Here is a 112,533-nt window from a genome sequence, read left to right as displayed (position 1 = left end):
CCGCCCGCTCGCTCCGCCGGTGGCCCCTCCTGTCGAGTCGGCTGGTCCGCAGCCTGGCCGGGCAGCTGTTCGTCGTCCAGGTGGTGATCGTCGCCGCGGTGGTCGCGGGCGGCGCGGTGCTCGCGTACCTCTTCACCGCCGGGCGCGCCGAGGACGCGGCCCGGCGCGAAGTCACCGCCGTCGCCCACGCCGTCGCGGACTCGCCGTCCGTCCGCGCCGCCGTCACCGGGCCGGACCCGACCGCCGTCCTCCAGCCGTACGTCGAGCAGGTGCGCACGGACACCGGGGTCTCCTTCATCACCGTCATGGACACCGACGGCGTGCGCTGGACCCACCCTCTGCCCGAGCAGATCGGCAAGCGCTACCTCGGGCACATCGACTGGGCGCTCGCCGGGCAGACCCGCACCGAGACGTACACCGGCACGCTCGGCCCGTCCGTCCGGGTGGTCACACCGGTGTGGGACGACCGGCACCGGGTCGTCGCGCTGGTCAGCGCGGGCCGCACGGTCGAGTCGATCTCCGCGCAGCTGAGCGGCCCGCTGCTGGCCCTGGTCGGGGTGGCGGTCGCCGCCCTCGCGCTCGGCGGCGCCGGCACCTACCTCGCCAACTCCCGGCTGCGGCGGCACACCCACGGCATGGGGCCGGACGAGCTCAGCCACCTCTACGAGTACCACCAGGCCACGCTGCACTCGGTGCGGGAGGGGCTGGTCCTGCTCGACCGCTCGCACCGGGTCGTGCTGTGCAACGACGCCGCCCGCGAACTGCTCGGCCTGGCAGGCGACGTGGACGGTCGGCCGGTGGCGGACCTGGGCCTGCCGGAGGCGCTGGTGGCGGCCGTGCTGGGCGAGGAGCCGGTCCGGGACGAGGTGCACCTGACCGCCGAACGGGTCGTGGTGCTCAACACCTCCACCATCGGCACCGGTCTCGGCCGGGTGGTCACCCTCCGGGACCACACCGAACTGCAGGCACTCAGCGGCGAGTTGGACTCCGTGCGCGGCTTCACCGAAGCGCTCGGCGCGCAGGCCCACGAGGCCGCCAACCGGCTGCACGCGGTCGTCTCACTGATCGAACTCGGCCGCCACGAACAGGCGGTGGAGTTCGCCACCGCCGAGCTCGAACTCGCCCAGCAGCTCACCGACCGGGTGGTCGCGGCGGTGAGCGAGCCGGTGCTGGCCGCGCTGCTGCTCGGCAAGGCGGCCCAAGCCGCCGAACGCGGCGTGGAGTTGACCCTCGCCGAGGACAGCCGGATCGACGACGGGGTGCTGCCGGCCGGGCTCTCCGCGCGGGACCTGATCACCGTGCTCGGCAACCTGATCGACAACGCCGTGGACGCCGCCATCGCCGGGTCCGCGCAGAGCCCCGTCCCACCGGAGGTCACCGTCACGGCGCGGATCGACGGGGACGGCACCCCCGGCGCGTGCCTGCTGCTGCGGGTCGCCGACACCGGCGCGGGCATCGACCCGGCCGCCGTCGAGGACGTGTTCCGACGCGGCTGGAGCACCAAGCAGGACGGCCGGGGGCACGGCCTCGGGCTGGCCCTGGTCGCCCAGACCGCCCGGCGCAACGGCGGCACCGTCGAGGTCGGCCGGGAACGCGGGGCGATGCTCACGGTCCGGCTGCCGCTGGCCGGCCGACCGGGGGAGCCGGGCGGGGGCGGGCGGGTCGAGGGCGGGCGGGCCGGAGGCGGGTGGGCAGAGCCCGAGCGCGAAGGGCGAGTGGCGGCTGGGCGCGAGCGGGCCGGGCGCGAGCGGGAAGGGGCGCCGTCATGACCGCGCGCGCCGAAGCCGGAGCGGCGGGCATCTCCGTCCTGATCGTCGAGGACGACCCGGTGGCCGCCGCCGCCCACACCCTGTACGTCGAGCGCGAACCCGGCTTCCACGCCGCCGGTACGGTCCACAGCTGCGCCGACGCGCTGCGCTTCCTGGACCGGGCCCGCGCCGCCGGGGCCCCCGTCGACCTCACCCTGCTCGACCTCTACCTGCCGGACGGCCACGGGCTGCAGCTGTGCCGCACCCTGCGCGCCGTCGGCCACAGCACCGACGTCATCGCGGTGACCTCCGCCCGCGACCTCGCCATGGTCCGGCAGGCCGTCTCGGCGGGCGTCGTGCAGTACCTGCTGAAACCGTTCAGCGCCGCCGCCCTGCACGACCGCCTGGAACGCTACGCCCGCTACCGCGACAGCCTCGGACGCACCGGCGAGGCAACTGGCCAGGACGAGGTCGACCAGGCGTTCGCCCTGCTCCGGACGCCCGAGCGCAGCACCCTGCCCAAGGGGCTGAGCGCGCCCACCCTGGACACCGTCGTCTCGGTGCTGCGGGACGCCGCGACCGGGCTGTCGGCGGCTGCCGCGGGCGCCGCCGCCGGGGTCTCGCGGATCACCGCGCGCCGCTACCTGGAGCACCTGGTGGACACCGGACGGGCGGTGCGGGAGCCCCAGTACGGGAGTGTCGGGCGGCCGGAGCTCTGCTACCGGTGGCGGGCGAAGCCCTGACGGCTCCGGCGGCCGGGGGCGTTGCCTGGCGTGACCTTCCAGAGCGTGGCTTTTCGGGGCGTGACCTTTCGGCGCGGCAGTCGTTGGAGGACGCGGGGGAACGTGGGGGACGTTCACTCGCTCGGGTGGTTGTGGGCGCCCCGCAGGCGTTCCGCCAGGCCAGGAGCGATAAAGTTAGGCTTACCTAACTTCTTGGGGGTTTGTCGTGTCGCTCGCTGCCGTACCTGCCCAGGCCGCCTCCGGCGCCCCGACCACGGCCGGCGCCCCGGCGCCGACCCCCGCCGGCGGTGAAGCCATCCTGCGCCGTCAGCGCGTCCGCGAATCCGCCGCCAGAACGTACGCCCGCTCCTTCCCGATCGTCCCGGTCCGCGCCAACGGCATGACCGTCGAAGGCGCCGACGGGCGGCGCTACCTCGACTGCCTGTCCGGCGCCGGCACGCTCGCCCTCGGCCACAACCACCCCGTCGTGCTGGAGGCCATCCGCCGTACCCTCGACAGCGGCGCCCCACTCCACCTCCTGGACCTCGCCACCGCCGAGAAGGACGACTTCACCAGCGCGCTCTTCGAGAGCCTGCCCGCCGAGTTCGCCGCCCGCGCCCGGGTGCACTTCTGCGGCCCGGCCGGCACGGACGCCGTCGAGGCCGCGCTCAAGCTGATGCAGACCGCCACCGGCCGCTCCGGCGCGCTCGCCTTCACCGGCGGCTACCACGGCATGACCGCCGGCGCCCTCGCGCTCAGCGGCAACGTCGCGGTCAAGGAACCGCTGCCCAGCGGCGGCGACGTCGTCCGGCTGCCCTACCCGTACGGCTACCGCTGCCCCTTCGGCGTCGGCGGCGAGGCGGGCACCGAACTCGGCGCGACGTACGTCGAGCGGCTGCTGGACGACCCGTCGGGCGGCGTGGTGCCGCCCGCGGCGATGGTGCTGGAAGCCGTCCAGGGCGAGGGCGGCGTCGTGCCCGCGCCCGACGGCTGGCTGCGCGCCATGCGCCGGATCACCGCCGAACGCGGCATCCCGCTGATCGTCGACGAGGTGCAGACGGGCGTCGGCCGCACCGGCGCGATGTGGGCCGTCGAGCACAGCGGCATCGTCCCGGACGCCATGGTCCTCTCCAAGGCCATCGGCGGCAGCCTGCCGCTCGCCGTCGTCGTCTACCGCGAGGACTACGACGGCTGGCGGCCCGGCGCCCACACCGGCACCTTCCGCGGCAACACCCTCGCCATGGCCGCCGGCGCCGCGACCCTGCGCCACGTCGCGGCGCACGGGCTCGCCGAGCGCGCGGCCGCCGTCGGCGAGCGGATGGCGGCCCGACTGCGCGAACTCGCGGGCGAACTGCCGGTGATCGGCGACGTGCGCGGCCGGGGGCTGATGCTCGGGATCGAACTGGTCGACCCGGCGGCCCGGGCCGACGCCTGCGGCGCCCACCCGGCGGACCCGGCGCTCGCCGTACGGGTGCGGGAGGCGTGCCTGGAGCGAGGCCTGATCGTCGAACTCGGCGGACGCCACGACGCGGTGCTGCGGCTGCTCCCGCCGCTCACCATCACGGACGAGCAGGTCACGGCGGTGCTGGACCGGCTGGCGGAGGCGATCGCGGCCGCCTCCGCTCCCGGGGCGGGCACGGCCTCCGCGGCTGGCGCGGCGGGGCTGTCCGCTGCGGCGAACGGGGCGGGGAGGGGGGAGCGGTGAGCGGGCTCGGGTCCGGTCCGGTCGGGCTGCCGGGGGGCGAGGTCCCGGCGGACGCCCTGGCGGGCGGTGCCGGCGGCCCCGGCGCGCTCGGACCCCTGCTGGCCACCGTCCTGGACGCCCTCGACGCGGGCATCGCCATGCGCTCCGGACCACTGCCGGCAGGCAGCCCGGCCGAGATCGCCGCGCTGGTCGGCGACGCCCTCGCCGCCGCCGACGGGCGCGGCGCGCTCGCCCGGCTCACCGAACTCCTCGCCTACGGCGCCGCCGACCCCGCCGACCCGGCCTGCGCAGCGCACCTGCACTGCCCGCCGCTCGCCGTCGCCGCCGCGGCGGACCTCGCCGTGAGCGCCCTCAACCCCTCCCAGGACTCCTGGGACCAGGCCCCCGCGGCCACCGCCCTGGAAACCTCGCTGCTCGCCGAACTCGCCGAACTGGTCGGCTACGACCCGCGGCGCGCCGCCGGAGTCCTCACCTCCGGCGGCACCGAGTCCAACCTGATGGGGCTCATGCTGGCGCGCGACCAGAAGCTCGACGGCATCGTCGAACTGGACGGCCTCCCGGCCGGCGTCCGCCCCTGCATCCTCGCCTCCGAGGCCGCGCACTTCTCCGTCCAGCGCGCCGCCGCGCTGCTCGGGCTCGGCGAACGGGCCGTCGTCCCCGTCCCGGTCGACCGGCAACTCCGCATGCGTGAAAGCGAGTTGGAACGGGCACTGGCTGAGGCCGGCTGGACCGGCCGGACCCCGATCGCCGTGGTCGCCACCGCCGGCACCACCGACACCGGAGCGATCGACCCCCTCACGGCAGCCGCCGACCTCGCCGCCCGGTACAGCGCCTGGCTGCACGTGGACGCCGCGTACGGCGGCGGGGCACTCCTCTCCGACCGGCTCGCCCCGCTGCTCGACGGCATCGCCCGCGCCGACTCGGTCTCCCTCGACTGGCACAAACTCGGCTGGCAGCCGGCCGCCGCCGGGGTCTTCCTCGTCCGCCGCGCCGAAACCTACGTCTCGCTCGCCCGCCGCGCCGAATACCTCAACCCGGTCGACGACGAGCAGGCCGGCTACCCCAGCCTGCTCGGCCGCTCCCTGCGCACCACCCGCCGTGCCGACGCCTTCAAACTCGCCGTCACCCTGCGCACCCTCGGCCGCGACGGCCTCGGCCGCCTCGTCGACGCCTGCCACGACCTGGCCCACGCGGCCGCCGACGCCGTCCGCGCCGACCCCTCGCTCGAACTCCACGCCGAGCCCGTCCTCACGGCCGTCCTCTTCCGCTACCGCCCACCCGGCGTGACGGACGAGGCGGCGCTGGACGAGATGAACGGCCGACTGCGGCGCCTGCTGCTGCGCACCGGCCGGGCCGTGGTCGGCCGTACGGAGCTGCCGGGGGCCGGGCCGGGCCGGGTCCGGCTGAAGCTCACGCTGCTCAACCCGCACACCACGGCGGGGGAGGTCGGCACGCTGCTGCGGGAGGTGGTCGGCGCGGGCCGCAAGGTGGCGGGGGAACGCGCGGGGTAGGAGCGGGGGCAGGCAGGGGCGCTGCTGAAGGGGCGCTACTGGGGGGTGCTGTTGAAAGGCGCTCGGCCCCGGCGCCGTCAGTCGCCGAGGAGCACTTTGCGGGTGAGTTCCCAGGTGTCGGGGTCGGCGGCGACCAGGAGACCGTCCTCGCAGCCGGGGGCCTCCGGACGGTACGGGGTGCCGTCCAGACGCGCCGACATGCCGCCCGCCTCGGTGACGAGCAGGGAGCCCGGGGCGTGATCCCAGGGAAGGGTGCGCCAGTAGAGCAGGAAGTCGAAACGGCCCTCGACGAGGTCGGGGTACTCGATCCCGGCGGCATGCCGGCCCGGGGTGATCTCGCCGAAGGCCGAGACGTTGGCCTGCAGCCGGGCGCGGTGGGCGGGGTCGAGGTAGCGGCTCTTCACCGAGCCGCGCAGCTTCGTGGCGTCCCGCGGTGCGGGCGGGCGGGTGAGGCGCTCGCCGTCGCGCCAGGCACCGGAGCCCAGCTCGGCGCGGTAGGCGGTGGCGGTGGCGGGCTGCCAGATCCAGGAGGCGACCGTCCGGCCGTCGCGGACGAGCGAGCACATCACGGCGTACTCGGGGCGGCCGGCGACGAAGTTCGCGGTGCCGTCGACCGGGTCGACCAGCCAGGCGGCGGGCTCGTCGTGGAGGGCCTGGGCGAGCGAGGGATCAGCGGAGACCGCCTCCTCGCCGACCACGGGGACCGGCAGCAGCTCGTACAGGCGGCGGGCGATGATGGCCTCGGCCTCCCGGTCGGCGACCGTCACGACCTCGCCGGGCGCCTTCTCCATCACCTCGCCGGCGGCCAGCGCCCGGAAGCGCGGCTCCACCACCTCGGCCGAAGCCTCGGCGAGTATCTCCGCCACCTTGTCCATCAGCACGTTTGCGCTCCCTTCGCTGCCTACCACTCTCCCATGAGTGCGGGAAGAGGGCGGGCGGGGGACGGGGGCTGCGGGGCGAGGGCTATGGGGTTGGGGCGTGGGCGAGGGCGAGCCGGCCGCGAACAGGAAACAGATGACAGATTTCAGCTGACAGATTTTGAAATCTGTCAGCTGAAATCTGTTCGTCGCAGGTTGTCGCCTCGCCCCGTCGCGTCTCGCCCCTTCGCGCGGCTCCGCCTCCCGTCAGCCGCCCAGGTAATGGAAGCCGGGCCGGGGGTGCATCAGGAACTCGTGGTGCGAGATGTTCCACCCGTACGCACCCGCCATGGCGAACAGCACGCGGTCCGCCGCCCGCAACCCGTCCGCGCCGTCGGCCGCGCGGGCGAGGACGTCCTTGGGCGTGCACAGCTGCCCGGCCAGGGTGGCGCGGCCGGTGGTGACGGCGGGGCGCGGCCACGGGTGCGGCCAGGCGGACACCGGCAGGACCTCGAAGGGCTGGGAGTGCCCTCGGGTCGCGGGGGTGCGCAGGTGGTGGGTGCCGCCGCGGACCACGGCGAAGTCCTCGCCGTGGCTCTGCTTCACGTCCAGCACCTCGGTCGCGTACCAGCCGCAGTAGGCGGTCAGCGCCCGGCCCGGCTCGATCCGCAGGGTGAGTCCGGGGTGGGCGTCGAGCAGCTTGGCCAGGCCTTCGCCGAAGGCCGTCCAGTCGAAGCGCGCGGCCGGGTCCTCGTAGTCCACGGCCATTCCGCCGCCGATGTTGACCTCCTCCAGTGGGAAGCCGTGCCGCTCGGCGAGCGCCGCCGACCAGGCGACGATCTGCGCGGCCACCGCCAGCTGCTCGGTCGCCGCGAGCCCGCTCGCCAGGTGGGCGTGCACGCCGCGCAGCCGCAGCTGCCGCCCCAGCGGGCCGTCGCCGGTGAGCAGCCGGACGCACTCCTCGGCCTGCTCGGGGTCGAGGCCGAACGGCGTCGGTCGTCCGCCCATCGCGAGCGGTACCGCGTCGAGCGCATCCGTGGTGACCGCCAGGTTGACCCGCAGCAGCACGTCCACGGTCGTGTCCGGCCGGTCCGCGAGGACGGCGGCGAGCCGGTGCAGCTCCTGCTCGCTCTCGATGTGCCAGCGGTGCACCCCGCCCCCGCCCCCGCCCCCGATCCCGCTCCCGCTCCCGCTCCCGCTCCCGATCCCGTTCCCGGTCACGGTCGCGACTGCGGCCTCGATCTCGGCCGGGGTCTTGCCCGGCCCGCCGAAGGCCAGCGGCGCGTCCGGCACGGCGGCCCGCACGTGCGCCAACTCTCCTCCGCTGGACACCTCGTAGCCGTCGACCGCGTCGCGCAGCGCGGTCAGCAGTGGCGCCTCCGGGTTGGCCTTGGCCGCGTAGTACAGCTCGACCTGCTCGGGCAGCGCGGCCCGGATGGCGGCGGCGTGCTCGCGCAGCGCGGCCAAGTCGTAGATGTAGGCGGGCAGTTCTTCGGGTGCGAGGGCGGCGGCGTGGTTGCGGACGGTCTCGGACATCAGGCGGTGCTCCCGGCGGGAAGGCGAACGGGCAGGTCGGCGGGGGTGCCGGCGGGCAGTCCGGCGGGCATGCGGGAGGGCATTCGGGAGGCCTCGGCGAGGACGGAGCCGGCCAGCGGGGACGGCAGCCGGACGTAGCCGGCCTCGCGGTCGGCCTTGCGCTCCCAGCGGGTCAGCAGGTTGGCCTTGGCGGGCAGCGGGACGCCGGCGAGCAGGGCGCTCAGCCGGGGCGGGCAGCCGTGGGCGGCGGCGTACTCCTCCAGGGTGTCCCGGACGGCCTGCCAGAGCGCGCACTCCAGCTCGGGGTGGCGGTCGGCGAGCGCGGCGAGCAGTTCGGAGACGTGGTTGACCAGCAGGCAGTAGACCACCCGGTCCCAGCCACGCTCGGCGTCGTACGTCATCGGGCCGGCGACCTCGGGCGGGAGCGCGGCGAGGATGTCGGCGTTGTGCTCGGGGACGAGCTTGGTGCCCTCCAGGTCGCGGAAGAGCACCTGGACGGGGTGCCCGGTGGCGTCGACGCCGATGAGCACGTTCTGCAGGTGCGGCTCCAGCACCACGCCGTGGTCGAAGTAGGCGGCCAGGACGGGCGGGAGGAGCAGTCGCAGGTAGGCGCGCCACCAGCGGAGTGCCGCCGGGCCGGCCGCGGTCCCGGGCACAGGTCCTTCCGTGGGCCCGTTCGCGGGTGCGTCCGCGGGTGCGTCTGCCGAGCGGTCCCAACTTCCGTCCAGAAGACGGGAGATGTGTGCGGAACTGGTCGGGTGTTCGTCGGCGACGGCGGCCGCGAGCAGCGGGGTGACGCCGGGGCGCAGGACGCCGCCGAAGCCTTCGCGGACGATCAGGCCGAAGCCCTCGTACAGTGCCAGGTCGGGGCGGCCGTCGGCCCCGGGCAGGGCGAGGGTGCGGAAGGCGGGTTCGCGCAGCATCGCGGCGTCGGGGAAGCGCCGGGCGAGGTCGGCGAGCGCGGGGGCGAGCAGCCGGGTGAGTGCGACGGCGCCGCTGAGTTCGTAAGCCGCGTTCTTGCGCAGGCAGTTGGTGATGCGCACGTTGAGGCTGAACTTGAGGAAGGCGTCGGCGCCGTGCAGGGTTCGCACCGAGGCGGTGGCGGTGAACCGCTCGCCGCGCGGGCCGAGGTCGAGGACGTCGCCCCGGGCCATGGCGTCGCGCAACAGCGGGTGGTCGCCGATGAGTTGGTACTGCCAGGGGTGGACGGGCAGCAGCCGGTAGCCGTCCGGCACCTCACCGAGCCCGTCCAGCAGGGCGCTGACGCCGTCGTCCAGCGACTCCTCGGCGAGCAGTCCGGCGCGGACGGCGAGGTGGCGCAGCGGGAAGGCCGCGCGGGACTCGGGCACGTACTGGCGCCAGTCACCGCGGGCGGCGGAGCGGGACTTGGGGGCGGGGTGGAAGCGGTGGCCGAACAGCAGTGCCTGCTCGGACTCCAGGTAGCGGTCGTCCTCGGCGGCCGGACGGCTGTCCAGGCCCTGGCGGACGCCGTGGTGGCTGGACGCCACCTGATCGAGGAACTCCTCGTTCACCGTGCCGGTGCGCAGTTCCAGTTCGCCCTGGACGTATTCGGCCAACTCGTGCCAGCCCAACTCGTGCCAGTCGCCGCCGTCCTGTTCGACCTCCACCGGCCCGGAGAAGCGGTGCGCGCCGAGCAGCGAGGTGCGGCGCAGGGCGACTCGCAGCAGGGCGCCGCGGCGGGGCAGGCGCAGCAGCAGGCGGCCGTCGTCGACGGCGGTCTGGTGCTCGGGCGCGGAGACCTCGCGCAGCAGGCAGTTCAGCAGGGTGTGGGCCACCGCATCGTCGGCGGTGGGGAGTTCGTGGTTCATCGGCTCACGGGTCATCGGCTCACAGGTGTGGGGATCGCGGGTGTGCGGCTCGCGGATCATCGGCGACTCCAGCGCTGGCGGACGGACGGGACGGTGAGTGCGGTGGCCGCGAGGGCGGCCAGCAGGGCGGCGGCGGTTCCGGCCACCACGGGGGCGGCGGCGCCGAAGCGCCCGTTGGCCAGCGCGGCGACGGCGCCGGCGGCGACGGCGCCACCCTTGGAGACGAGTTCGAGGGTGCCGAACATCCGGCCGGGCGGGCGGCCCTTGGCGGCCCCGGCGGCAAGGACGGCGAGGCAGACGAGGCCCAACGTGAGCCCGACCCCGAGCAGCAGCCGCACCGCGATGAACACGGGCAGCGAGTACGCGACGGCGTGCCCGGCCAGGCCGAGCGCGACGAAGCCGAAGCCGAGCGCGATGCCGGTGTGCGGGCGGGCGTGGAACACCGTGTGGGTGCGGGCGGCGAACACCAGGTACCACAGGTGCGGCAGCGCGAAGAGCACGCCGGTGGTGGTGCCGTCCACGCCGGGCAGGCGCTCCTGGGCGAGGGCGATGAGGTACGGGAAGGAGATGACCGTGGCGAAGACGAACGTGAACTCGAAGGCGTAGAGCGGCACGAGCGGCGTCGTGGCGGTCTTCTCGGCGGCCCGGCCCGCGGTGGCCGCCGGGGCCTCGGGGTGCTCCGGCTCGGGCAGCAGTGACAGGAACACCGCGGCCGCGAGCGGGAGGACGGCCATCACCAGGTACTGGCGGTGCGGGTCGACCCACGGCGAGAGCGCCCCGACCAGGATCGGCGCGGCCACCAGGGCCGCCCGTGCGCTGCCCTGCATCAGGGTGAGTGCGCGGGAGAGCCGGGGCCCGTCGAGCGCGGCCGCCAGGTAGCCGTTGGTGGCGGCGAAGGTGCCGCCGAGGAAGCCCTGGAGGACCAGCGCGAGGGTGAAGGCGGGCAGGCTGTCGGCGGCTCCGGCCAGCAGGAAGGAGACGGTGAGGCCGAGTTGGGCGCGCAGCAGCAGGCGCTTGCGGCCGAAGCGGTCGGCCAGCCGGCCCCACAGGGGTGCGCCGAGCGCGCTGAACACCGTCGGGACGATGTAGAGCACGCCCGCCCACCGGGCCTGCGGGTCGCCGAGCCGGGGCAGGATCGCGGTCAGGTACGGCGGGAGGCCGAGCGCGGCGAAGGAGGCGACGAAGTAGCAGGCCGCGACGGCGTGCACCTGGCGTCGGCCGAGCCCGCCGGAGGGTGCGGCGGAGGGTTGGGACTGCGGCGGCAGGGTCTCCACGGTCATCGGGCGGTCCCGTCCGTGCGGGGCTGGGTGTCCGTGTGGTTGCCCGGCTGGCCACTCGCCTGGCCACTCGCCCGGCCAGCCGGGCGGTCGCGCGTCTGGTCGCCCGGGTGGTCGCGCAGGTAGTTCGGGCCGCTGGTGTAGTGCTTGTTGATGTCGGCGGCACCCGAGCGCTGCTTGCTGAGCAGCGTGCCGGCGGTGACCATGGCCTTGACCGGCAGCCGTTCGGCGTCCAGCAGGGCCGCGCGCAGGGGCTCGCCCGTCGGTCCGATCCGTTCCACCGCCTCCGCCGTGCGCTTGCGCAACAGGGCGAGGAGGTTCGGGAGTTCGCCCCGGCCGTGGTCGGCGAGGCCGAAGGCGAGGGAGGCGGTGCACAGGTGGCCGGTGATGGTGACGAAGAGGTCGGTCAGTGCCCGGTCGTCCTCGCCGAAGATCCGGGGGTCGTCGAACTCCTCGGGGGCGGGCGCGAGTTCGCCGAGGGCGGCGGTCATCCGGGCGGTGTGCACACGCGGGCCGTCGTCGTCCTTGTAGAGCAGCCGCAGGCCGTGCCGGTCGAGCACCAGCGAGGTGTTCTGCTGGTGCGACTCGAGGGCGATGCCGTAGCCGAACAGGGTGGTCTGCCAGTCCAGCAGCAGTTCCAACAGGGCGTCGTAGCAGGCCAGTACATCGCCGCTGTAGTAGTGGTCGGCGAGGTGGTCGATGACCAGTCGACCGTCGGGCGCGGGTGCCTGCAGGGCGGCGAGCGGGACGGTCGACGCCCGTTCCAGCCCGGCCGGGTAGCGGCGCAGCAGGACGGCCAGCAGCTCGTGGCCGGCGTGGGCCCAGCTCTGCTCGTCGGCGTGCAGGATCCGGCCGGCGAAGCGCGGTTCGCGCTCCAGGACGGCCTCGATGAGCCGCTGGCCGGCGGCACCGTCGACCAGCGTGCCGGGCTTGATGGTGCGCCGGTTGCGGGCGCCGAGGGTGGCGGTGGCGAGCGGGAGTTTGAGGTGGCAGGTGGGGTCGTCGGCGACGGCGACGGTGCGCATGGACAGGGTCGGGACGACGGCCAGGTACGGCCGCTCGGCGAGCACCGCGCGGCCGGCCAGGCCGGTGGCTGTCAGCGCCTCGTCCAGCGGCGCGCCGACGGTGAGCGGGTGGACCGGAAGGGTGGCCCAGTTGTCGCCGGGGCACTGGTCCGCGAGGCCGAGCCAGGCCGGGGTGGGCCACCAGCTCGGCAGTGGCCGCTCGCCGTGGACGGTCAGCGCGTCGGCCGGGACAGCCAGCCAGCGCAGTTCGAAGACCGGATGGAACTCCGGCGCGTAGGCGCGGAGTTGCTGGCCGGTGAGGCCGGATCGGCCGCGCGCGGTCGGGTAGACCGGGTGGTCGACGTAGGCGGCCAGGGTGTCGTGGCCGAGGGCGGCGGTGGGTCCGGTCCAGTCGGCGGGATCGGCGCCGTACAGGTCGATCAGCCGCTCGTGCACCTCCGCTCGGGAGCGCTCGTGCAGCTCCATGGTGGCGAGGGTCTGGCGGCACTCCTCGGTGAAGGCCGTCCAGCCGGGCCGGTCCTCGGCCTCGGCCAGCTCGGCCAGGGCGGCCACGACGGCGCCCGGGCCGGCGTCCCGGTCCGCGTCCTGGCCGGCGTGTTGGCCGGTGATCAGGCGCCCGTCGAGCTCCAGCAGCGGCAGCCGGGCGGCGTACTCGCACTGGAAGCCCTCAGGCTCCACCGGCAGCGCGAGTCGCGCCTCGGGGACAGTCAGCCAGAGGCCGTCCGACCGCTCCTCGACCGTGCCGCGCGCACGCAGTCCGAGGACGTCCTCGCGCAGCAGGGCGGACAGCACGCGCAGGGTGAGCTGCTCGGCCGCGGTCACGGGGTGGGCCTCGCCGGATGCGGGGCGGTCTCCGACGGTCATGGGGTGATCTCCCAGCGGTTGGTGGCGACGAAGCGGGCGACGGCGGTGTCCACCGCGCGTTGGTCGGCACCGATGGCCCAGATGACGCCCAGGTAGTCGCGGTTGGTGCGGTAGTGCTCGTGGCGTTCGCCGATCGGGCGCAGCGGGCGGTAGGCGAGCCGGACGCCGTCGCGCTCCTCGTCGTACGGGCCGGGGGCGGCGGTGAGGACGCCGGCGCGGTCGGCGCAGACGACCTCGTTGCGGGCCCGGCGGGGGGTGGCGGCGCACCGCTCGGCCAGGTCGGCGGGCAGCTCACGGCCCAGGTGCGCGCCGAGGACGAGCTCGAACAGGGGCAGGTCGAGGATCTCGGCGAGCATCAGGTCGCACTGGTCGCCGATGGCGCGGTAGTTGACCTCGATGAGGCGGGCGCGGCCGTCCGACTGGACGACGAACTCGGTGTGGCAGGCGCCGAGTCCGACACCGAGCGCGTCGAGCTGGGCGAGTACCTGGTCGACCACCGGCTGCGGATGCGCCGGGACGAAGGTGAGCACCTCCTCGATGAAGTCCGGCGGCGGGGAGAGCCGGGTGCGGAAGCCGCCGAGGACGTGCCGGCGGCGGCCGTCGCCGAGGGTCTCCAGGGTGCACAGCTGTCCGTCCAGGAACTCCTCGACCACCAGGGTGGCGCCGTCCCTGCGGTGCTGGATCTCCTTGCAGCGCTGGGCGAGTTCGGCGGCGTCGGCGACCAGGGTGACGTCCTCGCTGGCCACTCCCTCGCGCGGCTTGACCACGCAGGGGAACGGCGGGTCCAGCTCGGCCGGATCCTGCCCGGGGGCCACCTCGGCGGACCAGACGGTGTCCCGGCCGCTCAGTGCGAGGTGGCGGCGCAGCTGGCCCTTGTCCTTGGCGCGCAGCGCGGCCTTCCAGTCCTTGGCCGGGAGGCCGAAGTACTCGGCGGCCAGGGCGGTCTGGGTCTGCAGGTGGTCGCTGTTGCTGAACACCGCGTCGGGGGCGTGGCCGGGGGAGGCCAGGCTGCGGCGCGAGATCAGGCTGACGACGGCGCGGAAGTCGCGGACGTCGCACTCCAGAACTTCGGGTGCGGGGGCAGGGAGTGCGGCGTAGGCCCGCCGGTGGGGTTCGGGGCAGTCGGTGAGGAGGGTGACGTCGAGGCCGAGGCGGGCCGCGGCGGGCAGGAAGCCGGCGGTGACGGAGTCGGTGGGGTTCAGGGCGAGTATGTAGAGCCGCATGGAGGGGTCCTCGGGGGTCCTCGAAAGGATCGTGTAGTAAACGCGGAGTGATAGTGGAGGAATCGTGGAAGTCAATGGGTGAACGGATGACAGCAGACAACTTTCAAAATCTGTTATCTGTTAGTTTTTATCTGTGATCCGTCGTCTGTTGTCTGTCAGTTGTCAGCCGACCCCGTCCGCCGCCGCCTGCGGGGACGGCTACTTGGGCGCGTCCACGCCCGCGGCCTTGGCGATGTCGACGAGCATCGCGTCGGCGGCCTGCACCCCGATGCCGGACATCCAGGTCTCGTCCGGGACGTTGAAGACCTTGCTGTTCTTGACGGCGTTCAGGCCCTGCCAGACCGGCGTCTGCTGGACCTCGCTCTCCTTGGTCTTGGTCGGGTCGTCGGCGGTGGTGACGAACACCAGGTCCGCGTCGGCCTGGTTGATCTGCTCGGCACTGACCTCGACGATGTTCTGGTCGACGTCCTGCGAGGCCGGGCGGCCCAGGCCGACGTCCTTGAGCACCACACCGCTGTACGAGGACTTGGCGTACAGGCGGGTCGGACCGGCCACGAAGCGGACCACCGACGCGGTCGGCATGGCCCCGTTGTACTTGGCCTTGATCTCCTCGCCGAGCTTCTTCGCCCGCGCCTCGTAGTCCGCGAGCGCCTTCTTCGCCTCGTCCTCCTTGCCGAGCGCCTGGGCGTACAGCGCCAGGTTCTCCTTCCACGGGAAGCCGGTGGTCTCGGCCAGCACGGTCGGGGCGATCGCGTTCAGCTGGGAGTACACCTTGGCGTGCCGGACCTTGGAGGAGAGGATCAGGTCGGGCTTGAGGGAGGCGATCAGCTCCAGGTTCGGCTCGTTCATCGGGCCGACGTCCTTGGTGTCCTTGATCTTGTCCTTGAGGTAGTTCGGGAACCCGCCCTCGGTCTTCATGTGCGGGGACACCGCGCCGATGGGCGTGATGCCGAGCAGGGTGACGTCGTCCAGCTCGCCGCTGTCCAGGACCACGACGCGCTTGGGCCGGCTCTTGATCTCGGCGGTGCCGGCGGCGTGCTTGACGCTGCGCGGGAACCCGGCGGCGGTGCCGGCGGAGGGGGAGGAGGACGCGGAGTCGCCGCCCGACTTGGCACTGTCCCCGTTGCTGCCGCAGGCGGCGAGCAGGGCGGACGAGAGGGCGACGGCCAGGACGGTGACGGGGAGTCGGCGGTTCATCGGGATTCCTTGGATCGGGTCGAACAACAGAAGGGGGAAGGGGGGAGCGGGGAAATGGGGGAAAAGGAGAAGCGGGCCGCTCAGGCGGTGGAGGGGGCGGACCCGGCGCCGGTGGCCCGTACCCGCTTAGCCCGGACCCGTGCCCGTGGCACGACCAGTGGCGTGCCGGTCTCCGGATCGGGCACGACCCGGCACGGCACCTGGAAGACGGCCTCCACCAGTTCGGCCGTCAGGACGTCCGCCGGCGGACCGGCGGCCGCGAGCCGCCCGTCCTTCAGCACCACCAGGTGGTCGGCGTACCGGGCGGCCTGCCCGAGGTCGTGCAGCACCATGACGACGGTGCGCCCGGCCTCGGCGTGCAGGTCCGCGACCAGGTCGAGCACGTCGAGCTGGTGGCGCAGGTCCAGGAAGGTGGTGGGCTCGTCGAGCAGCAGCAGGTCGGTCTCCTGGGCGAGCGCGAGCGCGATCCAGACCCGCTGGCGCTGCCCGCCGGAGAGCCGGTCGACCTGCCGGTCGCGCAGTTCGGCGGTGCCGGTGCGCTGCAGGGCCTCCTCGACGGCGGCCTGGTCGGCCTTGGACCACGGGCTGAGCATCCGCTGGTGCGGGTAGCGCCCGAGCCGTACCAGCGCCTCGACGGTGACCGCCTCGGGGGTGACGGGCTGCTGCGGCAGCAGGCCCATCCGTTTGGCGAGCGCCCGGGCCGGCATCCGGTGGATGTCCGAACCGTCCAGGGTGACGGTGCCGGTGGCCGGGTCGAGCAGTCGGACGAGCCCGCGCAGCAGGGTCGACTTGCCACAGGCGTTCGGGCCGACGATCGCGGTGACGGCGTCGCCGGGCAGTTCGAGGTCGAGCCCGTCGACGATGGTCCGGTCGCCGTAGCGCAGGCCGAGGCCGTGGGCGGCGAGCCGGTTCGCGGTCGCGGCAGCGGGCCCGGCGGGGGTGGCGTCGGAGGTGGCGTCGGAGGTCGCGGCGGGGGTGGCGCCGAAGGTTGCGGCGGGGTTCGCCGCAGGCGTCTCGACGGAGGTCATCAGCTGCTCCTCTGGGGAAGCCGGCCCTGGCGGATCATCAGCACCAGGAGCCAGGGCGCGCCGAGGGTGGCGGTGACGGCACCGACCGGCAGGCCGTGGACGGGGATCACGTGGAGGACCAGGAGGTCGGCGGAGAGCAGCAGCACGGCGCCGGTGAGCGCGGTGAGGCCGAGGGTGCCGAGGGTGGGCGGTCCGGCGAGGAGTCGGACGAGGTGGGGGACGGCGAGCGCGACGAAGGCGACCGGCCCGGTGAGGGCGGCGGCCAGCGAGGCGAGGGTGATGGTGAGCAGCAGCAGCCAGAGCCGGTCCCGGGCCGGGTTGAGGCCGAGGCCGCCGGCCGAGTCGTCGCCGAGGTCGAGCACGGCGACGCGTCGCTGGCAGAGCAGTGCGGCGACGGCGGTCAGGGCGATGGCGGTGCCGCCGATCCACACCTCGGTCCAGTTGCGGCCGTAGAGCGAGCCGGTGGTCCACTGCAGTGCCGAGGAGGCCAGCTCGGCCGGGAACCGTACGATCATCAGGTTCACGGCGGCGGCCAGGCCCTGCTGCACCGCCAGGCCGACCAGCACCAGCCGGGTGACGGCCATCTTCGAGCGCCAGGCGAACCCGCCCAGCAGCAGCGCCGCGAGCAGTCCGCCGCCGACCGCGGCCAGCGGGATCAGCTGCTGGGAGGCGCCGGTCGCGAGCATCAGCACCGCACCGAAGGAGGCGCCGCCGGTGATGCCGATGGTGTCGGGGGCGGCCAGCGGGTTGCGGAACAGCCGCTGCAGCATCGAGCCGGCCATCGCCAGCCCGGCGCCCGCGACCAGCGCCGACACGACGCGCGGCGCCCGGAACTGCTGGACCACCAGGACGTCGCCGGGGTCACCCTGCCCGACGAGGGCGCGCAGGGCGTCCCAGACCGGGATGCTGAGCTGCCCGGTGCCGAGCGCGATCCCGGTCAGCAGCACGAGCAGCGCGGCGGCGACCAGTGACCACAGGGCGGTACGGGTCCGGCGACGGGAGAGTGCCCGGACGGGCAGCACGAGCGCGGTCACCGGGCCACCTTCCGGGCCAGCACCGCGAGCAGCGGCGCGCCGAGGAAGGCCGTCACGATGCCGACCTCGATCTCGGACGGCCGGACCACCAGCCGACCGAGCACATCGGCGGAGAGCAGCAGCAGCGGACCGGCGATCAGGCAGCCCGGCAGCAGCCAGCGGTGGTCGTTGCCGAGCAGCGGCCGGACCAGGTGCGGGGCAGCCAGTCCGATGAACGCCACCGGTCCGGCGACTGCCACCGCGCCGCCCGCGAGCAGCACGACGGCCAGCCCGCCGACGATCCGGATCCGGGCCACCGGCACGCCCAGCGCCAGCGCGGTCTCGTCACCCAGCGCCAGCGCGTTGAGCGCGGGTGAGACGGCGAGGGCGCCGACCAGGCCGAGCACGAGGAAGGGCAGGACGGGGGTGAGGGTGTCCAGGTGCCGCCCGGCGATCGAGCCGGCCAGCCAGAACCGGGCCTCGTCCAGCGTGCGGTGACTGGCCAGCATCAGCGCCGAGGTCCAGGAGGTGAGCACCACGGTGAGGACGGTGCCGCCGAGCGCGAGCCGGACCGGGTCCAAGTCCCCGCCGCGCTGGGACATCGTGTAGGCCGAGACGGCGGCGACGGCCGCTCCGGCGAAGGCGAACCAGACGTACTCGACCGGGCGGGAGAGGCCCAGCGTGTAGATCGCGGCGACCACGGCGAGGCTCGCACCGGCGTTGATGCCGAGGGTGACGGGGGAGGCCAGCGGGTTGCGGGTGACGCCCTGGGCGACCGCCCCGGCGACGCCGAGCGCGGCCCCGACGGTCAGTCCGATGAGCGTGCGCGGCACCCGAAGGCCCGTCACCACGTCGGCGTCGCCACCGTGGGCGGCGCCGGTGAGGGCGTCGACGACGGTGGACAGCGGGATGGATCGGGAGCCCAGCGCGAGGCTCAGGGCGGCGCACAGCACGAGTGCGCACCCGCCGGCGGCCAGCAGCAGGGGCCGCCGGACCGCCGAGGAACGAGGTGTCGCCGGGGCTGTGGAAGCCGGCGGATCGGTTCTCAACACGAGACGACATATTAGGTTAGGTTTACCTAAGTTCGTCAAGCTTGAGCCGGTCGGTCCAGCGTGCGGATCGTGTGCGCACCGAGGCCTGGGCCGGGCCTGGGCCGGGATGTGGGGGCGGCTTGCGATCGAAGTGCCGCGGGTGGTCGCGGGGCGACATGAGGCGTTGTAAGGTGAGCCTCACCTTATCGATCATACGGAATCGATCTCGGGAGTGTCGATGGTTCCCGGAACACCCCTGCCCGTCGAGCCTTGTGGCGCCCCGCCTGGCGCCGTCCCCGTCGCGGCGTCCCCCGCACTGACCGCCGACTACCAGCGGCTGCTGGAACTGTGCCCGGTGCTGGAACTGCGCCTGCTCGACGGCGGTGAGGCCGCACCCTCCGCCGCCGACGGCTGGTACTCCGGAGCCGAACTCGCCACCGACGAACGGGCGCTGGCGGCCGTCCTGGCCGGCGAGGAAGCCCGCATCGGCGCCGAGCACGGCCGCTCCCCGCGACCGCACGTCACCGCCTCCCGGCTGCTCCACCACTACGTCTGGTCGGCCTGCCTGATCGTCGCGGGCCCCTGGCACCTCGCCCGGCGCGTTCCCGTGGTCGACCCCGGTGACCTCTGGCTGCACGCCCCCACCGGCGCGCTCGCGCTGCGACCGCGCGGACACGTCGCCCTCCCCGGCGACGACGAACTCCGCGCCGAACTGCGGGCCGCCGTGGTCGCCCACGTCGGCCCGGTGCTCGCCGCGTTCGCCCGCCCCACCCGGCGCCACGACCGTGCGCTCTGGGGCATGGTGACGGACGACCTCACCTCCGCCCTCTGGTACCTCGGCCGGATGCTCGGCGAGGAGGACGCCGCCGTCGCCGCCGCCGGGGCCGTGCTGCCCGGCGGCACCCAACCCCTCCCCGGCGCCGCCGACTTCCGCCGCCTGCACACCCCCGACGGGCGCGGCCACCACACCCGCACCCGGCTCGGCTGCTGCCTCTACTACGCGGTCAAGCCCGCGGCCGCCGCCTGCCTGACCTGCCCGCGGACCTCCGACGAGGAGCGGCTGCGCCGGCTCTGACGGCCCGTCCCCGGCCCAGTCGGGCGGCACGGTCGGTTGTCAGTGGCATCGGCTATGGTCACCGACATGATCGATGCCACCATGCGAATCCGGATCGCCCGCCCCTCACGCGACCTCGCGGCGGCCGAACGCTTCTACGTCGGCGGCCTCGGCCTCGACGTGCTGTGGCGCACCACCGAGCGGGTCAGCGGCGAGCACGACCTGCTGATGGTCGGGCCGCCCGGCGGCCCCTGGCACTTCGAGCTGACCCACGACCCGGAGCGGCCGCTGGAGCCCACCCCGACGGTGGACGACCTGTTCGTCGTCTACCTCGGCGCGCCGGCGGACGACGCCCTGATAACCCGGCTGGAATCGGCCGGCGGCACCCGGGTCAAGGCGCACAACCCGTACTGGGACGAGTTCGGCGTGACGGTCGCCGACCCGGACGGCTACCGGCTGGTGCTCTGCTCCCGCACCTGGGGGGAGTGACCGGCTCCCCGCGTCCCGGAGTGGCTGCGCGCCCGCCCCCGGAGCTGGTCCGGCGTGCCCGGTCAGCTCCCGTCGTGCGGTGCCCGGTTCGGCGTGCCCGGGCCGCCTCCGCCGCGCAGGACTGCCACGCCGAGATCCAGGTCCACGCCGAAGTGCGGCGGAGATCCGGCCTGGGCGTCGTCCCGCAGCGCCAGCTGCTCCTTCTTCTGCTCGACCTGTATTCGCTTGCCAGGGCTGAACAGAGCGTGCATCTCGTCCAGGCCACCGGCGCCCATCCCCACTCCCGGCCCCCGCTGCCGCGGACGCGGGGAGGCCTCGTCCCGGATCTGCCACGCGGCCAGCACGACCAGCCCCAGCACCGCCGCCACCCCTGCCATCATGCCCACGATCAATCCCATGCTCCTCCAACGCCCCACCACGAAGCGGGCGTTCCCGCGCTCGACCACCGGGATGCGCGGCCGTTCGTCCGGTATGGTCGATGAGTCGGCGCCTCCGAGTCCAGGTGTCGGCGCGTCGGCGGGGCGCCCGCGCGTCCGGGTCGGTCTGAGCCCGATCTGTTGGTCGCCGGTTCATCCACCCGACGGGCGGAGTTCGGGCGTCGGAGCGGCGCGGAGGACAGCGTCGGGTCTCTGACGGGATGAGGAGTCGGGCGGCGTCACACGTGGCATCGGGGGGCCGAGGCCACGCCGCGGAACCAGGGGGCTGGACATGCACACCATGCGGGGCAAGCTGAGGACCCAGGCCGGGCCGGGCCTGCGAGGCGTCCACGAGACCATCGCAGCGGCCTTCGCCGACCGCGCGTCAGGCGGGGTACGGCCGGGCGAACTCGACCGTGGCGGGCGGGCGTTGCGGTGGGTGGAGGCCGGGCAGGGCGGTGTGGCGCCGGTGGTCCTGATCGCGAGCTGCGGCACGTCGTCGCTCACCTGGGCGCCCGTCCTGCCCGAACTCTCCCGGCACGGACGGGTCGTGGCGTACGACCGGGCCGGACTCGGTGCCAGCGAGCCCCAGCGGGCCGCGGGCGGCGACGCCGGCCAGTTGAGCGGCCCCGACCTGGACGGGCAGATCGAGGACCTGGCCGCCCTCGTGCGCCACCTGGACGCGGGCCCGGCCATCCTGGTCGGGCACAGCTGGGGCGGCCAGCTGGCCCAACTCCTCGCCTGGCAGCGGCCGGAGCTGGTGGCCGGACTGGTGCTGGTCGACCCGGCGCATGAGGAGTTCCAGCCGTCGGCCATCCGAGTCGCCGAAGCCGCGCTCAACCGGCTGTGGCTGCTCCGGGCGGCCCTGACCACCGCCTCGTCCGAACCGGCCGACGCGCCCGCCCGGGCCGAGGCGGCCGTGGCCTCGTACCCGCACCAGCGGCGGACGGTCCTCGCCGAGAACCGGCTGACGAACGTCGCCACCCCGGAGATCCGGCGGCGCCGCTCTGCCGCGCGGCTTCCCGAGGTGCCGGTGGCCGTACTGAGCGCGACCGAGGGCCTGCCCGGGGCGATGCGTTCCCGCTGGACCGCCCTGCAGTCGCAGATCGCGTCCGCCGCGACCAGGGGTACGCACATCGTGGTGCGCGGCGCCGGCCACGCCGTCCACACCGACCGGCCGCAGGCCGTCATCGCGGCCGTCCTGGAGGTGTCCGACCACGCCCGATACTTCCGGAACGTCTGAAGACCCCGACGGCCCCGCTCAATTCCTCTTGGCGTCCGGCCTGCTGAGGACACGACACCCTCTGGCACACTGTGTGCCGACGACCCGTCGGGGCGGGGCATGACACACGGGGGGACTGGGGCATGAGCGGGGCGGGCACCGTGCTCGGCGGACGGTACAGGCTGGTCGAGAAGATCGGCGGCGGCGCGATGGGATCGGTCTGGCGGGCCGAGGACACCGTGCTGGCACGGCAGGTCGCGGTCAAGATCCTGCGCTCGGAGCTGTTCGAGGACGACACCGCCACCCAGCGCTTCCGCCGGGAGGCCCAACTGGTCGCCGCGGTCGACCACCCCGGCGTCGTCGACGTCCACGACTACGGCGAGAGCGGCGCGGACGGTGACGACCGCTGCGCCTACATCGTCATGGAGCTGATCGACGGCAGCCCGCTGGACCAGGTGCTCGCGGACACGGGCCCGATGACCGTCGAGCGCACCCTCGACCTGGTGGCCGCCGCCCTGGACGCACTGCACGCCGCACACCGGCGGGACATCGTGCACCGGGACATCAAGCCGTCCAACCTGATGGTGCGCACCGACGGCCGGGTGGCCATCACCGACTTCGGAATCGCCCGGGCGATCGCCAGCACCAAGCTCACCGCGCCGTTCTCGATCATCGGCACCGCGCTCTACATGTCCCCGGAGCAGGCCGAGGGCACGAGCCTCGGGCCGGCCACCGACCTCTACTCGATCGGCGTGGTCTGCTACGAACTGCTGGTCGGGGAGCCGCCGTACTCCGGCGAGGGGCCGCTGCAGATCGCGCTGAAGCACGTCAACCAGCCGGTGCCGGTGTTGCCGGAGACGTTCCCGGCGGCCGTCCGGGCGCTGGTGTCCAGGGCGCTGGCCAAGAAGCCCGAGGAACGGTTCGCGGACGCGGCCGAGATGGCGGCGGCGGCCCGTGCGGCGATCGGGGTCGCCGGGCACGACCAGCCCGCAGGGAGTGCCGAGAGGGGCGCCGAGGATTCCGGAGGTTCCGAGGGCGAGCGCGGCGCGGAGGCCGGAGCGGGAGGGGAGAAGTCCGTCGCGGCCGACAGCCGGACGATCGCCCTCCGTCCCGGTGTGGCCCCGGGCGGGAAAGCCAAGGGCGAGGCGGGCGAAGGCGAGGCGGGCGAAGGCGGCGCGGCCGGAGGTGCCAAGGCCGGGGTGGTGGTCGTTCCCGCCGAGGGCGACACCCCGCCGTCGGTCGAGGTCGTGAAGGTGCAGCCGCAGGCGCAGACCGAGCCCGGCAAGCCGCGGTCGCGTCGCACCCTGCTGGTGCCCGTGATCATCCCCGTCATCATCTCGATGGGCACGGCCACCGTCCTGCTGGTCGACCGTGGTCCGGGCGGTTCCGACGCGACCGCGCCGCCCGCCGCCCAGCCGACCGTCGTGGTCACCGTCCCGGTGAACCCCGACACCGGCTCCCCGGTGGCCGTGGCCACCACCACGGCGGCCACCCCGCCGCCGACCGACACCCCCGCGGCGACCCCGGCTGCCAACCAGCCGCCGCCGGGCACGCCGAACCAGCAGCAGGCCCCCGTCCCGGCCGCGGGCCAGGGGGCAAGCGGCGGCGGCAGTGCCGGCGCCACGGGCGGCAACCGGAGCGGCGGCACGGGTGCGGGCTCCGGCGGTGGGGCCTCCGGCGGCGGGTCCGGCGGTGGGTCCGCGGGCGGCCAGGCGAACCAGCCCGGCGGCGCCGGCGGCAACCCGGCCAACCCGGGGAACCCGCCCAACCCGCCCGTCAACCAGAATCCGCAGCCCCCCGCCCAGACCAACGGCGGCGGCACCACCCCGGCCCCGCAGACCCCGGGCCGGCCCTCGTCCTGCGGCGGCAGCAGCTGGAGCACCATCGTCAGCGCGAAGGAGAATCGCGCGATCGGGATGCGCAACGACAACCTGAACGGCGACAACCCGATCGTGCTCGGCGGCGCCTCGCAGTACGGCTGGGTGCGCTCGACCAACCCCGGTTCGTGGATCCTCTTCAACGCCTGCAACAACGGCGGCCCGCAGCTCGTCCAGACCACGGACGGGAAGGTCGTGCTGAGCAACGGGTTCAGCTTCCTCACCAACTGGACCGTCCGCAACGGCAGTACGGCGGGCTCGGTCACCCTGGCCGACTACATGAACCAGTTGTGCATGACCAACAACGGTCCGGGCAATCCGGTCACCATGGTCAACTGCACTCCGGGCAACACGGACCAGGAATGGCGGTTCCAGTAGCGGCGCGGGGCAAGGCAGTTGAGCTACTGAGGCATCAAGCCGCCGAGCCGCCCGAGCCGCTGAGGCATTGAGCCGCCGAGCCGAGTCGGTTTCCGGAACGGCGCCGGGCGCAGCGGCGCTAGCAGTCGCAGTGCCGGTGGGCAAGGGGGCCCGGTGGCGGAACCTCGCCACCGGGGTGTCAAGGGACCGTGTGGAAACTTCTACACAGATGTAAAAGTCGATCGGCGGCCGGTCGGCCCGGTGCGTCGACCCCGCCTTCGGCATGCGAACGGCCGCAGGTGCGGGCGGTCGGTGGTGGTTCGGGTGAGAACTGTCCTTGCAATGGAGTGAATTGCCCCGATTCGGCGGCGATTTGAACACCCTTTACCCGCTGGCGGGACCTGGCCAATCACTGATGCAGACCTGTCATTTCACCTGCTGGATTGTCATGCTTCTGTTCAACCCCTCGCGGCAGCCCCCACCCCCACCCCTTGGTGGCGAGCCGCTCGACTGCACGGGGTCTCAGCACGTCAGCGCCCGTTCCGCCCCATAGGTGCCGACCCGGCCCCCGGGACGTGGTGCGACCGCGCCCACACGCGGTTTTCCGGAAGGACTCGAACGTGAAGCGAAAGCTCGCGGCTGTCGCCGTACTCTCGGCCACCGCCCTGCTGACCGGTGTGATCCAGGTGAGCACCGCCGCCCAAGCCGCCCCTGCCTCCCCGCCGCAGGCCCAGGCCGCCCAGCAGCACGCGACCGTGCTCGCGCTGGCCGCCGGCCAGGCCGGCCCGCTCGCCAAGGCCCTCGGCCTCGGCGACAAGGAGCAACTGGTCGCCAAGGACGCCGTGGTGGACAAGGACGGCACCCGCCACCTGCGCTTCGAGCGCACCTACGCCGGCCTGCCGGTGATCGGCGGCGACCTCGTCGTCCACCAGAAGGCCGACGGCGCGCTGAAGTCCGTCTCCCGGGCCGTCTCCGCGCGGGTCGACCTGCCGAGCGTGACCCCGAAGGTCCCGGCCGACCAGGCCGCCGCGCAGGCCACCGGAGCGGTCAAGGCCACCGTCGGCGTGACCGTCGACGCCGACGAGTCGCCGCTGGCCGGCGTCCACCAGACCGGCACCGCCCAACTGGTGGTCTGGGCCACCGACGGCACCCCGCGCCTGGCCTACCGCACCACCGTCGAGGGCGAGCGCGCCGACGGCACGCCGAGCAGCCAGATCCTGGTCACCGACGCCGCGACCGGCCAGGTGCTCTCCACCCACGAGAAGGTGCAGACCGCGGCCGGCACCGGCAAGGGCGTCTTCGTCGGCCAGGTCCCGCTGACCACCGCGCAGAGCGGCTCGCAGTACCAGCTCAAGGACACCACCCGCGGCGGCCAGTCCACCACGGACATGAAGAACGGCACCTCGGGCAACGGCTCGCTGTTCGCCAACACCACCAACAACTTCGGCGACGGAACCGCGGCCAACCGCGAATCCGCCGCCGTGGACGCCCAGTTCGGCGCCGCCACGACCTGGGACTTCTACAAGAACACCTTCAGCCGCAACGGCATCCGCAACGACGGCGTCGGCGCCCTCAGCCGGGTCCACTACGGCTCCAACTACGTCAACGCCTTCTGGAGCGACGACTGCTTCTGCATGTCGTACGGCGACGGCAACGGCGACGCCGCCCCGCTCACCGAGATCGACGTGGCCGGCCACGAGATGACCCACGGGGTCACCGCCGCGACCGCCAACCTCGACTACTCGGGCGAATCCGGCGGCCTCAACGAGGCCACCTCGGACATCATGGGCACGATGGTCGAGTGGTACGCCAACCTGCCCGCCAACCAGCCGAACTACTGGATCGGCGAGCTGGTCAACCTGCGCGGCGACGGCAGCCCGCTGCGCTACATGGACCAGCCGAGCAGGGACGGCCAGTCCGCCGACTTCTGGGACGCGAACGTCGGCAACCTGGACGTCCACTACTCGTCCGGTGTGGCGAACCACTTCTTCTACCTGCTGTCCGAGGGCAGCGGCGCGAAGAGCATCAACGGGTTCGACTACAACAGCCCGACGTACGACAACTCGTCGCTCGCGGGCATCGGTCGGGACAAGGCCGCGCAGATCTGGTACCGCGCGCTGACCACCTACTTCACCTCCACCACCGACTACGCGGGCGCCCGTGCGGCCACCCTCAGCGCGGCGGCGGACCTGTACGGCTCGGGCGGCACGGAGTACAACGCGGTCGCCGCCACCTGGACGGCCGTCAACGTCAACTGAGCGGGTCGATCGACGCCCTGCCGGGCCGTGGGTGCCGGCCGACAGGGCGGTAGGGCGGTAGGGCGGGGGCGACGGGGTGCGGACCACCGTCGTCCCCGCTCGCTCGACGCCTGATGGAACGTCAAATACCTTTATCGGCCCTGCTCTGGGCGGCGATGACGGCATCGCCGTGGACGGCCGACCAGGCTCCGAGGGCCCGGATCGGGACGAGCAGGGCCGTGCCCGCTTCGGTGAGGAGGTAGTCGACCCGAGGTGGCGCCTCGGCGTAACGGCGGTGCTCCACCAGGCCGTTGTACTCCAGTCGCCGCAGCGCCTCGTTGAGCACCTTCGGGCTGATCCCGCCGATCCGGTCGAGCAGCGCCCGGGGACGCATCGGCCCCCGCTCGCCGAGGGCGTAGACGACCACGCTGTCCCAGCGGTTGGCGATCACCTCGAAGCCCAGCCGGGCGCGGCAGTCGGCGGCGAAAGCGTCGGCGAAGGAGTCGTCGGAGAAGGCATCGCCGGCCGAGTCGCCGGCTTGCTCCTCGGTTTCCCTGGTGGCCCCGGTGGTCCGGCCCGTGGTGTCCATGCGGCCATCCTGCCCGAGCCGATGCGTACCGGGCGGTGTGCATCGACCCGCCTAGCCTCCTCGGTACGGCAGTTCGCCTGAGCGGCTGCCGGTGTCGGGCACCGACTGCGGTCGGGCCCACGGACGGCGAGGAGTGGACATGAGGATCGGCATTCTCGGGACGGGCGCCATGGCGTCGGCTCTCGGCGGGGCCTGGGTACGGGCCGGGCACGAGGTCCTGGTGGGCGGGCGCGACCCGGGGGCGGCGAAGCAACTGGCCGCCGCGATCGGCGCATCGGACGGCGGCGGCCTGGCCGAGGCGGCGAGGTTCGGGGACGCCGTACTGGTCGCGGTGCCGGCCGACGCGGCCGTGCTGGTCGTCGCGCCGCTGGCGGCCGAACTGGCCGGACGCACCCTTCTGGACTGCACCGTGCCGATGGCGCCGGGCGCGCACGGACCGCGCCTGACGACGGCGGGCACCGCCGACTCCGTCGCCGCGCGGCTCGCCTCCGCGGCTCCGGCGGCCCGGGTGGCCAAGGTGTTCGGGATCTGCCACGAGAGCATCTGGACTCTTCCTCGACCCGCCTTCGAGGGCGCGCCGCTCGGCGTCCCGTACTGCGCGGACGATCCCGGGGCCGCCGCACTGGTCGCCGACCTGGTCGCGTCGATGGGCTGCCTGCCGGTGCCCTGCGGCGGTCTCGACCGGGCCGGACTGCTGGAGGCGACGGCCGTCTTCTCGATCGGCGTCTGGTGGTCCGGCGGCGAGGCGCGCGGGGTCTTCCCGTCCCCGGCCCTGGCAGCCGGCGCGACGGACGACGTCGACGCCGACAGCGACGCCGACGGGGCTTAGCGCGGTCGGCCGGGCGCCGTACACCCAGCAGGCTCGACCGTCTGCCTTCGGGGATCCTGAACCCGTCGGCTCGACCCGTCGACCCGTCGCCCCGTCATCCGGTGGTTGAGCCCCCCTTAGCGAGGCCCGCGCGGATGTCGTCCAGGATCAGTCCGGCGCCGGTGTATCCGATGCCGAGCATCCACAGGTCGTCGCGCACCTCGAAGACCCGGCCGTTGCGGACGGCGTCCAGGTCCTTCCAGAGCGCGCCCTCCGTGATCCTGCCGACGGCGGACTTGGTGGCGTCCCCGTACACCGAGTAGAAGATGACGTCGGCGGCCGCCTGGTCCACCTGCTCCGGGCTGATCTCGATCGAGAAGCCGGCCTTGTCCTGGTTGGCGGGCCGGCCGAGCCGGAGGTCCTTGAACAGCGAGCCGACGAAAGTATCGTTGAGGTAGAGCCTGGTCGGTGCGCCCGCCAGGAACCGGGCCATCTCGACCCGGGTGGCCGCGGCCTTGGCCGGCCCGCCGAGCGTGGTGACCAGGCCTCGCAGCTTCTCCCGGTACGTCGCGTCCGCCGCTTCAGCCTCGGTCTGGCGGCCCAGCGCCTCGGCGTGCAGCCGGACGTTCTCCTTCCAGGTCGGCCCGGTGGTCTTGGAGAGCACGGTCGGCGCGATCTTGGACAGCTCGTCGTACCGCTGGTCGTCGCGGACCTGGTTGCTCAGGATGAGGTCCGGCCGCAGCGCCGCGATCGCCTCCAGGCTGGGCTGGCCGATCGCGCCGACGGCCTTCGTCCCGGACAACTGCCCGGCGGGCAGGTAGCTCGGGAAGGGCGCGCCCGCGCTGACGGTGGTGGCGCCGACCGGAGCGAGGCCGAGGGTGACCGCCGAGTCCAGCGCGTCGGTGTCCAGCACCACCACCCGGGCCGCGCGTGCCGGTACGGTGCTCTCGCCGCGCGCGTGCCGGACCGTCCTGGTGCCGCCGCTTCCGCTTCCACCGCCGTTTCCCGACGAACCGGCCTTCGGCGCTGGAGAGTCGGGTCCGCAGGCGGCGAGCGCGAGGCCCGGGGCGAGCCCGGCGGCAAGGCCGAGTACGGCGCGGCGGCTGAGGGGGCTGGGCATTCGGCGGCACCTCCGACATGCGGGCAAGGGCGCGGGAATCCCTGCCCGCGCAACCGCCCGCCTACGCCTCGGAACCGCGGCGGACGGCTTACGTCTCGGAGCCGTTCTCCCGTCGCTGGCGCAGGAGTTCGTCGTACTCGGCGTGCACCCGGCGGTCCATCGCGAGGGTGAACTGGGCGTCGGCGACGGTCCGGGCCAGGGGTCGCACCCGCATGATGCGTTCGGTGAGCCGGGCAGCCTCGCCGGGCGGCAACGGGGTGTCCGCGGCCAGCGCGCTGAGCAGGTGCTCGCTGACCACCTCGATGAAGATCTCGGCGATGGCGTCCACGTGCTCGCGGGTGCGCCGGCTGGCTTCCAGTACGGCTGAGAGCGGCACGCCCTCCGCCACCAGCTCGGTGGTGGCGTCCATCAGTCGGCGGCTGACGTGGGTGATCCCGTGTTCCTCGACGGTGATGTAGCCCTGGGCGATCGATTCGGCGGTGTTCTCCTCGGTGAGTTGGTCCCCGAAGGCTGCTTTGAGTTCATCCCAGTCCAGGCGCACCGGGTCCTCGTCCGACCAGGGCGCGACGATCGCCGCCTCCAGTCCGATGAGGTCGGCGACATCCCGCCCGCTCTCGCCGGCGCCGATCAGTTCGGTGATGCCGCCCAGGGTGTGGCCGCGCTCGAGCAGTTCGCCGATCATCCGCAGCCGGGCCAGGTGTTCGTCGCCGTACCAGGCGATCCGGCCTTCCTTGCGGGGCGGTTGGAGCAGTTTGCGCTCGCGGTAGAAGCGCAGGGTGCGGGTGGTGATGCCGGCCGCTTCGGCCAGTTCCTCCACCCGGTACTCGCGTTTTCTGTCGCCCGCAGCAGCTCTGACCTTGTCCACGGCGATCAGCATAGGTCCCCGGGCTCGGAGGATTCCCGGCATCGGAGCCGTCGCGCTTCTTCCATCCGGTGTCAGCAAGGGCTACCCTGCCAATCGCGCCAGTGATTACTGGCGCGATTGGCAGGGCCCGGGGTGAGGCTCCCCGGAGAGCGCGATACCGTCCCACCCTCAGGAGGAGGCCGCATGGCATCCAGCAGCAAGCGCCCCCGCTCCGGCGCGCCCGGCGAGACTGGTGCGTCCGGCGAGTCCGGCGCGTCCGGTACGTCCGCCGCCGACGGCGCGTCCGAGACGTCCGAGACGTCGGCCGCGGCCGACATCCCGGCAGCGGACGGGGCCGTGCCGCACGTCCGGGTCGCGGTGATCGGCTCCGGCTTCGGCGGCCTCGGCGCCGCCGTCCGGCTGCGCCGTGCCGGGATCACCGACTTCGTGGTCCTGGAGCGCGCGGACTCCGTCGGCGGCACCTGGCGCGACAACAGCTACCCCGGCTGCGCCTGCGACGTGCCCTCGCACCTCTACTCCTTCTCCTTCGCGCCCAACGCCGACTGGCCGCGCAGCTTCTCCGGCCAGCCGGACATCCGCGCCTACCTGGAGAAGGTCGCCACCGTCTTCGGCCTCCGCCCCCACCTCCGCTTCAACGCCGAAGTGCTGGAGGCCCGTTGGGAGAGCGCGGAGACCCGCTGGCGGATCACCACCTCGGCCGGCCAGTGGACCGCGGACGCCGTCGTCTCCGCCGCCGGACCGCTCGCCGACCCGCAGGTCCCCGACCTGCCGGGGCTGAGCGGCTTCCCCGGCAAGGTGTTCCACTCCTCGAGGTGGGACCACGAGTTCGACCTGGCCGGCAAGCGCGTGGCGATGGTCGGCACCGGAGCCTCCGCCGCCCAGATCATCCCGTCGATCCAGCCCGAGGTCGGCAGACTGACCGTCTTCCAGCGCACCCCGGCGTGGGTGCTGCCGCGCCGGGACCGCGAGATCAGCCAGGTGGAGAAGTGGCTGCACGGCCGCCTGCCGGTCACCGCGAAGATCCGCCGCGGCACGCTCTTCGCCCTCCGCGAGCTCCAGGTTGACGCCTTCGTCCGGTGCCCCGGAATGCTGCGCCTGGTCCAACAGCTCGCCGAACGCCACATCGCCCAGGGCGTCCCGGACCCGGCGCTGCGCGCCAAGCTCACCCCGGACTACCGGATCGGCTGCAAGCGCATCCTGCTCAGCAACACCTACTACCCCGCGCTCGCTGCCGCCAACACCGAGGTCGTCGCCTCCGGCCTGCGCGAAGTGCGCGGATCCACGCTGGTCGCGGCCGACGGCAGCGAGCACGAAGTGGACGCCATCGTCTTCGGCACCGGCTTCCACGTCACCGACATGCCCATCGGCGCCCGGGTGTTCGGCGTCAACGGCACCAGCCTGGCCGAGGAGTGGAAGGACGGCATGGAGGCGCTGCGCGGCTCGACCGTGCGCGGGTTCCCGAACCTCTTCTTCGTCATCGGCCCCAACACCGGCCTCGGCAACAGCTCGATGATCCTGATGATCGAGTCGCAACTGAACTACATGATCGACGCGTTGACCACACTCGGCTCGATCGGCGCAGTCGCGATGCAGCCGACTGTGCGAGCCCAGCGGCAGTGGAACCTCGAACTGCAGCACCGGATGGACCGCACCGTCTGGACCACCGGCGGCTGCCGAAGCTGGTACCTCGACCCGAGCGGCAGGAACACCGTGCTCTGGCCCGGCTCCACCACCTCGTTCCGCCGCGCCACCCGCAAGGTGGACCTCGGCGAGTACGAGCTGATCATGCGCGCCGCCCCGGCCGCCGCCCGCACCGTCCAGGAGGTCTCCGCATGAGCACGGTCCGCATTCCGGAGGAGTACGAACCTCCCACGCCTGTCGAAGAGTTGACCGTCCAATCGGCAGACGGCATCCGGCTGTACGTCGAAGTGCACGGCCAACCCGGCGCGCCCACCGTGGTACTGGCGCACGGCTGGACCTGCTCGACCGTCTTCTGGGCGCCGGTGATCCGCGAACTCTCCGACCGCTACCGGGTGGTGGCCTACGACCAGCGCGGCCACGGACACAGCGAGATCCCGCCGAGCCGGGCCCGCTACTCCACGCGGGCGCTCGCCGAGGACCTGTCCGCCGTGCTCGCCCGGACCGTGCCGGCAGGGGAGCGGGCCGTACTGGCCGGGCACAGCATGGGCGGGATGACGATCATGGCCGCCGGCAGCCGCCCCGAGGTCGCCGAGCGCACCGCCGCCGCCGTGCTGATCTCCACCGGGCCGGGCGAGTTGGTGGCCGAGCTCACCGTCCTGCCCCCGGGCGTGCGCCCCGCCGGCCTGCGCCGCTTCCTGCACCGGCAGCTGCTGCGCTCCCGGCTGCCGCTCGGTCCGGTCACGCCGGTCAGCCGGGTGGCGCTCAAGTACGCCACCATGGGGCCCGGTTCGCCCGCCGGTCAGGTCGAGGCGACGGCCCGGATCGTACACGCCTGCCCGACCGCCGTCCGCGCCAACTGGGCCGCGGTGCTCGACCGGCTGGACGTCCGCGCCGGGCTCGCCCGGCTGGCCGCACCCACGGCGGTGGTGGTCGGCACCGACGATCGGCTGACCCCACCGGTGCACGCGCACCGGATCGTCTCCGAACTCAAGGACCCGCAGGGGATGTTGCTGCTGCCGGGGGTCGGGCACATGTCCCCGCTGGAGCGCCCGGCGGAGGTCGCCGCCGAGATCCACCGGATGGCCGCCGAGTACCTGGTCGGCGAGCGTCCGGGCAGCGCTCCGGTCGGTGCTGTTCCCGCTCAGGGCGTCGCCGCTGATGCTGCCGCTTCTGCCGCTTCTGCCGTTCGCACCGCTTCCGCCGCTTCCGCCGCTTCCACCGAGGAGAGGACCGCCGTCGCATGAACGCCATCCCGCCGTTGTCCGCACAGGTCGTCGTCGTCACCGGGGCGGCCCGCGGGGTCGGCGCGTCGCTGGCCCGCAAGCTCGCCCGCCGCGGGGCCAAGGTCGCCCTGCTGGGCCTGGAGCCGGAGGAGCTGAAGGCCGTCGCCACCCAGTGCGGCCCGGCCGCGACCAGCTGGGAAGTGGACGTCACCGACCTCGACGCGCTCGGCGACACCGCCCGCCGGATCAAGGAGCACTACGGGCGGATCGACACCGTCGTCGCCAACGCCGGCATCGCCATCGGCGGACCGCTGACGGACAGTGACCACCGGGCGTTCAGCCGGGTCATCGAGGTCAACCTGCTCGGGAGCGTCGCCACCGCGCGGGCCTTCCTGCCCGCGCTCACCGAGAGCCGGGGCTACCTGCTGCAGATCGCCTCACTCGCCGCGCTGACGCCCGCCCCGCTGATGAGCGCGTACTGCGCCAGCAAGTCCGGAGTGGAGGCCTTCGCCCACTCCCTCCGCGCCGAGATCGCCTACCAGGGCGTCAAGGTCGGCGTCGGCTACCTGAGTTGGACCGACACCGACATGGTGCGTGGCGCCGATCAGGACGCCGTGCTGAAGCAGATGCGGTCCCGGTTGCCGTGGCCGGCGAACAAGACGTATCCGCTGGAACCCGCGGTGGACCGGATCGTCGCCGGCATCGCCCGCCGGTCCGCCCATGTGTACGCCCAGGCCTGGCTGCGCGGCATGCAGCCGGTCCGCTGGCTGCTGCCGAGCCTCATCGCGGTGGTCGGCTCCCGTGACGTCGCCCGGATCGCCCCCCAGCTCGCCGCCACCGCCGCGAGCAGGCTGCGCGCCGTCGGCGCCGGGGGCGCCGCGGACACAGCGACCCGGGGAAGCGGGAGCGGCTCGGACGGCTGACAGCCGACGCTCCGCAGGTACCAGCTGACGGCGCACAGCGAACAGCGCACAGATGACAGCGAACAGATGACAGCTGACAGATTTCGAAATCTGTCAGCTGTCTGTTGTCACCTGTCGTCCGTTTGCCCTCCGCCATCGGCGATCCGCGCCAGCGTCTCCAACGCCCGAGCCAGCACCGGCAGCGGTGGCGAGGCGAGCCCGACCCGGACGGCGGTCGGCGAGAGCCGGGGATCCACCGTGAACGCCGTCGCAGGTGTGACCGAGATCCCGGCGCGCGCCGCCGCTGCGACGAAGGTCTCGGCCCGCCAGGCGCCCGGTAGTTCCCACCACAGGTAGTACGAGCACGGGTCGGCCCGCACTCGCTGCCCCGCCAGCACCTCGCGCGCCAGCAGCTGCCGGGCCGCCGCGTCGGCCCGTTTCGCCGCCTCGACCGCGGCCAGCGTGCCGTCCCCGATCCAGCGCACCGCCGCCTCCAGGGCGAAGCCGCTCGGCGTCCACCCGCCCGAGCGCAGCGCGCCCGCCACCCGCTCGCGCAGCGCGCCCGGGACGACCGCGAATCCGGTGGTCAGGCCCGGGGCTAGTCGCTTGGAGAGGCTGTCCACGAGGATGGTGCGCTCCGGCAGGAGCGCGGCCAGCGGCGCGAGTTCGGGCCGCAGGAACGACCAGATGGCGTCCTCGGCCACCGGCAGGTCGAGCCGCCGCAGCTCGTCGGCGAGCGCTGCCGCCCGTTCAGGCGGCAGGCTCACGCCGAGTGGGTTCTGCAGCCGTGGTTGCACGTACACGGCGCGCAGCGGCGCAGCCCGGTGGGCGGCCGCGACGGCCTCCGGGAGCAGCCCGTGCTCGTCCATCGCCAGTGGTACCAGGGTGATGCCCAGCCGTTCTGCTGCCGCCTTGACCACCGGATAGGTCAGCGCTTCCACTCCCAGCCGCTGTCCGGGCGGGACCAGGGCCGAGAGCGCACCGGCGATGGCCTGCCGGCCGTTGCCCGCGAACAGGAGGTCTTCGGGGTCGACGTCCCAGGAGTCGCCCGCCGACCCCGTATCTCCCCGCCCCGCACCCGCCGACCCCGCACCTGCCAGCGCCGCGAACGCCCGCCGCGCCGCGCTCGTCCCGGCCACGCCGACCGGCCGCAGCGCGTCGCCGAGCGCGTCGGCGCGCAGGAGGGGGGCGAGCCCGCCGGAGAGCAGGTCGGCCTGCCCGGGCACGGCGGGGTAGTTGAGCTCCAGGTCCACGCGTGCGGTGGCCGGCTCTGCGAGGGCGACCCGTCCGCCGTCCGCCCCGCGTCCGGCCCGGACGAAGGTCCCGCGCCCGACTTCGCCGACGGTCAGTCCGCGCCGGGCCAGTTCGCGGTAGACGCGCCCCGCCGTCGAGGCGGCGATGCGGTGGGTGCGTGCGAAGGCGCGCTGGGTGGGCAGCTGTTGGCCGGGCCGCAACCGCCCGTCCGCGATGTCGGCGGCGATCCGGTCGGCGATCAGGCGGTATTCGTCCATCGTGGGCCTCCGGGACGTCCGTCACGAGCACATTGCACCGAGTGCAAAGTCATCATTGCACCGAGGCCGTTGCCCGTCCTAGCCTCCCTCCATGAACGCGTTGACATCCGCCGTGAGCGGCCACGCCGTGCTCGGGATCGCCGCCGTGGCGCTGGGCATGGTGCTGTCGCCCGGGCCCAACATGATCTACCTGGTCTCCCGCTCGATCGCGCAGGGCCGCCGCGCCGGACTGGTCTCGCTGACCGGGGTCGCGGCCGGCTTCCTGGTCTACCTCGTCGCGGTGACGGCGGGGGTGGCCGCGGTGTTCTCGGTGGTGCCCGCCCTCTACACCGCGATCAAACTGGCCGGCGCGGGCTACCTGCTCTGGCTGGCCTGGGAGGCGGTCAAGCCGGGCGGCACGGCGGTGTTCGCCCCGCAGCAGCTGCCGCCGGACCCGCCGCGCCGGCTGTTCGCGATGGGCTTCCTGACCTGCCTGCTCAACCCCAAGATCGCCATCATGTACGTCTCGCTGCTGCCCCAGTTCGTGGCGCCGGAGCGTGGGCACGTCGCCGCGCAGAGCCTCCTGCTGGGCCTGGTCCAGATCGCGATCGCCGTCACCGTCAACGGGCTGATCGCGATGAGCGCGGGGAGCATCGCCGACTTCCTCAACCGCCGTCCGGCCTGGCTGCGCGTCCAGCGCTATGCGATGGGCACCGTCCTCGCCGGCCTGGCCGTCCGCATCGCCGCCGACCGCGCCAAGGCAGTGGCGGTCTGAGCCGCAGTCGCTACCCGCACCGGCTGGCGGCCCGGAGCACCTCGTACCCGGCCTGGACGAGGCGACCGTCGAGTGCCGGTGCGGTGTTGGCCAGGACGGCGACGGCGGTGGAGTCCTCCGGCGAGAAACCCACGAACGTGGTGAAGGCCCGGGTGCCACCGGAGTGGAAGTAGAGGTCTCGGCCGCCCGAGCGGCGGTTCGTCCAGACCAGTCCGAGCCGGTCGTCCGAGTGCGGCAGCCGCAGTCGGAGTCGCTGGACGTCGCGCAGGGCAGTCTCCAGCCCGCCCTCCCCGCCGAGGGAGTGGGCCGGGAGGTGGCCCCGGGAGTGGGCCCGGAGGTGGGCCCGGAGGTAGCGCAGCAGGTCGGCCCCGGAGGAGCGTACGGCGCCCGCGCCCGGCAGCCCGGGGATGCGCCAGGGTGGCAGTGCCCGTCCGCGGTGGTACCCGACGGCCCGGTGCGGGGCGTCCGGGGCGCAGGTCGTGGCGCGCAGCCCGAGCGGTTTGCAGATCCGGTCGGCGAGCAGCCCTTCGTACGGCAGTCCGCCCGTCTCGGCGAGCAGCCGTCCGAGCAGTCCGACACCGTAGTTGGAGTACCCGTACCGGTTACCGGGTGTGCTGCGCACCGTCGTTCTGGGGAGAGCGGCCATCAACTGCTGCTCACCGAAGGCGGCGTACGGATTGCTGAACCAGGTCGGCACGGCCTCGGTGAGCAGTCCCGGCGGGAGACGGGGAAGGCCCGAGGTGTGGGTGGCCAGGTGCAGCAGCCGGATCGGTGCGGGCTCGGCGCCGCGCGAACGTGCCCTCACCGGGCGCCAGTCGGCGGGCAGGTGGCTCTCCATCGGGTCCGCCAGGGCGAGTTCTCCGGTCGCGGCCATCTCCGCGAGCAGCAGCGCGGTGAACGTCTTGCTGACCGAGCCGAGTTCGAAGACGGTGTCCGGCGTGCACGGCGGTGCGTCCGCCTCCCGCGCGAGCCGACCGTGGCACCGGAACTCCTCCCGGTCCCCGCGCGCCACGGCCACCGTGACGGCGGTCGCGTACGGCGCGGCCGCCCGGACGGCCGCGGCGATCGCGGGCTCCAGTCCGTTCACGCGGTCACCGGGGTGCCGCCGAGTGCGCGGGAGAGTGCGACGGTTGCGGCCACCACCCCGACCACGGCGGTGTGTCCGTGGTCGCGGAAGGCGTCCTCCGGGTCGTCGTAGTCGGGCATCGACCCCTCGCAGGGGATCAGGCCGTCCGGCTGCTGGGCCGCGGCCAGCGCCTCCCAGCCGGCCGTGCCGGTGACCGGCTCGCCGATGCACGAGTCGACGATGAGCAGCTCGCCGGCGAGGTCCCACTGCTCGATCTCCAGCCAGATGTCGAGCCAGACCGGCAGCCAGTCGCGCAGGTAGTCGCGCATCGGTTCGGGGAGGCAGTCGGGCCGGGCGCCCCAGTCGGTGAGGTGGAAGACGGTGTGGGTGACGTGGTAGCCGATCACCCAGGCGACGGTCCAGGGTTCGGGGAGGGCGCCGAGCCAGGTGCCCCCGGCGAGTGCGGCCCAGTCCGGTTGGTGTTCGAGCCCCGCGATCCGCCGGGCGTTGGCCAGGGCGAGGCGGCGGTTGCCCGGGAGCTCGACGGCGTGGACGGCGCGGAGCCGGCCGATCGAGTTGAGCAGTTCCTCCAGCGGGGCGTGGCGGTAGCCGACCCGGGCGAAGTGGCCGTAGGTCTCCAGCGGGTCGATGACGGTGACGTGCCGGAGCTGGCGCTCGTAGAGCAGGTCGCCGTTGCGCAGCTGGGCCCAGGCGGCGTCGAGGAGTTCGTGTGCGATCCAGGCGTCGTGCGGCCCGGTGACGCCGTCGCGCAGCACCAGGGAGGAGGCCAGGGCGACTTCGCAGAGCGGCTTGTAGACGTCGTTCGGTTCGGCGAGGTCGATGACGGTGTTGTCGGCCAGCCGGCCGTAGCCGCCCTGGTAGCCGGCGTGCAGCCAGGCCAGCGCGCGGGAGCCGACCTGTTGGGCGGTGGCGAGCACCTGGGTGTCGGTCATCTCGAAGCCCCGTTCGACAAGGCGTGGGCGATGGCGAGTTCGAGGCCGGCGCGGGAGGTGCCGTCGGTGACCAGGCGGATCCGGTCGAGGACGGGTTCGATCTCCAGGCGCACCGGTCGGCCGTCGGCGCGGGCCCAGGCGAGCCAGCGGGTGAGCCGGACGGCGGTGGCGGGGTCGCGCCGGAGCATGGCGCGGACGGTGCCGCGGGCGAGGTCCAGGGTGCCCGCGCGGGCGGCGTCGTGCACCGGGCCGTCCAGCCCGGGCAGGGTGAGGACGGACAGTTGCGCCATGCGCCCCGACCAGAGCCGCCAGCCGAGGTCCGTCCGGTCGCGCAGGGGCGGCGGCAGCGGGGGCCGCGGTGAGGTCGGCGGCGGGGCCGCGGGGGTGGGCGAGGAGGGTTGTGCGTCGTCCCCGTACGGCGTACGGGCGAGCAGCCGGCCGGCCGCCCAGTCCTGCCAGGCGATCACCAGCGCGGCGTCCTCGGAGGCGGGCACCGGTGCGGGGAGCACCCGCCGTGCCTCGGCCAGCAGGGCGGTGGTGTCCGGGTCGGGCTCGGCCCCGGCGAACAGCTGCGGGGCGAAGAGGTCCGCGCCCAGGATCCGTACGGCGGCCAACAGGGGGCGGGGTGCTGCGGTGTCGGGGTCCGTGAGCGCGGCCGTACCCCCGCCGTCCCGGAGGGCGTCGAGGGTACGGCCCGCCACTCGCTCGACCGCCGCGGCGTACTCGTCACGGAGTGAGGTCTCGGCGAACGGCATGGTGAAGCGGTCCTCCTTCAAGAGGCTGGACGCGGGCGCGAGGCCCGGGCGGCCCGGCTACCGGGTCGGCTTCTCCTTGGGGCCCTTCGGCGACAGCAGCAGGAGACCGAGCAGCAGGGCGGCACCAGCGGCCTCGGGCAGGTACGTGGGCGCGTCGGACACGACGGCCTCGTCCTCCACCATCAGGCTCGCTAGGGTTTCGGCCTCGGCCGACGTCGCGCTGCGTGACGTCGAAACCGACTCGGTCCGGAACTGAGTAAGCATCAGATGTGCCTCCTCGTCTGGATTTCATCACCCGGTCGGGCGATGCCCCTGTCCGACACTACGAGCACGATCGGAACCCTGCATCCGCAACCCCCCGAGCAGGGACGTTGCACTCGGTGTGGGCTCGGTTGCGGCGAGTCGGTACGGTCGTGGCATGACCACAGCCTTGATCACCGGCGCGACCGCCGGCATCGGAGCCGCATTCGCCCGCCGGCTCGCCCGCAGCGGCTACCAGCTCGTCCTGGTGGCGCGGGACACCGAGCGCCTGGAGGGCGCCGCCGCAGACCTGCACGGAAAGTACGGCGTCGACGCGGAGGTGCTGACCGCCGACCTCGCGACCGAGGAGGGCATCGGCGCCGTCGAGGCCCGGCTCGCCGATTCCGCCCGCCCGGTGGACCTCCTGGTCAACAACGCCGGCTTCGGCAACAAGGGCCAGTTCGGGACCGTCCCGCTCCAGGACGAGCTGGACATGGTGAAGGTGCACATCGAGGCGATCCTGAGGCTGACCGCGGCCGCGCTGCCGGGGATGCGCGAGCGCCGCCGGGGCGCCGTCGTCAACGTCGCCTCGGTGGCGGCCTTCCTGCCGCGCGGCACGTACGGGGCGAGCAAGGCCTGGGTGGTGAGCTTCACCCAGGGCGTGCTGCGCGACCTCGCCGGTACGGGCGTGCGGATGATGGCGCTCTGCCCGGGCTTCACCCGGACCGAGTTCCACCAGCGGGCCGGCATGGGCACCGGCAACATCCCCTCCTGGTCCTGGCTCTCGGCCGAGCGGGTGGTGGACGAGGCGATGCGCGACCTCGCCCGCGGCCGGTCGTTGTCCGTGCCGGGCAAGCGCTACAAGCTCGTGGTCGCCCTCGCCCGGGTGCTGCCCTCCGGCGGGCTCGGCGGCCTCTCGTCCAAGGCGGCGCGTACCTACCGCACCGACTGACGGCAGGGCGATCGGCCGCTCGTACGGCCGCTCGTGCCACCGCTCGTGCGGCCGCTCGTGCCACCGCTCGTACGGCCGTACGTGCCACCGCTCGTGCGACGGCTCGTACGGCCGGACGGGGGCTGCACGAGCGGTCGGGCGCACCGGTGGCGGTGTCCACCGGCGGTCGTATCCACCGTGGCGGGAATGGATTGAATCTCACTATTAGCTTGTCTAACTATGAGCTATCCTCGCTATATTGACTCCCGCCCGACCGTCCGACCCAGGGAGGCCCGTTCTTGAGGACCGCCGCCATCGACTGGACGCCGCCCGAGCGCGCCGAGGGCGAGCCCCGCCCGCCGGCCCCGTGGCGGCGCATCCTCGCGCTCTTCCGCCCGTACCGGGGCCGCCTCACCACCGTCGGGCTGCTCGTCGCCGCCTCGGCCGTGGTGTCGGTGGTCTCGCCGTTCCTGCTGAAGGCCGTGCTGGACACCGCCATCCCGCAGGGCCGCACCGGGCTGCTCAGCCTGCTCGCGCTCGGGATGATCCTCACCGCCGTGGTGAACAGCATCTTCAACGTGCTGCAGACACTGATCTCCACCACCGTCGGCCAGCGCGTGATGCACGACCTGCGCACCGCCGTCTACGGCCACCTGCAGCGCCAGTCGCTGGCCTTCTTCACCCGCACCCGCACCGGCGAGGTGCAGTCCAGGATCGCCAACGACATCGGCGGCATGCAGTCCACGGTGACCTCCACCGCGACCAGCCTGGTCTCCAACCTCACCGCGGTGGTCGCCTCCGTCGTCGCCATGGTCGCCCTCGACTGGCGGCTCACCGTCGTCTCCCTCCTCCTGCTCCCGCTGTTCGTCTGGATCAGCCGCAGGGTCGGCCAGGAGCGCAAGAAGATCACCACCGAGCGGCAGAAGCAGCTGGCCGTGCTGAGCTCGGCGGTCCAGGAGTCGCTCTCGGTCAGCGGCATCCTGCTCGGCCGCACGATGGGCCGCTCCGACTCGCTCGCCCGCGAGTTCACCGGCCAGTCCGACCAGCTCGCCGACCTGGAGGTCCGGGCCAGCATGGCCGGGCGCTGGCGGATGAACACCATCCAGATCGTGATGGCCGCGATGCCCGCCCTGATCTACTGGGCGGCCGGCCTGACCTCCGCCGCCGGCGCGCCGATCGTCTCGGTCGGCACCCTGGTCGCCTTCGTCACCCTCCAGCAGGGCCTGTTCCGCCCGACCGTGAGCCTGCTCTCGACCGGCGTGGACGTGCAGACCTCGCTCGCGCTCTTCCAGCGCATCTTCGAGTACCTCGACCTGCCGGTGGAGATCGCCGAACCGGCCGAACCGGTCAGCCTGGCCGACATCCGCGGCGAGGTCCGCTTCGAGCACGTCGACTTCCGCTACGACCCCGGACAGGAGCGCCCGACCCTCGCCGGACTCGACCTCAAGGTCCCGGCCGGGAGCTCCCTGGCCGTGGTCGGCGAGACCGGCTCGGGCAAGACCACCCTCAGCTACCTCGTCCCGCGGCTGTACGACGTCACCGGCGGACGGGTCACCCTGGACGGCGTGGACGTGCGCGAACTCTCCTTCGACACCCTGGCCCGCGCGGTCGGCGTGGTCTCCCAGGAGACCTACCTCTTCCACGCCTCGGTCGCCGACAACCTGCGCTTCGCCAAACCCGGCGCCACCGACGCCGAACTGGTCGCGGCCGCCCGGGCCGCGCAGGTCCACGAGACCATCGCGGCCCTGCCGGACGGCTACGACACCCTGGTCGGCGAGCGCGGCTACCGCTTCTCCGGGGGCGAGAAGCAGCGCCTCGCGCTCGCCCGGACGATCCTGCGCAACCCGCCCGTGCTCATCCTGGACGAGGCCACCAGCGCGCTCGACAACCGCACCGAACGCGCCGTCCAGCAGGCCGTGGACACCCTGGCCGCCGGACGGACCACCATCACCATCGCGCACCGGCTCTCCACCGTCCGCGCCGCCGACCAGATCGCGGTCCTGGACCATGGCGAGGTCGTCGAACTCGGCACGCACGACGACCTGGTGGAACTCGACGGCCGGTACGCGGCCCTGCTGCGCCGGGAGGCACCGGAGGCGACCGCCCTGCCGGAGGCCGCCCTCGGCCACGCCTGAGCGCTCGAAGCCGGCGCTCGAAGCCGACGCTCGAAGTCGCCGGCAGCTAGGTAGCTAGGCTGCTGGGCAGTTAGGCCGTTAGGCCGCCTTCGGTGCCTCGTTGTAGCTGTCCGCGACCTCCTGGCCGGAGAGCCGCTGGATCGCTGCCATCACCTCGTCGGTCACCTGCCGACGGGCCTTCAGCGAGCGGGCCTGCCCGTGCAGGTCGTCGAAGTGCAGCGGCTCGCCGAAGCGGACGGTCACCTTCCTGAGCCGCGGCACCCGCTTGCCCACCGGCAGGATCTCCTCGGGCCCTTCCAGCGCCACCGGCACCACCGGCACGCCCGCGGTCAGCGCGAGCCACGCGACGCCCGTCTTGCCCCGGTAGAGCCGGCCGTCCAGCGAGCGGGTGCCCTCGGGGTAGATGCCGAAGGCCTTGCCCGACTCCAGGATCTCCAGGGCCGACTCCAGCGACGCCTGAGCGGAACGGTAGGTGCCGCGCTCGACAGGCACCGCGCCGATCGCCTCGAAGAAGTCCTTGGAGAGCCGGCCCTTGAGCCCGGTGCCGGTGAAGTACTCGGCCTTGGCGAGGAAGTGGACCCGGCGCGGGGCGGTCAGCGGGATCACCACGCTGTCGATGAAGGACAGGTGGTTGCTGGCGAGGATGACCCCGCCCTTGCGCGGAACGTTCTCGATCCCCTCGATGGCCGGCCGCCAGATTCCGCGTGAAACCGGTTTCAGCACCAGCTTGGTGACGAGGTCGAGCATGGTTCCCTCCCTGGACGAACGACCGCCCGGGAGGTGCCCGGGCCTGCAACAGATCCGCAGACTACGACACCCACCCCCGCGCCCGTCCACTCCCGGCGACCGTGGCGAACACCACGGCCGGGTAGGGTACGGCCGTCCGAACCGAGCACGACCCCGCAGTATCCCAGGAGGGCACGATGGAGACCACCGAGGCGATCAAGGCCTTTTTCGACCGCTTCGACAAGGACGGTGACGGCAAGATCACCCCGTCCGAGTACGCGCTGGCCGCGAACGAGATGGGAGACCACGACGTCACCATCTCCATGGCCGAGGCGCTGATCCACAGCATGGACACCAACCACGACGGCGTCCTGACCTTCGAGGAGTTCCTGGCCGCCCGCCGGCGCTGACCTCGCGCCGACGGGGCCGGTCGCCGCACCGGAGGCACCGGCCCCGTCCGGAGGCTCCACCGCCCGCCGGGCCCGGGCCCGCACCGCCCGTCGGCCCTGGGGCCCTGGGGCTCTACGGCTTCTCGACCGGGAACACCCGGCGCACCACCCGCTCCGCCGCCCCGCCGTCGTCCCAGACGCAGAACTTCGCCCGGAACCGCGCCCGCGCCCCCGGTGCGGGATCGCCCGCCAGCAGCTCCTCCGCCAGTTCCGCCGCGGTCCGCGCGACCGCGCCCGGAGGCTCCGCGAGCAGGTCGAAGTAGACGCCGCGCTCCCGCTGGTACTCCTCCCAGTCCGGCGCGAAGATCACCACCGGCCGGTCCAGCACCGCGTAGTCGAACATCATCGACGAGTAGTCCGTCACCAGCACGTCCGCCGCGAGGTAGAGGTCCTCGACGGTCGGGTGCGCCGAGACGTCCATGATCTGCGCCGCCTCCCCGTCGGCCGTCAGGTCGCCCGGTCCGCCGGTGTGGAAGTAGTGGGTGCGCACCAGCAGCGTGAAGCCCGGCCCCAGTTCACGGGCCAGTTCGGCCACGTCCAGCAGTGGCACGTAGCCGCCCTTGCCGCCGCGGTGGGTCGGCGCGTACAGCACGGCCCGGGTGTCCGGCCGCAGCCCGAACCGCTCGCGCATCGCGCGCACTTCGTCCGGGGTGGCGTCGGCCAGCCGGTCGTTGCGCGGGTAGCCGGTGTCCAGCATCTCGTACCGGCCGGGGAAGGCGCGGGCGAAGTGCTCGCTGGTGTGCGGGTTCGGGGAGACCAGGAAGTCCCAGCGGTCGATGGCCTCCTGGAGCAGGTCGAAGTCCATTCCCTCCGCCGCCGCGGGGCGGTCGCGCAGGTCCATGCCCATGGCCTTGAGCGGGGTGCCGTGCTGGGTCTGGACGTGCACCGAGCCGGGCCGCTTGGCCATCGTGCGCGGGAAGTTGACGTTGTTGACGAAGTACTTGGCGGTCGCCATCGCCCGGAGGTAGGCGGGGGTGTTGACGATCACGTGCGGCACCCCGGGCGGCAGCGTGGCGGCCTGCCGGCGGTTCTCCACCACCCACACGCCGCGGACCTGCGGCGCGAGTTCCTTCGCCTTCTCGTAGATCGCCGCTGGGCTGCACGCGTAACCCCGGTGCCAGTACGCCGCGTAGACCGCCAGGTGCTCGTCCAGCGGCAGCCGGCGGAAGGCGTTGTACGCGGTGAACCGGGCGCCGCTGCGCACCCCCTTCTTCACCGCGGGTGCCACCGCCCGTGCCCCGCGCTTGAGTTCGCGCGGCAGCCGGCCGGTGCGGCGCAGCTCGGCGTAGGCGATCCGGGCGCCGCGCGCGGCCAGCCGGTACTGCAGGCCGCGCACTCCGCCGGGGTAGCGGTAGCCGGCCGGGCGGTGCCGGTCGAAGTGCCGGGTGATCTGCTGGAAGAAGTCCTTGCGCCGGTCGGCGGGGACCAGCCCTGGGGTGTCGTAGACGTTGAGCGCCTGGCGCACCGTCCGGTCGAAGACCAGGGTGCGCAGTGAGTCCGGGACGGACCGGCCGGGGCGCTCCGGCCGGTCCAGGAAGGCGAAGATCGCGTCGTACTGGGCGAACACGTCAGCGTGCTTGGGGGAGGCGGTGGCGGTGATCGCGCCGTCCCGGCCCCGTCGGTAGAAGTAGCAGGGGCGGTCGAGGTAGCGCAGCCGCTCGGCGGCCAGCAGCGCGGGGTAGGTGACCGAGATGTCCTCGTAGTAGCCGCGGCCGAAGGAGACGCCGAGGCTGTCCAGGAAGTCGCGGCGGAACACCTTGTTCCACACCGACATCACGGTCTGGAACAGCGCCGGGTGCTCGGCCAGCGTGCAGCCCTCGACGAGCGGGGAACCGGTCAGCACGTGGCGCCAGGGGTTGGGCTCCGTCCCGCCGTCCGGGTAGACGTGGGTGAAGTCGGTGATCAGCACGTCGGCCGGGGTCTCCCGGCGCCGCTCCTGCTCGAGCTCGTCGAGGACCACGCCGACCGTCCGCTCGGGCAGCCAGTCGTCGCTGTCCAGGAACCAGACGTACTCGCCGCGCGCCTGCGGCAGGGCGGCGGTGCGGGCCCCGCCGAGTCCCTGGTTCTCGGTGAGGTGCAGCACCCGCAGCCGGGGGTCGCGGGCCGCGTACGCGTCCAGGATCGCGCCCGAGCCGTCGGGGGAGAGGTCGTCGACGGCGATCACCTCGAAGCGGGACTCCTGGACGGGGGAGTCGCCGAGGATCGAGTCGAGGCAGCGCGGCAGGTACCGCTCCACGCCGTGGACCGGGAGCACGATGCTGAGGAGGAGGGACACGCTGGCCGAGTGTACCGATCCACCGGGCACGACCTGCGCGGACGTCCGGTGCGGGGCTCCGACGGGGGTCCGGCCGGAGTCCGCAGGCCTTGTCCGCAGGCCTTACGGGGGGCGCCTCGGGGTGAGGTCCGGAACCGCCGGTGCCGGGCCCCTTGCGGGGCGGCACCGGCAGTCGGGTGGCGGCCTGGCCGACCCTCTACGGCCGACCGCCGGTCCGGGCACCGCGCGAGCCTGGCCACCGCAGCGTCGAGGCGGCCGGGCAGTGGCTCGCGTGAGCCGGAGTTCTTCATCACTCGAACACGCGCAGAGGTGCGGTGCGGGCACCGGCGTGTGCATCAGATATTGCTTGGACGTACGCCGGGAGTCAATCCCTCGAATGTGTTCACTTCATGAAGTCGACTTCTCGATCGGAGCGACGGCCGTGAGATCACTTTGTCGATCTGACGGCTGTCCCCTATATGGGAGGTGTGCGGGAGGTCCGTTATCCGGTGATGTCCGTGCAGGGGTGCGCGGAGCGCACGACCGGATACCCGTGGCGGGTGCCTCCGCAGCGCCCCGTGCGCCGGGCGCATGCCGCGCACGCGGGCGCCAGGCCCGCGCCTCCTGGCCCCGCTGACGGATGGCCGGTCGTGCACCATCATTGATGCCTAGTCGTGACCGGTCGAGTAGCCCCTGGTGCATCGTCAGTTGACGCCGCACGATACGGTGGCACAACACCAAGGACGGTTGCGCGAAGGCCGTCAGTCACGGATAGTCTTCGCCTCACGGCCCTGGCGCCTCGTAGGGGTGGGAAAACTGATGGAACACATGCAAGTGCGGACTCGGCCCCGTGTGCCGGCGATCCAGTGCGGTGTCGGCACGACCGGCCGCCGGATCGAACGACACCTGGCCGTGCTCGGCGCGCCCGCACTTCCGGTGGTCGACACCGCCGAAGCGCTCGGGCTGATAAGGGAGCTGACGCCGCGCGGCGCCGAGGCCCCGGCGACCCGTCGTCGCCACACCAGGATCTCGCTGCTGACACCGCTGCGTCGGCTGCGTCGGAGCCTCTTCGGCGGGCGCGGCTAGGGCTTCGCCCCAGCCTCCGTCCCCGCCGGAACCAGACCCGGTGGACCACCCGGTCCACCGGGTCGTCGGTGTGTCCGGATGGTCGGTGTGTCCGGTGCTCCGGGCATTGTCGCGCGTCCGGCGCATGCCGCGTGGTCTGAACCTCTTACCCTATGCGAGTTTGCCTGCCAGGCAAGGCGAGTCGGCGAGGCAGTACGCCAGGCCCCCTGGCCTGAGCCAGGATGGCGCCATGGCGGACAACAACCACCCAAGCCCGACCGGTCTCTTCCAGACCACCACCTTCGAGATCAGCACGGGCAGCCGCGAGGTCGCCCTCGACATCACCGACCGCTGCGCCGCGTTCCTCGACGAGCGGGCCGCCGGGCGCGACGGCCTGCTCAACGTCTTCGTCCCGCACGCCACCGCCGGGATCGCCGTCCTGGAGACCGGCTCCGGCAGCGACGACGACTTCCTCGCCACCCTGCGCGAACTGCTCCCGTCCGACGACCGCTGGCGCCACCGGCACGGCAGCCCCGGCCACGGCCGGGACCACGTGGTGCCCGGGCTGGTCGCCCCGCACGCCACCCTGCCGGTGCTCGGTGGCCAACTGGCGCTCGGCGTCTGGCAGTCCGTGGTGCTGGTCGACACCAATGGGGACAATCCGCGCCGAACCGTCCGACTGTCCTTCCTGGGCTGACAGTTGTCGGCCGGCGACGGACGACGACGGCCGACGGCGGTCGACTCCCGGGCGAGGGCCGGTGGTTACGGGATGGAGCGGGTGTCGCGGCGCGTCACGCGACGCGGGCGGCCTCGGCGGCCACTGCGGCGAGGTAGCGCTCGATCGCCAGGTGCTGGCAGAGCAGGGCGACTGGACGGCCCAGGCGGGCGTACCAGGCGGACAGCCGGGAGAAGGCGGTGACCTCGAACCACACCTCGCCCTCGGCGTCCATCGACACCAGGAACGCCTCCTCGCCGCACTCCGGGTGCCCGGGGAGCGTCCCGTATGCGAATCCGATCCGGTCCGGCTCCTCCACCGTCCACACGACCCGGCAGGGGATCACCAGCCGGGGCCACCGAATCCCTGGAAGGCGCAGCCGCAACAGCACCGTGTCGCCCTCCCGGGCCGGACCGCCCGGGTGGACCGCGAAGCCGGCGCCCAGCTGGGTGCCCCAGCCGAGCACGTACCGCCCGGCCTGCTCCAGCACCTCCGGACCGCGCCCCAGGTGCACCCGCCGCCGAAGGTGCGCATAGCCGTCCGGCAGCCGCCCGCCCCGGGTGGCGCCCACCTCGGCGTAGGACGGCTCGGTGGCGCGGGCGGCGAGCAGGCGTCGGTGCAGGTCGGCGGTCATGCCGGTCACCGTAGCCGCCGGCCGGAGGGGGAGGAGCGGCGGGCCGACGGATGATGGCTGTCGGGGGGCGGGGGGCGGGGGGCGGGGGGCCGGGGTAGGGAGGCGCGGCGGACGACGTTCAGCGGACAACGTTCAGCGAACAGATTTCAGAGAACAGACTTCAGCGAACGTTTTTTGAAATCTGTTCGCTGAACTCTGTCGGCCGGCTCGCGGCCCGCGGCCTGCTCCTGCCGCCCGTCAGCCGTCCAGCGTGATCGCGTTCTTGGCCCGCTCCACCGATTCCTCGGACGCCGGTCCGCCCGGGTTCTCGGTGGCCAGGGCCTGGTTGAGCGCGACGAACGGGCGCAGCCGCTCCGCGTACGCGGCGAACGCGGCGCGGTAATCGCCCTCGGACCGGACGAGGGCGTCGGCGAGGACGTGCGCGCCGACCAGGGCGAGGCTGGTGCCCTGCCCCGACAGCGGGGAGGCGCAGTAGCCCGCGTCCCCGAGTAGGACGACCCGGCCGTGCGACCAGCGGTCCAGGCGGATCTGCGCCATCGAGTCGCCGTAGAAGTCGGGCGCCGCGGCCAGCGCTTCCAGCAGCCTGGGGGTCTCCCAGCGCAGTGCCGCCATCCGCTCGGCGACGAGCGCTTTCTGCGCCTCGGGACCGCGTCGGCCGACCGGCAGCGGCTCGGCCGCGAAGCCGAAGGCGATCCGCAGCTCGGTGTTGCCGCGTACCGGGTAGATGCCGTAGCCGGCCTCGCCGTCGCGCAGCCACAGCTGCCAGTCCTCCAGCCCGAGGAAGTTGTCCGCGCTGAAGATGGCGAGGTGCATGCCGAGGTGGTGGGCGAACTGCTCCTCGGGGCCGAAGGCCAGCCGACGCACGGCCGAGTGCAGGCCGTCGGCGCCCACGACCAGGTCGAAGCGACGCTGCTCGGCGTGCTCGAAGGAGACCAGGACGCCGTCTTCGTCCTGGTCGAGCGCGGTCACGGTGTCTTCGAACGCGAACCGGGTGCGCGCTTCCCCGACCGCCTGTTCGTGCAGGATCCGGACGAGGTCGTCCCGCAACAACTCGATGTCGCCGCTGTCGAGCCGTCCGCTGCTGATCGTGCTCTCGGTGGAGCGGTGGACCTCCCGGCCGTCGCCGTCCAGGACGGACATGCCGCGCATCCGGGTGCGGTGCGCGCGGACCGGCTCGAGCACACCGAGCCGCTCGACCACCTGCAGCGCGACGCCCCGGATGTCCACGGCCTGCCCGCCGCCGCGCGGCCCGGGGGCTCGTTCCACCACGGTGGGGGTGAAGCCCTGACGGCTCAGCAGTGTGGCGAGCGTGGTGCCCGCGATGCCGCCGCCGGAGATGAGCACTGTCGTCATCGGTCGCTCCTTGTGTGCCTGCCGTACGTCTGTCCCGTACGCCGTACGCGAGCAGAATGTACGGCGTACGCGCAGGGCCGCCAAGTGGGGCTTTCCCTCATCTGATCTAGTGCAGAAGTACCTCCTGTGGAGACGGCGCTGGTAGCGTCTGAACTAGTACAGGCTTGGTCGCTGCGGAATGAGATCCGCATCACACGATGGAGTTCGCCGTATGCCCGCCGTGCCCGCCCCAGCCCTGCCTTCCCGATCTGCCCCCGCCCCCACCCCCGCCCCGCCGTACCGGCGCATCGCCGACGAGATCGCCGGGCGGATCGCCGACGGCGCGCTCGCGCCGGGCGATCCGGTGCCGTCCACGCGGCGGATCGCCCGGGAGTGGAACGTGGCGCTCGCCACGGCCACCAAGGTGCTCACGACGCTGCGGCTGGAGGGGCTGGTCGAGACCCGGCCCCGGGTGGGCACCGTGGTGGCGGCGTCCGCGGTGCCGGCGCCCGCCGGGGCCGTCGCGCCTGCATCGCCGTCAGGCCCCTCGCCCGTCCCCGGGCCGTCCGTCGAGCTGACCAAGGAGCTGACCAAGGAGCGGATCGTCCGGGCCGCCATGGAGATCGCCGACCGCGAGGGGCTCGGCGCGCTCTCCATGCGCAGCGTCGCGGCCCGGCTCGGTGTCGCCGCGATGTCCACCTACCGTTACGTGGCGAGCAAGGACGACCTGGTGCTGCTGATGGCCGACGCGGCCTTCGGGGAGGAGGCGCATCCGGCCGAACCGCCGGGGGAGTGGCGGGCGCGGCTGGAGTCCGGCGCTCACCTGCTGTGGCGGATCCATCGTCGGCACCCCTGGCTGGCGCAGGTCGGCGCGCTCACCCGCCCGCTGATGATGCCCGCGTTGATGGATCACGCCGAGTGGGCGCTCGCCGCGTTGGACGGCCACGGCTTGGACGCCGCGACCATGCTCGACCTGCACGTCCTGCTCTACTGCCATGTCCAGGGCGTTGCCGTGCACCTGGAGCGGGAGGCCCAGGCCGAGGCCGATACCGGGCTGACCGAGGACGAGTGGATGGACGAGCGCGGCCCCGTCCTGGCGGCGCTCGTCGAGGGGAACCGGCACCCCGTGTTCGCTCGCACGGTGGAGGCGCTCGGTGGCGACGGCTACGACCTCGACCTGGACGCGCTGTTCGCGCTCGGGCTGGCGCGGCTGCTCGACGGGGTCGCGGGCATGATCGAGGCGGCCCGCGGCGAGGCTCGGCCCGGGGCCGCCTTGCGGCAGGGCGAAGGGGCGGAGTAGGAAGGCGGCATGAGCCACACCGAGACCGACAAGCAGGCGAACAGCGAGCAGGCGAACCAGCGGCCAGACGAGCGGGCGAACCAGCAGCGGGATGAAGCCACCCCGGGAGCCTCGCCGGAAGGCTCCCCGAGCGGGGCCGCGGCGGTCTGCGAACTGGCCCCCGACGGCGACGCCGAGGCCGCACTACGGCGCGACCGGACGGCGACCGGCCCGCGCGCCGACTGCGTGCTGTGCGGCGAGCCGACCGAACTGCCCGCCGATCAGCCGGGCAGCACGCTGTGCCCGGTGTGCGCCTGGCAGCAGGCGCAGCGGATCGCCTGCTCGGGCTGATACCGCCTCGGGACCGACCCGCCCCCGCTATGTGTGCTCCCGTCCGGCCAGGGCCAGGGTCGAGCCGCGTCGCCCCTTGTGGACCAGCAGTTGGGCAGGGATACGGGTGCGCAGGTCGGCGACGTGGCTGACGATGCCGACCGCGCGGTCCCGCTCGCGCAGGCCGTCGAGGACGTCCATCACCTCCTCCAGGGACTGCTCGTCGAGGGTGCCGAAGCCCTCGTCGATGAACAGGGTGTCCAGCGGCATGCCGCCCGCCTCGTCGGTGACCACGTCGGCCAGGCCGAGGGCGAGGGAGAGCGAGGCGAAGAAGCTCTCGCCGCCGGAGAGGGTCGCGGTGTCCCGCTCGGTGCCCGTCCAGGCGTCCACCACCCGCAGGGCCAGGCCCGAGCGCTTGTTGCCGGCGCCCCGGTCGTCGCTGTGCACCATGGTGTAGCGGCCGCCGGACATCCGGACCAGCCGGTCGCTGGCCGCCGCCGCGACCTGTTCCAGCCGGGCCGCGAGGACGTACGACTCCAGGCGCATCCGCAGCCGGTTCTCGGTGGAGGTGCCGGCGGCCAGTGCGGCGAGCCGGTTGATCCGCCCGTACCGGTCCAACGTCGGGGCCAGCTCGGCGGCGAGCCCGGCCAACTGCTGCCCGATCGCGGCCAGGGCCGCGCACCGTTCACCGGCCGCGGCCCGGGCCGCGTGCGCCTGCCCGAGCCGGTCGGTGGCCTCGCGGAGCGCGGCGGAGGCGCCGGACAGGTCGACCGGCGGACGGGTCGCGGCCTCGGCCAGTTCGGGCAGTGCCAGTTCGCGCCGTACGGCGGCGGTCTCCGCGCGGTGCCGCTCCAGGCGGGCCTCCAGCCGCTCGCGCTCCTCGCGGGGCAGCAGGACGGCGAGCGCCGCCCCGGCGTCCGCGAAGCCCGCGGCGGAGGCGGCTTTGCCCAGCTCGGCCTCGGCCTCGTCGAGCCTGGCGGCCGCCTCGGCGCGGGCCCGGGCGGCGGCGGCCGCGGCGGCCACCTCCTCGGTGAGCCGGGCCAGGCCCGCGGCCCGGTCGGCGACCGTGGCCGCCTCGCCGCGGGCGGCCGCCACCCGGGTGGTCAGCGCCTCCTGTTCGGTGTCGAGCGCCTGCAGCCGGTCGGTGAGGACGGCGGTGCGCTCCTTGGCTTCGCGCAGCTCGTCGCCGCGGCGGGCACGGTCCTGCGACAGCCTGGCGATCTGCTGTTCGACCCGGCCGAGTGCCTCCGCCGCGTGCCGGGCCTCGCGGTGCTCGCGCTCCAGCTCGGCCAGGGCCTGCGCGAGCACGTCCGGACCGTCCGGCCCGGCCGCTCCGGCGGCGGTCGCCTCGCGCACCCGCAGGGCGGTGAGCGCCTGCTCCGCCTCCGTCCAGGCCTGCTCGGCGACGGCCTGGGCCCGGCGGGCCCGCTCCTCGTCCTCGGCGCCGACCCGGCTGCCGGGGGCGGCCTCGGCGGGCGCGGGGTGCTCGGGGGAGCCGCAGACCCGGCAGGCCTGGCCCGTCCGCAGCTGCTCGGCCAGCTCGGCGGCCATGCCCGCCAGCCGTCGGTCACGCAGGTCCAGGCTGTGCTCGCGGGCGTCCAGCGCGGCGGTGCGCAGCTCGGCGACCCGCGGTCCGGCCGCCTCGATCTCGGCGCCCAGGGCGTCGCGCTCCCGGGCCGCACCCAGGCGGACCGTCAATTCGGCGCGCTGCCCGTCCAGTTGCTCGACCTTCGCGGTCGCAGCCTGGGAGGCGGTGTGCTGCTCCTCCAGGCGGGCCAGCTCGCCCTCGAACTCGGCCAGCCAGTCCTCCGCCTCCTCGGCCAGCGTTTCGGCGGCGCTCCGGTCCGCCGTCAAGGAGCGCTGTTCCCGGAGGAGTTCGGCGCAGCGTCGCTCCTCCGCCCGGGCCGCCTCCAGTCGGACCACCTCGGCCCGCAGCCGCAGCTCGGCCTCGGCGAGCTCGGCGGCGTCGGCCCCCTCGAGTGCCCGGCCTTCGTCGCCCGGCGTGGCGGCCAGTGCGGCGCGGTGCCGGCGCTCCGCCTCCCGCGCGCGCCGGAAGGCCTCGGCCGCGCTCTCCCGCAGCCGCAGCGCGGACTCCACCCCGACCGCGTCCTGGGCGGCCGCCAGCCTTCGCCGGTCCTCCGCCGCCGCGGCCTCGAACTCGGCCAGCCGCTCGGCCCGGGCCAGGGCCTCCCGGTGTCGGCGCTGCCGCCCGGCCAGCTCCTCGGCGGCCTCGCGCTGCCGCTGGGCCGCGCGCTGCGCGGCCTCGGCGCCCGCGAGCGCGGCCTCGGCGACGGCCGACTGCTCGGCCGCGCCGCTGCGCAGCACCGCCGCCCAGCCGAGCACCCCGGCGGTCAACCCGGTGTCGGAGTCCTCGGCCGGCACCCAGCCCTCGGCGGGCTCGGCGTCCGGGCCGGCCGCCTGCTCGGCCTTGCTGGCGAGGTCGCGCAGGCGCCGCCGGCCGGCCTGGACCGCCGCCTCCTGTGCGCGCCGCTGCTCGGCCAGCCAGTCCTCGACGTGCCGGTAGCGCTCGGTGTCGAACAGCCGCCGCAGCAGCTTGCCGCGCTCCTCCGAGTCGGCCTTGAGGAAGCGGGCGAAGTCGCCCTGCGGCAGTAGCACCACCTGGCAGAACTGCTCCCGGTTCATGCCGATCAGCCGGTGGATCTCCTCTCCGGCCTCCTGGTGCGACTTGCTGAGCCCGTGCCAGCCCGGGGTGCCTTCGCCCGCGTCCGCGATCCACTCGCGCAGCAGCGTCTGGGGCCGCTCGACGGTGGTGCCGGCGCCGACCTTCTTCGGGCGCCGCTGCTCCGGCAGGCGGGTGATCTGCAGCCGCCGCCCGCCGAGGGTCAACTCCAGCCGCACCTCGGTCAGCCGCTTCGGATCGGCGTGGTCGCTGCGCAGCCGGTTGGCCCGGCGGGCACCGGGCGTCTCGCCGTACAGGGCGAAGCAGACCGCGTCCAGCACGCTGCTCTTGCCGGCGCCGGTCGCACCGCGCAGCAGGAACAGCCCGCCGGTGGCGAGCGCGTCGAAGTCGACCGTCTCGGTGCCCGCGAACGGGCCGAAAGCGGAGACGGTGAGCCGGTGCAGCCTCATCGGGGCAGGTCCGCCTTCCGGTCGGTGGTCTCCCGGACGCGCTCGAAGCCCTCGCGCAGCCAGCCGAGCTCGTCCGGCCCCGGCTCGGCACCGGGGCGGACGTGCCGCAGGAAGCCCTCGGCGACCTCGATGTCGGCGCGGCCGCGCACCCGCGCCGCGTACGAGCGGGACGGCTCGGCCTCGCTCTCCTCGGGATCGAACAGCAGCTGGAGGGTGTGCGGGAAGCGGCGGCGCAGCTTCTCCATCGGCTCGCTCGGGCGGGCCGCGTCGGTGAGCGTGGCCTGCACCCAGGACTGCTCGTGCTCGGCGTACGCCTCGTCGGTGAGCAGGGCGTCGAGGGTGTCGCGCAGGGTGGCGAGGCGGCGCGGCTCGGGGCACGGGACGCGCTCGGCGGCCACCGAGCCGTCGGCCGCGAGGTCGACCAGCCACATGGTCTTGCGCTGCTTCGCCTCGGAGAAGGAGTAGGCGAGCGGGGAGCCGCTGTAGCGCAGGTGCGGGGCGAGCGTCTGGCAGCCGTGCAGGTGGCCGAGCGCGACGTAGTGCACCCCGTCGAACACCGAGGCGGGCACCGAGGCGACGCCGCCGACCGCGATGTCCCGTTCGCTGTCGCTCGGCGCGCCGCCGGTGACGAAGGCGTGCGCCAGCACCACCGCCCGGGTGCCGGCCGGGCGCGCCGCGAGATCGGCCCGCACCTCGGCCATCGCTGCGCCGAGCACCGCCGCGTGCCCGCCCTTGGCCAGCCCGAACCGCTCGCGGACCAGCGTCGGCTCCAGGTACGGCAGCCCGTACACCGCCACCGGACCGTGCTCGTCGGCCAGCACCACGGGCGTGGCGCACTCGCCCGGATCCGTGCGCAGATGGACCCCGGCCCGGCCGATCAGCCGGGCCCCGACGCCCAGCCGGCGGGCCGAGTCGTGGTTGCCGCTGATGAAGACCGTCGGCACGCCGAGGTCCGCCAGCCGGTGCAGTACGTCGTCGAACATCGCGACGGCCTCCAGCCCCGGCAGAGCCCTGTCGTAGACGTCCCCCGCGACCAGCACGGCGTCCACGCGCTCGGCCTGGACCACCTCCACCAGGTGGTCCAGGAAGGCGCGCTGGGCGTCGTGCAGGCTCTCCCGGTGGAACGAACGCCCGAGATGCCAGTCGGAGGTATGCAGCAGTCGCATGGTCCCCGACCCTAACGCGCACCACTGACACTGAGGCCCGGATCGGTGGAGGCGTGCGTCTCACGGGACTCGGGAGTGGTCCCGGACGGCTGCTATTGCCGCTGCCGCTGTGTCGTAGGGGGTGGGGAGGTGCAGCGGAGATGGAGGAGGTGTCGGCGGCTCGACGGCCCTTCCCAGCCCGGACGTTCGATTACCTGGAGTGCATTGTCAGTGGCTCTGTGTATGTTCCTCGACGTCGGCGGCTCCGTCGTTCGGGGCGGCCGGCTCCGTCGGGTGTCGGGCGAGTGAGGGACAGGAGGAGCCATGGCTGCTGTGCGGGAGTTGGTGCGCGAGGTGGTGGGCGTCGCGGGGCGGCGTCGGCGGGTGCTGGCGCTGGCCGGGCGGAGGCCGGGTGCGGGTGTCGGCGGGGCGCCGGTCGGCGGGCCCGGCGGGGCGGCGCCGCCCGGGGGCGTGCGGCCGCCGGGCGGGCGCGCGGACGGCGGTGGCGCGCGGGCGCGGCGCGGTGGACGGGCCCGGGGCGCGCCGCCGCCGGAGCCGGTCGCGGTGGCGCTGGCCGTCCGGGCCGGGGACTTCGCCTGCCTGGCGCGGTACGGGCTGTTCGGCGAGCTCGGCCACCGGGAGTACCTGCTGCGGGTGGAGGAGCAGCTGACGTCCCTGCACCGGCAGGGCCTGGAGGTGCACCTGAGGGTCCTGGAGGCGAACGACTTCGAGGACTACTGCGAGGCGCTCGGCCTCGATCCCCGGGCGTCCGCCGCCCGGGTCGCCTACGCGGGCGATCCCGAGCTGGCCGGGGAGCCGTTCGTCTACGCGGGGCAGCGGCTGGCCGACCTGCTGCCGGTGCTGTTGGACGACCACCGGGCGCGCGTGCGGCTGTCCGTGGCCTGCGCGGCCCTGCTGGACGCCGTCGGCGGCGACCCGGCCGGGCAGCGCCGGATGGCGGCCGTGATGCGGTACGTGACGTCGGTGTACCTCGCGCTGGCCGAGGGCGCGGGGGAGGGCTGCCACCTGCTGACGCTGCGCTGCCACGGCCCCGAGGACGGCGAGGAGCTGACGTCGGCGGTGGACGTCTGCGTGGAGGACGGGCGGCTGTACCCGGCGGGCCGGGACACCGAGGCGTTCTGCGTCACGCTGGCGGCGGGCGTCGCCTCCGGCGGTGTGGGGGCGCTGTTGCTGCACGGCGACCCGTCGGCGAGTGGCGAGGCCGGGCCCCCTGCCGAGGGTGCGGCGCCCGGGGGTGTCCGGCCGGGTGTGCGCGGCTGGGCGTTGGCCGACGGGCGGCTGCGGCCGATGACCGCGCACGAGGTGTTCGACGAGCTGGCCGACGACGCCGCGCGCGGCCTGCCGTTCCCGCCCGGGGTCGACCTGCGCCCGGGGTTCCCGCTGCCCGGGTTTCCGGGCCCCCGGGGCGGTGGTGTCCCGGCCCCCAGGGACGGGGGTGAGCCGCTGGGATGATCAGGGCGTTCACCGCCTCCGCATCCGCCATGCGGCGCTGGGGACTGTTCATCGACCGCCTGTTCGGGGAAGATTCGGAGAAGATCAACAGCAGGAGCGCGCGGTACCCCACGCCGCCGCTCCGGCCGCTCCGTTCCGTACCGCGCCCTGCAGCTCCCTCCGCGCACCGCCGGTCCGGCGAGCCCGACAGCGAGAGGGGGGACGCATGAGCGCGCGGAGCGAGCTCGGCGCCGGGAGGTGCGTGCAGGCGGACACCCCTGGTGAGGTCTCTGCCGAGCGCCTCGAGGCGGGAGCATGAGCGCGATCGAGTACAGCGCGGAGATCGCCGAACTCCTCGGCAAGGTGCGGCGTCGCCCCACGGCGGGCTGGCCGTGGCGGCCGGGCGAACAGGTGCCGGACGGGCTGCCCGTCAAGCAGTCCTGGGGGTGGCTGTTCGCACCGGACGGGCGGGTGCTGACCCTGGTCAACCCCAGGGACGGGATCTGCTCGCTGCCCGGCGGCTCCCTGGAACCGGAGGACGCCGGCGATCCGGCGGCCGCCCTGGCCCGGGAGGCCGCCGAGGAGGCACAGGCGGTGATCGGCCGGCCGTACTACCTCGGCTACCTCTACGACCGGGTCGGCTCGGCGAACGGCGGCCACGAGTGCGCGCGGGTCCGGATGGCGGCGGGGCTGCGGGCGGTCGGGCCGAGCGCGCCCGACCCGGCCTCGGGCCGGCACTACCGGCGGCTGCTGGTCGCGCCGGGGCTCGCCGTGGAGCTGCTGGGCTGGGGCGCGCCCGGGCTGCGCCAGGCCCGGTCGGCGGTCGCCACCGCCGTGCGCTGGCTCGGTGTGCCCGCAGCCGCGAACGAGGCGATCGAGGAGCTGCCGGTCGAGGGCTGCGCGATCTCCCCGGGCCCCGTGTACCCGGCCTCGGGCGGCGGTTACCTGGGGGGCGGTTACCCGGGCGCGCGGGGCTGAGGCGGTACGCGCGGCGGACGGCTGTGCCCTGGGCCCCTGAGCGAGGTCCGGCGCCTCGACGTCCGGCCGCCTCTCGCCGGCCGTCTCCCGCCTCTCGCCGGACGCCGACCGCCGACCGCCGCGCGCTCGCGTCTGCTCGCGCCCGCCCCGGTCCTCTCGCGCCCGTCGCTGCGCTCTGGTTCCCACGGTCGGCCGGCGTCGAAACTGACTCAACGATGGTCGGACATTAACTCCAGGCTTACTCAGCCCTGAATTTCTGAAAGTTGCCGGTCCGCGCGCACGGTACTACGCGCGTCACATCGCACTTGCGTTGACCAGCGGTGACTCACTGGCTGTCGGCGGCAGTTCACCGCTCCGCCGTCCGACGGTCCGTCAATATCCTTGGCATGACCGCTTCCGGGTTCCGCTACTGGCTGGTATCACTTCTGTGACCCGCGCCACTCCACGCCCTACCTGGAGGTGTGATGATCCGCTCCGCCCGTGCCCTCTCCATCGCCGTCATCGCGGCAGGTCTGACGATGACGACGCTCTTCACCGCGTCGTCCGCCAACGCAGCCGGTGTCAACTACGTGGCCCTGGGGGACTCGTACTCCTCCGGTGTCGGTGCCGGCAGCTACCTGAGCGACAGCGGCAGCTGTAAGCGCAGCACCAACGCGTACCCGTACCTCTGGAAGAACGCCCACTCGCCCTCCTCCTTCAAGTTCGTCGCATGCTCGGGTGCCAGAACCGGAGACGTCCTCAACAGCCAGATCTCGGCCCTGGACTCCGGCACCTCGCTGGTCAGCATCTCGGTCGGCGGCAACGACGCCGGCTTCGCCGCCACGATGCAGACCTGCGTCCTGGGCTCGGACAGCGACTGCCTCAACGCCGTCGACACCGCCAAGAACTACGCGCTCAACACCCTGCCCGGCCAACTGGACAGCGTGTACTCGGCCATCAAGTCCAAGTCCCCGAACGCCCACGTCGTCGTGCTGGGCTACCCGCACATCTACAAGGTCGGCGGCAGCTGCATCTTCGGCATCGGCGACACCAAGCGTGCCGCCATCAACGGTGCCGCCGACACCCTGGACGGCGTCCTCGCCAAGCGCGCCGCCAACGCCGGCTTCGCCTTCGGCGACGTCCGCAGCACCTTCACCGGCCACGAGATCTGCGGCAACCTGACCACCTGGCTCAACAGCACCACCCTGCCGGTCGACGAGAGTTACCACCCGAAGGCCGCCGGCCAGGCCGGTGGCTATCTGCCGGTCTTCTCGCAGTCGTAACGGCCCGTCGGACCCCGACACCGCCGTAGTGCGGCTGCCGCCGTCCCCTCCACGGACACGTGGAGGAGACGGCGGCAGCGCCCGCGTCAGCGCCCGGACGGCGGGAAGGGGATGCCGGCGAGGACCGGCAGCAGCTCCGCCTCCTCGTAGTCGAGGTGGGCTTCCAGCTCGGCGGACATCCGGTCCAGCTCGGCGCGGAGCCGATCCGGTTCGGTGACCGTGATCCCGGCCAGCAGCGCCACCAGTTCCTCCTTGATCCGCCCGATGGCCCGGTGCTGCTCGTCGAGCCGAGCCAGCACTTCGGCCAGTTCCGGGTGGTTGCGCGCGAGGGCGGGGAAGATCGTGGAGTCCTCGCCGGTGTGGTGGTGCGTCAGCCCGTCGCAGAACGCCAGGCAGTGCTGTCGCAGCTGCAGACCGAGCCCGGCCGGTCGGCCGGGGGTGTGGGCGTGCGCCTCCTCGCGTATGTGGCGCAACTGGTCGCGCAGCCAGGTGTGCACCTCCAGCAGCTTGTCGGCGAGACTGCGCACCACCGGTGTCCGGCCGTCGGACGGGGGTTCGGGCCGTTCCAGGACGACGACCGGCAACTCGCGTTCGGTGTTCGCCTGGTAGTCGCCGTACCCCGGCGCCTTCCGGACGACGGCGGCGAACAGCCGTTCCCGGCGGGCGCCTTCGGCGGGTACGGCGATCGTGTCGAAGGCCTCGGTGCCGAGTTCGACCCGGACCACCGGGTGGGCGAGCAGGTTGCGGTACCACTGGGGGTGTTCCGGCGCCCCGGCGGCCGAGGCGACGACCAGGAGCAGCCCCTCCGCTCGGACGTACCCGAGCGGCACGGTGTGCGGCCGCCCGGACCGGGGCCCGGTGGTGGTCAGCAGCAGCAGGTCGCCGCCCTCGAACGGGCCGCCGACCCGACCGCCGTTGGCGCGGAACTCCTCGATGACATTCAGGTTGAAAGACATGGGCATGCGTGTGTGGTGGAGTCTCCATCGGAAAGGGAGTCGCGGCCACACGCGGTGACGGCAGGTGGCGCATCGCGCACGCGGACACCGCGGTGACCGCCTGGCGTCAGATCAGGGCAGCGGAGAGAGTGCTCATCGCGCGTGGTCCCTTCGGAAAGGTGCTCGCTCGGCTGTCGGCCGGCCCACTGCTCTGTGGCCGACGCCGCGCTGCACGCCCCCATTAGAGCCGCGCGGCGGACGGGCTGTCAACGAGCGTGATCGCTCACCTACGAGAGGGGATGGGCTCGAAGGGGGAGGGGAAGGACGGTCCTGGCCCGGCGCTGGCGCAGGCCGGCTCACAGTGGGCCCGCTCACCTGGCGGGATGAACTCGCCTCCTGGGTAACGCGGTTGGAGACGGCGACGCGCCGCCGCTCCTTCCGGGGCGGCGGCGCGTCGGGTCGGTGACGGCCGGTGTCGTGGCGCGTCGGGTCAGTGCAGGTAGTCGGCCAGGCCGGCCGGCTTGAGGCCGGCGGCGTCGGCGGCGGCCAGGGCGCGCTGCAGGTCGGTGGCCAGGGTGTCGGTCCAGTGCATCAGGACGATGTCGCCCGGCTGCAGCAGGCCCGGGTGCCAGATGTTGGAGGCCCCCCAGCTGAAGTCGGCGTCGGCGGTGAGCACGGTGCGGATGCCGCAGTCTGCGGCGGCCTGCAGGGTGTCGGCGTTCCAGGTGAAGTACGGCGGGCGGAACACCGCCGGCGGGGTGCCGAAGATGCGGGTGATGGCGTCGCGGGCGTCGCAGATCTCGACCTGCTGCCGGTCCGCCGGGAGGGTGCTGAGGTCCGAGTGGGAGACGCTGTGGTCCTGGATCGAGGAGCCGGGCACGGCGGTGACCCGTTGGAAGAAGGCCGGGTCGGCGCCGGCCGGCATCGGCAGCGGGAAGGCGGTGATCGGCAGCCGGTGGTCGGCGATGAAGTGCTCCGCCTCGGGGGTGCGCTGCCAGCCGTCGTCGACGGTGAGGAAGACGACCTTGTCGGTGGTCGGGACGGAGCCCGCCGCGACCGCCGGGGCCGGCGCGGGGCCGTCCACCCGGACGTCGTCCACCGAGAACGGGCCCTGCTGGTACCAGCCGTGCACGTACAGGCGGATGCTGCGGGCGGTCGGGCCGGTCGTGAAGCGAGTGGTCAGTCGCTGCCAGCCGCCGCCGGTGCTCTCCGTCCAGTCGGGCGCGACGTCGTTGCCGGTGCCGGTGGCGCCCAGGTAGACGAAGGCGCCGCGCACCCAGGCGGAGGCGGTGTAGGTGGTGCCGGGCTGGACGGAGACGGTCTGCGCGCACTCGCCGGTGGAGTCGGCGTTCGCCGGGGTGACGGTCAGCGCGGAGGTGCCGGAGCGCGGGGCGGTGGTGGTGACTGCGGCCTCGGCCGGGCCGCCGGTGCAGCTCCAGCCGGGGATGCTGCCCCAGTCGGCGAGGCTCGGTGACGGCACCTCGAAGCCGGGGTTGGTCGCCAGATTGACGTTCGCGGCGCTTGCGGCGCTTGCGGCGTTTGGGGCGGGCGCGGCGCTCGTGGCGGAGGCGGAGGCGGCCGGTCCGGCGAGGGCGGTGAGCAGCGCGACGGAGGCGGCCAGCGCGGACAGGCGCGTGGACGGGCGAGCAGACAGGCGCGTGGACATCGGCACGTGAGGACTCCAGCGTGTGGGGGAGGCGCCCGTGGGAAGGGCGTGGGCGGGATCGGGGCCGTGGAACCGGGGCGCTCCCGGAGGGGCGGTGGCGGGGGAGGTGCTGGTGCGCCGCACTCGGACCGAAGAGCAACAATGGACTGGACCAATCGGCCCGTCAAGGGAACGGCAGGTGAACCGGAACGCCACTGTGCGTGCGCAGCAGGTGATAAGACGGACCGTCAAAGTAGTTATGGAGCAGAGCCGGAGGTGAACTCAGGCGAGATAGAGCTCCTCGATGTCCTCCGCGTAGTACTCCGCGGCGGCCGCCCGTCGTAGCTTGAGCGAGGGCGTCAGCAGACCCTGCTCCTGGCTGAACTCCCGCGGCAGCAGCCGGAACGCGCGAATGGACTCGGCTCGCGACACCGCCGTGTTCGCGGCCGCCACGGCGCGCTGGATCTCGACGTGTAACTCCTCGTCCGCGAGTGCGGCCCACGGGTCCAGCTGCTCCCGTCCGCGGGTCTTCAGCCAGTGCGACAGCGCCGCCGGGTCGAGCGTGATCAGGGCGCCGACGTACGGTCGGTCGTCGCCCACCACCAGGCACTGGGAGACCAGCGGATGCGCCTCGATCCGCTCCTCCAGTGCCGCCGGGGCGAGGTTCTTGCCGCTGCTGGTGACGATCAGGTCCTTCTTGCGGCCGGTGATGGTCAGGTAGCCGTCCTGGTCCAGCCGGCCCAGGTCGCCCGTGGCGAACCAGCCGTCGACCAGCGAGTCGGCGGTGCACTGCGGGTGGTTGAGGTAGCCGCTGAAGACCGTGCCGCCGCGCACCCACACCTCGCCGTCGTCGGCGATCGCCACCGAGGCGCCCGGGACCGGCTGCCCGACGGTGCCGAGCTTCTGCCGCCCGGCCGGGTTGGCGGTGATGGCGGCGGAGGTCTCGGTCAGCCCGTAGCCCTCGTACAGCCGCAGGCCGGCGCCGGTGAAGAACAGGCCCAACTCGCGGCGCAGCGAGGAGCCTCCGCACATCACGCTGCGCACCCGGCCGCCGAGCACCGCGCGCAGCTTCGGGTAGACGGTCCGCTCGTACGCGAGGTGGCGTAGCCGCAGTCCGGCGCTCGGGCCGTGGCCGAGCCCGAAGGACTTCTGCTCCCGTGCGGCGGCCCAGTCGACGGCCACGAGCCGGGCCTGTTCGAAGAGTTCGCCCCGCCCGGCGTCCTCGGCGGCCCGCCGGGCCTGCTGGTAGATCTTCTCGAAGACGTACGGGACGGCGTGCAGGAAGGTCGGCCGGAAGCTCTCCAGCGCGGGCAGCAGCGCGTCGGTGGAGACGTCGGGGACGTGACCGATCCGGAAGCCGCCGCGGATCGCGGCGATCTGCACGGCCCGCCCGTACACGTGGGCGAGCGGCAGGAACAGCAGGGTGCCGGGCTGCGTGCCGCCCGTGTCGCGCAGGACGTCGCCCCAGCCGGCGAGCAGCGCGTCGGCTTCGGCGGCGAGGTTGGCGTGGGTGATCAGACAGCCCTTGGGGCGGCCGGTGGTGCCCGAGGTGTAGACGACGGTGGCGATGTTCCCGGCGGTGACGCCGAGGCGCTGGCGGTGCACCAGGGAGTCCGGCACGTCGTGGCCGTCCTCGGTGATCGCGGCGACGCAGTCGCGGTCCAACTGCCAGATGCCGGTGAGGTCGGGCAGGGCGTCGCAGACCGCGCCGACGGTCATCGCGGCGTCCTCGTCCTCGACCAGGCACGCCACCGCCTGGGTTTCGGCGAGGATCCAGCGCACCTGCTCGGGGGCGGCGGTCGGGTAGACCGGGACGGTGATCGCGCCGATCGACCAGAGCGCGTAGTCGAAGAGCGTCCACTCGTAGCGGGTGCGGGACATCAGGGCGACCCGGTCGCCGTAGCGCACGCCGTGGGTGAGCAGGCCCTTGGCCAGGGCGAGTACCTGGTCCCGGAACTCGCGGGCGGTGACGTCCTGCCATTGTCCGTCGGCCGCCCGCCAGGACAGCTGGACCAGGTCGGGGGTGCGCTCGGCGGTGTCGTACAGGGAGTCGGCGAGTCCCCCGGTGGCCTCGGGCATGGCCGGGGCGGGGGTGGTGAACTCGCGCACAGCCCTCCCCCGTTCGCGTTTCCCGGCGCCGTCTGCCGGCCCGGCTTCCGGTCGCCGGGGCGGCGGAGCCCGGGCTGCGCGGGTGGAGCGAAACTATCGGATCGGCCTGGCACTTCCCAGGGTTGTGGCGGTGACGCGACGAGATCGGCACCGGTCCGGTCGGATGGTGTCGCTATCGGGGAGGCGCGGGGGAGGACTCGCGGAGACGGGGGAAAGAAGGCGGGAAGGAGGGGGAAAGACGGAGGGGAGGGGCGCGGGAGGCTCAGGAAGCTCCCAGGAAGAGCCCAGGGAGTACGCAGCGAGCATGCAGGGAGGAGGAAGGGAGGGGCCGGAAGCGCGCGAAGGGGCGTGGGAGGACTGCCGGAATGGTGTCGGAAGGCCGTCGGAAGGGCGTCGGCGGCAGGTCCGCAGGCGCCGTACTGCCGGTCATTCCGGGCATCAAGGGATGATCCGGTCGCGAGGCGGAGCTGATCACGACCGGTTCCTGACGTGTGCGGGGCAAGGCGGGCAAGCGGACCGGTTGGACCCTCGAACGAGTGGTCAGGGCGTAGTAGAGTCGCGCAGACCTGTGGCCGGGAGCCCCTTCCGAACCCCTCATCACCGTCCCCCGCCACGCCCACTGCCCCCACCGCCCGCCCCGCTGCCCCACCGCCCCACCGCCCCACTGCCCCCACCGTCTGCACCGTCCACACGGCGTGTCGCCGCTCTCGCCGCGCCCACCCTCCCCGTCCGCGCCTGGCACTTCCCGACCGAGGACTCCATGCGTCTGCGCAGCAGCTCGATCCGCGCGAAGATCATCGCGTTGCTCCTGGTGCCCATCGTCGCCCTCATCGCCCTGTGGGCGTACGCGGCGATCGCCACCACCGGGGACGTCTGGAACCAGCTGAGGATCAGCCGTACGTACAACGAGTTCGCGGGCCCGGTCGACCAGTACGCCACCGATCTGCAGAACGAGCGGCGAGCCGCCGTCCAGCGCCTGGCCGATCCGCGTTCGCCCGTAGCCCGGGACGCCTACGAGCACGCCAAGGCCATCACGGACCGCAGCCTGGACGTGCTGCGGCAGAAGAAGGACAGCGCGGGCGGCAAGCTCTCCACCCCGCAGCGCGGCCGCTTCGTCCAGATCACCGCCGCCGCCGACCAGCTCGGCCCGCTGCGCGCCCAGGTCGGCCGTGCCGCGCTGAACTGGGAGTTCGCGCTGGACCAGTACAGCGACCTGGTCAAGCCGGTGTTCGGCTTCCGCTCCGCCTACGTGGCCCGGCAGACCGGTCAACTCCCGCGCCAGGGAACGATCCTGATCGAGCTGGTGCGCGCCCGCGAGTACCTGTCGCAGGAGGACGCGGCGATGGAGGGGCTGCGCTCCGGCGCCGCCAAGCCCACCGCCGAGCAGTACCAGGTCGCGCTGGACGCCCTGCACAACCAGCAGGCGCTGTTCACCGTCTACGTCGCCGAGCTCGAACCCGCCGACCAGTCCGACTACATCGCCCTGCGCGGCGGCGAGGCCTGGGGCGCACTGGCCCGCGCCGAGGCGGACTTCGTCGGAGCCGGCGGCCCCGACCGGGTGGCCCAGGCACTCAACAGCGACTCCTGGCGGCAGACCGCCGACCGGGCGCTCGGCGACCTCGCCTCGATCAACAGCCGGATCTCCACCGGGCTGGACCAGCGGGCCCGGTCCACCTCGATCGGGATGCTCTGGCGCGGCGGCATCGCCGGTGCGATCGGCCTGGTGGCGGTCGTCCTGTCGGTGGCGATCTCGTTCCGGATCGGCCGGGGCCTGGTCCGAGAACTGATCGGCCTGCGCAACGCGGCCAACGAGCTGGCCGGCACCCGGCTGCCCTCCGTCATGCTGCGGCTGCGCCGCGGCGAGCCCGTGGACGTGGCCACCGAGGCGCCCGGACTGCACTTCGGGGACGCCGAGATCGGCCAGGTCGGCCAGGCCTTCAACGCGGTGCAGCGGGCCGCCGTCGAGGCCGCCGTCGAGCAGGCCGAACTGCGCCGCGGCGTCTCGGCGGTCTTCGTCAACCTGGCCCGGCGCAGCCAGGTGCTGCTGCACCGGCAGCTCACCCTGCTCGACACCATGGAGCGCCGCACCGAGAACCCGGCGGAGCTGGAGGACCTCTTCAAGGTCGACCACCTCACCACCCGCATGCGCCGGCACGCCGAGGGTCTGATCATCCTGGCCGGCGGCTCGCCCGGGCGTGCCTGGCGCAAGCCGGTCCGGATGGTGGACGTGGTCCGGGCGGCGGTCGGTGAGGTCGAGGACTACGCCCGGGTGATCGTCCGGCCGTTCCCCGGCACCGGCCTGCTCGGCAGCGCCGTCGCGGACGTCACCCACCTGGTCGCCGAACTGGTCGAGAACGCCGCGGTGTTCTCCCCGCCGACCACCCAAGTCACCGTCCAGGGCGAGGTGGTGGCGCACGGCTTCGCGCTGGAGATCGACGACCGCGGGCTCGGACTGAGCGAGCAACTGCTCGCCGAGATCAACGAACGCCTCGCCGTGGAGCAGGAGTTCGACCTCGCCGACACCGACCGGCTGGGCCTGTTCGTGGTCAGCCGACTGGCCCGGCGGCACGGCATCCGGGTGCACCTGCGGCCGTCCCCGTACGGCGGGACGACGGCGGTCGTGCTGATCCCGCGCGAACTGCTCGCGGAGGCGCCGGACGGGCTCTCGGAGCCGCCCGCGGCCGGTCGGCGGTCGGCGGCCGGTGGCCGGCGCGGGCAGCGGGACCTGGCCGCGGTGCCGGGGGCGGGTGCCGCGTCGGGGGCTCCGGCCGGACCCTCGTCCGGGTCCGTCGCCGGGCCTTCCGCCAGGACCCTCCCCGGGTCCTCCTCCGGGCTCTCCGGTGCCGCGGGGGCCGGCGACGACGCGGCCGGCCGGCACCGGGTGACGGGCGGGCCGCGGCCTTCCGTGCCGGATGCGGGGCAGACGCCGGGCGGACTGCCGCGTCGGGCGTCCCGGGTCAAGGGCGGGCCGGTCCTGGTCCCCGCGCCCGGGGCGGAAACCGAGGACACGCCGGGGATGGGGCGTCGCCGACAGGAGGACGTGGTGGTGGCCGCCGCCGCGGAGGCTGTAGCGGCTGCTGCAGCAGCCGAGACTGCTGCCGCCAAGACCGCCGCTGTCGGCGAGGGAGCAGGGGCCGTTGGAGCCTCCGAGGCGCCGCCGGCGGAGGCCGGGCCCCGGACGCTGGGCGGCCTGCCCCGGCGGGTCCGGCAGGCGAACCTGGCGCCGCAGCTCAGGGAGCAGCTCACCGAGCAGCTGAAGGAACGATTCCGCAGTGCGGATGGGCCGGGCACCGGAACCGGGGAGGGCGCGGCCAGGGACACGGGCACGGGCGCGGGCAGCGCTCGCGAGGTCCGGGAGCGCTCGCCCGAGGAGGCCCGGGCCACCTTCGCCTCGTTCCAGCGCGGCTTCACCCGGGGTCGGGGCGCCACCGCACCGGCGGACCGCACCGCCCGGGAGAACGCCCGGTTCACCGCCGTACCGGTCTGGCAGCCGCCGGAGAAGTCCCGACGGGCGATCAGCCCGGCGCCCGCCCCGGCAGCGCTGCCCGCGCCCGCGCCCGGGGACACCGGGCGGGCGCCGCTCGTCCGCCGCCCGTCGCCCGGGCAGCCGGTCCACCGGAACCCGGCCCTCGGATCACCCGGGTTGCCCGTACCACCGGCATCGCCTGAACCACCAGCATCGCCTGAACCGCCGGCATCGCCTGAACCGCCGGCATCACCTGCAATACCGGCATCACCTGCACCACCCGCTCCAGCGGAAGGAACTGATTCATGACCACTTCGACGCAGCCGTCCGGAGACCTCAACTGGCTCCTGGACGACCTGGTGGGGCGCGTCGCGGCCCTGCGGCACGCGGTGATCCTCTCCAGCGACGGCCTGGCCACCGGCGCCTCCCGCGACCTCGACCGCGAGGACGCCGAGCACCTGGCGGCCGTCGCGGCCGGGTTCCACAGCCTGGCCAAGGGCGCCGGCGGCCACTTCAAGGTCGGCGGCGTCCGGCAGACCATGGTCGAGCTGGACGAGGCGTTCCTGTTCATCACGGCCGCCGGTGACGGCAGCTGCCTGGCCGTGCTGAGCGACGCCGAGGCCGACATCGGCCAGATCGCCTACGAGATGGCCCTGCTGGTCAAGCGGGTCGGCGAGCACCTGGCCGCCGAGCCGCGTACCGAAGCCGCCCCGCCGGGGAGATGAGCGGGCCGATGGCGGATCCGAAGGCGGATGTGCCGGACGGCCCGGAGGTGCCGGTGGGCACGGCCGGGCCCACCGGCGCTGGGGCGTCGCCGGGCGTAGGCGCGGGCGCGGATGCGTCGCCGGGTGGCGGCGCCTCGGCCGGTGCGGGCACTGCCCGGGAAGCCCAGGAAGCGCAGGACGCCCTGGACGGGTCGGATGTCGACCTGTTCCAGCCCCGCGCCCCGGTCGACGACCGCTGGTTCGACGACGAGGCCGGCCCGGTGGTGCGGCTCTTCTCGATGACCCGGGGTCGCACCCGGCCGGTCGAGGAGGGCCTGTTCGACCTGATCTCGCTGGTCACCGCCGCCGAGCCCGGTCCGGGCGCCGGGGCCGTGCCCGCGCACGTCCTCGATCCGGAACACCAGACGCTGCTGGCCCTGTGCCGCCGCGAGCCGCTCTCCGTCGCCGAACTCGGCTCCTTCACCGACCTGCCGGTCAGCGTGGTGCGGGTGCTGCTGGGCGACCTCTACGACGCCGACCTGATCAGCGTCACCCGACCCGTTCCGCTCGCCGAGCTGCCGGACGAGCGCCTGCTGCGAGACGTGATCAATGGACTCCGTGCGCTCTGACCACCACGCCCGCCCGGACGGTGCCGCGTCCCGGTCGGCGAACAGCAACGACCCGCGGTGGCGCGGCGGTCCGGCCGCCGCGGTCAAGATCCTGGTCGCGGGCGGCTTCGGGGCGGGCAAGACCACCCTGGTCGGCTCGGTGAGCGAGATCCGGCCGCTGCGCACCGAGGAGGAGCTCAGCGAACTGGGCCGGCCGGTGGACGACACCGCGGGCGTGGAGGCGAAACGCACCACCACCGTGGCGATGGACTTCGGCCGGATCGACCTGCGGCCCGGCCTCGCGCTCTACCTGTTCGGCACGCCGGGGCAGGACCGGTTCTGGTTCGTCTGGGACGAGTTGGCCCGCGGCGCGCTCGGCGCCCTGGTCCTCGCCGACACCCGTCGGCTGGCCGACTGCTTCCCGTCGGTCGACTTCTTCGAGCAGCGCGGCATTCCGTTCGTGGTCGCGGTGAACTGCTTCGAGGGCACCGAGCGCTTTTCACCGGACGAGGTCCGCGACGCGCTCGACCTCGACCCGGACATCCCGGTGCTGCTCTGCGACGCCCGGCTGCGGGAGGACGGGAAGGACCTGCTCGTCGCACTGGTCGAGCACGCCGCCGCCCGCCGCCACCGGGCCTCCGGCCGGGCTTCCGACCGGGCCTGATCAGGCAGACGATCCAGGTGCGGGCCACCCGTTCCGGGTCCGTGTTCCAGCCGACGTCTCATTCGGTCGTCCGCATCCCGGACGGTCGATGCCCGGAAGGTTGCCTAGACAGGCCCGGCCGTGGAAGGCTCTGTGGACGAAGGCCGCCCGGCCATGCCGTCGGGAGCGCTGGGAACGCCGGAAACGCCCCGTTCGCACGGGCGTTGCCGATCGGCGGACGGCCTTCGACGATCCGGCGAAGCACCGTCGGCGCGCGCCGGCACCGGTGCGCCGCCGCACACGGAACGAGGGGGAGGGCAGCAGGATGACCGTCGGCCGACGACGCATCACCACCGCTGTGTCCGGATCCCCCCGGCCCGGTTCCGCTCCGGCGGGCCCTGTCCTCGCGGTGCTCACCGTCCGCCGCTACATCGACCACGCGCTGACCTGCAGCGCGTGTTGTCGCTGACCGGCCCGCCCCAACTCCGGTACGTCCCCGGCATTCCCGGCCCACCAGGCCGCCGCCCGACGCACCGCCACCCCGTCGACCAGGCCGTAGCGGACACCGCCGTCCGGCGTGCCCGCGGCCGACCAACCGGACCCGCCCAGCGGAGAGACCACCAGTGAACATCGCCTGCCCCAGACCTGCCCCCGGCGTCGCCGGCCGTACCCGCACGACCGGTCCGGCCCCCGCGACGTGCGTGGGAGGTGGACGGACCGGACGGTGGAACGGGCGCGCGACTCGTGCCGCGGACAGCCGACGGGGTCGTCCCGACCTCGAACCGTTCTGGCCGTCCCGGCAGCCGCACCTGTTCGATCAGACGTGTCCGGGCTCGCCCAGCGCGTCCCGGCTCTCCGCCCGCTGACCAGGTTCGATTCGGTCCAGCTCCGGCAGTACGCCCGGTCGACGCGCAGACGACTCCACCCCGTCCGTCACGCGCGAAATGAGCGGCACACCATGTCTTCTTCTTCCACGGCCACCCTGCCCCTGCCCACCGCGACCCCGCACCTGCGCGCGGTCCGCTCGGTCCCGTCCGTCCCCTCCGGTCTCTCCGGTCCTTCCGGTCCCTCCGTCAACCCGGGCGTGCGCGGCGCCGCCGGCGTCCCGGGACCGTCCGTCCCCCCGGTGTCGGTGGCCGAACGATGGCCCGGAGCGGCCCGCCCGTCGGTCGCTCCGACGACCGCTGCGCCGCACCCCGGCGCCGTCCTTCCGCCGGCTCCGCAGGCACTGCTCGCCGCGCTGCCCGAGGGGGCGGCGGTGGTCGCCGCCCTGCCGCAAGGCGCCCTGCCCCAGGCGCTGCTCGCCCAGTACGGCACGCAGTTCGGCGGTAGGAACGGCAGCCCGATGGTCGGGTACCTGGTGCTGGTGCCGGCCGAGACGGCGCCGGTGGCCCCGGGGCTGCCCGGCGCGGCCGGTGTACCCGGCCTCGGCGCGCCCGGCCTCGGCGGAACCGGCGCGCCCGGCGTATCCGGTACTCAGACCCCGGGGGGTGGCCGCCCGGCGCGCACGGTCGGGCGCGGCATCAGCGTCGACAGCGAGCGGCGCAACGCGTACGTCGACGGGCGGCTGCTCGACCTCACCTACCTGGAGTTCGAGCTGCTCGCCCACCTCACCGAGCACCCGCAGCGGGTGCACACCCGGGACCACCTGGTCTCCGCGGTCTGGGGCTACGGCCACGTCGGGGACGGGCGGACGGTCGACGTGCACGTCGCCCGACTGCGCCGGAAGCTCGGACCGGCTTACCGCGACACGATCGTGACGGTCCGTCGGGTCGGGTACAAGTACACCCCGGCCGCCGTCTGACGGCGCCGACTGCCCGTTGACCGCTTCCGCTGCGGCGGACTGCCCGGACCTTCGACACTGCCGGGAAGTCCGCCGCAGAGCCACCGGCTCGGCGGCTCAACATCTCAGCGGCTCAGCCGGTCGATCTCCGCCAGCTCCTCCGCCGTCAGCGGACCGCCTGCCAGAGCGTCGAGGTTCTGGTCCAGCTGGGTCACGCTGCTCGCGCCGATGATCACCGAGACGACCCGCGGATCCCGCAGCACCCAGCACAGCGCCAGCTGCGCCAGCGTCTGCCCGCGCCCCTCGGCGATCTTGTTCAGCGCCCGCAGCTGCTCCAGCTTCGGCCCGGTCAGTGCTTCCTCCTTGAGGAACTTCCCGACCGACATCCGCGAGCCTGCCGGCACCTCTCCCGAGAGGTATCGGTCCGTCAGCAGCCCCTGGGCGAGCGGGGAGTAGGCGATCAGGCTGGTCTGGGTGTCGCCCACCGCGTCCAGCACGCCGCCCTCCTCCACGTGCCGGTTGAGGATCGAGTACACCGACTGGTTCATCAGCACCGGAGTCCCCAGCTCCCGCAGGATCGCGACCGCCTCCCGGTGCTGCTCCGCCGGGTAGTTGGAGATGGCGGCGTACAGCGCCTTGCCCGAGCGCACCGCGCTGTCCAGCGCGCCCATCGTCTCCTCGATCGGGGTTTCCGGGTCGTAGCGGTGCGAGTAGAAGACATCGACGTAGTCCAGGCCCATCCGGTCCAACGACTGGTCGAGGCTGGCCAGCAGGTACTTGCGGCTGCCGCCGATGCCGTACGGGCCGGGCCACATGTCCCAGCCGGCCTTGGTCGCGATGAACAACTCGTCCCGGTACGGCCGGAAGTCCTGGGCGAACAGGTAGCCGAAGTTGCGCTCGGCGCTGCCGTACGGCGGACCGTAGTTGTTCGCCAGGTCGAAGTGCGTGACGCCCCGGTCGAAGGCCCGGCGCAGCACCGCGCGCTGCACCTCGAGCGGCTGGGTGTCACCGAAGTTGTGCCAGAGCCCGAGCGAGACGGCGGGCAGCAGGACGCCGCTGCGGCCGGCCTTCCGGTAGGTCATCGAGGCATAGCGGTCATCCGCGGCGAGGTAGCTCATGGCGGACATCCTGCCAGCCGGCGCCGGTCGATCAACCCCTTGCCCGGCACCTGACCGGTGCTGGCGCTCGCGCGGGATCGTGCGCGTGCGGGAGGAGGGGGAGGTGCGAGACCTGTGCGGTGGGAGCGGTAGCTGACGGCGCGGCGCCCGCCCGCGCAACGCGCCGTGCACCCCCTCGGCGGGGTGACGCCGACGACCGCCCGTGACGTGACGCGCGCCACCGGTGGCGCCGGAATGCCACCGCCCGGCACGGGGGATGACGAACGGTCGAGGGGCCGTGGCCGCCGGGGGGCGGCGCACGGCCCTCAGTCGTCGGATGACGGCTCCCCGGCGGGCTGCGGAGCCACCACCGGCGCGGTTCTGCCGCCTACACCACTAGCTTTCTGTACCTATTGGTATGTACAGTAGGCGCATGAGCACCCAGGACCGTCTCATCGAGAGCACCCAGGCACTCCTCTGGGAACGCGGCTACGTCGGCACCAGCCCCAAGGCCATCCAGCAGCGCTCCGGAGCCGGCCAGGGCAGCATGTACCACCACTTCAGCGGCAAGCCCGATCTCGCCGCCGCCGCCCTGCGCCGCAGTGCCGAGCAACTGCGGGGCATCGCCGGGGCCGACCTCGACGGCCCCGGCACCGCGTACGACCGCATCGCCGGGTACCTGCACCGCGACCGCGACGTCCTGCGTGGCTGCCCGATCGGCCGGATGGCCCAGGACCCGGACGTGGTCGCGGACCCGCAGCTGCGCGCCCCCGTCGAGGAGACCTTCGCCTGGCTGCGCGGCCGGATCGCCGCCCTGGTCGCCGAAGGCCAGGCGAACGGCGAGTTCGCCACCGCCCCCGACCCGGCCGACACCGCCGCCGCCGTGGTCGCCGTCGTCCAGGGCGGCTACGTCCTGGCCCGCGCCGCGAACAGCGCCGAGCCCTTCGACCAGGCCGTCCGCGGAGCGCTCGGCCTGCTCGCGGCGCACCGCGCGGTCTGACCTTCCGTCAGGAGACCCTGCGCCCAAGGTCGGTACGACCTATGCGCAGGACAGCTACGTTCAGGACCGAGGAGCGCCGCCGTGCACGCAATGCAGTACGAGATCACCCTCCCCGCCGACTACGACATGGGCATCGTCCGCAAGCGCGTCGCCGACAAGGGCCACCTGCTCGACACCCACCCCGGCCTCGGCCTCAAGGCGTACCTGATCCGCGAGCGCGGGCAGCAGGGCTCGCCGGTCAACCAGTACGCGCCGTTCTACCTCTGGCGCACCGCCGAGGGCATGAACGGCTTCCTCTGGGGCCCGGGCTTCCGCGGCCTGAGCGCCGACTTCGGCCGCCCCGCCGTCCGCCACTGGCTCGGCGCGGGCCTGGCCCACGGCACAACGGGCCAGGTGGGCGACGCTTGCGGGGCGGGGACGACCTCCCCGACCACCGCCACCCGCGAGACCGTACGGCTGCCGGAAGGCGCCGACCCGGCAGCGGCCGTCGAGCGGGCGCTCGCCGATCTCCCCGCGCACCCGGCCCTGCACACGGCGGCCGTCGCCGTGGACCCGAGCAGCTGGGAACTGCTCAGCTTCGCCCTGTGGCACGGCCCGGCCCCCGATGACGTGCCCGGCGTCCGCTACCAGGTGCTGCACCTGTCCCGCCCCGAACTCGACCGGCTGCCGTCCGGCCGCCACTGGTGAAAGGTTTCCTCGCCCCCATGAGCCCCGCACCGATGATCCCCGCCTCGCCGCCGGCGCCGGCGTCCACCGGCCTCACCCCGACCCCGCTCGACCGCGAAGCCGGCTACGCCCTGCTCGCCGAGCTCGCCGGCCCGGCCGCCGCCGACACCCTCCGCGGGCTGGACTCCGTCGCACCCGGCTTCCCGGACTGGATCGTCACCAGCCTGTTCGGCGGCACCTACCAGCGCCCCGGCCTCGCCCTGCGCGACCGTCAGATCGCCAACCTCGCCGCGCTCACCGCGCTCGGCGGCGTGGAGCCCCAGCTGGCCGATCACGTCCGGAACAGTCTGGGGATCGGCATGACGAAGGAGGAGATCATCGAGGTCATCGTCCACCTCGCCCCCTACGTCGGCGTCCCCAAGGCCCTCGCAGGCCTGCGCGTCGCGACCGCGACCTTCGCCGAAGCCGGAGGCGAGGCATGAGCCCCGCCATCCCCGCTGTCCCGACTGTCCGCACCGTCCGCACCGTGCTCGGCGACCTCGACCCCGCCGAACTCGGCGCCACCGACTCCCACGACCACCTCTTCATCCGCAGTCCGCTGCTCCCCGGCCAGGAGTTGGACGACCCGGCCGCCGCCGAGGACGTCCTACGCGCCTTCGCCGCCGTCGGCGGCCGTTCCTTCGTCCAGTGGACCCCGCGGGGCATGGGACGCGGCGCGGACTCCCTCGCCGCCCTCTCCCGCGCGACCGGCGTGCACATCGTCGCCGCCACCGGCGTGCACCAGGCGGCCCACTACCCGGCGGGCTCCGCCGCCTCCCCCGGCGACGACCTCACCGAACGCTTCATCGCGGAACTCACCACCGGACTGCCCGGCACCACCGGACTGCCCGGCACGCCCGGGGGAGTCCGGGCCGGACTGATCAAGGTCGCGTGCGATCCGGGCCCCGCCACCCAGCACACCCGTCGGGCGATGGCCGCAGCCGCCGAGGCCCACCACGCCACCGGTGCCCCGATCGCCGTGCACCTCGAACCCGACGGCGATCCGCACTGGATCCTCCACCGGCTCCACACCCGGCACGGTGTCCGGCCCGACCGGATCATCCTCGGCCACCTCACCCGGTTCACCGACCAGGCCGTGCACCGCGGCCTCGCCGCCGAGGGCGTCTACCTCGCGTTGGACAGTCCCTCCCGGATCGGCCACCCGGCCGACCTCCAGGCCTTCGACGTGATCTCCGACCTGGTCGAGAAGGGCCACGCCGCCCAACTGCTCCTCGGCGCCGACACCACCACCCGCACCGCCCGGCAGGCCGACGGCCCCACCCGGCTGCTCACCGACCTCGCCCCGCGTCTCGCCCGCACCTACGGGCCCGAACTGTCCGAGCTGCTCCTCACCACCAACCCGGCCACCGCCTTCGCGGCCGACTGGCGCACCCCGTGACTCCGGTGGCCGACTCCTCCCGCCCAGGGTCGAACCCGAGCAACACTTCGGCCCCGCCCACCGGTTGAGCACGCGGCCGCACCCCGAGTCGCTCAAGGCTCGCGCCCGCGAGGCCCGTCCGCTTCGACCTCCCGGATGCCCACCACGTTTGCCACGTTTGCCGCGTTCCTCGACGAGAGCCCCGTCGGCCTCATCGGCGGTCTCCCTGGAACACCGGACGGCGTACGGGAGTTGCGCTCGCTCTGGGGCGCCCCGAGGGTGCGCGGCCGGGGCGTCGCGGACCGCCTGATCGGGGAGGTCGAACGCCGGGCCCGCATCACCGGCGGCATCATCCGCCGCCTCGCCGTCATCCTCGCCAACACCCCTGCGACCCGATGACCGGGTGGGCCCGGCGGCCCGGCGTGGTTCGGTACCCGTCGGTCGGCTTTGGGGCGGGCGGTCACATGTGGGTGCCGCCGTCGATGCGGAGCTCGGTGCCGGTGACGAAGGCGCCGTCGTCGGAGGCGAGCATGGCGATCACGCCTGCCACGGTCTCCGGGCCGGCGAAGCCCTGGCCGAGGGCGGGGGAGAGCTTGGCGAGGAGGCTGAAGTCGGCGTCGGCGGGCAGGCCGGGGTTGTTCGTCATGCCGCTGTCGATGCTGCCCGGCGCGACGCAGACCGCGCGCAGGCCCTGCTTCGAGTACTCCGAGGCGATGGCGTGGGTGAAGGACTGGATGCCGCCCTTGGTCGCGGCGTACGCGGCCATGTAGGGGTGGGCGAAGCTCGCGGAGGTGGAGCTGAAGTTGACCACCACGCCCTTGCCGCCGGCGAGCAGTGCGGGGAGCGCCTCGCGGGTCATCAGGAAGGTGCCGGTCAGGTTCACCGCGAGGAGCTTGTTCCAGAACGCGAGCGTGGTCTCGTGGGTGTGCGAGGAGCGGAGGATGCCGGCGGCGTTGACCAGGACGTCGAGGCCGCCCAGCCCGGCCGTCGCCTCGGCCACGCCCGCGACGACGGCGGCTTCGTCGGCGATGTCCAGGACCTGGACGGTGAGGCGGTCCGCGGTGCCGTCGGCGGTCGCGCGGTCCAGGGTCTTCCTCAGGCCGTCCTCGTTGACGTCGACGGCGACGACCTTCCCGCCCTCGGCGAGGATCCGGTGCACGGTGGCCTGGCCGATGCCCGAGCCGCCGCCCGTGATGAGGACGTTCCTTCCGCTGAAGCGCTCCATGGTGGTACTCCGTTCGGTTCGTTCGTGGTCTCTCGACCTCGCGGGACACGGTACGCCTATGTGGCACGTCATGCCAAAAAGTCCGATGGCGCCAATTTGGCATGTGGCGCCACCATGGCACTGTGCGCTTAGGCTGAGCCTGTGACCGGACGTCCGACCCTGAACCAGCGCCGCCGTGACGCCACCCGGCTGGACATCGCCCGCACCGCCGCCGCGCTCTTCGCCGAACGAGGTGCGGACGCCACCACCGTCGAGGAGATCGCCCTCGCCGCGGGCATCTCGCTGCGCACCTTCTACCGGTACTTCTCCGTCAAGGAGGACGCCGTCGCACCACTGCTCGCGGCGGGCGGCCGGCAGTGGGTCGACCAGCTCGCCGAGAACTCGGCGGACCTGCCGCTGCGCGAGGCGCTGGAGAGCGCGGCGGCCGCGTCCCTGACGCCGGCCGACGAGGCGGGGGCCGAAATGATGCAGTGGACCCGCAGCCTGCTGCGCGACCCGCGGCTCGAAGGCACCTGGCAGCGCGTCCACGCGGACTCGGAGGTGCGGCTGTGCGCCGTCCTCGCTGAACGCTGCCCGGCGGACACCGACCCGCTGGAGATCCGGCTGGCCGCCGCGGCGGCGACCGCGGCGATCCGGGTGGCCCTGGAGCAGTGGGCCTCGTCCGACGCCCCCGCCACCGGCCCGGAATCTCCCCGAGACCTCGGCGTGCGATGCATGCGCGAGCTCACGGCGGGGCTGCGGCTCTGGGAGCGCGTGGCCTGAGCCGGGGACGTGCGAACAGGTAACAGATGACAGATGACAGATTTCGAAATCTGTCATCTGTCATCTGTCACTTGTTACCTGAAGTCTGAAATCCGTCAGCTGTCGATTGTCGGCCGTCGCCCATCGCTCGCCGGCTGTTCCCCGCCCCTCCCGGCCGTCATCAGCTTCCTCCCAGCTACCGCTAGGGTTGGCCTTCGCGCCCCGGCCGGGGAACCGGGGTGACCTCCTCGGATGTCCCCAGCGGTGGGGACTGGAGTTCGAGGCGTGGGAGCAAGTAGGACATGGGTCTGACGAGCCACAAGGTGCTGGCGCTGACCGTATTGATCGCCGTCGTGATGATGGCCGGCACGGTCTGGCTGTGGCCCAGACTGGCCGGGAAGTCCTGGCAGGCGGTGCTCGGCCGGATCGGCGCGCTGCTCGCCACCCAGCTCACGGTGCTCGCCGCGCTCGGCCTGGTGGCGAACAACTACTTCGCCTTCTACAGCAGTTGGGACGACCTGCTGGGCACCGGCGACACCGGCCCGGTGGTGATCCACAACAAGGCGGACGCCTCCGGCCGCCTGCTGGTGGAGACGATCGGCCACGCCTCGGTCAAGGGCGGCGGCGCCCTGGGGCGAGAGCCCGGCCAGTCCGGCGAGATCCGGAAGGTCCGCATCGACGGCGCGGTCAGCCGCCTGTCCACCGAGGGTTACGTCTACCTGCCCCCGCAGTACTTCCAGCCGGAGTACGCCCACAAGCAGTTCCCGGCGGTGATCGTCAGCACCGGGTTCCCAGGAATCGCCGAGAATCTGATCACCCGCTTCAACTACCCGGGTGCGGCGCTCAAGCTGCTGCAGGAGGGCCGGATGCAGCCGACCGTCATGGTCCTGATGCGCCCCTCGCCCGCCTTGCCGCAGGACACCGAGTGCGAGGACGTCCCGAACGGCCCGCAGTCCGACACGTACTTCACCAAGGACGTGCCCTCGGCGATCCAGGCCAGCTTCCGGGTGTCGTCCGACCCGCAGGCCTGGGCCTTCATGGGCAACTCGACCGGCGGCTACTGCGCGCTCAAGCTGGCCATGCGCCACCCCGACGTCTTCCCGACCGCCGTGGCCCTCTCCGCCTACTACGCGGCCGCCGACGACCCGACCACGGGCGACCTCTTCGGCGGCAGCAAGCGGCGCCGCGACGAGGCCGACCTGATGTGGCGGCTGAAGAACCTGCCGCAGCCGAAGGCGTCCGTGCTGCTGGCCGGCACCAAGAAGGGCGACGGCAACTACCGCCAGGAGACCGAGGCCTTCGTCAACGCGGTGCAGAGCCCGATGGCGGTCTCGTACAGCATGCTGGAGAACGGCGGCCACAACTTCGAGACGTGGAGCGCGCTGCTGCCGTCCTCCCTGGAGTGGCTGTCGCAGCACCTCAAGGTGCCGAACCAGACCGCCTGACAGCCGGACCGGGCCCGCCCGACGACCAAGCATCCGAACGACCCGCACCCCCGGAGCCCGAGGCCTCAGAGCCTCGACGCCCCAGAGCTTCGACGCCCCAGAGCTTCGACGCCCCGGGGGGTGCGGTGGTCGCGCGGCTCAGGCCACCTGCTCCAGCGTCCCGGTGTGCAGTTCGCCGACCCGGCCGCCCTCGCCCTCGAAGGTCCAGAAGGCCCGCACCGTCAGCTTGCCAAGGTCCATCACGTGGCTGACGGTGATCCCGCTCTGCTCCGTCCAGCTGACGAAGTAGACCTCCGGCGCGACCTCGGCGACGTGCAGCCGCACGTCCTCCCACTGGCCCGCGGACTCGCCGAGGCCCTCCCAGCGCAGCCGAGTGCCGTCGGCCGAGTAGGTGTTGCGGAAGGCCGCGCCGTTGTCGGCCCGGAAGAGGTAGGTGCGGCCGGCGAAGGCGGGCAAGGGCGCGATCATGGTGGGGCGGCTCCTCGTGTCCGTGTGGGGTGCTCTTGTGCACTGCGGAAGATGTCAGGCCTCCAATTTATCCGACCGGGTGCACTCGGTCGGCCCTTTGCCACGGTCCGGTCCCGTCTGATCCGCCACCGTCGCGTCCGGCAGGGAGCGCGTCCCGGGGAGGGGCCCTTTCGATCTGGCCGCCTGCTCGCCGACCGCCCGCCGTCCGCCCAATCGGGGATTGATCCAACTCCGCCGCCACGCAGCGTCGTTGATCGACACCACTGTGAGCTGCACGACAACCGGCCCGGCAGAGTTGTCCGTTCACGTACGGCCTGCCTAGCCTGCAACGGTCGTCCGCCCTCGCGGACCCCGCCGCCGGGACGCCGAGTCCCGTCCACCCGTCGGCGGGTCACCGAGCACCACAGCGGACGGGAGCGGGGGAACCAAGGTCGGCGCCCGGCTCGTGCGCTCATGCGTACGGACCGCGGCTAGGGGTGAAGCCGCTCCTCAGGCGGCCGGGCAACTGCAGCCCGAACCCGACAGCTCACCTCGCAGGCGTCGCAGAGGTCATCTCATGCTCAAGCCTGCCCAGCGCCACGCGCCGCGCCACGCCCGCCCGTCCCGCCACGGCCGCAACGCCGCGCTCGCCGCCACCGGGGCCCTCGCCATCACCGGCGCCGGCCTGCTCGGACTGCCGTCCGTCGCCGGTGCCCAGGCGGCCACCGCGCCGACCGTCACCCAGGACCGCCTCGCCCCCGCCACCATGGTCGCGGGCAAGGCCACCGCGGCCTCGCTCGGCCTGCACTCCTCGGCCTGCTTCACCGCGAAGACCGTGGGCGTGGGCGTGCGCGACGCCCACGGCGCCAACCTGGACTTCCCCGGCAACGCCTCCAACGTGCAGATCTGCCCGAGCGGGGTGAACTTCACCAGCGGTGCGCGCACCCTGCCCGCCGGGACGTACAGCCAGTTCGGCTTCTGGCAGGACCTCGGCGGCGCCTGGCACAACCTGCCCGCGCAGCAGCTGGTGGTCTCCGCGGCCGGTACGTCCACGCCGAACCCGTCCCCGACGGCCACCCCGTCTCCGACGACCACCCCGACCGCCACGCCGACCACCACCCCGACGGCCTCCCCGAGCGCCACGGCGAGCCCGACCACCCCGGCGCCGTCGTCGCCGGTCGCCGGCAAGGCGCTGACCTGGTCCGACGACTTCAACAGCCCGATCAGCTGGGGCCAGCGCTGGGTCGGCGACAAGAGCACGGCGTACAAGTACGGCAACCACAACCCGGGCGACAACAAGCTGGACTGGCTGAACAAGAACAACGTCAGCGTCGCCAACGGGGTCGCCACCTTCACCGCCACGCCCGGCGGCCCGGCCATGGAGGACGGCACGCAGTCCTGGAACACCGGCTTCCTGACCACCGAGGGCTCCAGCGAGGGCTTCCAGGTCAAGACCGGGGACTACGCCGAGACCCGGGTCAAGCTGCCCTCCGGAACCGGCGCCTGGCCGGCCCTGTGGACCTGGAAGAACGGCAACGGGGAGATCGACTCCTTCGAGTACCACCCCGACAACCCGAACCTGCTGGAGCTGACCAACCACGTCAACCCGGGCAACCCCAAGTACTACACCGACGCGAGCGCCATCGCGAAGGACCAGTGGGTGACCATCGGCACCTACTACGGCGCCAACTCGGTGGACTGGTACGTCAACGGCGCCAAGGTCTTCTCGGACGGCAAGGGCGTCGGCGCCAACTGGTCGGCGTACCTGATCCTCAACCTGTCGGTGTGCGCGGGGAAGTACCACCCCGCGCCGCAGGGGACCGCCCCGATCACCATGGCCGCCGACTACGTCCGCGTCTACCGCTAGACCCGGGCCCGCGTAGGCCCGCAGCCACGCAGGCCCACAGCCACACGGGCCCACAGTCATACGGGCCCGGGCCCGCGCAGGCCCAGGCCCGCGTGGACCCGGGCCTGCGTGGTCCGGGAACCGGCAGCTCTCAGGAACCGGCAGCCGTAGCGACCACCGTGATGTCGAACGGCTGCCGGTCGTTGTTCCCGTCCTGGTCGTCCGCGCCGTGCACCGCGACCGAGCCGCCGTGGAGCGTGCCGATCGGCAGCTCGGGGGAGAGCCGGACCGGGATGAGCGCGGTCGCGCTGCGCAGGGACGGCAGTCCGGGGCCGAAGACGCAGCGGACCTGCCGACCGCGCTCCAGGACCCTGCAGTCCTGGGGGAAGAACGGGCCCTCGGCGCTGACGCCCCTCGGCAGGGTGACCACGACGGTGAACGGCGATGCGGTGGTGTCCGGGCCGCCGTTGGCGACGAAGGCGTGGACGGTCGTGGTGCCGCCGGGCGGCGCCGGGTCCGGATCGAGCCGGACCACCGCCAGGTCGGAGTCGGACGGCACGGCCGCCGGAGCGGGCAGGGTGGACGGTCCGGCCACGGCGGGCACCGCGGAGCCTCCGGCAGCCGGAAGTGTGGACGGCCCGACCGGCGCCGGAAGTGTGGACGGCCCAGCCGGAGCGGGAAGCGTGGACGCCTCGGCCGGCGCCGGAAGTGTCGACGCGTCGGCCACCGCCGGCAGGACGGACGCCTCGGGCGCGCCCGGCGCGACGACCTCCACCGCCGGCCGCGGCTCGGGCCGCCGCAGGGCCCAGGACGGGCCGGTGGACAGCACCGCCAGCGCGCAGCCCGCCGCCACCGCCGTCACCGCTGCGGACCACCCGGCCCCGCCTGACCAGGCCCCGCTCGAAACCCCGCCCGAAGCCGTCCCCCTCGTGCCGTCCCGTACGGTGCCGCGCACTCCCCGGTGCTCCATGCCGCTCACCCTGCCCTCGGTTTCCGGCCGCCCGCGCCGTTGCGGGCCGCGTCCGCACCAGGGTGGCCGAGCCGCCGCCGCGACCGGGGCGCAACCCGCCCGCCGTCCGCTCGAACGGAGGACGGAGGCTGTGCGCCGGTCCTTGCCCGTCCTCCTCCAGTGGCGATCTGGCGGGAAGCGGGGGTTGACGAAACGTCAGGGAGCGAGGACCTGGCCCAGCCGGGCGGCGATCTGCCGCATCACCGGGACCAGCGAGGCGGCCCCGGCCTGCTCCTCCAGGGCCCGGATGCGGGCCTCCGGTCCGGAGACCGAGAGCGCGGTGGGTGTCGGCGCGCCCGGGACAGCGAGCGCGATGCAGCGCACGCCGATCTCCTGCTCCTGGTCGTCGACCACGTAGCCGCTCTCGCGGGCCTCGGCGAGCTGGCGCATCAGCTCCTGCGGGTCGGTGACCGTGTACTCGGTGTGCGCGGCCAGCGGGTTGGGGCCGAGGACGGCGCGGGCCTCGGCCTCGGGGAGCTGGGCGAGCAGAGCCTTGCCGACGCCGGTGCAGTGCGGCTGGACCCGTCGTCCGACCTCGGTGAACATCCGCATCGAGCGCCGTGACTGCACCTGCCCGACGTAGACCACCTCGCCGCCCTCCAGGACGGCCAGATTGGCGGTCTCGCCGGTGGCCTCCATGAGTTCGGCCAGGTAGGGGCGGGCCCAGCTGCCGAGCAGGCGGCCGGAGGTCTCGCCCAGGCGGATCAACCGGGGGCCGAGGGTGTAGCGGCGGGCGGTGTCCTGGCGGACATAGCCCTGCTGGACGAGGGTACGAACCAGTCGGTGGATGGTCGGCATCGGGAGGCCGGAACTGGTGGAGAGCTCGCTGAGTGTGGCCACTCCGCCGGAGTCGGCCAGGGCCTCCAGGAGTTGGAAGGCGCGTTCGACGGACTGCACGCCGCCGCTCGCGCGGTCGGAGCCTGTCGTCGATGCTGTGTCGGGGGTCGCGACCACCGGCGTTCCCTTCGCTGTCGGGGAGGAGTAGAGTCCCGGCGACCTCTTCAACAAACCGTTGAAATTCTGTATCGCGGAAACTAGTCTCCACCTTACAGAATCGAACTCGCCGACAGGTGGGTTCCGATCGAGGAAGTTCCCGAGGAAGTTCCCACCGGAACTCCCTTTGCCAGGCTCAACCGCTTAGGAGTGTCCTGCTCATGGCTGCAGATCAAGGACCCGCCGGCGCCTCCCCCGCCGCCCCGGTCGTCACTGTCGCCGGTCCTCGCGTCCACCGGGCGGAGGAGGTGCTCACTCCGCAGGCGATCGCCTTCGTCGTCGGCCTCCATCGCGCCTTCGAGGGCCGCCGGCAGGAACTCCTGGCCAGGCGGAAGGCCCGCCGCGCCGAGATCGCGGCAGCCGGCACGCTGGACTTCCTCCCCGAGACCGCGCAGATCCGGGCCGCGGACTGGAAGGTCGCCGAGGCACCCCGCGCCCTCCAGGACCGGCGGGTGGAGATCACCGGCCCGACCGACCGCAAGATGGTCATCAACGCCCTCAACTCCGGGGCCAGGATCTGGCTCGCCGACTTCGAGGACGCCACCTCCCCGACCTGGGAGAACGTGGTCAGCGGCCAGGTCAACCTGATCGACGCCTTCGAGGGCCGGATCGACTTCACCACCCCGGCCGGCAAGGCGTACGCCCTCAAGCCCGCCGCCGAGCTCGCCACCGTCGTGGTCCGTCCGCGCGGCTGGCACCTCGACGAGAACCACCTGCTGGTCGACGGCACCCCCGTGGCCGGCGCGTTCCTCGACTTCGGCCTGTACTTCTTCCACAACGCCGCCCGGCTGCTCGCCAAGGGCGCCGAGGACCCCAACTCCGGGCCGTACTTCTACCTGCCCAAGACCGAGAGCCACCTCGAAGCCCGGCTCTGGAACGACGTGTTCACCCACGCCCAGGCCGAGCTCGGCATCCCGCACGGCACCGTCCGCGCCACCGTCCTGATCGAGACCATCACCGCCGCCTTCGAGATGGACGAGATCCTGTACGAGCTGCGCGACCACGCGGCCGGCCTCAACGCCGGGCGGTGGGACTACCTGTTCTCCATCGTCAAGAACTTCCGCGACGCCGGCGAGCACTACATCCTGCCGGACCGCAACAGCGTCACCATGGCCTCGCCGTTCATGGCCGCCTACACCCGCCTGCTCGTGCAGACCTGCCACAGGCGCGGCGCCCACGCGATCGGCGGCATGGCCGCGTTCATCCCCAGCCGCAAGGACCCCGAGGTCAACGCCGCCGCGCTGGAGAAGGTCAAGGCCGACAAGGACCGCGAGGCCGGCAACGGCTTCGACGGCTCCTGGGTCGCCCACCCGGACCTGGTGCCGATCGCCCGGGCCTCCTTCGACGCCGTGCTCGGCGAACGGCCCGACCAGAAGGACAACCCCGGCCCCGCCGAGCCGGTCACCCCCGCCCAGCTGCTCGACATCGCCGGCGCCGGCGGCACCTGCACCCACGCGGGGCTGCACAACGCCGTCCAGGTCGGCCTCCGGTACATCGAGGCCTGGCTGCGCGGGATGGGCGCGGTCGGCATCTTCAACATGATGGAGGACGCCGCCACCGCCGAGATCTCCCGTTCGCAGATCTGGCAGTGGATCCACAACGGGGTCGTGCTGTCCGACACCGGCGAGAAGGCCACCGCCGAACTCGTCCGCACCCTGGTCGCCGCCGAGCTGGCCGACCTGCTCGCCGAGCTGGGCGAGGAGACCTACGCGGCCGGCCGCTGGCGCGAGGCCGCCCAGCTCTTCGAACAGGTCGCCCTGGCCGAGGAGTTCGCGGACTTCCTGACCCTCCCCGCGCTTCCCCTCCTGGGCTGAGCCCAATCTATCCGCCGGTGCCACCGCTGCCGCCTGCCAGGCTGTAGCACTCCGGCGGCCCGTTGCTCCGTTCCGTACGGCGACGAATCCACCTGTCCTCTCGACGCCGTACGGAACGGCCTTTTCCAGCTGAGGAGTTCACCACCCATGCCGCGCATCTTCTTCAACGGCCAGGCGATGGCCGGCGGTCCCTTCCACGCCAAGGTCGCGGACGCCCTGATCGGCCCGGCCCGGACCGCCCCCGGTTACCGCTTCTTCTCCATCGACCACAGCGGCGGGACGGACGTCTGCCCGGGGCTGCTGGCCGACCCGGCCGTCGACACCGCCATCGAGGGCGAGCTCTACGACGTCAGCCTGGAGCGGCTGCGGGACGTCATCCTGCCCGGCGAGCCGCGCGAGCTGGAGCTGGGCGTGATCAAGCTGGAGGACGGCTCCGCGTGCTTCTCCATGCTGCTCGCCCGGGGCGAGGTCGAGCGAGGCGTGCACCGGGAGATCACCCACCACGGCGGCTGGCGCGCCTACCTGGCGACGATCGGGCGCGAGGCGTAACCGCGGGGCGGCGAACAGGTCGCAGCGGACGGGCGACAGCGAACGACTGACAGCGAACGGATAACAGATGATGAAAGTTGTCATCTGTTATCCGTTCGCTGTTCGCTGTGCCCTGTTCGCTGTGACCTGTTCGCTGCGACCTGCGACCTGCGACCCGCAACCTGATCGCTGAACGCAGCGGCCCCGGACCCTCGCCGTGGGTCCGGGGCCGCGGTCCGCGCACCCGTAGCGGGTGCGCGGAGTCCGGGGGCGCACCGTCCCTGGGCGCTCCCGGAGTCCGGTGGGGCGTCAGACCGGTCGGGCCGCCAGCTCACGGGCGGCGCGGGCGCAGTCGCGCGCGATCCGGTCCTCGTTGACGGTGGTCAGCTGCCCCTTCTCGACCACCGCGTTGCCGTTGACGAACAGCACCGACAGCGGCGGCAGCGCGCCGAAGGTGAGGGCGGCGACCGGGTCGGCGATGGACGAGTGCATGACTCCGTCGATCTTCCACAGCGCCAGGTCGGCGAGCTTGCCGACCTCGATCGAGCCGATCTCGTCCTGCCGGCCGAGCACCCGGGCGCCGCCCATGGTGCCGAGGCGCAGCGCCTGCCGTCCGGTCAGGGCGGTGGGGGAGCCGTGCAGACGGTTGATCAGCAGGGCGTTGCGCAGTTCGGTGCCGAGTTCGCCGGATTCGTTGGAGGCGGTGCCGTCCACGCCGAGGCCGACCGGGACGCCGGCCCGGAGCATGTCGGGTACCCGGGCGATGCCGGCGGCCAGGCGGGCGTTGGAGGACGGGCAGTGGGCGACGCCGGTGCCGGTCTCGGCGAACTTGGCGATGTCGGAGTCGTTCATGTGGACGCAGTGCGCCATCCAGACGTCCTCGCCGAGCCAGCCGACGGACTCGAAGTAGTCGGTCGGGCCCATGCCGAACAGTTCCTTGCAGAACTGCTCCTCCTCGGCGGTCTCCGAGCCGTGGGTGTGCAGTCGGACGCCCTTGCGGCGGGCGAGTTCGGCGGACTGGCGGAGCAGGTCGGTGGAGACGGAGAAGGGCGAACAGGGCGCGATGGCGACGTGCAGCATCGAGCCGAAGGAGGAGTCGTGGTACGTGTCCACGGCGGCTTCGGAGGCGGCCAGGATGTCGTCCAGTTCCTCGACGGCGTGGTCCGGCGGCAGGCCGCCGTCCTTCTTGCTGCGGTCCATGGAGCCGCGCAGCGCGGTGAAGCGCAGGCCGAGTTCCCGGACGGCCTCGATGGAGGCGCCGAGGACGTCGCCGCCGCCCTTGGGGAAGACGTAGTGGTGGTCGGAGGCGGTGGTGCAGCCGGACTTGAGCAGCGCGGCGGCGGAGCCCTGGCTGGCGGCGTGGACGAGCTTCTCGTCGATCCGCGCCCAGGTCGGGTAGAGGGCGACCAGCCAGTCGAACAGGATGTCGTCCTGGGCGAGGCCGCGGGTGATCCACTGGTAGAAGTGGTGGTGGGTGTTGACCAGGCCGGGGGTGACCAGGTGGCCTTCGCCGTTGATCCGGCGCACCACGTTGTCCAGCCATGCCGGGGCGGGGCCGTCGCCGACCGATTCGATCGTGTTGCCGAGGATGACGACGTGGCCGCGGGCGTACTCGGTGTCGTTGGCGTCGACGGTGGCGATCGCGACGTTCTCGATCACGATCCGCTGGTCGGCGGGCGGGGGCTGGACTGCCATGGTGTGACTCCTATGGGGGAGGGCCGGGAGGAGCGCACGTCGGGGCGAGGCGCGCTCCTCCGGGACCGGTCAGGACGGTGTCGCCGTCGGCACCGTCGCACCGGAGCCCTGACCGGTTCTGGTCCGGCGGGCGGCTCCGACGTGGTGGAAGAGCAGGTTGAGCAGGACGGCCATCACGCAGCCGGCCGAGATCCCCGAGTGCATCAGGGTCCGGACGGCCTCCGGGAAGGGGTCGTAGAACGTCGGTACGGCTATCGGGATGATGCCTACGCCGAGCGAGACCGACACCAGGATCGTGTGGGAGGTGGACTCCATGCCGGCTTCGGCGAGGGTGCGGATGCCGCTCGCCGCGACCGTGCCGAAGAGCACGATCCCGGCGCCGCCGAGGACGGGCTGCGGCACCAGGGAGACGACCGAGCCCAGCACGGGGAACAACCCGAGCAGGACCAGGATGCCTCCGCCGGCCGCGACCACGAACCGGCTGCGGATCTTCGTCAGCGCCACCAGCCCGATGTTCTGGGCGAAGGCGCTGGCGGCGAAGCCGTTGAAGACGGGGCTGAGCGCGGTGGCCAGTCCGTCGGCCCGCAGGCCGGCGGCGAGCGTGGGTTCGTCGGCCTCGCGGTCGACGATCTTGCCGAGCGCGAGCATGTCGGCGGTGGACTCGGTCATCGAGACCACCATGACGATGCAGAGCGAGATGATCGCGGCCGTGTCGAACACGGGCGCGCCGAAGTGGAACGGGGAGGGGAGCGCGAAGATCTTCGCGTCGTGGACCGTGCCGAAGTCGGCGAGTCCCAGCGGGAAGGCGGTCAGGGTGCCGAACGCCAGTCCGATGAGCAGGGACAGCTGCTGCCAGAAGCCGCGCAGCAGCCGGTTGCAGAGCACCACCGCGACGAGGGTGATCGCGGCGAGGCCGATGGCCCGCATGGAGCCGTATCCGGGGGCGCCCGGCGAGCCGCCGCGCGCCCAGTTGACCGCCACCGGCAGCAGGGACACCCCGATGAGGGTGATCACGGTGCCCTGGACGACCGGGGGGAAGAACCGGATGAGCTTGCAGAAGTACGGCGCCGCGAGGAAGCACAGGACCCCCGCGACGATCACCGCTCCGAAGATCACCGGGAGGGCGTCCTTCGGTCCTCCCGTTCTCTCGATGGAGCCCTTGGCGATGGCGATCATGGGCGCGACTCCCGCGAAGGAGACGCCGTTCACGAACGGCAGGCGCGCGCCGATCTTCCAGAAGCCGAGGGTCTGGAGGAGGGTGGCCAGTCCGGCGGTGAACAGGCTGGCCGAGATGAGCAGGGCGAGTTCGGCGGGGGAGAGCCCGACGCCGGCGCCGACGATGAGCGGGGGTGCGACGACCCCCGCGTACATCGCGGCGACGTGCTGGAGTCCGGTGGAGAACAGCTTCACCGGGGGCAGCATCTCGTCCACGGGGTGGATCCCCGGCCCGGACTCCTCGCCGGGGAGGCTGGTGGACGTGTCCGGGCCAGGGGGTCTTGCCGGGGTGGAACCGCCGTCTGTAGTGCTGGTGCTGCTGGGTGCCATGTCGAGCCCCTCTTGTGCCCGTGGCTCCCGGCGCGCCCGCGGCGCTGGAGTGCGGCTGGTGGTGTCGTGGCCGAGGACGGGACGGCGGTGCAAGGATCCCTCGGCCGGCCTCTCCAGTGCCCCGGGCCGGCCGCCGCGAGGCAGACACGAACTCCGGTGGGTGGGGGTGGAGAAACTGGTGGAACGGGTGGTGCCGGTTGTGCGGGTAATGCGGGTGATGCCGGTGATGCGGATGGACCGGCCCGCCCGGACTCGACCGGCCCCTGGGGGCCGGTGGGTGCGGCGATTCCGGGCTGAGTCCACGGAGGTGGGGGAGGTCAGGCGACCGGGATGACCGGGACGACGCCCTCACGGTGCACGGTGCCCTCGATCAGGCCGTACATGCGGTCCGCGGCGTAGTAGACCTCGTTGTCGTTCTTGAGGCCGAAGGGCTCCAGGTCGACGAGGAAGTGGTGCTTGTTCGGCAGTTCGAGGCGGACCTCGTCCACCTCGGCGCGGTTGTTGAGGACCCGGCTGCCCATCGCGTGCAGGGTCTGCTGCAGCGAGTAGGAGTAGGTCTCGGCGAACGCCTCCAGCATGTGCCGCCTGACGTGCGCGTAGGAGCGGTTCCAGTTGGGCTGGGCCTCGCCCTCCTGGCCGCTGTAGCCGTACTTCCAGCGGGCGGTCACCTGGGTGGCGAGGATGCGGTCGTACGCCTCCTGCAGGGTGGTGTACTTGTCCTTGATGTAGCCCCAGAACTCCGAGTTGGTGGAGTTCATCACGACGAGGTCCTTCAGGCCGGAGATGACCTGGACGGACGTGCCGTCGTAGACCACCTCGGTGGTGCGGATCTCCTGGCCGTTGCGGACGAAGGAGTGGCCGACCTCCTCGGAGCCGATGAAGCGGGCCGAGCTGTCCGGCGTCCTGATCCGGTCCCAGGTGTACTCCTCGATCCGGATCCGGGCACTGTGCACGACGCCGCGCTCGGTGTCGTCGACGAAGTGGCGGGCCAGCACGATGCCGAAGGCCTCGGCCGACTCGATGCCGTACTCCTTGGCGAAGGCGTAGACGGTGTTCTTGGTGGTGTCGGTGGGGAGGCAGTTGGCGTTGGACCCGGTGAGGTGGACGTCCTCGAACTCACCCTGGAGGGAGACCGAGACGTTCAGGTCCTTGATCTCGTGCCGGGTGGAGTCGCGGTAGATCCGGACGATGCGGTTCTCCGCCTTGCCGTACTGGTTCTGACCGAGCACGTGGGCCATGACGTGGCTCCTAGAGCTTCCAGGTCGGTCTACTAGCTTCCGCGGTAGACCGAGTATCCGAACGGGTTGAGCAGCAGCGGCACGTGGTAGTGGTGCTGTTCGGGCGCGACCGTGAAGACGATCGAGACCTCGGGGAAGAACGGCGGCTCGGCGGACGCGGGCGCGAAGTACACGCCGGTGTCGAAGAGCAGCCGGACGACCGAGCCCGCCTCCACGGCCGGCAGGTCCTTGACCCGGCCGTCGGAGTCCGTGGCGGAGGTGCCGAGCACCTGCCAGCCACCCTCGGTGTGCAGTGCGAGCTCGACCGGGACACCCTCGGCCGGGCGGCCGAGGCTGGTGTCGAGCACGTGGGTGGAGATGCCAGTCATGGGTGAAGTGACCTTACTGATGGCAGCGGTGATGGTGCGTCAACTACGTGGCGTCGCATGCGTGGCCTCGACTACGCGGCGTCGACTACGCGTCGTCGACGAGGTGCGTCAACTATCCGGCACCATGCCGCGACGGCTGCCCGGGAACACGCTGTGACGGGTGCGTCAGGCTCCGTCGAGCAGGCGGCCGAGGCGGATGTCGTTGATCTTGCGCAGCTCCTCGCGGACGATCTCCGCCTCGGTGGCGGCGTCGTTGGGGTGGCGCTCGCGCAGCGCGGCGAGCATGCCGACCGCGGTGCGGCCGGTCGCGCAGATCAGGAAGACGTGGCCGAACTTCGCCTCGTAGGCGGCGTTGGCCTCGTGCAGTTCGTCGAGGACGGCCTGGTCCACGCCCTGGATTCCGGCCTGCTCGCGCTCGGAGGTGGCGTCGCCCGTCTTGGGTTTGCCGATCCGGGCGTGGCCGGCCATCGCGTCGCGCAGGTCCGCGGCCGTGAGCGAGGCCATGGCCGCCGCGTTGGCGGCGAACAGGGACGCGCGGTCGGACCAGGGCTTGGCCTCCGCGACCGCGGCGGCCCAACGGGGGCTGGAGCATACCTCCAGCAGGATCTCTGCCAGCTCCGCGGCATCGGCCGCGGCCAGGGCGTCAAGGGCGTGGGGGTGGTTGGTCACGGGTGGACCTCCTGAAGAGTGGTGCCACCCGGAAAAGCTAGATCGACCCCACCCGGTCGTCAACACTTTGTTGAACGGTTGGTGGTTACGTTTTGAACCGGCCCGCGATGCCGGGCCCTTTCGTGTGCGATCCGCCAAGTGCGCCCCGCCGCGGGCCGATCCAGACTGGCCGAACCGGCGGGGTCACCTGGTCGGAAACCCCCGCGGTGGGGGCTCCCGTGCGCCGGGCGGTTCCGTTCGGATCCCGTCCGGAGGCTCCTCAGGAGGGCTTCGAGCCGTCCTGGCGGTTGAGGTAGTTGTACACCGTGAAGCGGCTGACGCCCAGGGCCGAGGCGACCGTCTCGACGCCGTGGCGGACGGTGAAGGCGCCGCGTTCCTCCAGCAGGGCGACGACCCGCTGCTTCTCCAGCCGGTCGAGCTCGGCCAGCGGGCGGCCGTCGAACTGGCGGGCCATCTCGGCCAGCAGCCGGTCCAGCGCGCTGCTCAGGTGCGGCAGCCGGACGGCCAGGGCCGGCGTGCCCTCCCACTCCAGGACGACGTCCTCGGCCCTCGCCTCGTCCAGCGGGACCGGCGTCGCGCCGACCGCGTCCAGCAGCGGCTTCACCGCCGCGGCGAGCGAGTGCTCCACGTGCTCGGTCACGGCGTACCGCCCTCCTCGTCCAGCACGCTGACCTGGACCGAGATACGGGTCGCGCCGGCGTCCAGGGTCTCCCGGAGCAGCTTGGTCACCGCGGCGAGGACCTCGTCGGCCCCGCCCTCGGCGCCCGTCCCGAAGGGGCCGACCGCCACGGCCAGGCCGGCCTCGTCGACGACCTTGCGGGCCGCCACGGCGTGCTCCGGGAACGTGTCCAGTTCGAACGGTTCTGTCGTGAACTCCACCATCAATCGCACAGGATCACTGTAGCGAGCGGGGGTGGGGGCGGGCAGGGGCTGGGTGATCCGACAGGTGGGGCCCCGGGGGTGGCGAGTGGTCGAGATGTCTTCAACAAAATGTTGCGGCTCCCTTGACACTCGCTTCGCCGTCCGGAGATGCTTCCACCACACAGAATCCCTCTTCCGGATCGTGGAAGTTGCGGATGACGGAAGAGAGCTGAGAGGTGAGTGACGTGACGGCGGCTGCCAAGCACCACTACACGGTCAACCTGTCGATCCTGTTCGGCGAACTGCCGCTCCTGGAGCGCCCCGCCGCGGCCGCCGCGGCCGGCTTCACCGCCGCCGAGCTCTGGTGGCCCTTCGGCGAGGAGCACGACCCCTCCCCGGCCGAGCTGGACGCGCTGCGCAAGGCGTTCACCGACGCCGGAGTCCGGCTCACCGGCCTCAACTTCCTGGACGACCTCAGCAAGGGTGCCCGCGGTACCGTCTCGGTGCCCTCCGAGCGGGACCGCTTCCGGGCCAACGTCCCGGTCGCCGCGGCACTCGCCGGCTCGCTCGGCACCAAGGCGCTCAACGCGCTCTACGGCAACCGGGTCGAGGGCGTCGACGCGGCCGAGCAGGACGCCCTCGCACTGGAGAACCTGGTGCTCGCCGCGAAGGCCGCGCACGACATCGGCGCGATCCTGCTGATCGAGGCCCTGAACCAGGCGGAGTCCCCGGACTACCCGCTGGTCTCGGCCGCCGCCGCGGTCGAGGTGGTCGACAAGGTCAACGCCGCCACCGGCCTGGGCAACGCCCGGTTCCTGTGCGACCTCTACCACCTGGCCAAGAACGGCGAGGACCTGGCGGCGGTCATCGACACCCACGCCGACCGCATCGGCCACGTGCAGATCGCCGACAACCCGGGCCGCAACGAACCCGGCACCGGCGGGCTGGACTTCGAGGACCTCTTCGCCCGGCTCACCGCCGCCGGCTACAGCGGCCCGATCGGCCTGGAGTACCGCCCCTCCACCGGCGTCAGCGCCGACAGCTTCGGGTGGCTGCCGCGCGAGCTGCGCGCCGCCGAGTAAGCGCCCCCAAGCCTCCCCACCCCACGAACGACGTAAGGAACGACGCGATGAGCCGCAAGATCGCCTTCATCGGCCTCGGCATCATGGGCAGCCCGATGGCCGCCAACCTGGTCAAGGCCGGCCACCACGTCACCGGCTTCAACCTCACCCAGCCGCCGATCGACGCCCTGGTCGCGGCCGGCGGCCACGGCGCCACCAGCATCGCGGACGCGGTGAAGGACGCCGAGGTCGTCATCACCATGGTCCCGGCCGACCCGCACGTCGAGCAGGCGATCCTGGGCGAGGGCGGCGTGCTGGAGAACGTCCAGCCCGGCACCCTGGTGATCGACATGTCCTCGATCACCCCGCAGACCTCGATCAAGGTCGAGGCGGCCGCCAAGGAGAAGGGCGTCCGGACCCTGGACGCCCCGGTCTCCGGCGGTGAGGCCGGTGCCGTCGAGGCGGTCCTGTCGATCATGGTCGGCGGCGCGGCCGAGGACTTCGCCGAGGCCAAGCCGCTCTTCGACGCGCTGGGCACCACGGTCGTCCACGTCGGCCCGGCCGGCGCCGGCCAGACCGTCAAGGCCGCCAACCAGCTGATCGTCGCCGTCAACATCCAGGTGCTCGCCGAGGCCGTGGTGTTCCTGGAGAACGCCGGCGTCGACCTGGCGGCCGCGCTGGACGTGCTCGGCGGCGGCCTGGCCGGCTCGACCGTGCTCAACCGCAAGAAGGCGAACATGCTGAACCGCGAGTTCGCCCCCGGCTTCCGGATCGACCTGCACCACAAGGACATGGGCATCGTCACCGACGCCGCCCGCGCCGTCGGCGCCGCGCTGCCGGTCGGCGCCGTGGTGGCCCAGCTGGTCGCCTCGGCCCGGGCCAACGGCGACGGCTCGCTCGACCACTCGGCGCTGCTGCGCGGCGTCGAGCGGCTCTCCGGCCGCGAGGTCGCGTAACCCCCGGGGGCTCCCGCGCGGAGCCCCCGCCCCAAGCTCCCCTGGCGGCGTGTACCCATCCGGTCGTGCCCGCGCCGCCAGGGGGTCGGACCCGACCGGCGCGCGGGCCGGGGCTCATCCGCCCGCCCGCCGGTCGATCCAGCCGGTGATGCGTACACCCTCCCGGGGGCACTTCGGTCGTGCCTGACGCGTCGCCTGGCCCCCTCCCCGCCGAGGGGAGCCCCTCGTACGTCGGAAGCGGGACGAGGGGTACGGCGGGGAGGGGGCGCACCCCGAACGGGGGGAGGGGCGCACCCCCCCGAACCCATCCCGGGGCGAACGGCCCCCGGCCGTACCGGCCGAGGGGGGTCGCACCCCCGGACCCCCGGGCCCATGCTTGACGCACGTCGCAGTACCACCGCCACACCCGTTCGGAAGCGAGGACCGCACCATGCTCCCCACCCCCCGCCAGGGCCATGTGGTCGTCGCCCCCGACAAGTTCAAGGGCACCCTGGAGGGTGCCGAGGTGGCCGCCCGGATCGCCGCCGGCATCCGGCGGGCCGCGCCCGGCACCGAGGTGCGCGAACTGCCCGTCGCCGACGGCGGCGAGGGCACCCTGGCCGCCGCCCTCGCGGCCGGTTTCGACCGCGTCCCGGCCAAGGTGGCCGGCCCGACCGGCCTGCCGGTGGACGCCGCGCTCGCCGTCCGGGGCGACACCGCCGTGGTCGAACTGGCGCAGGCCTCCGGGCTCGCCCGGCTGCCCGGCGGCCGGGCCGCCCCGCTCGCGGCCGGGTCCTACGGGGTCGGCCAGCTGATCGCCCGGGCCGTCTCGCTCGGCGCCAAGCGGATCGTGCTCGGACTCGGCGGCAGCGCCTGTACGGACGGCGGCGCGGGCATGGTGCAGGCGCTCGGGGTGCGGCTGCGCGACGCCGACGGCACCGAACTGCCGCCCGGCGGAGCCGCGTTGCGCCGACTCGCGACGATCGACCCAGGTCCGCTGGCCGACCTGCTGGGCGGCGTCGAGATCGTGGTGGCCTGCGACGTGGACAACCCGCTGCTCGGGCCGCGCGGCGCCACCGCCGTCTACGGCCCGCAGAAGGGCGCCGACGGCGACGACCTGCTGGTCCTGGAGGAGGGGCTGACCCGCTTCGCCGACCTGGTCGCCGAGGCCACCGGCCGGGACGTCCGACAGGCCCCCGGCGCCGGGGCCGCGGGCGGGGTGGGCTTCGCCGCCATCGCCCTGCTCGGCGCCACCATGCGACCCGGCATCGAGCTGCTGCTCGACCTGCTGGGCTTCGACGGGGCCGTGCGTGGGGCACGCCTCGTCGTGACCGGCGAGGGCTGCCTGGACGCACAGACGCTCCACGGCAAGGCTCCCGCCGGAGTTGCCGCGGCGGCCGCCCGGGCGGGGGTTCGGGTGGCCGCCGTGGCGGGCCGGCTGGAGCTCTCCGAGCCCGAGTGGCGGGCCGCCGGCTTCACCGCCGCGATCGCGCTGACCGACCTGGCCGAGCGGCCGGGGGACAGCATGACCAAGGCCGCCGAGCTGGCCGAACTCGCGGGGGAGCGGCTGGCCGGCGAGCTGCTGCCGCGCTGAACCCTCGTACGTTCATCCATTGACGTTTTGTTGAAGGCGGGCCTAGGCTCCCCGCAATCCCCCGCCTCCTCCCGCTTTCCACCACCCTCGAAGCACCGTCGAGCCATCCTCGAACCATCCTCGAACCACCCACGAAACACCCCTGACTCCCAGGTTCCGGAGGTCCCCATGCCTTTCAGCCAGCCCACGGTGATCCGCTCCCGGCGGGTGGTCCTGCCCGACGGCGAGCGCCCCGCGGACGTGCTGATCCGGGACGGGAAGATCGAGCAGGTCGTCGCCCACGGCTCACCCGCGGCCGGCGACCGCCAACTCGTCGACCTCGGCGACACCGCCCTGCTGCCCGGCCTGGTCGACACCCACGTCCACGTCAACGAGCCCGGCCGCACCGAGTGGGAGGGCTTCGCCACCGCCACCCGGGCCGCCGCGGCCGGCGGCGTCACCACGATCATCGACATGCCGCTCAACTCGATCCCGCCCACCACCACGGTGGAGGGACTGCTGGTCAAGCGGAAGACCGCCGAGGGCCAGGCCTGGGTCGACCTCGGCTTCTGGGGCGGCGCCGTGCCCGGCAACGTCGCGGACCTCGAACCCCTGCACCGCGAAGGCGTGTTCGGCTTCAAGAGCTTCCTCGCCCCCTCCGGAGTGGACGAGTTCCCGCACGTCGAGGCCCCCGACCTGGAGGCCGCCCTCACCGAGCAGGCCCGGATCGGGGCCCTGGCGATCATCCACGCCGAGGACCCGGCCGTCCTCGCCGCCGCCCCGCAGCAACCCGGCGTCCACTACCGGGACTTCCTCGCCTCCCGCCCCGCCGACGCGGAGACCGCGGCCGTCGCCCACCTGCTGGACACCGCCCGCCGCACCGGCGCCCGGGTCCACATCCTGCACGTCTCCTCCGCCGCCGTCCTGCCGCTGCTGCGCCAGGCACGCGAGGACGGCGTCCGGGTGACCGCCGAGACCTGCCCGCACTACCTGACCCTCGCCGCCGAGCAGGTGCCCGACGGCGACACCGCCTTCAAGTGCTGCCCGCCGATCCGCGACGAGTCCAACCGGGACGCGCTCTGGGAGGCCCTGGGCCGCGGCGAGTTCATCGCCGTCGTCTCCGACCACTCGCCGTCCACCCCCGACCTCAAACTGCTGCCCGAGTACGGCGGCAGCGGGGACTTCGCGACCGCCTGGGGCGGCATCGCCTCGCTGCAGCTCGGCCTGCCGGCCGTCTGGACCGAGGCCCGCCGCCGCGGCCACACCCTGGCCGACGTCGTGCGCTGGATGTCCACCGGACCGGCCGAACTGGTCGGCCTCACCGGCACCAAGGGCGCCATCGCCCCCGGCCACGACGCCGACCTGGTCGCCTTCGACCCCGACGGCGAATTCGCCGTCCGGGCCAGCGGGCTGCACCACCGCAACCCCGTGACCCCGTACGCGGGCCGGACCCTCACCGGCGCGGTGCGCGGCACGTGGCTGCGCGGCCGCGAGGTCGACACCGGCGCCCGGCCCTTCGGCCGGCAGCTCACCCGCCTCACCACGGCCACCACGCCTGCCACCCGCGCCACCGCCCCGTCCGATCGCGCCTGAACCGAACGCGCCTACAGAGGAGAGTCAGTGACCACTGCCGACACCCCCCGTGCTCCCTTCACCGAGCTGGTCGACCTGGCCTCCCGACTGCTCGGCGCGGGCGTCGTCGCCACCAACGAGGACACCTTCGCGGACGCCGAGAACCTGCTGGTCGCCAAGGCAGCCGAGTTCCGTCCGCACACCTTCGGCCACAAGGGCCAGATCATGGACGGCTGGGAGTCCAAGCGCCGCCGCGGCGTCTCCGCCGAGCAGCCGCACCCCACCGACCAGGACCACGACTGGGCGATCGTCCGGCTCGGCGCCGCCGGCGTGATCCGCGGCGTCATCGTGGACACCGCCCACTTCACCGGCAACTACCCGGAGTCCGGCTCGGTCGAGGCCGCGTCCGTCCCGGGGCACCCCTCGCCGGAGGAACTCCGGACCGCCGAGTGGACCACGCTCGTGCCGCGCACCCCGCTCCGGGGCGACACCGTCCACGAGTTCGCCGTCGAGGACGGCACCCGCTACACCCACGTGCGGCTGAACATCTTCCCGGACGGCGGCGTCGCCCGGCTGCGCGTGCACGGCGAGGTCCTGCCCGACCCGCGCGAACTGGACGGCCTGACCTTCGACCTGGCCGCCCAGGAGTTCGGCGGCGTGGCCGAGGCGGCGTCCGACCGCTACTTCTCCTCCCCGCACAACCTGAACGCTCCCGGCCGCGCCACCGTCATGGGCGAGGGCTGGGAGACCCGGCGTCGGCGCGACAAGGCCAACGACTGGGTGCAGATCGCCCTGGCCGGGGGCGGTGAGGTCCTGGCCGCCGAGGTGGACACCACCCACTTCGTCGCCAATGCCCCCGGCTGGGCCGACCTGATCGGCTTCGACGCCTCCACCGGCACCGACCCCGCCGACGGCGAGTGGTTCGAACTCCTGCCCCGCACCCGCCTGCAGCCCGACACCCGGCACCGCTTCCGGCTCGACGCCGGCCGCCCGGTGACCCACGTGCGCATCAACGTCTATCCGGACGGCGGGCTCGCCCGCCTCCGGCTCACCGGCCGCCTCACCGAGGCCGGCCGCGCGGCCCTCGCGCTGCGCTGGTTCAACGCCGTCCCGGCCGCCGAGGCCGCCGCGGCCCTCACCGGGGCCGGGCTGACCGCCGACGAGGCCGCCGCGCTGACCGCCGCCCGCCCGCTGGCGGACCCGGCCGCGGCCGGCGCCGCCGTCGCAGCGCTGCGGCCGGCCGCCTCCGACGAGGAGACCGCCCGCCGCCGCGAGGCCGTCCGGCGCCTGCTCGGCGCCTGACCCGCCCGCGGCGCCCGCCCGGCCGAGCCTGACGGAACGTCAGCAACCTCTCCACGCACCGCCCTTATCGACACCTGAAGGACCCTCCATGTCCAAGATCCTGACCACGGAGTCCGGCGCGCCGATCGCCGACAACCAGAACTCGGCCTCGGCCGGCGAGTACGGCCCGCTGCTGATCCAGGACCAGCAGCTGCTGGAGAAGCTGGCCCGGTTCAACCGCGAGCGCATCCCGGAGCGCGTCGTGCACGCCCGCGGCTCCGGCGCGTACGGCTACTTCGAGGTCACCGACGAGGTGTCGCGGTACACCCGGGCGGACTTCCTCGCCGAGGTCGGCAAGCGCACCGAGGTCTTCCTGCGCTTCTCCACCGTCGCGGGCAACCTCGGCGCCAACGACGCGGTGCGCGACCCGCGCGGCTTCGCCCTGAAGTTCTACACCGAGCAGGGCAACTACGACCTCGTCGGCAACAACACCCCGGTGTTCTTCATCAAGGACCCGATCAAGTTCCCCGACTTCATCCACTCGCAGAAGCGCGACCCGTACACCGGCGTGCAGGAGGCGGACAACGTCTGGGACTTCTGGGCCCACTCGCCCGCCTCCACCCACCAGATCACCTGGCTGTTCGGCGACCGCGGCATCCCGGCCTCGTACCGGCACATGAACGGCTACGGCTCGCACACCTACCAGTGGGTCAACGCCGACGGTGACGCCTACTGGGTGAAGTACCACTTCAAGACCAACCAGGGCATCCGCTGCCTGGACGGCGGCCAGGCCGCCGAGGTGGTCGGCGCCGACGCCGACTCGCACCAGCGCGACCTCCACCAGGCCATCGAGCGTGGGGTGTTCCCGTCCTGGACCCTCTACGTCCAGCTGATGCCGGTCGCCGAGGCCGCGGACTACCGCTTCAACCCCTTCGACCTCACCAAGGTGTGGCCGCACGCCGACTACCCGCTGGTCAAGGTCGGCCGCCTGGTGCTCAACCGGAACCCGGAGAACGTCTTCGCCGACGTCGAGCAGTCCGCGTTCTCGCCGAACAACTTCGTGCCCGGCATCGGCCCGTCCCCGGACAAGATGCTCCAGGGCCGGCTGTTCGCCTACGCGGACGCCCAGCGCTACCGCCTCGGCGTCAACCACACCCAGCTGCCGGTGAACGCCCCGCGCGCCACCGAGGCCGCCAACTACGGCCGGGACGGCCTCATGGCCGCCAACCCGGCCGGCCGTGGCAAGAACTACGAGCCCAACTCGTACGACGGCCCGGCGCAGACCGACACCGTGCTCGCCGCGCCGGTCAGGGTCGACGGCCACACCGGCACCTACGCCACGCCGGCCCACACCAAGGACGACGACTTCTTCCAGGCCGGCGAGCTGTACCGGCTGATGTCGGCCGGGGAGAAGACCCGCCTGATCGACAACATCGCGGGCTTCCTGGCGCAGGTGACGCGCGACGACATCGTCGAGAAGAACCTCGCCCACTTCCACGCCGCGGACGAGGAGTACGGCGCCCGGCTGGCGGCGGCCGTCGCCAAGCTGCGCGCGGGCGACGAGGGCTGACCCGGCGCCTCCGCCGCCCCTCCCTCCGCCCCTCCCTCGGTTCGCACCACCCCCTCACGGCCGCCGGGCCCGCACCCGGTGACCGCCCGACCGGCCTCTCCCCCTGGGCAGTGGGGGCGGGGCCGGTCGTGTTCCCCCAGGCCGGGCGGAGGTTGCTCCACGGAATGTTCACGGATATTCACGGACAGCAGTCGCCGCAGCCGCCGGGTGGATAGGCTGATGCGTGCCCGCGGTCGCTCCGTGGGGGGACATCGGAAGGGGACGACATGTCGACACCAGCCCCGGGTCGTCACGCCGCGCTGGACCAGGGCCCGACGGGCCCGTTCACCTCCCTGCAGCACGCCCTCAGACTGCTGGAGGCGGTCGACCGCCACCCCGACGGCGCCACCCTGGTGGGCCTCGCCCGGGAGACCTCGCTCGGGCTGCCGACGGTACGGCGGCTCGCCGAGATCCTGGAGATCGAGGGCTACCTCCAGTGCCAGGACGGCGGTTGGGTGCTCGGCGGCACCTTCGCCCTGCTCGGGCAGCACAACCGCGAGCAGCTGGTGAAGGCCCGGCTCAACCGCAAACTCGCCGAACTCCGGGACGAGTTGGGCGCCGCGGTGTACTTCAGCCGGTACCACGACGGCGAGTTGTCGGTCGAGGCGGTCTCGGCGGCCGACTACGCGCCGGCCGTGCAGGAGTGGGTCGACTTCCGGGCCACCGCGCACGCCAGCGCGATCGGCAAGTGCCTGCTCGGCCAACTGGACGCGGACGCCCGGCGCGACCACCTCTCCCGGCACCCGGTCGCCCGGCTCACCTCGCGCACCGTCACCGATGCCGACCAGCTGATGCACCGGCTGGAGCGGCAGCCGGCCACGGTGCCGGTGCTGGACATCCAGGAATACGCGCTGGGCACGGTGTGCGCGGCGGTGCCGATCACGGCGGGCAGCACGGTCGGCTGCCTGGCCACCTCGATGCCGGTGGGCAACGTCCACCGGCTGAAGGCCGCGGCCGAACTGCTGGCGGCCCGCGCGGCGCCGCTGATGCTGGCGATGGCGGTCTGACGGCGGGCCGGCCGTCGCGTGTGCGAGTTCGGGGAAGCCGTGCCGGGGAACCGGTGGGGCTTCCCGCGTTTTCCGGGTTCCCGGGGCGCCGGTGTCTTCCGGGGCGCCCGCGTTTTCCGGGGTGCCCGCGTTTCGCGAGGTGCCCGCCGGTGCACACATCACTTATTAGACTCGATGTCGATAAGGCTCGCCGAACCCCTTGTCCCGGCCGCTACCCGCGAGTACGTTTCCCTGGACCGAGCCGCCGCCCCCAGGTCAGGAGGGTCTGCCATGCCCCGCCCCGCCCCCGTCCCCGCCCTCGCCGCCCCCGCCGTGCGCGTGCACGACAGCCTCGTCCTGGAACCCCGGGACGTCCGCTTCGACTGGTCCCGGCTGCCGCTGCACTGGATCCCCGACGAGCCGATGGCCACCCACGTCATCAACGTGCTCCACCTGCTGCTGCCCGAGGGTGAACGCTGGTTCGTCCAGGTGTTCAAGGAGGCCCTGCCGCTCATCCGGGACGAGGAACTGCGGGAGGAAGTCCTCGGGTTCATCGGCCAGGAGGCCATCCACGCCGAGGCGCACCAGGAAGTCCTGGACCACCTGCTCGGCCAGGGGCTCGACCCGCGGCCGTACGTCCGGCAGATCTCCTGGCTGTTCCGGCGGATCCTCGGCGACAAACCGGGCCTGACGCCGGCCCGGCGGCGCGAGAACATCATCGAAAGGGTCGCCTTCATCGCGGCCATCGAGCACTTCACCGCCTTCCTCGGCAACTGGGCGCTCAACTCCCCGGGCCTGGACCGGGCCAAGGCCGACCCGACGATGCTCGACCTGCTGCGCTGGCACGGCGCCGAAGAGGTCGAGCACCGCAGCGTCGCCTTCGACCTGATGGTCCACCTCGACCCGGGCTACCTGCGCCGGATCCGCGGGATGGCGGTGTCCGGGCCGCTGCTGGTCCACCTCTGGGTGCGCGGCGCCCGCTTCCTGCTCGCCGCCGACCCCACCCTGGAGGGACGGCTCAAGCCGACCTGGCGCGAAGCCGGCCGGATCGCCAGGCGCGGCCTGCTGCCGGACCCGATCGGATCGCTCCGCTCCGGACTGCGGTACCTGCGGCCGGGCTACCACCCGACCCAGGAGGGCTCCTCCAGCCAGGCGCTGGGCTACCTCGCCGGCTCCCCGGCCGCCCGCGCGGCGGCGGGGCGCTGACGGGGCCCGGCGGACAGCTTTCAGACGACAGATTTCAGCGAACGGATTTCAGCTGACAGCCTTCAGATGACAGCTAACAGATGACGTCATCTGTCATCTGTTACCCCCCGCTCCCGACGCCAAGGACCCCGCCGGATGGACCTGCTCAACCCGCCCCCCGACCTCTACGGCCGCCCCCGCGTCGACGCCTTCATCCGCCGGCTCACCGCCTTCGGCGACCGCTACTCCCCGGCCCTCGGCAGCCCCCTGCTGCGCCGCAACCCGCGCCGCCCGCACCGCCGCCCCCTCCCGCCGCTGCAGCTCGTCGTCGCCGCCCGCCGCCAACTCGCCCGAGACGTCGTCGAGTTGCAGCTCGCCGACCCCTCCGGCGGCCCGCTGCCCGGCTGGCAGCCCGGCGCCCACCTGCGCCTCGCCCTGCCCTCCGGCCGCGAGCGCCACTACTCCCTCTGCGGCGACCCGGCCGACCGCCGCAGCTACCGCGTCGCCGTCCGGCGGCTGCCCGACGGCGGTGGCGGGTCCGTCTAGGTCCACGACGCCCTGCACCCCGGCGCCCGCCTCACCGCCCGACGCCCGCGCAACGGCTTCGCCTTCTGCACCGAGCCCGCCGTCCTCCTGCTGGCCGGCGGCATCGGCATCACCCCGCTCCTCCCGATGGCCCGCGAGGCGCAGCGGCACGGCCTGGACTGGCGCCTGGTCCACGTCGGCCGCAGCGCCGACACCCTCCCGTACACGGACGAGCTGCGTGCCCTCGACCCGCACCGCGTGGTGCTGCGCACCGACGACGAGCACGGCGGTGTCGCCACCGGCGCCGAGCTGCTCGCCCACGCCCCGCGCGGCGCCGCCGTGTACTGCTGCGGCCCCGCCCCGATGCTCACCGCCGTGCAGCGGGCCCTGGACGGCGGCCCGGTTGGGTCCGGCGGGCCGGCCGCCCTGCACTTCGAGCGCTTCGGCGCCGCCCCGGTCACCGACGGCACGCCCTTCACCGTCCGCCTCGGCGCCGACGGCCCCGTCCTCGACGTCCCCGCCGACCGGTCGGCCCTGGACGTGCTGCGCGAGGCCCGCCCGGACCTCCCGTACTCGTGCCGCCAGGGCTTCTGCGGCACCTGCGAGGTCCGGGTGGCGGCCGGCTCGCCCGACCACCGGGACCGCCGCCTCACCCCCGAGCAGCGCGCCGCCGGCGCCCTGCTGCCCTGCGTCTCCCGGGCCGCCGAGGGCGAGACCCTCGTGCTGGACCTCTAGAAGGAGCCCCCGATGCCCCCGTCGGCGAAAGCGACCCCCGCCTTCCGCTACACCGAGCGCGACCTCGCCCGCTTCCGCGAGACGCAGCAACTCGCCTACCACTGCGCGGAAGAGGCCGCCGCCTGGATCGAACCCGGCGTCACCGAGCGGCAGGCCACCGCCGAGCTGCGCCGCCGCCTGGTCGCCGCCGGGGTGCAGGACTTCTTCCACGTCCCCTTCGCCTGGTTCGGCGACCGCACGGCCTTCCGGCACTTCCACACCCCGCTGCAGTTCTTCGCCGGCAACCGCCGCCTGGAGGAGGGCATGCCGTACGTGCTGGACTGCGCGCCCGTCGTGGACGGCTACACCGCCGACATCGGCTACGGCGGCAAGGTCGGCGAGAACCGGGTCTGGGACCGCCTCGCCGACGATCTGCGGATCTACCGGGAGCTGATCCTCGCCGAGGTGCGCGCCCGCAAGCCGCTCGCCGAGGTGTACGCGGCCGTGGACGCGCAGCTCGCCGCGCACGGCTACGACAACCGCCACCAGGTCTACCCGGGCCGGGTGATCGGCCACCAGGTCACCCGCACCGTCACGCGCGGACCGGCCGGGGTCAACGTCCTCGGATTCGGCGTGCGCACCCTGCAGACCCTCGGCCGGGAGCTCATCTCCGAGCGCCTGCACGGCCGTTCACCGCTCTGGGCGGACGGGCGGTCGTCCCGGCACGCGCCCACGCCGGGCCTGTGGGCGGTCGAGCCGCACATCGGCTTCCGTAACGTGGGCATCAAGTTCGAGGAACTGCTGGTGGTCACCGAGGACGACGCCTACTGGCTCGACGACGACCTGCCGCACGTCCGCCGCTGGCACACCGGAGCCGGCGCGTCCGCCGCGGCCACGGAGACCGCCACGGCCACGACGACCGCCACCGCCGCGCCGACCGCCCTGGAGGCCACCCGATGACGACCCCCGTCCGCCGCCGTACCGTCCACTCCGGCGGCCTCCCGCTGGCCGTCTTCGAGCAGGGCGACCCGGCCGCCCCCACCGTGCTGCTCGTCCACGGCTACCCCGACACCCACACCGTCTGGGACGACATCGCCGCCGACCTCGCCCGCGACCACCACGTGGTGCGCTACGACGTGCGCGGCGCCGGCGAGTCCGGCGTCCCCGCGGACCGCGACGGCTACCGGCTGGAGCGGCTGGCGGAGGACCTGTTCGCGGTCGCCGACGCGGTCAGCCCGGAGCGTCCGGTCCACCTGGTCGCCCACGACTGGGGCTCGATCCAGTCCTGGGAGGCGGTCACCGCTCCCGGCGCCGAGCACCGGATCGCCTCGTACACGACGATGTCCGGCCCCAGCCTGGACCACATGGGGTACTGGCTGCGCCACCGGCTGCGCCGCCCCACCCCCCGGCACCTGAAGCAGCTGCTCCAGCAGGGTCTGCACTCCTGGTACATCACCGCCTTCCACCTGCCCGGCCTCGCGCCCGCCGTCTGGCGCCTCGGCCTCGCCCGGGCCTGGCCGCGGGTGCTGCGCGACCTGGAGCACGTCACCCCGCGCGCCGACCACCCGCAGCACAGCCTGCGCCGCGACGCGGTCCGCGGCATCGAGTTGTACCGGGCCAACTTCCGGCCCACCATGGGCAGTCCGCGGGAGCGGCCGACCGAGGTCCCGGTCCAGCTGGTCACCCTCACCCGGGACCGCTACGTCGGCACCTACCTCTCCGAGGGGCTGGAGCGCTGGGTGCCCAAGCTGACCAGGAGGACGCTGCACGCCGGCCACTGGTCGGCGCTGCTGGAGAAGGGAGCCACCGTGGCCGGCCTGGTCCGCGAGTTCACCGCCCGCATCGAGGCCGGTCAAGCCGACGGCGCCGCAGCCGGCCGCCCCGCGCCGGACGACGGCCGGCTGGTGGTCGTCACCGGCGGTGGCAGCGGCATCGGACGGGCCACCGCGCTCGCCTTCGCCGAGGACGGTGCCCGGGTGGTGGTCTGCGACCTCGACCTCGCGGCCGCCGAGCGCACCGCCGAACTCGCCTCGCTGATCGGCCCGGTGGCGCACGCCTACCGGGTGGACGTCTCCGACGGCGCGGCGGTGGACGCGTTCGCGCAGGCCGTCGCCGCCGAGCACGGCGTGCCCGACGTGGTGGTCAACAACGCGGGCATCGGCCACTCCGGGTCGTTCCTGCAGACCACCGAGAAGGAGTGGCAGCGCGTCCTGGACGTCAACCTCTGGGGCGTGATCCACGGCTGCCGCGCCTTCGGCACCCTGATGGCCGACCGCGGCCAGGGCGGCCACATCGTCAACGTCTCCTCGGCCGCCGCCTACCTGCCCTCCAAGGCGCTCACCGCCTACGCCACCAGCAAGGCGGCGGTGTTCATGCTCTCCGACTGCCTGCGTGCGGAGTTCGTCGACTACGGCATCGGCGTCTCCACCATCTGCCCCGGCATCGTCAACACCAACATCACCCGCACCTCCACCTTCTCCGCCACCACGGCCACGGAGCAGGCCGCCAAGCAGGCCCGCGCCGCCAAGCTCTACGCCCGCCGCGGCTTCCCCCCGGAGAAGGTCGCCACCGCGATCGTCACCGCCGTCCGCACCGGCAAGCCCGTCGTCCCCGTCACCCCCGAGGCCAAGGCCGCCCGCCTCCTCTCCCGCCTCAGCCCCGGCCTCCTCCGCCTCGCCGCCCGCCTCAACATCACCTGACCGGGTCGAACGTCGCCCGGACGGACGAGCTGGGACTCTGATATCAAGTAGGCTCGGTATCGATATCGCAGTCCCCACCCCGTTCCGGGAGGCCGACCATGGCCCGCACCGTGATAGACGTCAACGACGAACTGCTGGCCGAGGCGGCCGAGATCCTCGGTACGACGACCAAGGTCGCCACTGTCAACGCTGCCCTTGAGGACGTGGTGAAGCGCCGCAAGCGCCAGGCGTTCATGGCCTGGCTTGCCGAGGGGGGACTGCCCGATCTCACCGGACCGGTGGAAAAAGGTGAGTGAGCGCGTCCTGATCGACAAGTCGGCCTTCGCCCGCTACTCGAAGCCGGCAGTCAAGTCAGTGCTTGACCCGCTGATCAGCAGAGGGCTGGTTGCGATCTGTGGCGCTGTCGAACTGGAGATCATGCACAGTGCCCGTTCCAAGGCCGACGCCCTTCAGATCCGGGAGGGCCTGAGTGGCTTCGAGTGGCTGCCCACGCCCGACGAGGTGTGGGACCGAGCCATCGAGGTGCAGGCCCTCCTGACCGCTCAGGGCAACTGGCGGGCACTGTCGGTGCGCGACCTCGTCATCGCCGCCACCGCTGAACGGCACGGTGCCACCGTGCTGCACTACGACGGCGACTACGACATGATCGCCGCCGTCACCGGCCAGCCGACCGAGTGGGTCGTCGCGCCCGGGGCGGCGGACTGACCAGGGCCGGCCGGGGCCTCAGCGGTCGAGTCGCTTCAGCCCTTCCATGAGTTCGTCGGCGTTCATGCAGATGTGGATGTCGACGCTGGCGTTCAGCCGGAGCCAGAACGGCTCCGCGATCGACGGTATCGAGGCCTCGTCCGCGACGTCGACGACGAGGACCATGCCGCGGTGGCCGTTGCGGTCGAGGAAGTAGGCCGCTTCGGGCTTGAGTTGGGCCAGGGCTTGCTGGACTGCTTCGGCCAGTGTGCCGTCGTTGATGAGCTTGTTCGAGGTCGTGGTGTCGAGTTCGACCTCCAGCAGGGCGCGCATGGTCCCCGCTCCTTCCCCGGGCTCGGGGTGAGTCCGCAACTCCAGCCTCCGCCCGCCTCGGTGGGCACGCAACGTGATGCTCAGGCGGCGTGGGTCCGCGGGGGCCGCGGGGATCGCGCCCGGCCGGTGGCGGTGGCCGACAGGTCGTGGTGGATCGGCCCGTCCCCGGTACTCAGTGGCAGGCAGCTGCCGCCGCGCCGGTGGGCGATGATCTCGGCGGCGACCGAGACCGCCGTCTCCTCGGGGGTGCGCGAGCCGAGGTCGAGGCCGATGGGGGAGCGCAGCCGGGCCAGTTCGGTCTCGGTGAGTCCCGCCTCGCGCAGTTTCGCCTCGCGGTCGCGGTGGGTGCGGCGCGAGCCCATCGCGCCGACGTAGCCGACCGGCAGCCGCAGGGCGCGCTCCAGCAGCGGGATGTCGAACTTGGCGTCGTGGGTGAGCACGCAGAGCACGGTGCGTCCGTCGATCCGGCCGAGCTGGGAGTCCAGGTAGCGGTGCGGCCAGTCGACCACGACCTCGTCGGCTTCGGGGAAGCGGCGGGTGGTGGCGAAGACGGGCCGGGCGTCGCAGACGGTCACGTGGTAGCCGAGGAACCTGCCGATCCGCACCACGGCGGCCGCGAAGTCGATCGCCCCGAACACGATCATCCGCGGCGCGGGCACGTACGACTCGACGAAGCAGGTGACGGTGCCCCGCTCGTCCTCGTCGCAGGGGCGCCCGTCCAGGCCGAGCACCAGCCGGCCGGTGCGCCCGGCTTCCAGCATGGCCCGCGCCTCCGCGACGATCGCCCGTTCCAGGCCGCCGACCACCGACGGGGTCGGTGAGAGCGCTCCGGTGTGCCCGTCGGCGGTGACGGCCAGGGTGGCGCCGAGCAGCCCGCCGGGCCCGGCGATCACCCGCACCAGCGCCACCGGCGTGCCGGCGGCGATGTGCGCGATCCCGGTGTCCAGTCCGGCGTCGGTTCCGGGCACCACGGGCTGGACGAAGACGTCGAGGACGCCGCCGCAGGTCAGCCCGACCGCGAAGGCGTCCTCGTCGCTGAATCCGAATCGTTCCAGCACCGGCTCGCCGCTGTCGATCGCGGTCTGGCACAGCTCGTACACCGCGCCCTCGACACAGCCGCCGGAGACGCTGCCGACCGCCTCGCCCTCCGCGTCGACGGCCAGTGCCGCGCCCGGGTCGCGCGGGGCGCTGCCCGAGACGCCGACCACGGTGGCCACGGCGAAGGTGCGCCCGGCCGCGTGCCAGGCCTGCAGCTGCTCGGCGATGTCCTGCATGGCGGTGGCTCCTTACACGGTTCCGACAGTAGCGGGGGACGCCGCCGTACGGGAAACGATCCCGTACGGCGGCGGTGTCGCAGGTGGCGCGGCCGCCTCGGGCGGTGTCGTGCCAGCGGTGTCGCGCGAGCGGTGTCACGTCACGGGGGCAGCGGGTGCCCCGGCCCGGTCAGTGCACGCCCAGCCAGGACTTGATCGGCGTGAGCGCGAAGTAGAGCACGAACACCGCGGTGAGGACCCACATCAGGACCCCGGGCTCGCGCCAGCGGCCCGTGCCGGCCTTGATGACGGTGTACGAGATGACGCCGGCCGCGACGCCCGCGGTGATGCTGTACGTGAACGGCATCAGCACGCAGGTGAGGAAGGCCGGGATGGCCACCTCGCGGTCGGACCAGTCGATGTGGCGGGCCTGGCTCAGCATCATCGAGCCGATCACGACCAGGGCGGCGGAGGCCACCTCGACCGGCACGATGCCGGCGATCGGCGAGAAGAACAGCATGAGCGCGAACAGCCCGCCGGTGACGGTGGAGGCGAGCCCGGTCCGGGCGCCGTCGCCGACGCCGGTGGCGGATTCGACGAAGACGGTCTGGCCCGAGGCGCCCGCGAGGCCGCCGACCGCGCCGCCGGCGCCGTCGATGAACAGCGCCTTGGACAGTCCGGGCATCCGGCCCTGCTTGTCGGCCAGTCCGGCCTCGGTGCCGACGCCGATGATGGTGGCCATCGCGTCGAAGAAGCCGGCCAGGACCAGGGTGAACACCGCGACGGAGGCGCTGATGGCGCCCATGCCCTGGCCGCCGAAGGCGCCGAACAGGTCGACGTGGCCGAAGAGGCCGAAGTCGGGCGCGGAGACGGGGCTGCCGGGCCACACCGGCACGGAGTTCTTCCAGGCGGCGGCGGGGACGTGCGCGACCTGGTTGACGATCATCGCGAGGACGGTGCCGCCGGCGATGCCGATCAGGATCGCGCCGCGGATGCCGCGGGCCATCAGTACGAAGATCGTCAGCAGCGTGAGGCAGAAGACCAGGACCGGCCAGCCGGCGAGCTCGCCGGTCGGGCCGAGCGACAGCGGGGTGGGGCCGCCGGTGTGCATGAAGCCGGCCTTGTAGAGGCCGATCACCGTGACGAACAGGCCGATGCCGATGGTGATGGCGTGCTTGAGCGGCAGCGGGATGCCGTTCATGATCTTCTCGCGTAGTCCGGAGACCACCAGCAGCACGATCAGCAGGCCGTAGATCACGCACAGGCCCATGGCCTGGGGCCAGGTGGTGTGCGGGACGACGAGTGCGGAGACCGCTCCGGAGACCGAGAGGCCGGCGGCGAGGGCGAGCGGCACGTTGCCGACCACGCCCATCAGGATGGTGGTGACGGCGGCCGCCAGGGCGGTCGCGGTGGTCAGTGCGGCGTGGTCCAGCTTGACGCCGGTGACGTCCGCGCCGCTCAGGATGAGCGGATTGAGCAGGATGATGTACGCCATCGCCATGAAGGTGGTGAGTCCACCGCGCAGTTCGTTGGCGAGGGTCGAGCCCCGGGCCGAGATCTTGAAGTAGGCGTCGAGTGCGCTCGTCGGGCGTGGGTCCGGGGACGTCGGGTGGGTGGCGTCCTCGGTGGGTCTGTCTGCGGTGGTGCCGGGCTCCGTGGGGATCCTGGACATGTCCACTCCCAAGTGTCAAAGGGGGTTGGGGTGGGCGAGCCGACCTGACTGCCGGTCAACGAGGCGGCATGGGGGGACGTATCGGCTCACTGGGGGCACTCGTAGAGAGGGGGGAGTGCCAGCGGTGCATTCGAGGGTGGGGCGCACCGCTGCGGAACCTCGGCGCGGGTAGGGCAGCGGGTGTGGGGGTGGTGCCCCCGGGGCGGCGGGGAAGACGGTCGCCGCCCCGGGGAAGCGCGAACTCCGGTGGTCAGCCGGGCTGTTCGGTGGTCAGGTGCTCCGGTCGGACCGGGATCCGGTTGAGCGCGAGACCCGTGGCGTTGCGGATGGCGGCCACGATGGACGGCGTCGCCGAGACGGTCGGCGCCTCGCCGACCCCGCGCAGCCCGTACGGCGCGTGGGGGTCGGGCAGTTCGAGGATCTCCACCGGGATCGGCGGGGTGTCCAGGATGGTGGGGATCAGGTAGTCGGTGAAGGAGGCGTTGCGGACCTTGCCGTCCCGGACGATGATCTCCTCCATCACCGCCAGGCCGAGCGCCTGGGTGCAGCCGCCCTGGATCTGGCCGACGACGGAGAGCGGGTTGAGCGCCTTGCCGACGTCCTGGACGGCGGTGAGCTCGACCACCTTGACCAGGCCCAGCTCGACGTCCACGTCCACCACCGCGCGGTTGGCGCAGAAGGTGTACTGGACGTGGCCGAAGCCCTGGCCGGTCTCCTTGTCGAAGGCCTGGGTGGGCCGGTGGTGGTGTTCGCGGGTGAGGTCGATGGCCTCGTCGCCGAGCAGGTCCACCATCGGGACCAGGACTCCGGCGCTCTCCGAGACGACCTTGCCGCCGGCCAGCGTGATGTCCTTGTGGGTCCAGCCGTAGCGCCGGCGGCCCTTCTCGATCAGCTCCCGCCGGACGGCCTCGGCGGCCAGCTTCACGGCGCCGCCGGTCATGTACGTCTGGCGCGAGGCCGAGGTCGAACCAGCCGATCCCACCTCGGTGTTGGCCGGGTGGATGGTGACCTGCTCGACGCCCAGCTCGGTGCGGGCGATCTGGGCGTGCACGGTGACGCCGCCCTGGCCGACCTCGGCCATCGCGGTGTGCACCATGGCGACGGGCTCGCCGCCGATCACCTCCAGCCGCACCCGGGCGGTGGAGTAGTCGTCGAAGCCCTCGGAGAAGCCGACGTTCTTGATGCCGACGGAGTAGCCGACGCCGCGTACGATCCCCTCGCCGTGCGAGGTGTTGGACAGCGCGCCCGGCAGCTGGCGCACGTCCAGGTGCTCGGTGTCCAGCGGCGGCGGCATCGGCATGTCCTTGGCCCGCCGCAGCAGTTCGGCCACCGGCGCGGGCGAGTCGATCTGCTGGCCGGTGGGCATGAAGTCGCCCTCCGACATCGCGTTGAGCTGCCGCAACTCCACCGGGTCCATGCCCAGTTCGGCGGCCAGCTTGTCCATCTGCGACTCGTAGCCGAAGGCGGCCTGCACCGCGCCGAAGCCGCGCATCGCCCCGCAGGACGGGTTGTTGCTGTAGAGCGCGATGGCGTGCATCGCGACGTTCGGGATCACGTACGGGCCGTGTCCGAGCGAGGCGGCGTTGCCGACCACGGCCGGCGAGGCGGAGGCGTACGCGCCGCCGTCCAGCACGATCCGGCAGTCCGCGAAGACCAGCTTGCCGTCGCGGGTGGCGCCGTGCTCGTAGTGCATCTTCGCCGGGTGGCGGTGCACGTGGCCGTAGAAGGACTCGTCCCGGGCGTAGACGATCTTGACCGGCTTGCCGGTGCGCTGGGCCAGCAGGCAGGCGTGGATCTGCATCGAGATGTCCTCGCGGCCGCCGAAGGCGCCGCCGACGCCGGCCAGGGTGAGCCGGACCTTCTCCTCGGGCAGGTCGAGCACCGGGGCCATCTGCTCGCGGTCCACGTGCAGCCACTGGGTGGCGATGTAGAGGTCGATGCCGCCGTCCTCGGCGGGCACGGCGAGGCCGGACTCGGGGCCGAGGAAGGCCTGGTCCTGCATGCCGACCTCGTAGTCGCCGCTGACGATGACGTCCGCCAGCGCCCGCACCTCGTCGGTCACGCCGAGGCCGGAGACCAGCTTCTGCTCGTGGCAGATGTTGCCGTAGGCGTGCGACTTGTACTCGTGCGGCTCGTGGACGTAGCCGTGCGTCTGCGGGTCGAGGCACTGCTCCTCGGTGACGATCGGGGGGAGCACCTCGTACTCGACCGCGATCTTCTTCACCGCGCGGCGGGCCGTCTCCGGGTGGTCGGCGGCGACCAGCGCGATCGCCTCGCCGTGGTACCGGATCTTGTCGATGGCCAGGGCCGGCTGGTCCTGGATCTCCAGGCCGTAGTACTTCGCGCCGGGGATGTCCTCGTGCGTCAGCACCGCGTAGACGCCGGGCACCTTGAGCGCCTCGGAGATGTCCACCGAGAGGATGTTCGCGCGGGGGTGCGGCGAGCGCAGCGCCATGCCCCAGAGCATGTCCTCGTGCCACATGTCCGACGAGTACGCGAACTCGCCCCTGACCTTCAGGTTGCCGTCCGGGCGCAGCGGCGAGCCGCCGATGCCGTCCTTGGACGCCTGGTTGATGTTCTGCAGGTTCTTCTGGCCCTGGATCGTGCGCGTGGTCATGCCGAACCCTTCCCGGCGCACTTGCGGGCCGAGGCGAGCCGCACCGCGTCCATGATCTTCTCGTAACCGGTGCAGCGGCACAGGTTGCCGGACAGCGCCTCGCGGATGTCGTTGTCGCTCGGCTGGGCGTCGTTCCCGAGCAGCGCGTCGGTCTGCACCAGCAGGCCGGGGGTGCAGAAGCCGCACTGCACGGCGCCGGCGTCGATGAACGCCTGCTGGACCAGGCCCAGCTCGCCCTCCTCGCCGCTCAGGCCCTCGACGGTACGGACCTCGCGGTCCTGCACCTGGCCGGCCGCGACCAGGCAGGAGCAGACCGGGACGCCGTCGAGGTAGACCGTGCAGGAGCCGCACTCGCCCTGCTCGCAGGCGTTCTTCGAGCCCGGCAGGCCGACCCGCTCGCGCAGCACGTAGAGCAGGCTCTCGCCCTCCCACACGTCGTCGGCCTCGACCGGCTTGCCGTTGGCGGTGAAAGTGACCCTCATGCCGCGCTCCTGATCTGCTTGCTGTAGTCGTTCCAACACCAGGTGAGGGTGCGGCGGGCCATCACGGCCAGGGAGTGGCGCCGGTAGTCGGCGGTGCCCCGGACGTCGTCGATCGGCGAGGCCGCGGCCTTCACCAGCTCGCCGAAGCGCTGGACCACCTCGCTGCCCAGCAGCTCGCCGGACTCCCAGAGCCCGCGCTCGGCGAGCACGCCCTGCAGGTACTCCTCGGCCTCGACGGCGCGGCGCGGCGTGGGGGCAGCCGAACCGATCCCGGTGCCGACGGTCCCGTTCTTGGGGTGGAGGGCGAAGCCGAACGCACAGACCGCGATCACCATGGCGTTGCGGGTGCCGATCTTCGAGAACTGCTGCGGCCCGTCCGCCACCGGGATGTGCACGGCCCGGATCAGCTCGTCGGCCTCCAGGCAGTTGCGCT

Annotated in this window: 99 protein-coding genes and 1 riboswitch (2 of these 100 cut by a window edge); of the genes, 53 read left to right on the top strand and 46 right to left on the bottom strand. The window is 73.2% G+C overall.

What is annotated here, in order from left to right; translation table 11 throughout:
* From AC0B61_RS01230 to AC0B61_RS01215, 4 genes are all read left to right on the top strand, one after another.
* Positions 1-1,769, top strand: the 3' portion of a protein-coding gene (locus tag AC0B61_RS01230; RefSeq protein ID WP_471738502.1) for a sensor histidine kinase. 19 nt of this gene lie to the left of the window's left edge; the window shows 1,769 of its 1,788 coding nt (coding positions 20-1,788); its start codon lies beyond the left edge, outside the window; its stop codon occupies positions 1,767-1,769.
* A complete protein-coding gene (locus AC0B61_RS01225; RefSeq protein ID WP_471738501.1) occupies positions 1,766-2,491 on the top strand; it encodes a response regulator in 726 nt (241 codons plus the stop codon). The genes AC0B61_RS01230 and AC0B61_RS01225 overlap by 4 nt, the downstream gene beginning before the upstream one ends.
* Positions 2,492-2,696: 205 nt before the next feature.
* Positions 2,697-4,175 carry a diaminobutyrate--2-oxoglutarate transaminase gene (locus AC0B61_RS01220; RefSeq protein WP_471738500.1) on the top strand — a complete coding sequence of 493 codons (1,479 nt, stop codon included), beginning with the start codon at positions 2,697-2,699 and terminating at the stop codon, positions 4,173-4,175.
* A complete protein-coding gene (locus AC0B61_RS01215) occupies positions 4,172-5,686 on the top strand; it encodes a pyridoxal phosphate-dependent decarboxylase family protein (protein ID WP_471738499.1) in 1,515 nt (504 codons plus the stop codon). Before AC0B61_RS01220 ends, AC0B61_RS01215 begins: the two co-directional genes overlap by 4 nt.
* Positions 5,687-5,763: 77 nt before the next feature.
* Here the strand turns inward: AC0B61_RS01215 and AC0B61_RS01210 are convergent, their stop codons facing one another.
* The 10 genes from AC0B61_RS01210 to AC0B61_RS01165 form a co-directional block, all read right to left on the bottom strand.
* Positions 5,764-6,561, bottom strand: coding sequence for an inositol monophosphatase family protein (locus tag AC0B61_RS01210; RefSeq protein ID WP_471738828.1), 798 nt, complete (start codon positions 6,559-6,561; stop codon positions 5,764-5,766).
* A 249-nt stretch (positions 6,562-6,810) separates the two neighbouring features.
* Entirely contained in the window at positions 6,811-8,079 is a 1,269-nt protein-coding gene (locus tag AC0B61_RS01205; RefSeq protein WP_471738498.1) for a type III PLP-dependent enzyme, read from the bottom strand.
* Positions 8,079-9,923, bottom strand: coding sequence for an IucA/IucC family protein (locus AC0B61_RS01200; RefSeq protein ID WP_471738827.1), 1,845 nt, complete (start codon positions 9,921-9,923; stop codon positions 8,079-8,081). The genes AC0B61_RS01205 and AC0B61_RS01200 overlap by 1 nt, the downstream gene beginning before the upstream one ends.
* Before the next feature lie 41 nt (positions 9,924-9,964).
* On the bottom strand, positions 9,965-11,188 hold the full coding sequence (locus AC0B61_RS01195; protein WP_471738497.1) for an MFS transporter: 1,224 nt from the start codon (positions 11,186-11,188) through the stop codon (positions 9,965-9,967).
* Positions 11,185-13,074 (bottom strand): IucA/IucC family protein, encoded by a 1,890-nt coding sequence (locus tag AC0B61_RS01190; RefSeq protein ID WP_471738496.1) that lies wholly within the window; start codon positions 13,072-13,074, stop codon positions 11,185-11,187. Before AC0B61_RS01190 ends, AC0B61_RS01195 begins: the two co-directional genes overlap by 4 nt.
* Positions 13,071-14,297 (bottom strand): ATP-grasp domain-containing protein, encoded by a 1,227-nt coding sequence (locus AC0B61_RS01185; RefSeq protein ID WP_471738495.1) that lies wholly within the window; start codon positions 14,295-14,297, stop codon positions 13,071-13,073. The genes AC0B61_RS01190 and AC0B61_RS01185 overlap by 4 nt, the downstream gene beginning before the upstream one ends.
* A 198-nt stretch (positions 14,298-14,495) precedes the next feature.
* On the bottom strand, positions 14,496-15,494 hold the full coding sequence (locus AC0B61_RS01180) for an ABC transporter substrate-binding protein (protein ID WP_471738494.1): 999 nt from the start codon (positions 15,492-15,494) through the stop codon (positions 14,496-14,498).
* Between the two features lie 80 nt (positions 15,495-15,574).
* Positions 15,575-16,522, bottom strand: coding sequence for an ABC transporter ATP-binding protein (locus AC0B61_RS01175; protein WP_471738493.1), 948 nt, complete (start codon positions 16,520-16,522; stop codon positions 15,575-15,577).
* Complete coding sequence (locus AC0B61_RS01170; RefSeq protein WP_471738492.1) at positions 16,522-17,556, bottom strand: FecCD family ABC transporter permease; 1,035 nt, start codon at positions 17,554-17,556, stop codon at positions 16,522-16,524. Before AC0B61_RS01170 ends, AC0B61_RS01175 begins: the two co-directional genes overlap by 1 nt.
* A complete protein-coding gene (locus tag AC0B61_RS01165; RefSeq protein WP_471738826.1) occupies positions 17,553-18,518 on the bottom strand; it encodes a FecCD family ABC transporter permease in 966 nt (321 codons plus the stop codon). Before AC0B61_RS01165 ends, AC0B61_RS01170 begins: the two co-directional genes overlap by 4 nt.
* Before the next feature lie 286 nt (positions 18,519-18,804).
* Between AC0B61_RS01165 and AC0B61_RS01160 the strand changes: the two genes are divergently transcribed.
* The gene (locus tag AC0B61_RS01160; RefSeq protein ID WP_471738491.1) at positions 18,805-19,641 is read left to right on the top strand and encodes a (2Fe-2S)-binding protein; all 837 of its coding nucleotides are present in this window, start codon (positions 18,805-18,807) and stop codon (positions 19,639-19,641) included.
* A 66-nt stretch (positions 19,642-19,707) separates the two neighbouring features.
* A complete protein-coding gene (locus tag AC0B61_RS01155) occupies positions 19,708-20,109 on the top strand; it encodes a VOC family protein (RefSeq protein WP_471738490.1) in 402 nt (133 codons plus the stop codon).
* Between the two features lie 62 nt (positions 20,110-20,171).
* Here the strand turns inward: AC0B61_RS01155 and AC0B61_RS01150 are convergent, their stop codons facing one another.
* Positions 20,172-20,507, bottom strand: coding sequence for a DUF6191 domain-containing protein (locus tag AC0B61_RS01150; RefSeq protein WP_471738489.1), 336 nt, complete (start codon positions 20,505-20,507; stop codon positions 20,172-20,174).
* Positions 20,508-20,817: 310 nt separating this feature from the next.
* Here AC0B61_RS01150 and AC0B61_RS01145 point away from each other — a divergent pair, with 310 nt between their 5' ends.
* The 3 genes from AC0B61_RS01145 to AC0B61_RS01135 all read left to right on the top strand — a co-directional run bounded on the left by AC0B61_RS01145 (position 20,818) and on the right by AC0B61_RS01135 (position 26,239).
* Complete coding sequence (locus AC0B61_RS01145) at positions 20,818-21,768, top strand: alpha/beta fold hydrolase (protein ID WP_471738488.1); 951 nt, start codon at positions 20,818-20,820, stop codon at positions 21,766-21,768.
* 122 nt (positions 21,769-21,890) lie between these two features.
* Positions 21,891-24,002 (top strand): serine/threonine-protein kinase, encoded by a 2,112-nt coding sequence (locus tag AC0B61_RS01140; RefSeq protein ID WP_471738487.1) that lies wholly within the window; start codon positions 21,891-21,893, stop codon positions 24,000-24,002.
* Between the two features lie 599 nt (positions 24,003-24,601).
* Entirely contained in the window at positions 24,602-26,239 is a 1,638-nt protein-coding gene (locus AC0B61_RS01135; RefSeq protein ID WP_471738486.1) for a M4 family metallopeptidase, read from the top strand.
* Positions 26,240-26,360: 121 nt separating this feature from the next.
* On the opposite strand, the gene AC0B61_RS01130 is transcribed toward AC0B61_RS01135, so the two are convergent.
* On the bottom strand, positions 26,361-26,807 hold the full coding sequence (locus AC0B61_RS01130) for a winged helix-turn-helix transcriptional regulator (RefSeq protein ID WP_471738485.1): 447 nt from the start codon (positions 26,805-26,807) through the stop codon (positions 26,361-26,363).
* A gap of 139 nt (positions 26,808-26,946) precedes the next feature.
* On the opposite strand from AC0B61_RS01130, the gene AC0B61_RS01125 reads away from it, so the two are divergent.
* On the top strand, positions 26,947-27,636 hold the full coding sequence (locus AC0B61_RS01125; protein ID WP_471738484.1) for an NADPH-dependent F420 reductase: 690 nt from the start codon (positions 26,947-26,949) through the stop codon (positions 27,634-27,636).
* 94 nt (positions 27,637-27,730) lie between these two features.
* On the opposite strand, the gene AC0B61_RS01120 is transcribed toward AC0B61_RS01125, so the two are convergent.
* Together AC0B61_RS01120 and AC0B61_RS01115 are read right to left on the bottom strand one after the other, a co-directional pair.
* Positions 27,731-28,735: an ABC transporter substrate-binding protein gene (locus AC0B61_RS01120; RefSeq protein ID WP_471738483.1), complete on the bottom strand. Its 1,005-nt coding sequence runs from the start codon at positions 28,733-28,735 to the stop codon at positions 27,731-27,733.
* An 88-nt stretch (positions 28,736-28,823) separates the two neighbouring features.
* Positions 28,824-29,600, bottom strand: coding sequence for a MerR family transcriptional regulator (locus AC0B61_RS01115; protein WP_471738482.1), 777 nt, complete (start codon positions 29,598-29,600; stop codon positions 28,824-28,826).
* A gap of 183 nt (positions 29,601-29,783) precedes the next feature.
* Between AC0B61_RS01115 and AC0B61_RS01110 the strand changes: the two genes are divergently transcribed.
* From AC0B61_RS01110 to AC0B61_RS01100, 3 genes are read left to right on the top strand one after another with little or no spacing between them, the layout of a single operon-like run.
* On the top strand, positions 29,784-31,436 hold the full coding sequence (locus tag AC0B61_RS01110; RefSeq protein WP_471738481.1) for a flavin-containing monooxygenase: 1,653 nt from the start codon (positions 29,784-29,786) through the stop codon (positions 31,434-31,436).
* Positions 31,433-32,485, top strand: coding sequence for an alpha/beta fold hydrolase (locus AC0B61_RS01105; protein WP_471738480.1), 1,053 nt, complete (start codon positions 31,433-31,435; stop codon positions 32,483-32,485). The genes AC0B61_RS01110 and AC0B61_RS01105 overlap by 4 nt, the downstream gene beginning before the upstream one ends.
* On the top strand, positions 32,482-33,387 hold the full coding sequence (locus tag AC0B61_RS01100; protein WP_471738479.1) for an SDR family oxidoreductase: 906 nt from the start codon (positions 32,482-32,484) through the stop codon (positions 33,385-33,387). Before AC0B61_RS01105 ends, AC0B61_RS01100 begins: the two co-directional genes overlap by 4 nt.
* A 107-nt stretch (positions 33,388-33,494) precedes the next feature.
* Here AC0B61_RS01100 and AC0B61_RS01095 read toward each other — a convergent pair whose 3' ends face one another.
* Complete coding sequence (locus AC0B61_RS01095) at positions 33,495-34,877, bottom strand: aminotransferase-like domain-containing protein (RefSeq protein ID WP_471738478.1); 1,383 nt, start codon at positions 34,875-34,877, stop codon at positions 33,495-33,497.
* Between the two features lie 91 nt (positions 34,878-34,968).
* On the opposite strand from AC0B61_RS01095, the gene AC0B61_RS01090 reads away from it, so the two are divergent.
* Positions 34,969-35,631: a LysE family translocator gene (locus AC0B61_RS01090; protein WP_471738477.1), complete on the top strand. Its 663-nt coding sequence runs from the start codon at positions 34,969-34,971 to the stop codon at positions 35,629-35,631.
* 10 nt (positions 35,632-35,641) lie between these two features.
* Here AC0B61_RS01090 and AC0B61_RS01085 read toward each other — a convergent pair whose 3' ends face one another.
* Genes AC0B61_RS01085 through AC0B61_RS01070 form a run of 4 tightly spaced genes read right to left on the bottom strand, consistent with a single transcriptional unit; the run spans position 35,642 to position 38,669 of the window.
* The gene (locus AC0B61_RS01085) at positions 35,642-36,718 is read right to left on the bottom strand and encodes a serine hydrolase domain-containing protein (RefSeq protein ID WP_471738476.1); all 1,077 of its coding nucleotides are present in this window, start codon (positions 36,716-36,718) and stop codon (positions 35,642-35,644) included.
* A complete protein-coding gene (locus AC0B61_RS01080) occupies positions 36,715-37,650 on the bottom strand; it encodes a DUF6895 family protein (protein WP_471738475.1) in 936 nt (311 codons plus the stop codon). The genes AC0B61_RS01085 and AC0B61_RS01080 overlap by 4 nt, the downstream gene beginning before the upstream one ends.
* Positions 37,647-38,405, bottom strand: coding sequence for a hypothetical protein (locus AC0B61_RS01075; RefSeq protein WP_471738474.1), 759 nt, complete (start codon positions 38,403-38,405; stop codon positions 37,647-37,649). Before AC0B61_RS01075 ends, AC0B61_RS01080 begins: the two co-directional genes overlap by 4 nt.
* A gap of 57 nt (positions 38,406-38,462) precedes the next feature.
* A complete protein-coding gene (locus AC0B61_RS01070) occupies positions 38,463-38,669 on the bottom strand; it encodes a hypothetical protein (protein WP_471738473.1) in 207 nt (68 codons plus the stop codon).
* Between the two features lie 154 nt (positions 38,670-38,823).
* Between AC0B61_RS01070 and AC0B61_RS01065 the strand changes: the two genes are divergently transcribed.
* Both AC0B61_RS01065 and AC0B61_RS01060 read left to right on the top strand, forming a co-directional pair.
* Positions 38,824-39,597: an SDR family NAD(P)-dependent oxidoreductase gene (locus tag AC0B61_RS01065; RefSeq protein WP_471738472.1), complete on the top strand. Its 774-nt coding sequence runs from the start codon at positions 38,824-38,826 to the stop codon at positions 39,595-39,597.
* Positions 39,598-39,875: 278 nt separating this feature from the next.
* A complete protein-coding gene (locus AC0B61_RS01060; RefSeq protein ID WP_471738471.1) occupies positions 39,876-41,711 on the top strand; it encodes an ABC transporter ATP-binding protein in 1,836 nt (611 codons plus the stop codon).
* 78 nt (positions 41,712-41,789) lie between these two features.
* Here the strand turns inward: AC0B61_RS01060 and AC0B61_RS01055 are convergent, their stop codons facing one another.
* Positions 41,790-42,458, bottom strand: a complete 669-nt coding sequence (locus tag AC0B61_RS01055; RefSeq protein ID WP_471738470.1) for a lysophospholipid acyltransferase family protein — start codon at positions 42,456-42,458, stop codon at positions 41,790-41,792.
* 176 nt (positions 42,459-42,634) lie between these two features.
* On the opposite strand from AC0B61_RS01055, the gene AC0B61_RS01050 reads away from it, so the two are divergent.
* Complete coding sequence (locus AC0B61_RS01050; RefSeq protein WP_471738469.1) at positions 42,635-42,847, top strand: EF-hand domain-containing protein; 213 nt, start codon at positions 42,635-42,637, stop codon at positions 42,845-42,847.
* A gap of 112 nt (positions 42,848-42,959) precedes the next feature.
* Here the strand turns inward: AC0B61_RS01050 and AC0B61_RS01045 are convergent, their stop codons facing one another.
* Entirely contained in the window at positions 42,960-45,161 is a 2,202-nt protein-coding gene (locus AC0B61_RS01045) for a bifunctional glycosyltransferase/CDP-glycerol:glycerophosphate glycerophosphotransferase (RefSeq protein ID WP_471738468.1), read from the bottom strand.
* A 798-nt stretch (positions 45,162-45,959) separates the two neighbouring features.
* On the opposite strand from AC0B61_RS01045, the gene AC0B61_RS01040 reads away from it, so the two are divergent.
* Complete coding sequence (locus tag AC0B61_RS01040; protein ID WP_471738467.1) at positions 45,960-46,226, top strand: hypothetical protein; 267 nt, start codon at positions 45,960-45,962, stop codon at positions 46,224-46,226.
* Positions 46,227-46,455: 229 nt separating this feature from the next.
* Positions 46,456-46,902 (top strand): YjbQ family protein, encoded by a 447-nt coding sequence (locus tag AC0B61_RS01035; protein WP_471738466.1) that lies wholly within the window; start codon positions 46,456-46,458, stop codon positions 46,900-46,902.
* A 94-nt stretch (positions 46,903-46,996) separates the two neighbouring features.
* Here the strand turns inward: AC0B61_RS01035 and AC0B61_RS01030 are convergent, their stop codons facing one another.
* Complete coding sequence (locus AC0B61_RS01030) at positions 46,997-47,554, bottom strand: DUF1990 family protein (RefSeq protein ID WP_471738465.1); 558 nt, start codon at positions 47,552-47,554, stop codon at positions 46,997-46,999.
* A 237-nt stretch (positions 47,555-47,791) separates the two neighbouring features.
* Positions 47,792-48,907, bottom strand: coding sequence for an FAD-dependent monooxygenase (locus AC0B61_RS01025; protein ID WP_471738464.1), 1,116 nt, complete (start codon positions 48,905-48,907; stop codon positions 47,792-47,794).
* A 211-nt stretch (positions 48,908-49,118) separates the two neighbouring features.
* Here AC0B61_RS01025 and AC0B61_RS01020 point away from each other — a divergent pair, with 211 nt between their 5' ends.
* Together AC0B61_RS01020 and AC0B61_RS01015 are read left to right on the top strand one after the other, a co-directional pair.
* Entirely contained in the window at positions 49,119-50,186 is a 1,068-nt protein-coding gene (locus tag AC0B61_RS01020) for a TetR/AcrR family transcriptional regulator C-terminal domain-containing protein (protein WP_471738463.1), read from the top strand.
* Between the two features lie 9 nt (positions 50,187-50,195).
* Positions 50,196-50,516, top strand: coding sequence for a hypothetical protein (locus AC0B61_RS01015; RefSeq protein WP_471738846.1), 321 nt, complete (start codon positions 50,196-50,198; stop codon positions 50,514-50,516).
* Between the two features lie 27 nt (positions 50,517-50,543).
* Here AC0B61_RS01015 and AC0B61_RS01010 read toward each other — a convergent pair whose 3' ends face one another.
* Positions 50,544-53,585 carry an AAA family ATPase gene (locus AC0B61_RS01010; protein ID WP_471738462.1) on the bottom strand — a complete coding sequence of 1,014 codons (3,042 nt, stop codon included), beginning with the start codon at positions 53,583-53,585 and terminating at the stop codon, positions 50,544-50,546.
* Positions 53,582-54,751 (bottom strand): exonuclease SbcCD subunit D, encoded by a 1,170-nt coding sequence (locus AC0B61_RS01005; RefSeq protein WP_471738461.1) that lies wholly within the window; start codon positions 54,749-54,751, stop codon positions 53,582-53,584. Before AC0B61_RS01005 ends, AC0B61_RS01010 begins: the two co-directional genes overlap by 4 nt.
* A gap of 303 nt (positions 54,752-55,054) precedes the next feature.
* Between AC0B61_RS01005 and AC0B61_RS01000 the strand changes: the two genes are divergently transcribed.
* From AC0B61_RS01000 to AC0B61_RS00990, 3 genes are all read left to right on the top strand, one after another.
* Positions 55,055-56,203: a hypothetical protein gene (locus tag AC0B61_RS01000; protein WP_471738460.1), complete on the top strand. Its 1,149-nt coding sequence runs from the start codon at positions 55,055-55,057 to the stop codon at positions 56,201-56,203.
* Between the two features lie 294 nt (positions 56,204-56,497).
* Entirely contained in the window at positions 56,498-57,160 is a 663-nt protein-coding gene (locus AC0B61_RS00995; RefSeq protein WP_471738459.1) for a hypothetical protein, read from the top strand.
* Positions 57,161-57,624: 464 nt separating this feature from the next.
* On the top strand, positions 57,625-58,422 hold the full coding sequence (locus tag AC0B61_RS00990; protein ID WP_471738458.1) for an SGNH/GDSL hydrolase family protein: 798 nt from the start codon (positions 57,625-57,627) through the stop codon (positions 58,420-58,422).
* A gap of 86 nt (positions 58,423-58,508) precedes the next feature.
* Here AC0B61_RS00990 and AC0B61_RS00985 read toward each other — a convergent pair whose 3' ends face one another.
* The 3 genes from AC0B61_RS00985 to AC0B61_RS00975 form a co-directional block, all read right to left on the bottom strand.
* Positions 58,509-59,384 carry a nitroreductase/quinone reductase family protein gene (locus tag AC0B61_RS00985; RefSeq protein ID WP_471738457.1) on the bottom strand — a complete coding sequence of 292 codons (876 nt, stop codon included), beginning with the start codon at positions 59,382-59,384 and terminating at the stop codon, positions 58,509-58,511.
* A gap of 463 nt (positions 59,385-59,847) precedes the next feature.
* The gene (locus tag AC0B61_RS00980) at positions 59,848-61,023 is read right to left on the bottom strand and encodes a polysaccharide deacetylase family protein (RefSeq protein ID WP_471738456.1); all 1,176 of its coding nucleotides are present in this window, start codon (positions 61,021-61,023) and stop codon (positions 59,848-59,850) included.
* Between the two features lie 261 nt (positions 61,024-61,284).
* A complete protein-coding gene (locus tag AC0B61_RS00975; protein ID WP_471738455.1) occupies positions 61,285-63,111 on the bottom strand; it encodes an AMP-dependent synthetase/ligase in 1,827 nt (608 codons plus the stop codon).
* 760 nt (positions 63,112-63,871) lie between these two features.
* Here AC0B61_RS00975 and AC0B61_RS00970 point away from each other — a divergent pair.
* From AC0B61_RS00970 to AC0B61_RS00950, 5 genes are all read left to right on the top strand, one after another.
* A complete protein-coding gene (locus AC0B61_RS00970; RefSeq protein WP_471738454.1) occupies positions 63,872-66,886 on the top strand; it encodes a sensor histidine kinase in 3,015 nt (1,004 codons plus the stop codon).
* Positions 66,883-67,302, top strand: coding sequence for a roadblock/LC7 domain-containing protein (locus AC0B61_RS00965; protein WP_471738453.1), 420 nt, complete (start codon positions 66,883-66,885; stop codon positions 67,300-67,302). The genes AC0B61_RS00970 and AC0B61_RS00965 overlap by 4 nt, the downstream gene beginning before the upstream one ends.
* 8 nt (positions 67,303-67,310) lie before the next feature.
* Complete coding sequence (locus AC0B61_RS00960) at positions 67,311-67,910, top strand: DUF742 domain-containing protein (protein ID WP_471738452.1); 600 nt, start codon at positions 67,311-67,313, stop codon at positions 67,908-67,910.
* Positions 67,891-68,553, top strand: a complete 663-nt coding sequence (locus AC0B61_RS00955; RefSeq protein ID WP_471738451.1) for a GTP-binding protein — start codon at positions 67,891-67,893, stop codon at positions 68,551-68,553. The genes AC0B61_RS00960 and AC0B61_RS00955 overlap by 20 nt, the downstream gene beginning before the upstream one ends.
* A 1,111-nt stretch (positions 68,554-69,664) precedes the next feature.
* Positions 69,665-70,336 carry a winged helix-turn-helix domain-containing protein gene (locus AC0B61_RS00950; protein WP_471738825.1) on the top strand — a complete coding sequence of 224 codons (672 nt, stop codon included), beginning with the start codon at positions 69,665-69,667 and terminating at the stop codon, positions 70,334-70,336.
* A gap of 104 nt (positions 70,337-70,440) precedes the next feature.
* Here the strand turns inward: AC0B61_RS00950 and AC0B61_RS00945 are convergent, their stop codons facing one another.
* On the bottom strand, positions 70,441-71,433 hold the full coding sequence (locus tag AC0B61_RS00945) for an aldo/keto reductase (RefSeq protein ID WP_471738450.1): 993 nt from the start codon (positions 71,431-71,433) through the stop codon (positions 70,441-70,443).
* 412 nt (positions 71,434-71,845) lie between these two features.
* Here AC0B61_RS00945 and AC0B61_RS00940 point away from each other — a divergent pair, with 412 nt between their 5' ends.
* The 5 genes from AC0B61_RS00940 (at position 71,846) to AC0B61_RS00920 (ending at position 74,894) form a co-directional block, all read left to right on the top strand.
* A complete protein-coding gene (locus AC0B61_RS00940; RefSeq protein ID WP_471738449.1) occupies positions 71,846-72,412 on the top strand; it encodes a TetR/AcrR family transcriptional regulator in 567 nt (188 codons plus the stop codon).
* A gap of 81 nt (positions 72,413-72,493) precedes the next feature.
* Positions 72,494-73,099 (top strand): DUF4865 family protein, encoded by a 606-nt coding sequence (locus tag AC0B61_RS00935; protein ID WP_471738448.1) that lies wholly within the window; start codon positions 72,494-72,496, stop codon positions 73,097-73,099.
* A gap of 17 nt (positions 73,100-73,116) precedes the next feature.
* A complete protein-coding gene (locus AC0B61_RS00930) occupies positions 73,117-73,560 on the top strand; it encodes a carboxymuconolactone decarboxylase family protein (RefSeq protein ID WP_471738447.1) in 444 nt (147 codons plus the stop codon).
* The gene (locus AC0B61_RS00925; protein WP_471738446.1) at positions 73,557-74,516 is read left to right on the top strand and encodes a phosphotriesterase family protein; all 960 of its coding nucleotides are present in this window, start codon (positions 73,557-73,559) and stop codon (positions 74,514-74,516) included. The genes AC0B61_RS00930 and AC0B61_RS00925 overlap by 4 nt, the downstream gene beginning before the upstream one ends.
* Positions 74,517-74,651: 135 nt before the next feature.
* Positions 74,652-74,894 (top strand): GNAT family N-acetyltransferase, encoded by a 243-nt coding sequence (locus tag AC0B61_RS00920; protein ID WP_471738445.1) that lies wholly within the window; start codon positions 74,652-74,654, stop codon positions 74,892-74,894.
* 61 nt (positions 74,895-74,955) lie between these two features.
* On the opposite strand, the gene AC0B61_RS00915 is transcribed toward AC0B61_RS00920, so the two are convergent.
* Entirely contained in the window at positions 74,956-75,720 is a 765-nt protein-coding gene (locus AC0B61_RS00915; protein WP_471738444.1) for an SDR family NAD(P)-dependent oxidoreductase, read from the bottom strand.
* Between the two features lie 141 nt (positions 75,721-75,861).
* Here AC0B61_RS00915 and AC0B61_RS00910 point away from each other — a divergent pair, with 141 nt between their 5' ends.
* Entirely contained in the window at positions 75,862-76,482 is a 621-nt protein-coding gene (locus tag AC0B61_RS00910; protein WP_471738443.1) for a TetR family transcriptional regulator, read from the top strand.
* Positions 76,483-76,763: 281 nt separating this feature from the next.
* Complete coding sequence (locus AC0B61_RS00905) at positions 76,764-77,906, top strand: alpha/beta hydrolase (protein ID WP_471738442.1); 1,143 nt, start codon at positions 76,764-76,766, stop codon at positions 77,904-77,906.
* 138 nt (positions 77,907-78,044) lie between these two features.
* Here the strand turns inward: AC0B61_RS00905 and AC0B61_RS00900 are convergent, their stop codons facing one another.
* Positions 78,045-78,374, bottom strand: coding sequence for a phenolic acid decarboxylase (locus tag AC0B61_RS00900; protein ID WP_471738441.1), 330 nt, complete (start codon positions 78,372-78,374; stop codon positions 78,045-78,047).
* Positions 78,375-78,763: 389 nt separating this feature from the next.
* Positions 78,764-78,929: riboswitch (cyclic di-AMP (ydaO/yuaA leader) on the top strand.
* A gap of 1 nt (position 78,930) precedes the next feature.
* On the opposite strand from AC0B61_RS00900, the gene AC0B61_RS00895 reads away from it, so the two are divergent.
* Positions 78,931-80,220: a glycoside hydrolase family 16 protein gene (locus AC0B61_RS00895; protein WP_471738440.1), complete on the top strand. Its 1,290-nt coding sequence runs from the start codon at positions 78,931-78,933 to the stop codon at positions 80,218-80,220.
* Positions 80,221-80,350: 130 nt separating this feature from the next.
* On the opposite strand, the gene AC0B61_RS00890 is transcribed toward AC0B61_RS00895, so the two are convergent.
* Both AC0B61_RS00890 and AC0B61_RS00885 read right to left on the bottom strand, forming a co-directional pair.
* Positions 80,351-81,169, bottom strand: coding sequence for a hypothetical protein (locus AC0B61_RS00890; RefSeq protein ID WP_471738439.1), 819 nt, complete (start codon positions 81,167-81,169; stop codon positions 80,351-80,353).
* Between the two features lie 195 nt (positions 81,170-81,364).
* Complete coding sequence (locus AC0B61_RS00885; protein ID WP_471738438.1) at positions 81,365-82,162, bottom strand: IclR family transcriptional regulator; 798 nt, start codon at positions 82,160-82,162, stop codon at positions 81,365-81,367.
* A gap of 200 nt (positions 82,163-82,362) precedes the next feature.
* On the opposite strand from AC0B61_RS00885, the gene aceB reads away from it, so the two are divergent.
* Together aceB and AC0B61_RS00875 are read left to right on the top strand one after the other, a co-directional pair.
* Positions 82,363-84,015 (top strand): malate synthase A, encoded by a 1,653-nt coding sequence (aceB, locus tag AC0B61_RS00880; protein ID WP_471738437.1) that lies wholly within the window; start codon positions 82,363-82,365, stop codon positions 84,013-84,015.
* Between the two features lie 147 nt (positions 84,016-84,162).
* The gene (locus AC0B61_RS00875; protein WP_471738436.1) at positions 84,163-84,564 is read left to right on the top strand and encodes an allophanate hydrolase-related protein; all 402 of its coding nucleotides are present in this window, start codon (positions 84,163-84,165) and stop codon (positions 84,562-84,564) included.
* 288 nt (positions 84,565-84,852) lie between these two features.
* On the opposite strand, the gene AC0B61_RS00870 is transcribed toward AC0B61_RS00875, so the two are convergent.
* The 7 genes from AC0B61_RS00870 to AC0B61_RS00840 all read right to left on the bottom strand — a co-directional run bounded on the left by AC0B61_RS00870 (position 84,853) and on the right by AC0B61_RS00840 (position 90,949).
* The gene (locus tag AC0B61_RS00870; RefSeq protein WP_471738435.1) at positions 84,853-86,238 is read right to left on the bottom strand and encodes an 8-oxoguanine deaminase; all 1,386 of its coding nucleotides are present in this window, start codon (positions 86,236-86,238) and stop codon (positions 84,853-84,855) included.
* Positions 86,239-86,307: 69 nt separating this feature from the next.
* Positions 86,308-87,783: a nucleobase:cation symporter-2 family protein gene (locus tag AC0B61_RS00865; protein ID WP_471738434.1), complete on the bottom strand. Its 1,476-nt coding sequence runs from the start codon at positions 87,781-87,783 to the stop codon at positions 86,308-86,310.
* Between the two features lie 317 nt (positions 87,784-88,100).
* Positions 88,101-89,021 carry a factor-independent urate hydroxylase gene (gene pucL / locus AC0B61_RS00860; protein ID WP_471738433.1) on the bottom strand — a complete coding sequence of 307 codons (921 nt, stop codon included), beginning with the start codon at positions 89,019-89,021 and terminating at the stop codon, positions 88,101-88,103.
* A gap of 32 nt (positions 89,022-89,053) precedes the next feature.
* Complete coding sequence (uraH, locus tag AC0B61_RS00855; protein ID WP_471738431.1) at positions 89,054-89,389, bottom strand: hydroxyisourate hydrolase; 336 nt, start codon at positions 89,387-89,389, stop codon at positions 89,054-89,056.
* Positions 89,390-89,554: 165 nt separating this feature from the next.
* On the bottom strand, positions 89,555-90,058 hold the full coding sequence (gene uraD / locus AC0B61_RS00850) for a 2-oxo-4-hydroxy-4-carboxy-5-ureidoimidazoline decarboxylase (RefSeq protein WP_471738430.1): 504 nt from the start codon (positions 90,056-90,058) through the stop codon (positions 89,555-89,557).
* Between the two features lie 259 nt (positions 90,059-90,317).
* Positions 90,318-90,698 (bottom strand): helix-turn-helix domain-containing protein, encoded by a 381-nt coding sequence (locus AC0B61_RS00845; RefSeq protein ID WP_471738428.1) that lies wholly within the window; start codon positions 90,696-90,698, stop codon positions 90,318-90,320.
* On the bottom strand, positions 90,695-90,949 hold the full coding sequence (locus AC0B61_RS00840; protein ID WP_471738427.1) for a thiamine-binding protein: 255 nt from the start codon (positions 90,947-90,949) through the stop codon (positions 90,695-90,697). Before AC0B61_RS00840 ends, AC0B61_RS00845 begins: the two co-directional genes overlap by 4 nt.
* Before the next feature lie 206 nt (positions 90,950-91,155).
* On the opposite strand from AC0B61_RS00840, the gene AC0B61_RS00835 reads away from it, so the two are divergent.
* The 14 genes from AC0B61_RS00835 to AC0B61_RS00770 all read left to right on the top strand — a co-directional run bounded on the left by AC0B61_RS00835 (position 91,156) and on the right by AC0B61_RS00770 (position 105,764).
* Complete coding sequence (locus tag AC0B61_RS00835; protein ID WP_471738426.1) at positions 91,156-92,001, top strand: TIM barrel protein; 846 nt, start codon at positions 91,156-91,158, stop codon at positions 91,999-92,001.
* 47 nt (positions 92,002-92,048) lie between these two features.
* A complete protein-coding gene (locus tag AC0B61_RS00830) occupies positions 92,049-92,936 on the top strand; it encodes a 2-hydroxy-3-oxopropionate reductase (protein ID WP_471738425.1) in 888 nt (295 codons plus the stop codon).
* A gap of 430 nt (positions 92,937-93,366) precedes the next feature.
* Positions 93,367-94,509 carry a glycerate kinase gene (locus AC0B61_RS00825; RefSeq protein WP_471738424.1) on the top strand — a complete coding sequence of 381 codons (1,143 nt, stop codon included), beginning with the start codon at positions 93,367-93,369 and terminating at the stop codon, positions 94,507-94,509.
* Positions 94,510-94,677: 168 nt separating this feature from the next.
* On the top strand, positions 94,678-96,081 hold the full coding sequence (gene allB / locus AC0B61_RS00820) for an allantoinase AllB (protein ID WP_471738423.1): 1,404 nt from the start codon (positions 94,678-94,680) through the stop codon (positions 96,079-96,081).
* 27 nt (positions 96,082-96,108) lie between these two features.
* Positions 96,109-97,362 (top strand): allantoicase, encoded by a 1,254-nt coding sequence (gene alc / locus AC0B61_RS00815; RefSeq protein ID WP_471738422.1) that lies wholly within the window; start codon positions 96,109-96,111, stop codon positions 97,360-97,362.
* An 88-nt stretch (positions 97,363-97,450) separates the two neighbouring features.
* Complete coding sequence (locus tag AC0B61_RS00810) at positions 97,451-98,911, top strand: catalase (protein WP_471738421.1); 1,461 nt, start codon at positions 97,451-97,453, stop codon at positions 98,909-98,911.
* Between the two features lie 266 nt (positions 98,912-99,177).
* Positions 99,178-99,957, top strand: a complete 780-nt coding sequence (locus AC0B61_RS00805; RefSeq protein WP_471738420.1) for an IclR family transcriptional regulator — start codon at positions 99,178-99,180, stop codon at positions 99,955-99,957.
* 270 nt (positions 99,958-100,227) lie between these two features.
* Positions 100,228-101,142 carry a metal-dependent hydrolase gene (locus tag AC0B61_RS00800; RefSeq protein ID WP_471738419.1) on the top strand — a complete coding sequence of 305 codons (915 nt, stop codon included), beginning with the start codon at positions 100,228-100,230 and terminating at the stop codon, positions 101,140-101,142.
* A gap of 135 nt (positions 101,143-101,277) precedes the next feature.
* Positions 101,278-101,667: a hypothetical protein gene (locus AC0B61_RS00795; protein ID WP_471738418.1), complete on the top strand. Its 390-nt coding sequence runs from the start codon at positions 101,278-101,280 to the stop codon at positions 101,665-101,667.
* A gap of 12 nt (positions 101,668-101,679) precedes the next feature.
* On the top strand, positions 101,680-102,381 hold the full coding sequence (locus AC0B61_RS00790; RefSeq protein ID WP_471738824.1) for a flavin reductase family protein: 702 nt from the start codon (positions 101,680-101,682) through the stop codon (positions 102,379-102,381).
* Positions 102,382-102,393: 12 nt separating this feature from the next.
* Positions 102,394-103,320, top strand: a complete 927-nt coding sequence (locus AC0B61_RS00785; RefSeq protein ID WP_471738417.1) for a M24 family metallopeptidase — start codon at positions 102,394-102,396, stop codon at positions 103,318-103,320.
* Positions 103,317-105,059 (top strand): SDR family oxidoreductase, encoded by a 1,743-nt coding sequence (locus AC0B61_RS00780; RefSeq protein ID WP_471738416.1) that lies wholly within the window; start codon positions 103,317-103,319, stop codon positions 105,057-105,059. The genes AC0B61_RS00785 and AC0B61_RS00780 overlap by 4 nt, the downstream gene beginning before the upstream one ends.
* A 98-nt stretch (positions 105,060-105,157) precedes the next feature.
* Positions 105,158-105,355: a type II toxin-antitoxin system VapB family antitoxin gene (locus AC0B61_RS00775; RefSeq protein ID WP_471738415.1), complete on the top strand. Its 198-nt coding sequence runs from the start codon at positions 105,158-105,160 to the stop codon at positions 105,353-105,355.
* Positions 105,348-105,764: a PIN domain-containing protein gene (locus AC0B61_RS00770; RefSeq protein WP_471738414.1), complete on the top strand. Its 417-nt coding sequence runs from the start codon at positions 105,348-105,350 to the stop codon at positions 105,762-105,764. Before AC0B61_RS00775 ends, AC0B61_RS00770 begins: the two co-directional genes overlap by 8 nt.
* An 18-nt stretch (positions 105,765-105,782) precedes the next feature.
* On the opposite strand, the gene AC0B61_RS00765 is transcribed toward AC0B61_RS00770, so the two are convergent.
* From AC0B61_RS00765 to AC0B61_RS00740, 6 genes are all read right to left on the bottom strand, one after another.
* On the bottom strand, positions 105,783-106,076 hold the full coding sequence (locus tag AC0B61_RS00765; protein WP_471738413.1) for a hypothetical protein: 294 nt from the start codon (positions 106,074-106,076) through the stop codon (positions 105,783-105,785).
* An 80-nt stretch (positions 106,077-106,156) separates the two neighbouring features.
* Positions 106,157-107,350: an XdhC family protein gene (locus AC0B61_RS00760; protein WP_471738412.1), complete on the bottom strand. Its 1,194-nt coding sequence runs from the start codon at positions 107,348-107,350 to the stop codon at positions 106,157-106,159.
* Between the two features lie 169 nt (positions 107,351-107,519).
* On the bottom strand, positions 107,520-109,001 hold the full coding sequence (locus tag AC0B61_RS00755) for an NCS2 family permease (RefSeq protein ID WP_471738411.1): 1,482 nt from the start codon (positions 108,999-109,001) through the stop codon (positions 107,520-107,522).
* A gap of 250 nt (positions 109,002-109,251) precedes the next feature.
* Positions 109,252-111,618 carry a xanthine dehydrogenase subunit D gene (gene pucD / locus AC0B61_RS00750; RefSeq protein WP_471738410.1) on the bottom strand — a complete coding sequence of 789 codons (2,367 nt, stop codon included), beginning with the start codon at positions 111,616-111,618 and terminating at the stop codon, positions 109,252-109,254.
* On the bottom strand, positions 111,615-112,100 hold the full coding sequence (locus tag AC0B61_RS00745; protein ID WP_471738409.1) for a (2Fe-2S)-binding protein: 486 nt from the start codon (positions 112,098-112,100) through the stop codon (positions 111,615-111,617). The genes pucD and AC0B61_RS00745 overlap by 4 nt, the downstream gene beginning before the upstream one ends.
* On the bottom strand, positions 112,097-112,533 hold the 3' portion of the coding sequence (locus AC0B61_RS00740; protein WP_471738408.1) for an FAD binding domain-containing protein. Its footprint extends 451 nt past the window's final position; the window shows 437 of its 888 coding nt (coding positions 452-888); its start codon lies off the right edge, out of view; its stop codon occupies positions 112,097-112,099. The genes AC0B61_RS00745 and AC0B61_RS00740 overlap by 4 nt, the downstream gene beginning before the upstream one ends.

This window comes from Kitasatospora sp. NPDC023385 (assembly GCF_055664045.1).
This window is presented reverse-complemented; position numbering and strand designations above follow the sequence as displayed.

Coding starts and splice junctions, on each gene's coding strand:
- AC0B61_RS01225 (WP_471738501.1), top strand. CDS start 1,766: ATGACCGCGCGCGCCGAAGCCGGAGCGGCGGGCATCTCCGTCCTGATC.
- AC0B61_RS01210 (WP_471738828.1), bottom strand. CDS start 6,561: ATGGACAAGGTGGCGGAGATACTCGCCGAGGCTTCGGCCGAGGTGGTG.
- AC0B61_RS01205 (WP_471738498.1), bottom strand. CDS start 8,079: ATGTCCGAGACCGTCCGCAACCACGCCGCCGCCCTCGCACCCGAAGAA.
- AC0B61_RS01200 (WP_471738827.1), bottom strand. CDS start 9,923: ATGACCCGTGAGCCGATGAACCACGAACTCCCCACCGCCGACGATGCG.
- AC0B61_RS01195 (WP_471738497.1), bottom strand. CDS start 11,188: ATGACCGTGGAGACCCTGCCGCCGCAGTCCCAACCCTCCGCCGCACCC.
- AC0B61_RS01190 (WP_471738496.1), bottom strand. CDS start 13,074: ATGACCGTCGGAGACCGCCCCGCATCCGGCGAGGCCCACCCCGTGACC.
- AC0B61_RS01185 (WP_471738495.1), bottom strand. CDS start 14,297: ATGCGGCTCTACATACTCGCCCTGAACCCCACCGACTCCGTCACCGCC.
- AC0B61_RS01180 (WP_471738494.1), bottom strand. CDS start 15,494: ATGAACCGCCGACTCCCCGTCACCGTCCTGGCCGTCGCCCTCTCGTCC.
- AC0B61_RS01175 (WP_471738493.1), bottom strand. CDS start 16,522: ATGACCTCCGTCGAGACGCCTGCGGCGAACCCCGCCGCAACCTTCGGC.
- AC0B61_RS01160 (WP_471738491.1), top strand. CDS start 18,805: ATGGTTCCCGGAACACCCCTGCCCGTCGAGCCTTGTGGCGCCCCGCCT.
- AC0B61_RS01155 (WP_471738490.1), top strand. CDS start 19,708: ATGATCGATGCCACCATGCGAATCCGGATCGCCCGCCCCTCACGCGAC.
- AC0B61_RS01150 (WP_471738489.1), bottom strand. CDS start 20,507: ATGGGATTGATCGTGGGCATGATGGCAGGGGTGGCGGCGGTGCTGGGG.
- AC0B61_RS01145 (WP_471738488.1), top strand. CDS start 20,818: ATGCACACCATGCGGGGCAAGCTGAGGACCCAGGCCGGGCCGGGCCTG.
- AC0B61_RS01140 (WP_471738487.1), top strand. CDS start 21,891: ATGAGCGGGGCGGGCACCGTGCTCGGCGGACGGTACAGGCTGGTCGAG.
- AC0B61_RS01130 (WP_471738485.1), bottom strand. CDS start 26,807: ATGGACACCACGGGCCGGACCACCGGGGCCACCAGGGAAACCGAGGAG.
- AC0B61_RS01125 (WP_471738484.1), top strand. CDS start 26,947: ATGAGGATCGGCATTCTCGGGACGGGCGCCATGGCGTCGGCTCTCGGC.
- AC0B61_RS01120 (WP_471738483.1), bottom strand. CDS start 28,735: ATGCCCAGCCCCCTCAGCCGCCGCGCCGTACTCGGCCTTGCCGCCGGG.
- AC0B61_RS01110 (WP_471738481.1), top strand. CDS start 29,784: ATGGCATCCAGCAGCAAGCGCCCCCGCTCCGGCGCGCCCGGCGAGACT.
- AC0B61_RS01105 (WP_471738480.1), top strand. CDS start 31,433: ATGAGCACGGTCCGCATTCCGGAGGAGTACGAACCTCCCACGCCTGTC.
- AC0B61_RS01100 (WP_471738479.1), top strand. CDS start 32,482: ATGAACGCCATCCCGCCGTTGTCCGCACAGGTCGTCGTCGTCACCGGG.
- AC0B61_RS01095 (WP_471738478.1), bottom strand. CDS start 34,877: ATGGACGAATACCGCCTGATCGCCGACCGGATCGCCGCCGACATCGCG.
- AC0B61_RS01090 (WP_471738477.1), top strand. CDS start 34,969: ATGAACGCGTTGACATCCGCCGTGAGCGGCCACGCCGTGCTCGGGATC.
- AC0B61_RS01080 (WP_471738475.1), bottom strand. CDS start 37,650: ATGACCGACACCCAGGTGCTCGCCACCGCCCAACAGGTCGGCTCCCGC.
- AC0B61_RS01075 (WP_471738474.1), bottom strand. CDS start 38,405: ATGCCGTTCGCCGAGACCTCACTCCGTGACGAGTACGCCGCGGCGGTC.
- AC0B61_RS01070 (WP_471738473.1), bottom strand. CDS start 38,669: ATGCTTACTCAGTTCCGGACCGAGTCGGTTTCGACGTCACGCAGCGCG.
- AC0B61_RS01065 (WP_471738472.1), top strand. CDS start 38,824: ATGACCACAGCCTTGATCACCGGCGCGACCGCCGGCATCGGAGCCGCA.
- AC0B61_RS01055 (WP_471738470.1), bottom strand. CDS start 42,458: ATGCTCGACCTCGTCACCAAGCTGGTGCTGAAACCGGTTTCACGCGGA.
- AC0B61_RS01050 (WP_471738469.1), top strand. CDS start 42,635: ATGGAGACCACCGAGGCGATCAAGGCCTTTTTCGACCGCTTCGACAAG.
- AC0B61_RS01040 (WP_471738467.1), top strand. CDS start 45,960: ATGGAACACATGCAAGTGCGGACTCGGCCCCGTGTGCCGGCGATCCAG.
- AC0B61_RS01035 (WP_471738466.1), top strand. CDS start 46,456: ATGGCGGACAACAACCACCCAAGCCCGACCGGTCTCTTCCAGACCACC.
- AC0B61_RS01030 (WP_471738465.1), bottom strand. CDS start 47,554: ATGACCGCCGACCTGCACCGACGCCTGCTCGCCGCCCGCGCCACCGAG.
- AC0B61_RS01025 (WP_471738464.1), bottom strand. CDS start 48,907: ATGACGACAGTGCTCATCTCCGGCGGCGGCATCGCGGGCACCACGCTC.
- AC0B61_RS01020 (WP_471738463.1), top strand. CDS start 49,119: ATGCCCGCCGTGCCCGCCCCAGCCCTGCCTTCCCGATCTGCCCCCGCC.
- AC0B61_RS01015 (WP_471738846.1), top strand. CDS start 50,196: ATGAGCCACACCGAGACCGACAAGCAGGCGAACAGCGAGCAGGCGAAC.
- AC0B61_RS01010 (WP_471738462.1), bottom strand. CDS start 53,585: ATGAGGCTGCACCGGCTCACCGTCTCCGCTTTCGGCCCGTTCGCGGGC.
- AC0B61_RS01005 (WP_471738461.1), bottom strand. CDS start 54,751: ATGCGACTGCTGCATACCTCCGACTGGCATCTCGGGCGTTCGTTCCAC.
- AC0B61_RS01000 (WP_471738460.1), top strand. CDS start 55,055: ATGGCTGCTGTGCGGGAGTTGGTGCGCGAGGTGGTGGGCGTCGCGGGG.
- AC0B61_RS00995 (WP_471738459.1), top strand. CDS start 56,498: ATGAGCGCGATCGAGTACAGCGCGGAGATCGCCGAACTCCTCGGCAAG.
- AC0B61_RS00990 (WP_471738458.1), top strand. CDS start 57,625: ATGATCCGCTCCGCCCGTGCCCTCTCCATCGCCGTCATCGCGGCAGGT.
- AC0B61_RS00985 (WP_471738457.1), bottom strand. CDS start 59,384: ATGCCCATGTCTTTCAACCTGAATGTCATCGAGGAGTTCCGCGCCAAC.
- AC0B61_RS00980 (WP_471738456.1), bottom strand. CDS start 61,023: ATGTCCACGCGCCTGTCTGCTCGCCCGTCCACGCGCCTGTCCGCGCTG.
- AC0B61_RS00970 (WP_471738454.1), top strand. CDS start 63,872: ATGCGTCTGCGCAGCAGCTCGATCCGCGCGAAGATCATCGCGTTGCTC.
- AC0B61_RS00965 (WP_471738453.1), top strand. CDS start 66,883: ATGACCACTTCGACGCAGCCGTCCGGAGACCTCAACTGGCTCCTGGAC.
- AC0B61_RS00960 (WP_471738452.1), top strand. CDS start 67,311: ATGGCGGATCCGAAGGCGGATGTGCCGGACGGCCCGGAGGTGCCGGTG.
- AC0B61_RS00955 (WP_471738451.1), top strand. CDS start 67,891: ATGGACTCCGTGCGCTCTGACCACCACGCCCGCCCGGACGGTGCCGCG.
- AC0B61_RS00945 (WP_471738450.1), bottom strand. CDS start 71,433: ATGAGCTACCTCGCCGCGGATGACCGCTATGCCTCGATGACCTACCGG.
- AC0B61_RS00940 (WP_471738449.1), top strand. CDS start 71,846: ATGAGCACCCAGGACCGTCTCATCGAGAGCACCCAGGCACTCCTCTGG.
- AC0B61_RS00930 (WP_471738447.1), top strand. CDS start 73,117: ATGAGCCCCGCACCGATGATCCCCGCCTCGCCGCCGGCGCCGGCGTCC.
- AC0B61_RS00925 (WP_471738446.1), top strand. CDS start 73,557: ATGAGCCCCGCCATCCCCGCTGTCCCGACTGTCCGCACCGTCCGCACC.
- AC0B61_RS00920 (WP_471738445.1), top strand. CDS start 74,652: ATGCCCACCACGTTTGCCACGTTTGCCGCGTTCCTCGACGAGAGCCCC.
- AC0B61_RS00915 (WP_471738444.1), bottom strand. CDS start 75,720: ATGGAGCGCTTCAGCGGAAGGAACGTCCTCATCACGGGCGGCGGCTCG.
- AC0B61_RS00905 (WP_471738442.1), top strand. CDS start 76,764: ATGGGTCTGACGAGCCACAAGGTGCTGGCGCTGACCGTATTGATCGCC.
- AC0B61_RS00900 (WP_471738441.1), bottom strand. CDS start 78,374: ATGATCGCGCCCTTGCCCGCCTTCGCCGGCCGCACCTACCTCTTCCGG.
- AC0B61_RS00895 (WP_471738440.1), top strand. CDS start 78,931: ATGCTCAAGCCTGCCCAGCGCCACGCGCCGCGCCACGCCCGCCCGTCC.
- AC0B61_RS00890 (WP_471738439.1), bottom strand. CDS start 81,169: ATGGAGCACCGGGGAGTGCGCGGCACCGTACGGGACGGCACGAGGGGG.
- aceB (WP_471738437.1), top strand. CDS start 82,363: ATGGCTGCAGATCAAGGACCCGCCGGCGCCTCCCCCGCCGCCCCGGTC.
- AC0B61_RS00875 (WP_471738436.1), top strand. CDS start 84,163: ATGCCGCGCATCTTCTTCAACGGCCAGGCGATGGCCGGCGGTCCCTTC.
- AC0B61_RS00870 (WP_471738435.1), bottom strand. CDS start 86,238: ATGGCAGTCCAGCCCCCGCCCGCCGACCAGCGGATCGTGATCGAGAAC.
- AC0B61_RS00865 (WP_471738434.1), bottom strand. CDS start 87,783: ATGGCACCCAGCAGCACCAGCACTACAGACGGCGGTTCCACCCCGGCA.
- pucL (WP_471738433.1), bottom strand. CDS start 89,021: ATGGCCCACGTGCTCGGTCAGAACCAGTACGGCAAGGCGGAGAACCGC.
- uraH (WP_471738431.1), bottom strand. CDS start 89,389: ATGACTGGCATCTCCACCCACGTGCTCGACACCAGCCTCGGCCGCCCG.
- AC0B61_RS00830 (WP_471738425.1), top strand. CDS start 92,049: ATGAGCCGCAAGATCGCCTTCATCGGCCTCGGCATCATGGGCAGCCCG.
- AC0B61_RS00825 (WP_471738424.1), top strand. CDS start 93,367: ATGCTCCCCACCCCCCGCCAGGGCCATGTGGTCGTCGCCCCCGACAAG.
- allB (WP_471738423.1), top strand. CDS start 94,678: ATGCCTTTCAGCCAGCCCACGGTGATCCGCTCCCGGCGGGTGGTCCTG.
- AC0B61_RS00810 (WP_471738421.1), top strand. CDS start 97,451: ATGTCCAAGATCCTGACCACGGAGTCCGGCGCGCCGATCGCCGACAAC.
- AC0B61_RS00805 (WP_471738420.1), top strand. CDS start 99,178: ATGTCGACACCAGCCCCGGGTCGTCACGCCGCGCTGGACCAGGGCCCG.
- AC0B61_RS00800 (WP_471738419.1), top strand. CDS start 100,228: ATGCCCCGCCCCGCCCCCGTCCCCGCCCTCGCCGCCCCCGCCGTGCGC.
- AC0B61_RS00795 (WP_471738418.1), top strand. CDS start 101,278: ATGGACCTGCTCAACCCGCCCCCCGACCTCTACGGCCGCCCCCGCGTC.
- AC0B61_RS00785 (WP_471738417.1), top strand. CDS start 102,394: ATGCCCCCGTCGGCGAAAGCGACCCCCGCCTTCCGCTACACCGAGCGC.
- AC0B61_RS00780 (WP_471738416.1), top strand. CDS start 103,317: ATGACGACCCCCGTCCGCCGCCGTACCGTCCACTCCGGCGGCCTCCCG.
- AC0B61_RS00775 (WP_471738415.1), top strand. CDS start 105,158: ATGGCCCGCACCGTGATAGACGTCAACGACGAACTGCTGGCCGAGGCG.
- AC0B61_RS00765 (WP_471738413.1), bottom strand. CDS start 106,076: ATGCGCGCCCTGCTGGAGGTCGAACTCGACACCACGACCTCGAACAAG.
- AC0B61_RS00760 (WP_471738412.1), bottom strand. CDS start 107,350: ATGCAGGACATCGCCGAGCAGCTGCAGGCCTGGCACGCGGCCGGGCGC.
- AC0B61_RS00755 (WP_471738411.1), bottom strand. CDS start 109,001: ATGTCCAGGATCCCCACGGAGCCCGGCACCACCGCAGACAGACCCACC.
- pucD (WP_471738410.1), bottom strand. CDS start 111,618: ATGACCACGCGCACGATCCAGGGCCAGAAGAACCTGCAGAACATCAAC.
- AC0B61_RS00745 (WP_471738409.1), bottom strand. CDS start 112,100: ATGAGGGTCACTTTCACCGCCAACGGCAAGCCGGTCGAGGCCGACGAC.